The 85,256-nt window shown below is 56.9% G+C and carries 67 protein-coding genes, 1 other RNA gene, 1 pseudogene and 2 riboswitches; of the genes and pseudogenes, 33 read left to right on the top strand and 36 right to left on the bottom strand.

The window, feature by feature from the left end:
* Positions 1–675, top strand: a 675-nt coding sequence (locus SCT_RS00805; protein ID WP_237759537.1) for a polysaccharide biosynthesis protein, incomplete at its 5' end; no start/stop codon positions are given.
* Here SCT_RS00805 and SCT_RS17790 read toward each other — a convergent pair.
* Positions 670–801, bottom strand: a complete 132-nt coding sequence (locus tag SCT_RS17790; protein ID WP_256381539.1) for a hypothetical protein — start codon at positions 799–801, stop codon at positions 670–672. The two genes, SCT_RS00805 and SCT_RS17790, sit on opposite strands and share 6 nt — an antisense overlap.
* A gap of 29 nt (positions 802–830) precedes the next feature.
* Here SCT_RS17790 and SCT_RS00800 point away from each other — a divergent pair, with 29 nt between their 5' ends.
* On the top strand, positions 831–1,994 hold the full coding sequence (locus SCT_RS00800; protein ID WP_059417819.1) for an ATP-binding protein: 1,164 nt from the start codon (positions 831–833) through the stop codon (positions 1,992–1,994).
* Positions 1,995–2,204: 210 nt separating this feature from the next.
* Here the strand turns inward: SCT_RS00800 and SCT_RS00795 are convergent, their stop codons facing one another.
* The 9 genes from SCT_RS00795 to SCT_RS00755 all read right to left on the bottom strand — a co-directional run bounded on the left by SCT_RS00795 (position 2,205) and on the right by SCT_RS00755 (position 14,244).
* Complete coding sequence (locus SCT_RS00795; RefSeq protein WP_059417818.1) at positions 2,205–3,269, bottom strand: glycosyltransferase family 9 protein; 1,065 nt, start codon at positions 3,267–3,269, stop codon at positions 2,205–2,207.
* Positions 3,257–4,492, bottom strand: coding sequence for an O-antigen ligase (locus SCT_RS00790; RefSeq protein ID WP_059417815.1), 1,236 nt, complete (start codon positions 4,490–4,492; stop codon positions 3,257–3,259). The genes SCT_RS00795 and SCT_RS00790 overlap by 13 nt, the downstream gene beginning before the upstream one ends.
* An 89-nt stretch (positions 4,493–4,581) precedes the next feature.
* A complete protein-coding gene (locus SCT_RS00785; protein ID WP_059417814.1) occupies positions 4,582–5,745 on the bottom strand; it encodes a glycosyltransferase family 4 protein in 1,164 nt (387 codons plus the stop codon).
* Complete coding sequence (locus tag SCT_RS00780; RefSeq protein WP_082098115.1) at positions 5,746–6,858, bottom strand: glycosyltransferase family 9 protein; 1,113 nt, start codon at positions 6,856–6,858, stop codon at positions 5,746–5,748. It abuts the gene before it with no gap.
* Positions 6,851–8,017: a glycosyltransferase family 4 protein gene (locus SCT_RS00775; protein ID WP_082098114.1), complete on the bottom strand. Its 1,167-nt coding sequence runs from the start codon at positions 8,015–8,017 to the stop codon at positions 6,851–6,853. Before SCT_RS00775 ends, SCT_RS00780 begins: the two co-directional genes overlap by 8 nt.
* Positions 8,014–9,774, bottom strand: a complete 1,761-nt coding sequence (msbA, locus tag SCT_RS00770; protein ID WP_082098136.1) for a lipid A export permease/ATP-binding protein MsbA — start codon at positions 9,772–9,774, stop codon at positions 8,014–8,016. Before msbA ends, SCT_RS00775 begins: the two co-directional genes overlap by 4 nt.
* A 93-nt stretch (positions 9,775–9,867) precedes the next feature.
* Positions 9,868–11,229 (bottom strand): glycosyltransferase family 4 protein, encoded by a 1,362-nt coding sequence (locus SCT_RS00765; protein ID WP_202812091.1) that lies wholly within the window; start codon positions 11,227–11,229, stop codon positions 9,868–9,870.
* Entirely contained in the window at positions 11,151–12,245 is a 1,095-nt protein-coding gene (gene rfaQ / locus SCT_RS00760) for a putative lipopolysaccharide heptosyltransferase III (protein ID WP_059417808.1), read from the bottom strand. The genes SCT_RS00765 and rfaQ overlap by 79 nt, the downstream gene beginning before the upstream one ends.
* Positions 12,246–12,321: 76 nt before the next feature.
* On the bottom strand, positions 12,322–14,244 hold the full coding sequence (locus tag SCT_RS00755) for a TonB-dependent receptor (RefSeq protein ID WP_159107864.1): 1,923 nt from the start codon (positions 14,242–14,244) through the stop codon (positions 12,322–12,324).
* A 40-nt stretch (positions 14,245–14,284) separates the two neighbouring features.
* A riboswitch (cobalamin riboswitch) is annotated at positions 14,285–14,492 on the bottom strand.
* A 116-nt stretch (positions 14,493–14,608) separates the two neighbouring features.
* On the opposite strand from SCT_RS00755, the gene SCT_RS00750 reads away from it, so the two are divergent.
* The 5 genes from SCT_RS00750 to SCT_RS00730 all read left to right on the top strand — a co-directional run bounded on the left by SCT_RS00750 (position 14,609) and on the right by SCT_RS00730 (position 16,478).
* Positions 14,609–14,809 (top strand): hypothetical protein, encoded by a 201-nt coding sequence (locus SCT_RS00750; RefSeq protein ID WP_059417805.1) that lies wholly within the window; start codon positions 14,609–14,611, stop codon positions 14,807–14,809.
* Positions 14,806–15,117 (top strand): cell division protein ZapA, encoded by a 312-nt coding sequence (locus tag SCT_RS00745; protein WP_009207382.1) that lies wholly within the window; start codon positions 14,806–14,808, stop codon positions 15,115–15,117. Before SCT_RS00750 ends, SCT_RS00745 begins: the two co-directional genes overlap by 4 nt.
* A gap of 103 nt (positions 15,118–15,220) precedes the next feature.
* A non-coding RNA gene (gene ssrS, locus SCT_RS00740) (6S RNA) lies at positions 15,221–15,398 on the top strand.
* A gap of 31 nt (positions 15,399–15,429) precedes the next feature.
* Positions 15,430–16,038, top strand: a complete 609-nt coding sequence (locus SCT_RS00735) for a 5-formyltetrahydrofolate cyclo-ligase (protein ID WP_059417803.1) — start codon at positions 15,430–15,432, stop codon at positions 16,036–16,038.
* Positions 16,023–16,478: an EVE domain-containing protein gene (locus tag SCT_RS00730; protein ID WP_059417801.1), complete on the top strand. Its 456-nt coding sequence runs from the start codon at positions 16,023–16,025 to the stop codon at positions 16,476–16,478. The genes SCT_RS00735 and SCT_RS00730 overlap by 16 nt, the downstream gene beginning before the upstream one ends.
* A gap of 4 nt (positions 16,479–16,482) precedes the next feature.
* Here the strand turns inward: SCT_RS00730 and SCT_RS00725 are convergent, their stop codons facing one another.
* From SCT_RS00725 to dctP, 11 genes are read right to left on the bottom strand one after another with little or no spacing between them, the layout of a single operon-like run.
* The gene (locus SCT_RS00725; RefSeq protein ID WP_059417800.1) at positions 16,483–17,289 is read right to left on the bottom strand and encodes a sulfite exporter TauE/SafE family protein; all 807 of its coding nucleotides are present in this window, start codon (positions 17,287–17,289) and stop codon (positions 16,483–16,485) included.
* Positions 17,290–17,347: 58 nt separating this feature from the next.
* A complete protein-coding gene (locus SCT_RS00720) occupies positions 17,348–18,277 on the bottom strand; it encodes an ACP S-malonyltransferase (protein ID WP_059417798.1) in 930 nt (309 codons plus the stop codon).
* A 1-nt stretch (position 18,278) separates the two neighbouring features.
* A complete protein-coding gene (gene mdcB / locus SCT_RS00715; RefSeq protein ID WP_059417796.1) occupies positions 18,279–19,157 on the bottom strand; it encodes a triphosphoribosyl-dephospho-CoA synthase MdcB in 879 nt (292 codons plus the stop codon).
* 1 nt (position 19,158) lies between these two features.
* A complete protein-coding gene (gene mdcG / locus SCT_RS00710) occupies positions 19,159–19,836 on the bottom strand; it encodes a malonate decarboxylase holo-[acyl-carrier-protein] synthase (protein WP_059417795.1) in 678 nt (225 codons plus the stop codon).
* The gene (locus SCT_RS00705; protein ID WP_059417794.1) at positions 19,833–20,555 is read right to left on the bottom strand and encodes a biotin-independent malonate decarboxylase subunit gamma; all 723 of its coding nucleotides are present in this window, start codon (positions 20,553–20,555) and stop codon (positions 19,833–19,835) included. The genes mdcG and SCT_RS00705 overlap by 4 nt, the downstream gene beginning before the upstream one ends.
* Complete coding sequence (locus SCT_RS00700) at positions 20,552–21,451, bottom strand: biotin-independent malonate decarboxylase subunit beta (protein WP_059417792.1); 900 nt, start codon at positions 21,449–21,451, stop codon at positions 20,552–20,554. The genes SCT_RS00705 and SCT_RS00700 overlap by 4 nt, the downstream gene beginning before the upstream one ends.
* Positions 21,448–21,756: a malonate decarboxylase acyl carrier protein gene (mdcC, locus tag SCT_RS00695; RefSeq protein WP_059417790.1), complete on the bottom strand. Its 309-nt coding sequence runs from the start codon at positions 21,754–21,756 to the stop codon at positions 21,448–21,450. Before mdcC ends, SCT_RS00700 begins: the two co-directional genes overlap by 4 nt.
* A 14-nt stretch (positions 21,757–21,770) precedes the next feature.
* Positions 21,771–23,417 carry a malonate decarboxylase subunit alpha gene (mdcA, locus tag SCT_RS00690; RefSeq protein ID WP_059417788.1) on the bottom strand — a complete coding sequence of 549 codons (1,647 nt, stop codon included), beginning with the start codon at positions 23,415–23,417 and terminating at the stop codon, positions 21,771–21,773.
* Complete coding sequence (locus tag SCT_RS00685; RefSeq protein ID WP_237759536.1) at positions 23,414–24,868, bottom strand: TRAP transporter large permease; 1,455 nt, start codon at positions 24,866–24,868, stop codon at positions 23,414–23,416. The genes mdcA and SCT_RS00685 overlap by 4 nt, the downstream gene beginning before the upstream one ends.
* Positions 24,766–25,320, bottom strand: a complete 555-nt coding sequence (locus SCT_RS00680; RefSeq protein WP_059417783.1) for a TRAP transporter small permease — start codon at positions 25,318–25,320, stop codon at positions 24,766–24,768. Before SCT_RS00680 ends, SCT_RS00685 begins: the two co-directional genes overlap by 103 nt.
* A complete protein-coding gene (dctP, locus tag SCT_RS00675) occupies positions 25,317–26,342 on the bottom strand; it encodes a TRAP transporter substrate-binding protein DctP (protein WP_059417781.1) in 1,026 nt (341 codons plus the stop codon). The genes SCT_RS00680 and dctP overlap by 4 nt, the downstream gene beginning before the upstream one ends.
* Before the next feature lie 251 nt (positions 26,343–26,593).
* On the opposite strand from dctP, the gene SCT_RS00670 reads away from it, so the two are divergent.
* Entirely contained in the window at positions 26,594–27,262 is a 669-nt protein-coding gene (locus SCT_RS00670) for a GntR family transcriptional regulator (protein ID WP_237759535.1), read from the top strand.
* A gap of 57 nt (positions 27,263–27,319) precedes the next feature.
* On the opposite strand, the gene SCT_RS00665 is transcribed toward SCT_RS00670, so the two are convergent.
* The 5 genes from SCT_RS00665 to SCT_RS00645 form a co-directional block, all read right to left on the bottom strand.
* Complete coding sequence (locus SCT_RS00665; protein ID WP_059417777.1) at positions 27,320–28,885, bottom strand: sensor domain-containing diguanylate cyclase; 1,566 nt, start codon at positions 28,883–28,885, stop codon at positions 27,320–27,322.
* 182 nt (positions 28,886–29,067) lie between these two features.
* Positions 29,068–30,183, bottom strand: a complete 1,116-nt coding sequence (locus SCT_RS00660; protein WP_189799632.1) for an ATP-dependent 6-phosphofructokinase — start codon at positions 30,181–30,183, stop codon at positions 29,068–29,070.
* 69 nt (positions 30,184–30,252) lie between these two features.
* A complete protein-coding gene (locus SCT_RS00655; RefSeq protein WP_059418253.1) occupies positions 30,253–32,484 on the bottom strand; it encodes a nitric oxide reductase activation protein NorD in 2,232 nt (743 codons plus the stop codon).
* A gap of 196 nt (positions 32,485–32,680) precedes the next feature.
* Entirely contained in the window at positions 32,681–33,487 is an 807-nt protein-coding gene (locus tag SCT_RS00650; RefSeq protein ID WP_059417773.1) for a CbbQ/NirQ/NorQ/GpvN family protein, read from the bottom strand.
* 99 nt (positions 33,488–33,586) lie between these two features.
* Entirely contained in the window at positions 33,587–34,966 is a 1,380-nt protein-coding gene (locus SCT_RS00645; protein WP_059417771.1) for a ribulose-bisphosphate carboxylase, read from the bottom strand.
* A gap of 315 nt (positions 34,967–35,281) precedes the next feature.
* Between SCT_RS00645 and SCT_RS00640 the strand changes: the two genes are divergently transcribed.
* Positions 35,282–36,196, top strand: a complete 915-nt coding sequence (locus tag SCT_RS00640) for a LysR family transcriptional regulator (RefSeq protein ID WP_059417769.1) — start codon at positions 35,282–35,284, stop codon at positions 36,194–36,196.
* Between the two features lie 45 nt (positions 36,197–36,241).
* Here SCT_RS00640 and fba read toward each other — a convergent pair whose 3' ends face one another.
* The 7 genes from fba to SCT_RS00605 form a co-directional block, all read right to left on the bottom strand.
* Positions 36,242–37,306, bottom strand: a complete 1,065-nt coding sequence (gene fba, locus SCT_RS00635) for a class II fructose-bisphosphate aldolase (protein WP_009207392.1) — start codon at positions 37,304–37,306, stop codon at positions 36,242–36,244.
* A gap of 48 nt (positions 37,307–37,354) precedes the next feature.
* Positions 37,355–38,797, bottom strand: coding sequence for a pyruvate kinase (gene pyk, locus SCT_RS00630; protein WP_059417767.1), 1,443 nt, complete (start codon positions 38,795–38,797; stop codon positions 37,355–37,357).
* An 84-nt stretch (positions 38,798–38,881) separates the two neighbouring features.
* The gene (locus tag SCT_RS00625) at positions 38,882–40,063 is read right to left on the bottom strand and encodes a phosphoglycerate kinase (protein WP_059417765.1); all 1,182 of its coding nucleotides are present in this window, start codon (positions 40,061–40,063) and stop codon (positions 38,882–38,884) included.
* Positions 40,064–40,211: 148 nt separating this feature from the next.
* On the bottom strand, positions 40,212–41,210 hold the full coding sequence (gene gap, locus SCT_RS00620) for a type I glyceraldehyde-3-phosphate dehydrogenase (protein WP_059417763.1): 999 nt from the start codon (positions 41,208–41,210) through the stop codon (positions 40,212–40,214).
* A gap of 106 nt (positions 41,211–41,316) precedes the next feature.
* Positions 41,317–43,302: a transketolase gene (gene tkt, locus SCT_RS00615; RefSeq protein WP_059417761.1), complete on the bottom strand. Its 1,986-nt coding sequence runs from the start codon at positions 43,300–43,302 to the stop codon at positions 41,317–41,319.
* Positions 43,303–43,456: 154 nt separating this feature from the next.
* Positions 43,457–44,239: an inositol monophosphatase family protein gene (locus SCT_RS00610; RefSeq protein WP_059418247.1), complete on the bottom strand. Its 783-nt coding sequence runs from the start codon at positions 44,237–44,239 to the stop codon at positions 43,457–43,459.
* A gap of 77 nt (positions 44,240–44,316) precedes the next feature.
* Entirely contained in the window at positions 44,317–44,871 is a 555-nt protein-coding gene (locus SCT_RS00605; protein ID WP_059417760.1) for a thioredoxin family protein, read from the bottom strand.
* Positions 44,872–44,950: 79 nt separating this feature from the next.
* On the opposite strand from SCT_RS00605, the gene SCT_RS00600 reads away from it, so the two are divergent.
* The 24 genes from SCT_RS00600 to SCT_RS00485 all read left to right on the top strand — a co-directional run bounded on the left by SCT_RS00600 (position 44,951) and on the right by SCT_RS00485 (position 81,680).
* A complete protein-coding gene (locus SCT_RS00600; protein WP_059417757.1) occupies positions 44,951–45,682 on the top strand; it encodes a 16S rRNA (uracil(1498)-N(3))-methyltransferase in 732 nt (243 codons plus the stop codon).
* 84 nt (positions 45,683–45,766) lie between these two features.
* Positions 45,767–47,101, top strand: a complete 1,335-nt coding sequence (gene argA, locus SCT_RS00595; RefSeq protein WP_059417756.1) for an amino-acid N-acetyltransferase — start codon at positions 45,767–45,769, stop codon at positions 47,099–47,101.
* Positions 47,102–47,170: 69 nt separating this feature from the next.
* Positions 47,171–47,443: an oxidative damage protection protein gene (locus SCT_RS00590; protein ID WP_009207401.1), complete on the top strand. Its 273-nt coding sequence runs from the start codon at positions 47,171–47,173 to the stop codon at positions 47,441–47,443.
* Positions 47,444–47,452: 9 nt separating this feature from the next.
* Entirely contained in the window at positions 47,453–49,528 is a 2,076-nt protein-coding gene (gene ppk1, locus SCT_RS00585) for a polyphosphate kinase 1 (protein WP_059417754.1), read from the top strand.
* Positions 49,529–49,611: 83 nt separating this feature from the next.
* Positions 49,612–51,537: a GGDEF domain-containing protein gene (locus SCT_RS00580; RefSeq protein WP_237759534.1), complete on the top strand. Its 1,926-nt coding sequence runs from the start codon at positions 49,612–49,614 to the stop codon at positions 51,535–51,537.
* A 114-nt stretch (positions 51,538–51,651) separates the two neighbouring features.
* On the top strand, positions 51,652–52,326 hold the full coding sequence (locus tag SCT_RS00575) for a hypothetical protein (protein ID WP_059417752.1): 675 nt from the start codon (positions 51,652–51,654) through the stop codon (positions 52,324–52,326).
* A 310-nt stretch (positions 52,327–52,636) separates the two neighbouring features.
* Positions 52,637–53,440 carry an XrtB/PEP-CTERM-associated transcriptional regulator EpsA gene (gene epsA, locus SCT_RS00570; protein WP_059417750.1) on the top strand — a complete coding sequence of 268 codons (804 nt, stop codon included), beginning with the start codon at positions 52,637–52,639 and terminating at the stop codon, positions 53,438–53,440.
* A 202-nt stretch (positions 53,441–53,642) separates the two neighbouring features.
* The gene (locus SCT_RS16925) at positions 53,643–54,452 is read left to right on the top strand and encodes a type II secretion system protein (RefSeq protein ID WP_144408189.1); all 810 of its coding nucleotides are present in this window, start codon (positions 53,643–53,645) and stop codon (positions 54,450–54,452) included.
* A 304-nt stretch (positions 54,453–54,756) separates the two neighbouring features.
* The gene (locus SCT_RS00560; protein ID WP_059417747.1) at positions 54,757–55,533 is read left to right on the top strand and encodes a DsbC family protein; all 777 of its coding nucleotides are present in this window, start codon (positions 54,757–54,759) and stop codon (positions 55,531–55,533) included.
* Positions 55,534–55,882: 349 nt separating this feature from the next.
* Positions 55,883–55,959, top strand: a riboswitch (cyclic di-GMP riboswitch).
* Positions 55,960–56,136: 177 nt separating this feature from the next.
* Positions 56,137–57,012, top strand: coding sequence for a VPLPA-CTERM sorting domain-containing protein (locus SCT_RS00555; protein ID WP_237759533.1), 876 nt, complete (start codon positions 56,137–56,139; stop codon positions 57,010–57,012).
* A 118-nt stretch (positions 57,013–57,130) separates the two neighbouring features.
* The gene (locus tag SCT_RS00550) at positions 57,131–58,738 is read left to right on the top strand and encodes a substrate-binding domain-containing protein (RefSeq protein WP_059417743.1); all 1,608 of its coding nucleotides are present in this window, start codon (positions 57,131–57,133) and stop codon (positions 58,736–58,738) included.
* A 252-nt stretch (positions 58,739–58,990) separates the two neighbouring features.
* Positions 58,991–60,598, top strand: a complete 1,608-nt coding sequence (locus SCT_RS00545) for a ShlB/FhaC/HecB family hemolysin secretion/activation protein (RefSeq protein ID WP_159107863.1) — start codon at positions 58,991–58,993, stop codon at positions 60,596–60,598.
* 80 nt (positions 60,599–60,678) lie between these two features.
* Entirely contained in the window at positions 60,679–71,019 is a 10,341-nt protein-coding gene (locus tag SCT_RS00540; protein WP_059417737.1) for a filamentous haemagglutinin family protein, read from the top strand.
* A gap of 256 nt (positions 71,020–71,275) precedes the next feature.
* Positions 71,276–73,003, top strand: a complete 1,728-nt coding sequence (locus tag SCT_RS00535) for a DUF2341 domain-containing protein (RefSeq protein WP_237759532.1) — start codon at positions 71,276–71,278, stop codon at positions 73,001–73,003.
* A gap of 9 nt (positions 73,004–73,012) precedes the next feature.
* The gene (locus SCT_RS00530) at positions 73,013–73,417 is read left to right on the top strand and encodes a biopolymer transporter ExbD (RefSeq protein ID WP_059417731.1); all 405 of its coding nucleotides are present in this window, start codon (positions 73,013–73,015) and stop codon (positions 73,415–73,417) included.
* Positions 73,418–73,430: 13 nt separating this feature from the next.
* Positions 73,431–74,060: a hypothetical protein gene (locus SCT_RS00525; RefSeq protein WP_144408188.1), complete on the top strand. Its 630-nt coding sequence runs from the start codon at positions 73,431–73,433 to the stop codon at positions 74,058–74,060.
* A 69-nt stretch (positions 74,061–74,129) separates the two neighbouring features.
* A complete protein-coding gene (locus SCT_RS00520; protein ID WP_237759531.1) occupies positions 74,130–75,668 on the top strand; it encodes a putative porin in 1,539 nt (512 codons plus the stop codon).
* Between the two features lie 13 nt (positions 75,669–75,681).
* The gene (locus tag SCT_RS00515) at positions 75,682–76,404 is read left to right on the top strand and encodes an ankyrin repeat domain-containing protein (RefSeq protein WP_059417724.1); all 723 of its coding nucleotides are present in this window, start codon (positions 75,682–75,684) and stop codon (positions 76,402–76,404) included.
* A gap of 14 nt (positions 76,405–76,418) precedes the next feature.
* Entirely contained in the window at positions 76,419–77,066 is a 648-nt protein-coding gene (locus SCT_RS00510; RefSeq protein WP_144408187.1) for a hypothetical protein, read from the top strand.
* A 25-nt stretch (positions 77,067–77,091) separates the two neighbouring features.
* Complete coding sequence (locus SCT_RS00505) at positions 77,092–77,808, top strand: transglutaminase-like cysteine peptidase (RefSeq protein ID WP_082098110.1); 717 nt, start codon at positions 77,092–77,094, stop codon at positions 77,806–77,808.
* Between the two features lie 20 nt (positions 77,809–77,828).
* Positions 77,829–79,769 carry an EAL domain-containing protein gene (locus SCT_RS00500; RefSeq protein WP_059417718.1) on the top strand — a complete coding sequence of 647 codons (1,941 nt, stop codon included), beginning with the start codon at positions 77,829–77,831 and terminating at the stop codon, positions 79,767–79,769.
* A gap of 76 nt (positions 79,770–79,845) precedes the next feature.
* The gene (locus tag SCT_RS00495; RefSeq protein ID WP_144408186.1) at positions 79,846–80,439 is read left to right on the top strand and encodes a hypothetical protein; all 594 of its coding nucleotides are present in this window, start codon (positions 79,846–79,848) and stop codon (positions 80,437–80,439) included.
* Between the two features lie 24 nt (positions 80,440–80,463).
* Complete coding sequence (locus SCT_RS00490) at positions 80,464–81,090, top strand: lytic transglycosylase domain-containing protein (protein WP_059417716.1); 627 nt, start codon at positions 80,464–80,466, stop codon at positions 81,088–81,090.
* Positions 81,091–81,302: 212 nt separating this feature from the next.
* A complete protein-coding gene (locus SCT_RS00485; protein WP_059417714.1) occupies positions 81,303–81,680 on the top strand; it encodes a cyclic nucleotide-binding domain-containing protein in 378 nt (125 codons plus the stop codon).
* A 188-nt stretch (positions 81,681–81,868) separates the two neighbouring features.
* Here the strand turns inward: SCT_RS00485 and SCT_RS00480 are convergent, their stop codons facing one another.
* The 3 genes and pseudogenes from SCT_RS00480 to SCT_RS17265 all read right to left on the bottom strand — a co-directional run.
* Positions 81,869–84,196 carry an EAL domain-containing protein gene (locus SCT_RS00480; protein WP_059417712.1) on the bottom strand — a complete coding sequence of 776 codons (2,328 nt, stop codon included), beginning with the start codon at positions 84,194–84,196 and terminating at the stop codon, positions 81,869–81,871.
* Between the two features lie 419 nt (positions 84,197–84,615).
* Positions 84,616–84,870, bottom strand: coding sequence for a hypothetical protein (locus SCT_RS00470; protein WP_059417707.1), 255 nt, complete (start codon positions 84,868–84,870; stop codon positions 84,616–84,618).
* Between the two features lie 103 nt (positions 84,871–84,973).
* Positions 84,974–85,256, bottom strand: a pseudogene (locus tag SCT_RS17265) (diguanylate cyclase); the annotation flags it as partial.

The raw sequence follows: 85,256 nt of genomic DNA, 5'->3' as shown, positions 1-85,256 counted from the left end.
AAGCGCTTGGCCGAGATGGTTTGCCAGGGGTTGCAGGGTTCCCTCTCCCCCAGTGCCTCAGCGTCAACCGGTAATTCTACCCTCTCCCCAACCCTCCCCCTGCAAGAGGGAGGGGGTGCTGGTTTGCAGGGAGAAAAGAGTGCTTCGGGGACTCGCTTTGTCATGGTGCGGTTTGGCAACGTGCTGGGCAGTACGGGTAGCGTGATTCCCAAATTCCAGGAGCAGATCGCGCGCGGTGGGCCCATTACCGTTACCCATCCGGAAATCACGCGCTATTTCATGTCTATTCCCGAGGCTGCTCAGCTGGTGCTTCAGGCTGGATTGATGGGGGAGGGTGGCGAGATTTTTGTGCTGGATATGGGGGAGCCGGTCAGGATTGTGGAATTGGCTAAGGATATGATCCGGCTTTCCGGTTTTTCAGAGGGTGATATTCCCATTGTATTCACCGGCCTGCGCCCAGGGGAAAAGCTGTACGAAGAATTACTGGCTGATGATGAGCATACGTTGCCGACACCTCACCCCAAGCTGCGTATCGCCCAAGCGCGCACGGCAGACGATGTCTGGCTCGATGCGCTGTTGCAGTGGACGGGAAGCGGGGAAATGCTATCGGAACAGGAGGTTAAACAGGGATTGAAGAAGTGGGTTCCGGAGTACTGTAGTAGCAAAAATTCATGAGTTTCTTTCCGCGCTGTTAACCTTAAAGCCAGCCTGCAGTTTTTCAAAACCGTCCAGTGCGTCGCTCACGTCTTCATCTTCTAACCCAAAGTCTTCGGCGATGCCCTCAGCGAATAAATATTGCATTTAGAAAGATAGCCTTTTAATATGCAGTAATGATAATCCGCAGAATTCTTCCGAATATTGAAAAAGCGTTGGTTCAATTCCCTGCCGTCGCTCTTTTGGGGCCTCGACAGGCAGGTAAAACCACGCTGGCGCGTTCTGTCGGGTCAAGCCATGTAAATAGCCTGTATCTGGATCTCGAGAGGCCTTCTGATCTGGCCAAGTTGGCTGATCCGGAGTTATTTTTGTCTCGCCACGTGGATCAACTTGTTGTGCTTGATGAGATTCAACGGCAGCCTGACTTGTTCCCCGTTTTGCGCGCGTTGATCGATGAAAACCGTCGCCCTGGACGATTTCTGTTGTTGGGTTCGGCTTCGCCGCAGTTGTTAAGGCAGACTTCAGAATCCTTGGCAGGTCGAATTTCTTTTCATGAGTTGGCGCCTTTCGATGTCAGCGAAATTAAGCCAAAAAAAGCTGACATTGGCGTGTTTTGGCTGCGTGGCGGGTATCCGTTAAGTTGGTTGGCCGAATCGGAAGAGGCTTCTCTCGCGTGGCGCGAGTCTTTCATCATCACGCATTTGGAACGTGATATCCCCGCTTTCGGCATTCGGATTCCCGGTCCGACGTTGCATCGCTTCTGGCGGATGCTTGCTCATCTGCATGGGCAGATGTGGAATGCATCGCGACTGGCTTCTGGTTTCGGGGTTTCAGCACCTACCGTGCAGCATTATCTGGAAATTCTTGAGGCGACCTATATGGTCAGGCGGCTGCCCCCATTACATGTCAATTTAGGCAAGCGTTTGGTGAAATCTCCGAAAATCTATTTGCGCGACAGTGGGTTGTTGCACGCGCTACTCGGAATTCGCAGCCTGGATGAACTTGCCGGACATCCCGTCGTTGGGCCATCGTGGGAAGGATGGGTGTTGGAGCAGATTGCGCAATTATTGTCACCGCAGTGGCAGTTATCTTTTTACCGTACGGCGACAGGTGCGGAAATGGATGTTGTGGCGGAACGTGGTGAGAGAAGAATAGGATTTGAGATCAAACTTTCCAGCGCGCCCTCTTTGTCAAAAGGTTTCTGGTCCGCGATGAAGGATTTGCAGCTCGAACAAGCGTATATTGTTGCCCCTGTTGAAACAGGTTATCCGATTGCTGAAAAAGTAGAGGTTTTGCCGGCGAAAGATGTGGCGCAATTGTGCGCATCATTGGATGGGTAGACTGTGACTGCGATAATTTCGGCAATTACAGTGCGGGCGATCGGGTGTAATTAAAACTGGTAGTTGGCACAAGCGGTGTCGTCTGGATGAAGGCCAAAGGCCGTAATCCGGGGCGCCCGCCGGGTGGTGGGTTGGGTTGGTGGAGGGACTATTGCGCCCTGCCGGGCACTCCCGGATTACGCTAGGCTTCATCCAGGCTACTACGCACTATCAGCATCCATCCAGCAAGCTCTTCGTGCCATTATAGGCATCTTCTACGCTCACATCTTTAACATCGAGGCTTTGCGGTTGTAGCAGCACATAGGGAACACCCCAAGGGTGCCACCGAGTGCTTTCCGATTTGCCAAAAAAGCACAGTATTGGTTTGCCAAGACCGGCAGCAAGATGCATGGCCCCGCCATCGCTGCAAACAACCATGCGGCACAATGACAACCCGGCGATCAATTGCCCAAGTTTATGGGTCGGATAGGCAAGAATGGGAACATCGGGTAATGCGTCCATGATTTCTTTGGCTTTGGCGTCATCCCCGGGGTGCAGTGGGTTGGTGTCGTCGCCAGGGGACCAGAACAACAGAAAATTGGCTTGGTACTCTGCGTACAGCTTACGAATTAGCGCCGCAAAACGATCCGCAGGCCAGCGTTGGCTGGGCTTCCGGGCGCTGATATGGATGCCAATTGTGGATTTTGATTCCCATGCCTGGATTTTTATTGTATCTCTTGCGCGGCAAACCTCGGTCTCGTCAGGAAAAACAAGGGCTGCCGGCGGTTCGCCTGTAATCCCGAGGGGTGCAAGCAGCCGAAAAACGTCCTCGGCCTCGTGCATCGGATGATGAACGGTGCGGGGAATGGCAATGTCGATAGAGGAGCCTTGCGTGTTTCCATTTTCGGTATAACCGATGATGTGCTTGGGCCTAATCCATCTGGCTAGCTGGAGAGAGCGGGGTTGGAATCCTGGGCTGGCCAGAATGGCATAATCAAACTTCATTCGCCTCAACTGGATAATTAAGCAGAGTCGATGCCAATAGGCCGATAGCTTACCTTTCCAACCAGCCTGGTGCTTTGCCTTGGCATACCAAAAAACCTGATTAATTTCCGGGTTGTTCTCCAATACTGCTTTATTGTAGCTATTTACTAAAGCGTAAATGCGCGCATCAGGGAAGTGTTTCCTTAGGGCTGTAAATAAGGGGGTTGTGCAAACCAGATCGCCAATATTATCGCGGCGAATTACCAGAAATATGGGTGTGGAAAGTGTTGGGATTACATTCACGGCGTGCATTGGGCGGACGGGTGAGCCTCTAGTTTAAGATAGGCTAGCCACATGCCCAGCAACATGACGCTCAGGATCGCATGTTCGTGATGGAGGGTGGTGTTGGCAAGGCCAACGCCTATAGTAATAAACCATGCGCTAAAACTGCCACCCCACAGTCCCCATGCCAAATCTTCGTCGTCGCCTTTCGGGGCGAACCGGATAAGCCAATAAAGCCAGGATATAAGCACGCTCAGCAGTGTCGCAGTGCCTAACAATCCCCGTTCTGCAAGGGAATTAATATAAAGGTTGTGGGCGTGCGGCGCGAATAAATATTGAGATTCCACATAAGGTTTGCCAGACTCCTCCAGCCAGGCTTTAATTTTCCCCATACGGATTTGGTTGTAGTTATTCATGCCGACACCAAATGCCGGATATTTGTGCCAGGCAACAAGCGCTGTGTTCCAGATGACATCCCGGTATGACAGAATAATGCCGGCTTTCGTATTGCTTTCCTGTTTCTGTATGACTTCAGTGTGGGTAATGTATGCGCCACCTGCCAATAGTGTGGCTGCAATAAATAAGATCGCAAGCGGGTATTTTGAGCGTTTCAGCCAGACCAAGCCCAGAATCAATGTAAGTAGCAGCGCTACTCCCACGGCTGCCCGACTGGCTGAAATGAAAATAGACACTGCAAAAAGCGTGGTGAGCAGAGCGCTGAGAATTCGCAGGCCTGAATTGTTTTTTCTCCAGAACGCCAGGGTAAGGGAAAGGAGAGCGCCATAGCTGATTGCCAGATAAATTGCACTGTGGTTGACGTGCCCGACGGAGTTAAGCTCAAGGGCATGCTTGGTATGAGTGACAAACAGGCTCCACAAAGCATGACTTAGTGCGATGAACGTGGAGCATATGATAACGATTGTTAGCCAGCGGAGTTCCGTCCGGCTGTAGCCACTACGTTTGATTACCCACAGTATCGAGCCATATCGCAGAATGTCGTTTGCGCCCCCCCATTCGCCGCCATGTAATCCGGAAAAGGCAGAGATTAGATAGCCGGATAATATCCAGAAACCAATCAGGCTATCCCATATATCCCACGCGCCGCCAAAATCTTTTGCACGAATTCGGTTGGTAAACCAAATGCAGATAAAAGCGAGCCAGAAAATATTTTTCGGAGCTTCCAGTAATGGGATGAATAAAATTAATGCAGCAAGTGCAAAAAATTCAAACGGGTATTTAAAAGTGGATTTCATATCTAGTGTGTTACGTGACAGGTTTGCATATGGGTCGCCGGCGGTTCTACATTTTTGTGCGCATACAAAAATTATATATTTAAAGGGTCTTAGGAGGTTAAAACGGGTTGGGATTCCAGAAGACGCGCTGCAGCGGTCATTGCCCGTTTCACGCGTTGCGAGAATTGTGCTAGGGAAAAGCTTTCGAGGTGCGTCGTTGCCCGGCGTGGGTCGAGGAATTCTCCGTCCGCAGTACGGAGCTTGCCGAGCAGCCGCGCGAAATCGCGGCCGTCATCCTGACGCGGGTCGGTGAAGAAATAGCCGGTTTCTCCTTCGACCACGGTCTCGGTGAAAGGTGGGGCATTTACTGCCAGTACTGGCGTGCCACAAGCTTGAGCCTCGATTACGTTGAGTCCGAGCGCTTCCTTTTCCGGCAGCCCGGTGAGCAGAAAATCCAGGTGTGGATAAATCGCGCTCATGTTGTTCTGGTGCCCCCACCAGCGCACTTGGTCGGCAATAGGATTGAGGCTTCTACGCAAGTCACGCACCGACGCGTAGCCACCGCTGCCGAAGATTTCCAGATTGACGTCAGGGAACTGCCGAAGGATGGGGGCGAGGATGCCGAACATCAGTGGAAATTGCTTGATCGGCGTTAAGCGCGAGACAATACCCAGCGTCAGGCCTTTTCTTTTCTTGAAATACTCCTCGGGCTTGAGTGCGAACCAAGCGGGGTATAGATGGCTCAGGAGGCGGTCGCGCACCTTGCGGGTGTCCCAGTCGTAAACCGATGCGGCGCGGATCGTCGTTTCTTGTTCTTTAGCCGGGCGTGTCAGATCGGCCACGCCGTAGAGAGGCTCTTCATAATAATTGTCGATACCTGCCGCGCGCAGGCTGTCGATGACGTGGCCGGAAACGGCGAAAATAAGGTGGTAGGGCCTGAATGGCTCCGGATTCCGGTTGTACAGCGGCATGTGGGCGAAACCGGTGAGGATGTGCTTGCTGGCAAGCGTGTCGGCCAGTTTGCCGATTGTAGGGGAATGGGTGATGAACAAGGAGCGTTCAGCCGGCAAGTGGCCATGGATTTCTTCATAACTACCGACTGGAACAAGTGTGACGCCGGGCATGTCCAGTTTTCGCCAGAAACCTGCGTTCTTGTGGACGAAAAGCGTAACCTGCCAGCCAAGCTGCTGCAGTACGTTGCTGAAGAAACGGGTATAGGCCTCCCCTCCGCCGAAGCCTTGCTGCAGGTTGATTTGGTAGCAGACCTTGCTCATCTACTCGTGTATTCCCAGTTCTTCGATGGCCCGGCGTACATCAGCCACCTGAATGCCGTCCATGCACGCTCCGACAGAGAGGCATTCACGCGGCCCGCGACTGCACCGCCTCACCCAGCCTATGGTTCGTCTGAAAAGCACGCGTTGATCCCGGCAAGGGAAATCATCAACCATGACGGCACGGTATAGACTATTTCGCCAGAATTCGCCCGCACCGAAGAGGACCGGCGAACCCGGCCCAAACAGCGTCACCGTTGGGGTACCGACGATGCGGCCGAGGTGGGCCACGCCAGTGTCAGGACAGACCAGTAGTCTGGCGTGGGCTAACAGCTGCCACAGTTGAGCCAAGTCTAGCTGGTCGGCAAACGAAAGATGTTTTTTGTCCGGATCGATTTCGTCGACAAATCGTTGTTCACCTGGGCCACCGCTCCAGACAATCTGGAGTCCACATTTTGTCAGGAATTCGGTTAAAGCGCGCCACTTTTCCGGACTCCACAGCCTGAGCACAGTACTTGCCCCTACGTGCAGGACGCAATATGGCTGCTGTGGCAAAGTGAAGGGGCGGGAGTCCGGCGCTGGCCAATCTTCGGGCTTGTAGGGTGCCGGTGCCGAGCCGTCTATCAGCCCGGAAACCATGTCGCCCCAGGCAGCAGGTTGGCTGGGATATGGAACGAGACGGTCAACTGGCCAGCTTTTGTAGGCTGGGCGGTCACCGGAGAATGCCACGATCCAGCGCGCGCCGGCGGCCAGAGCCAGCCAGCTGTAACGGTTGTCACCAGGGACGATGGCGAGATCGAAGCCCCCCGCATTAAGCAACATCTTGAGGGTGCTGCCATCGCGCGGGTCATAGGGAATGCTGATTACCCCGTAAGGGCGATGTTGGTAGAGAGGAACAATAGCCTTGGGGGTGGCTATGACGATCTTTGCATTCGGGTAACGTACGCGTAATTTGGCCAACAACGGTGTCAGCATCAGAGTGTCGCCCAATAGCAAGTGATGGGCAACGAGAATACGACGAGGCGAAACTGGCGGTTTGCGCCGGCCGAGCATTGTTAGTCTATTTCTTGCGGCTAGCGCCAATACCTTGAGGCGCGGAATTAAACGGCTAGACATGGGTCGCGTTGAGGAAGATCGCTTCCATTTTGTCGAGCATGGCCTGGAGTCCGAATTTCTCCAACCCATCTATGCGAGCGTGTTCCCCTAGCTCACGACGAAGCTCCGGTTCTTTCAATAAGTGCTCCAGCGCCTGTTGCAGCGCTTCAGCATTTTTGGGTTCTACAATCAATCCGTTTGTCCCATCCTGTACTGCATCGAGGATGCTGCCCACTGGAGTGGTTACAATCGGCAGGGCGCACAGCATGGCTTGCAGCAGGGCCTGTGGCACGCCTTCGTTGGCGTAGGAGGGCAGGACGAAAATATCCATGGCTTGCAGCCAGGGCAGTACATCGCGCTGGTTGCCGGGCATGATGACACGTTCTTGCAGACCCAGCTCGACCACTTTCTTCTGTAGGGCATCCCGCTGCGGGCCATCGCCAACGATCAGCAGGCGGGCTGTGGGGTTTCCCAATGTCGCGAAGGCATCCAGCAAATAGGCGTGGCCCTTCCAGCTGCGCAGCGTGGCGACGATGCCGATGATCGCGCCTTCTTCCGGCAGCCCAAGCTGTCGGCGGGCGAGTAGTTTGTCGCCGGGTATGAAGCGGCTGGGGTCAATTCCTGTGGGTACGGAGGTGATGCTTTCCGGCCTGTAGCCGTTGACGGTAATCAGTTGGTGCCGCAGCTTTTCGCCAGTTGTGACGATGTGGCGAGTCGCACGTTGATACAGCCAGCGCGTTGCCCGATTGTTCGGGATAGGGGCCGAAATGTGGCGGGTACGTACGATCGGTGCCTGCGCTCCTGGCAGCAAGGAAGTCAGCGCTGCCAGCCAGGTATCCGTCGAGCTGTGGGTATTGAGAATATCGGCGGGATTATTCCACAGCCAGCGATGCAGAGCCAGGACGCCACGCAGGTTCTTCCTGCCGATCGGCAGTGCCACTGCGGGAATGCCGCGGAGCCTGGCTTCCTCGTATATTTTGGCCTTCGCCGGGCATAGCAGCGTAACCTGATGGCCGCGCAGCATCATGCCGGCCGCTTCGGTGAGAATGCGGATTTCCTGGCCACCCCAGCCCAGGGAGGCCTCGGTATGGACGATATGCAGGCTAATGCGATCCTCGCGCAGCGAGACCGCGTCCCTCTCTCCCTCCGGGAGAGAGCTAGGAGAGAGGGTGGCGCTCATGTTTGTTCGCCGGCCTGCGGCAGATGGTCCTGCGCGAACTGGATGTGGTAAAGATGGGCATAAATACCCTTTCTATCCAGCAGTTCCCGATGGCTGCCGATTTCGGCGATGCGCCCCTTTTGCAGCACCACGATGCGGTCAGCCTTTTCTATCGTCGAAAGCCGGTGTGCGATGACGATGGTGGTCCGCCCCTGCATCAAGGTTTCCAGTGCTGCCTGGACGTGGCGTTCGGATTCGGTGTCGAGGGCTGAGGTGGCTTCGTCCAGGATCAGGATAGGGGCATTTTTCAAAATGGCGCGGGCAATGGCCAGTCGCTGGCGCTGACCGCCCGACAGGCGCACGCCGTTTTCACCGATCAGGGTCTGCAGGCCTTGCGGCATGCGGAGAATGAATTCCATCGCATGGGCAGCTTCGGCGGCGGCCACGATTTCCGCCTCGTTGGCGCCGCGCATGACGCCATAGGCGATGTTGGCGGCGACAGTGTCGTTGAACAGGGTCACGTCCTGGCTGACCACGGCGATATTGGCGCGCAGGTCGGAGAGTTTGATGTGTTCGACATTATGTCCGTCGATCAGGAGCTGGCCCGAAGTGGGATGGTAGAAGCGCGGGATGAGATTGACGAGCGAGGTCTTGCCGCTACCGGATGGTCCCACCAAGGCAATGGTTTCGCCCGGTTCGATGATAAGGGAAATGCCATCCAGCGCCGGCGATTCTTCTGGTCGATAGGTGAGGCCCAAGTCACGGAATTCGACCTGGCCGCTGGCGCGGGGGAGCGGTTCGGTGCCGCTGTCCGGTTCGGATTCCTGATCGATCAGTTCGAATACGCTTTCGGCCGCAGCCAGCCCCCGTTGCATGCTTTCATTAACGCCGGTCAGGCGTTTCAGTGGTGTCAGCAGCATCAGCATGGCGGTGATGAAGGAAACGAATCCGCCTACCGTGGTCTGGTCGGCGGAGGACTGGTCGATGGCGATATACACTATGATGGCCAATGCCACGGCGGCGAAGAACTGTACGAGAGGTACCGAGGCCGCTGCCGCGATGGTCTGCTTCATGTTGAAGCGGCGCACCAGGTTGTTGGCTTCGAAGAAGCGCTTCGCTTCATATTCCTGACCGCCGAAGACCTTGACTACTTTGTTGCAGCCTATGGTTTCCTCCAGCACCTGGGTGATGTTGCCCATGGAACGCTGGGCTTCCCGGCTCATTGCCCGCAGGCGGCCGCTGAATGCCGTGACGATGAGGGCGACGATGGGCGCGATAACCAGGCTGACCAGAGTCAGCTTCCAGTTGAGATACAGCATCCATCCCAGAAGTCCGACTATGGTCAGGGAGTCGCGCACCAGCACGGTAATGGCGCTGGTCGCTGCGGCGGTTACCTGCCCCACGTCGTACACCACTTTTGAGATGAGCGATCCGGTGCTGCTGTTGTCATAGTAGGGGATGGGCAGGGCGATGATTTTGCGGAACATCTGGTCGCGCAGATCCATCACCACTTTATTGCCGACCCAGGCGATGGCATAGGATCCCGCATAGGTGAGCAAGCCGCGCAACAGGAACAAGCCGATCAGGGCCACCGGCACCAGCCAGGTCATTTCAATGTTCCGGTTGACGAAGCCGTTGTCGAGCAGGGGCTTCATCAGCGCAGGGAAAAGGGGCTCGGTTGCTGCCAGCGCCACCATGCTTACAACGGACAGGGCGAAAGTACGCCAGTAGGGCAGGACGTTTTGGAGTAAGCGCAGGTAAAGTTCCCTGCTGTTCATTTCTGGACGGGGCATAACCGGCGAATTATACGCACTTTTCTGCCCCAATCCGAGAGCTACCGAGCAAGGGGTGTAATTGAAAGTGTTGGTCGTTCATTTCGCGCCCTCTCCCCCAGCCCCTCTCCCGCCTGCGGGAGAGGGGAGCACAGTTGGAACAAGCCTGGATGGTTGACCGGGCGTAGCCACATCCGTCCCCTCTCCCACTTGTGGGAGAGGGTTAGGGAGAGGGGCTTGGAGTTGACGGCCAACACTTTCAATTGCACCCCAGAGCAAATCCCGGTAAAGAGCGAATAGCCGACTGCTCATGGCAGCGGGAGAAAGCGCTGCCACGGTGTCTCGTGAGGGCGCGCTGTAGTGGGCAACGCCCTGTGTCGCAGCCTGCTGCATTGCGGCGACAAATCCTGCGACATCCAGTGCGTCGAGGACGAAGCCGTTTACTCCCTCGCGGATCAATTCCGCTGCCCCGCTCTTGGTGCTGGTGATCACCGGCAGGCCGCAGGCAAAGGCTTCCAGCGCAGCGTTGGGGAAGGGGTCGTAGAGCGTGGGCAAGACAAAAGCATCGGCTGCGCCATAAAACGGCTGCACGTTTTCCTGCCCGCCCAGAAACCGGGTTCTGGTTTCTATCCCCAGTTTATTTGCCAGGCGGCGAAATTGTTCGAGTTTCTTGTCCTTGCCCACCACCAGCAAATACGTGGATGAAGGAAGTTCGGCCAAGGAACGAAGCACAGTGGCCAAGCCCTTGCGTTCGAAGCCGGAACCGACGAAGAGAAAGACGGTGGCGTCGGCGGGAATGTTGTTTTGCGCGAGCACTGCAGAGCGGTGGAGTTCCCGCAGCCCGGGGTGAAATACATTCTGGTCAACGCCGCTGTATATGACATGCAGCTTTTCTTCGGGCAGTCCGAAATGGCGCTGGATTTCCTCCTTGACCATGTTCGAATTGCAAATCACTGCCTTGAGTTGCGGGCTGGTGAAGAGTCTTTTTTCCGCAGAGAGCACCTGGTGGTGGTAGGGATTGAGAGCGACGCCGAGTCGGCTCAGCGGGCCGAGCACACGCCGGCGCTGGGTCAGCCACTCGCGATGAACGCCATCGCCGGCGCGGTAGATGTCGCAGCAGCTGATGCGCTCGTGCGACTGCACCAGGTCGAAATTCTGGTTTTTCAAAGAGCGACAGACACAGCGGGCGAAGCTCCAGTCGCGCCACAGGCTGCCGAGATAGAAGGGGTTGCAGATCAGGGGGGCGAATTCTTCCCCGCCAGGCCAGCGACGGGTGACGATGGTCAGCGATGCGCCCTCGGCACGCAGGGCGCGCACGGCATTGGCGACGAAGCGCTCCGCCCCGCCGAAGGGGGTGTAGCGCTGGCGGACGAGAGCGATCTTCAGCAGTTTCCGCGCCCCTGCAACAGCAGGCTGTGCACGGCCTCCAGCACTTCTGCCACGCTGATGGTCTGGAGGCATTCGCTGAGTTTCCCGCCACCGCAGCCATCGTTGCCGCAAGGGCGGCACGTGTGGTTTGAGATAATGATCCGGTGAGGAACTTGCCATGGACCCCATTCCGGGTCTCCGCTAGGGCCGAACAGGACCGCCGTGGGTGTTCCCATGGCGGCGGCGATATGCATCGGGGCGGAATCCACGCCGATGAATGCCTGCGCTCTGGCTGTGAGCGCCGCAAGTTGTTTGAGCGACAGGCGTCCAGACAGGTCTGTCACGGGTGCGGACAGGGATGTGGTGATGCGCTTTACGGCAGCCATCTCGTCGTCGCCTGGTCCGGCAGTCAGCACCACGCGATGCCCTTCCTGCTGCAGGGTGTCGATCAGTTCACTCATTTTTCCTTCGGGCCAGCATTTGAATTGCCAGCGCGAAGTAGGGTGCAGGTGGAGAAACGGTTTCCCCCGCAAACCCTGTTGTTCGAGTTCCTTGTCGATGAACGCCTCTGCTTCCTTGCCGGGAACCAGTGTGAGATGCCGCTCCTGCCCGGCGGGATAGACCCCGATGCGGCGCAGCGCGTCCAGATTGAGCTCCACGCGATGGCGCCAGCGACCAATGGGAATGGGGTAGCGGTGGCTGAAGCTGTTGTACCAGAACCTGCCTTTTCCGCGCAGTTTCTCGGCCACGCCATAGCGTGCACCAAGCAGCCTGGTTAACCAGGCTCCCCGGTTGTGTTCGGTCAGGTGGATGATCAGATCGTAGCGCCTCGCCCGTAGCTCTGACAGCAGTTTCAATTCGGCCTTGGTCTGAGTAAAAACCCCGGCGGATTTCCACTTTCTGTCGATGGCGTGCAGCTGGCTGATGGCGGGGTGAAGGCTCAGCATTTCCGCAGTGTCCTGATAAACCAGTGCGTCGATTTCCAGATGCGGCGCGTGGTTTTTCAGTACGCTGAAAACCGGCGAAGTAAGCAGCACGTCGCCGTGGTGGCGTAGCTTGATGACTAATACGCGACGAAGCGTAGACAGGTCGATGGCGTCTTTGAGCATGACGCGAACAATAGCAAAAAACCACGCAAAAGAAAAAGGCGGCCCAATATTAGGCCGCCCTTGCAGGTTTGCGTACTTACTTAAATCGATATTCAGCCGACATAAATAAAGTCCGATCTGGCGCTGGATATGCACTGAAAGTCGTACCTGATTTGATTGCGTAGCTGAAGTATTTTTCGTTAAACAGATTCTTCACGGTTGCGGCCAGACGCCAAGGGCCGACGTCATGGGCGAGCCTGGCATTCACTACCGTATAACTGGACATTTTGCGACCGAATGTGTTGGCTTGGTCATTGTCGAAGTACTGTTCCCCAATATACTGAGCATCTGCGCCCAGGTTGGTCGTCGGCGCGATGCGCCATGACGCCCCAAGGTTCATTGCATGCCGTGGTACGAGTGGCACGTTTTTCCCGGTTACATCCGTTCCGTTATAAGTGCCCTCACGAAATGTCGCTTCGGCGTAAGTGTAGTTTGCGAACACATCCAGAGTGTCTGTTGCTCGCCAGTTTGCCGCCAGTTCAAGCCCCTGTCTTTGTGTGGGTGGGAGGTTGATGTTTGCCCCGAATGGCGGGACCAAGGTTGAAGGCAGGTATGCGATCTCGTTGTTGAGGCGGATCTGGTAGAGCGAGGCGCGCAATGCACCAGCCGCGAGCCTTTTCTCGAAACCGATTTCCCGGTCGTGCGATGTTTGTGGTTCCAATAGAGAAATCTGGAACTGGTTTTCATCTACGGTCGCGATACGGAAACTTTGGTCGAGCTTGGCAAACAGGGCCAGTCCTTGGCTCAATTCGTGACGCAAGCCCAATTCGAAGGCACGCGGAGACTTCGTCTGGCTTATTGTGCCGACGGAGGACTCTACCTGATGGAGGCGTCCTCCCAATGTGATGCGGGTAGCGGTAGACAGCATGGTCTGGTTCTGGAAATAGAAGGCCTGATTTTTCTGGCTGGCCAGCGAGGTGGAATAAGTGTTTTTGGAGTTGTAATCCCAATCATCCAAATCCAGCCCTAATACCAAATCGTTGCGCTGTCCCAGTAGAGTGTGGCCAAGTTTCAGGCGTGGATTAAAAGCTGCAACATTGACTTTCGTCTCGATGCTATAACCGGGAGCATAAGACGCCTTGGCATTGCGTTCACGGTAAGAGAGATCGGCAGTCAGTTCGGCGTCTCCGATCCGAGTGCTGCCATTGAGGTTGAGGTGGCCACCCGTTCGCGTGCTCCAGTCATTCGGGGTGGCGGTGCCGCGTCGGTCAGACTGAAGTTGCGATTCGGTCCGGGCGCCGGGCAGACGCAGGCTTTGGTCGTCCGCGCCGAATTTTAGCGCCCATTGTGTATTTTCCGTCGTGAAGCGGAAGTCGCCTTCGATATTTTCCTGTGCAATCTCATTGTTCTTGCGATAGTTGTCGGAATCATAACGATTGGCATGAAGCGCGAGGCTGAGATTGTCGCTGCCGATCAGGCCGCCTGCGCGGAGTTCGGAGGTATTGTAGGTGCCGTAACCCGCGCTAACAAAGCCTTCGCGTTGGTCAGGTTTAGGCATCTTGGTGATGATGTTAATGGTACCGCCGGTGGCGCCGCCACCATAGAGGACTGCGCCACTGCTGCGCAGGATTTCGATGCGTTCGATCGAATCCATGGGGATGGCTGACCATTTTGGGGAAACCAGCTCGATTTCGCTGAGCCGCTGACCATCAAGCAGCACCAGGGTGTTCTGGCCTCCTGTGATGCCGAAGCCGCGCATATCGATTTGGGCGTCTGGGCTACCGCTGTTGCTCCTCGTTTTCACGCCGGCAAAATGTGACAAGAGTTCCGGTATGGTGGTTGCAGTGCTGCGCGCGATATCCTCGCGCGTGATGACCTGTATGCCAAATGGCGAGGTTTGGCTTTGTGACAGGAAACGCGTCGCCGTGACGACAATTTCATCGGCGGTGTAAGTGGGTATTTCTTCGGCGTACAAAGGAGCAGCGATTGCCAGCAGTGGCAAAGCGAGGAGGGATTTCATTTCGGACTCCATATGACGTATGCATCCCCGCATACGTTTAGGGTTTAAAAAATTGCCGGGCCGGTCTCCGGGCTCACGAGTCTTGACGCATCGCCTTCCCATGAACATGTTCACAGTGGCGTGGTTGATGCGTCCACACTCGCTTACCGTTGCGGGGGCAGCACAGGGTTTGCGCAATGGCGCGCACCTGTTTCCCGTTTAACCCATCCGCGGTGAAAGCGGCGGGCACCTGGCAAAGGAGGCGACTATTCTACCTAAATTTCGGAAATTGTCATGTGGAGTGGCTGCCAAACGTGCCAATGAACATTCAGAAGTTTTTGTTACCGGTTGACTTAACAGGATTTTTCAAATTATAGTGTGGGCTATGGAAGCGGAACTGAAGGCTCTGGAAGACAAAATTGTTCAATTGGTGCAGTTATGCACACGTTTGCGCACAGAAAACACGCACCTGCGGCAGCAGTTGGCCAATGCACAAAATGAAGGCAAGCATCTGGCCGAAAAGATCAATGGCGCGCGAGGCCGGCTTGAGTCGCTACTCGATCAAATCCCCGGGGATGAAGCATGAGCGCGGACGTCAAGGGTCTGGATGTAACCATCATGGGGCGGGAATTCCGCGTGGCCTGTCCGGAAGACGAGCAACAGGCGCTGCTCGATTCTGTTACCTTCCTCGACAAGAAAATGCGCGAGATCCGCGATGCGGGCAAGGTTATTGGTGTCGAGCGCATCGCCATCATGGCGGCGCTGAATATTGCCCATGAATTCCTGGGCACCCGTCTGGCTGGCAGCTTTGACATCGGCGAATACAAGCGTAGAATGAATTCCATGCAGGCGCAGATCGAGCAGGCAATGGCCGATCAGGACGAGTTATTCTAGCTTCTCTCCCCGCCGGGGCCGCCCTCTTCTCAATCCTCTCCCGCAAGCGGGAGAGGAGGCAAACGAGAAAGGCGCTTGTTCCGAATTGCACCGTTTTTCGAGTTGCTCCCTGCGGTGTTCGTTAAGACTATATATTCTTTGACCGATTCGCATAGTCTGGTTGCGGCTATACCGAGTGCTGTTGTGCGCATCCCTTCCCGGATGTGCCTGATGTGCTCAGGCTGCGACCACCTTGAACCTTAGGTTCAAGATGCTGGTCTTGACGGCACTCGCGGGGGCTTTATTTTTCCCCATCAGGTTTCTCCTGACAGCATGAACAAGAAGCAGCTGCGCACGTCATTGCGCCTGGCGCGCCGGGCGCTCTCCGCCCAGCAGCGCAGCCATGCGGCCGACGGATTGCGGCGGGTAGCCTTGGCCCAGAACCTGCTGCTCAACTGCCGGCGTATCGGTTTCTATTCCCCGACCCATGAAGAAATAAATTTGATGCCTTTGCTCAACCACGCCTTGTGGTTGGGCAAGGCGTGTTTCCTGCCGATCGTGCCGCGGCGCTTTCAGCGGCGGCTTGGTTTCAGTCGTCTGACGCTGCTTCCACGCTGGTATCTTAACCGCTACGGCATACACGAGCATTGGACTCCGCGTCCGGTGCGCGCCTGGCAACTCGATCTGCTGTTTGTTCCTCTGGTCGGTTTTGACGAGGCTTGCCATCGTCTTGGCATGGGCGGCGGTTTCTATGATGCCAGCCTGGCCTATCTGCGGCGGCGCAAGGTATGGCGCAAGCCGCTGCTGGTCGGCGTCGGCTACGAATGCCAGAAGGCTGACGAGATTCCTTCGGATCCCTGGGACATGCACCTGGATGCGGTGATTACCGAGCGAAAAATTTATTGGGCGAAGAAAAAAGGGCAAACATGCGTTACTGGCTGATGAAATCCGAACCTTCCGATTGCAGTATCGACGACCTCGCTGCCTTACCTGACCAAAGCGTGGCCTGGTACGGCGTGCGCAACTACCAGGCACGCAACTTTATGCGCGATCAAATGAAGGTTGGCGACAAGGTGTTCTTCTACCACTCCAACTGTGTCGAGCCGGGCATCGCCGGGTTGGCCGAGGTGAGCCGGCTGGCTTACCCGGATCAGACTCAGTTCGATCCGAAGAACAAATACTTCGACCCCAAGGCAACACCGGAAACCCCGCGCTGGTTCAATGTCGACGTCAGGTTAGTGAAGAAGACCCGGCTGGTCAGCCTGAAGGAGTTGCGCGGCCACCCGGAACTGGAACGGATGCGTACCCTGCAGAAGGGCAACCGGCTGTCGATCACGCCGGTGGATCCGCGTGAGTGGGAGTTTATTTTGTCGTTGCTGTAGTAATTCAGTAAATCGAATTCAGCAGCATCTTTGTGCCGATAATGTAGAGGAAAACGGCGAAAATTTTCTTGAGTGTCGTCACCGGCAGCTTGTGGGCAGCTCGAGCCCCGAACGGGGCGACGAGCATGCTCGCCACTACCAGCCCGGCAAGGGAAGGCAGGTGGACGAAGCCGATGCTCCAGGGCGGCAGGTTTTTAATCGGCAAGCCGTTGAGAAGGTAGCCGATGGTTCCGGCGACAGCGATGGGAAATCCGATCGCGGCCGAGGTGCCGATGGCGTTATGCATCTTGATGTTGCTCCAAGTCATGAAAGGCACGGACAAGGCGCCGCCGCCAATGCCGACAAAGCTTGAAACCATACCGATGATCCCGCCCGCGACGAACATCCCGCCCGTGCCGGGAAGCTGGCGCGTCGGCTTGGGTTTGAGGTTAAGCAGCAACTGCGTCGCCACGTAGAAGATGAATACGATAAAGAAGCCCTTGAGCAAACCCGCTGGAAGTTTCGCCACCACAAATGTGCCGGCCAGGGTGCCGAGCAGGATGCCCGGCGTGATGCGCTTCACGATGCCCCAGTTGACCGCGCCATGCGCGTGATGTGCACGCAGGCTGGACACCGAGGTGAACATGATGCTGGCAAGCGAGGTGCCGATCGCCAGATGGATCATGTAGTCTGGCGGAAAATGCTGAGCGGCGAAGATGAACATCAGTATCGGCACGATTACGACCCCGCCACCCACGCCCAGTAGTCCGGCCAGAAATCCGGCGATGCTACCGGCGGCAAGATAAAGCAGAATAAATTCCCAGCCGATCATTAAGTTAAGTCCCTTGTGCGGAGTATACGCGGTTGCTCTTGCCTGCTGACTGTACCGGCTAACCCAGCCAGTTCGCCAGCGCCCGGTAATCCCTGAAGTCGTTGACGGCGCGTGCCGCGATTTGCGGGTGCTCGGCTTCGACCAGCCGCGCCAGATCGTTTCCCGGTCCGAGTTCGATCACGGAGTCGATGCCGTATTCTGTCAGCGCATCCATGCACCTATCCCACCTGATGGTCGTGCAGATCTGCCGCGACAGGGCGTCAATCGCCTGATCGCGGGACTGAACCGGTGCCGCATCAACAGCCCTCAGGACGGTCACACGGGGCGGGACGATCGCGCTTGCGGACAGTATATCGCGGAACGAGTCTGCCGCCGCCGCGAGGTAATGAGTGTGTGAGGGAATGGTCACAGGCAATCGTACCAGGTTTGGGTTGGCCGTCTGAAGATCGGCGACAAAGCGCGCGATAGCGTCGCTCGGTCCGGCCAGCACTTCTTCACCGGTCCGCCGTTTGATGGCGACTTCCAGGCCGTAGTCAGCGATGGACCGATCGCGCGCGGCGAGTGTAGCGGGAGAGACCCGGCCGCGCCACAGGGCCATGCAGGCACCGCTGCTGTTGACGGCCGCAGCCGCATCCATCAGGCGCGCGCGTGAGTGTACCAGCTTGAAGGTCTCAGCCGCATCGAGCGCTCCGGCGACAAAATAGGCAATCAATTCTCCCAGGGAGTAGCCGGCGACCAGGCTGATTTCAGGCAATAGCCGCGCAAGCCTGGTCCAGGTCGCTATCTGGTAATAGGCGATGGCAAACTGCGCATTCGCGTTGAGAAAAATTTCCTGTTCATGGAGACCGTTCCACCACTCCGCTACATCCCGGCCCAAGACTGCGCTCGCCGCCTGGCGCACCGGGTCGCATTCGGGGTCCAAGAGCAGCTCGTCCAGCATGCCGCGGTGTTGGCCTGCCTGTCCGGAGCAGAGGATGGCGAGCCGCATGCTAGAAAGAAGAGATTTCGAACTGATGGGCCGCCCAGCTTGCCGCCATCAGGTCGGCGCTGCCGCCCGGGCTGAGGTTGCGCTCGACGAACGCGCGATGAATGGCGAGCAGTCGGTCGCGCCAACCCGGTACATCCACCCCGCCTGAGCGGTTGAAAGCGGCTGCGGAGTGGCGCACGAAATCGAGCCCGACTTCCCCATCCCGCCACAGCAGGTTGGTATCCGGCAGGTATTCCATCAGGGTCAGCAGGGTGCCAATCTGCGCCGTTTCGCGATCGTGCCCGGATTCAAGGTGGCGGCGCAGGGCTGGCAGGCCGATATTGTAGACCGTCGGAAATCCGGCTGCTGCTTCCGTCCTCGCGCCGCCGGCCGAGAATTTTTTGAACATACTGTTGCCGTGAGAGGCAGGAGATCTTCTGCGGCTGGTGGCAATGTCTGCACCCCAGACCCTGGCGACTACAGCGCCGCAGTCGAGCTTCGCCAGCGCAGCGTCAGTCCTGCGCCGGGCGGCGGCTGCCGCGAGGAGGCCGAGGTTGAAGATGGCGCCGCGATGGGTATTGACGCCGCCGGTGGCGAGCAGCATTTTCCGCTCCGCTGCTATCCCGATCGCCCGCAGCACGGCGAAGGGCAGACCGCGTGCGCCGGCAAGCGCAAGCGCGGCGAAGCTGCCTTGCAACGCGTCTATGCTGGCGAGGAAGGTACCGATATGCATGTCGCTATGGCTGCCCGAATCGACCGGCGTAACCAGGCCGGGCTTGGGCCAGGCCATGGCTTCGTGGCGGAGGGCATCCAGACAAAGGCGCTCGAGCCGGAAGCAGTCGCCACGCGGGTCGTGCGGCCGGGCGGCAAATGCGGCAGGGTTGCAGACGGCTGCTTCCATGTCAGGTGGAAAGCGGGTGGGTGAAGAGCTGGTCGACGGAAATCAAACGGGTTTCGCAGTCGGACTTGGCGAGCACTTGCCGCGGCGTCTCAGCGCGAATTGCCCCGGCCAGTTCCCGCCAGGCAACCGCCCATCCTGTCGGCGCGAGGATTTCCCCGTCGATGCGGGGCGTTTGCACAGGGAAGGCTTCCAGCGCGGCAAGCAGTGCGTGAAGTTGGGTGGTCTCGTTGCATTCCAGCAGCAGGTCGAGATCGCTAGCTTCGTCGAGAAATTTTGCGCCGGTGAAGGCTTGGGACGAGAGCGAGCCATACACGCGCGGTACTGCGCCGGCTTTTGCGCACAGGGCGTGCAGGCTGTAAATGCCAGTCCGCCAGCTGCGGGGCGCATGATCGATCGTATCGAGCAACAAGAGGGGACGTGAGTGGCGAATGATGGCGGCGCGGGATGCGCGGAGAGTGATGCGTTTGCGAGCTGGTGCGGAATACAGCGTGAAGCCCAGAATCAAGGGGTCGGTTTGCCCGGCAACCGGTTCAGGCTGGCGGGCGACTACTAGAGGCCGGCCCTGTTTTACCCAGTTTCGGGCACAGTCAACATGCTCGGCAGCGGCAACGAACCGGCCCGCATCAATACCTGGGTCGAGCCAGACCAGGTCGTGGCGGTGGAACGGGGCCGTGCTCATGCGACCGCCACGAGTTGCGCCGTCGGTGCGGCGAGTTGTCTCCCGCCGCGCTCCAGCCCGATTGCGGCGCGGTCATCCGTCTCTGTGGCGCTGACTAGCGCGGCGGCGAGACGCTCAGACCAGTTGTCGTCCGCCGACCAGATTTCGTGAATGCCGCCCATGCGCCAGTAATTCTCAGCTCCGGGCGCGAACACCGGCGATACGTCCGCCAGTTCTTCCAGCCGTTCGAAGCTGATCTTGGTGACGCGCGCCATCGCGCGCAGATCCATGACGCGTACTTGGGCATCAGGCAGCGCGCAGATGCGGTCGGCCAGCATGCCGAAGGCAAGGAAGCCACCGCTGACCGCTTCACCATGAATAAGGGTCAGCAGGCGGTGCCCCTGCCGACGCGCCAGGTCGACGCAGCGCGCGACATGGGCGAAGTAGCCGTTGAGGCCGAGCAGCTCGTCGTGCCGCGACAGGGCCTGCCCCTGGGTGTCGGCGATGAAGAGGATGGGGCGTGGTGCGGGGTGGGTAGTGGCGTCGGCGCTCACTGCCTGCAGAATTGCGTCGGCGATCCGGAGTGCGAGCGGGCCGTCGATTGCCGCATGGTCGCGGGTGCCGATCACTGTGATGCTCTCGTTCCCGAGTTGTGCCGAACCGTGCAGGAACTGACCTTCGCTAATTACATTATGGCCAGCCGTGCCGAACAGCCGATCGAAGACTGCATGCTCGCTCATGCGGGTTCCCCCAGCTGAAGATTGAATTCCTCGACGGTCAACTCGGGTACCTGGGACGCGTCGGCAAAGGCAGCAGCCTGCCAGATTTCCAGTCCGTCACGCGCGCTGGCGAAGCGCTCGCTGCGGGCGGCCAGACGTGCTTGTTCATCGAGCAGGGTATCGAGGTGGGCCGGCGTGAGCGGATGAGTCTGGTAGCGTTCGATCAAGTCGGCGGCCGCGGCGCGAAAGGCGGGAATGAGGTCGTCAACCAGCCGCGTCGCGTCGCCTAACGCCCGCCGCAACTTGCCGCCGGTAATCCGCCACACCAGCGCACGATCGCGAGAGTCGAATTCCTCCACCCCTTTAACCGTTTCGATGACCTCGGGACCGGACAGGCCGAGCCGCCCCTGTTCTGACATAACGACTTCCGCACACAGTCGGGTGACAATGCCCATGCCGCCGAATGCCCCGCACGAGCCGCCGACGAGGGCGAAAACCGGAATGCCTGCAGCCTGGACTTGAAGGACTGCGCGCATGATTTCAGAGATCGCAATCAGGCCGGCGTTGGCTTCGTGCAGGCGCACGCCGCCCGAGTCCACCAGCAACAGCACGGCAGCAGGCCGCTCGACCATGGCCTTGTCGAGCAAGCCGCAGATTTTTGCGCCGTGTACTTCGCCGACCGAGCCGCCGATGAAGCGGCCTTCCTGTGCGGCAATCAGCACGGCGTGTCCGGCCAGCGAGGCGCGGCCGACCACGACGCCGTCATCGAAGGCCTGCGGTGCGCCCAACTGGGCCAGGTGAGGGCTGGTCTGCCTCATCTCGGGGGGGCAGAACTCGCTAAAGGAACCCGCATCGACCAGGCCGCTCAGCCGCATGCGTGCAGAAGCTTCGAAATAGCTGATACGCCGGCCGTTCATGCTGCGCAGGTTTCGAAGGCTTGGTCGAGGCGCAGGCTGACCACCGCGGGAGTGGCGCCCGCGTCGTTGATCGAAAGCCTGAGCCCGCCCACGCTATGGCGCTCGGCGAAGTCCTTCAGCACCGCTTCCCAGATGTCGCGGAAACCGTGGGCCGAGGTGTTAACCACGATTTCGCAGGCATTTCGAGTCGCGGTGGGCTCGACCAGCACTTCCAGATTGCCTGACGAAACCACGCCGCAGATCGCGGTGTGAATGATGTCCTGCGGCAGGGTCGATGACGGAAGGGTGAGGGTGAATTGTTCCATGTGCGCTTGTTCCGTTACCAGTTGCGGAATTGTTTCGGCGGGTCGTACAGGCCACCGGAGATATGCACCAGATCCTTGATGCTGCGCGCTGCGAGCAGGTCGCGGGTGGCGTCGCGCTTCCTGATGCCGAGATCTTCCGGGCGGCGGATGATGCCGCGGTCGCGCAGGTTTGCCACCATGCGCAGATCGCGCGCCATCCCGACCGGTGTGTAGCCGGCCACGCCACGGATCGCCTGTTCGCGTTCCTGCGGGGTGGTGCACATCAGCAGATTGGCGATGCCTTCCTCGGTAATGATGTGAGTCAGATCCTCGCCGTAGATCATCACCGGCGGTAGCTCCATGTTTGCCGTCGCCGCCAGATCCCAGGCGTCGAGGCGTTCGACGAAGGTCGGTTGCATGTGCTCGCGGAAGGTCTCGACGATCTGCACCACCAGTTTCTGGCCGCGCGGCATGGCGATATTGCCGCGCCCTTCGCGCCCGGCGCGCAGCCAGGCCGGAGAGGCATGGCGCCGTCCGCGCGCGTCGGCTCCCATGTTGGGTGCACCGCCGAAGCCGGCGATGCGCCCTTTGGTGGCGGTCGAACTGTTGCCCTGCAGGTCGATTTGCAGGGTCGAACCGATGAACAGGTCGCAGGCGTAATGGCCGGCCGCCTGGCAGAAGGCGCGGTTGGAACGCATCGAGCCATCCTGGCCGACGAAGAAAATATCGGGGCGCGCCGCCGTGTAGCGTTCCATGCCGACCTCGGAGCCGAAGGAATGCACCGATTCGACGAAGCCGGCCTCGATGGCGGGGATCAGTGTCGGATGGGGATTCAGCGCCCAGTGGGTGCAGATTTTACCCTTCAGGCCGAGATCGGCGGCATAGGTGGGCAGCAGCAGTTCAATCGCCGCCGTGTCGAAACCGATGCCGTGGTTCAGGCGGGTGATGCCGTATTCGGCATACAGGCCCTTGATCGCGATCATGCCCATCAGCACCTGGATCTCGGTGATCAGCGCGGGGTCGCGCGTGAACAGCGGCTCGATGTAGTGGGGCGTCGGGGCCTGGATGACGAAGTTCACCCAGTCGGCAGGGATGTCGACGCGTGGCAGCTTGTCGACGATTTCGTTGACCTGGGCGATGACGATGCCGCCCTTGAAGGCCGTCGCCTCGACGATGGCCGGCGTGTCCTCGGTGTTGGGCCCGGTGTAGAGATTGCCATCGCGGTCGGCAGCCTGGGCCGCGATGAGCGCGACGCGCGGCGTCAGATCGACGAAATAGCGGGCGAACAACTCGAGGTAGGTGTGGATGGCGCCGATGGTGATTTTTCCGCTCTCGACCAGACGCGCCAGGCGGTTGGCCTGAGGTCCCGAAAAGGAGAAGTCGATGAGGCTCACCTGGCCGCGTTCGATCAGGTCAATGTGCTCCGGCAGCGCCAGTACCGACTGTACCAGATGCAATTCACGCACCCGGGCTGGATCGGTCTTGACCAGGCTACGGGCGAGGAAATCCGCCTGCTTCTGATTGTTGCCCTCGATGCAGACGCGGTCGCCCGGCTCGATTACGGCCTCGAGCAGCGCTACGATGTGTTCGGAGGAAACTATGCGTCCGGCAGTGAAGCTTGCGGCGCGCGCCAGACGCTCGGCCCGGTTACGGGCGCGGGTGTCCCAGCACTTGGTTGTCATTTTCCGGTTGCGCCGAACACCGCGTCTGGCAGCGCGGTGGCGATATCAGGAAAGAGGCAGATCAGCAGCACCGCAAGCACCATCAGGCCGACGAAAGGGATCACGCCCCAGATGATGTCGCGGAGCGGAATGTCGGGCGCGATGTTCTTGATGACGAAGATATTGAGCCCGACCGGCGGGTGGATCAGCCCCATTTCCATGACGATGGTCATGACCACGCCGAACCAGATCAGGTCGAAACCGGCGGCCTTGAGCGGCGGCAGGATGATGGGCGCCGTCATCAGGATGATGGACACCGGCGGCAGAAAGAAGCCGAGCACCACCACCAGCAGCAGGATCACGCTCAGCAGCGCCCATTTCGACAGGCTCAGGGCGACGATGGCTTCCGCCGCGGATTGGCTGATGTGCAGATAGCTCATGACGTAGGAGTAGAGCAGCGACATGCCGATGATGAACATCAGCATGGTCGATTCCTTGAGGGCGCTGGTCAGGATGGGGCTGAGTTGGGATGGTCGCCACACCTTGTAGATTACTGCGATCAGGAGTAGCGCCAGCAGCCCGCCCAGGCCGGCAGTCTCGGAAGGCGTGGCGTAGCCGCCATAAAGCGCGACCATGACACCGATCAGCAGGGTGACGAATGGGATCACGCGCGGCAGTAGTCGGGTCTTATCGTAAAGCGAGAGTTCCATCGCATCCAGATAGGCCGATTTTTCGCCGCCGTCTTTCCAGAGGTCAAGCGCTTCCTGATATTCTTTTTTGTAGCGAAATGCGGCGTAGACGGAGAACAGCGTTACCAGCAGAATGCCCGGGCCGATGCCGGCGAGGAACAGCCTGCCCAGCGATTGTTCGGCGGCGACGGCGAACAGGATCATGACAATGGACGGCGGCAGCAGGATGCCGAGGGTGCCGCCGGCCGCAATGATGCCCGCGGCGAAACGGGGCGAGTAGCCGCGGGAGCGCATCTCGGGGATGCCGGCACTGCCGATCGCCGAACAGGTGGCCGGGCTGGAGCCCGACATCGCGGCAAACAGCGCGCTGGCGAAGACGTTGGCGATGCCCAGGCCGCCCGGGATCTTGTGCATCCAGGCGTGGATGGCCAGATAGAGATCGGCACCGGCGCGCGACTTTCCGATCGCGGCACCCTTGAGAATGAAGAGGGGGATAGACAGCAGCGTGATGTTGGCCATTTCCTCGTAGACATTCAGCGTGATCGTATCGAGCGATGCGCCCGGCATGAAAATGAGCATGAAGATGACGGCGATGCCGCCGAGGGCAAACGCAATCGGCATGCCCGAGAACATCAGAAGCAGGGTTCCAAGCCCGTAGAGGACCCCAATAACGCCGACGCTCACTTGCTTGCCCCTTTGGTGTTCAGACTGACGATGATCTGCAGCAGAATCTGCAGTGATAGCAGCGTCATCCCGGATGCCATGAGGCCGTAGGGGATCCACAGCGGCGGCGCCCAGGAGGAGGATGTGGTCTGTCCCTCGATGAAGGCCTCGTGCAGCATGCTCCAGGACTTCCAGGAAAAGAACGCGCAGAAGGCGAAGGAGGCAGCGTCACAGAACAGCAGGCGCAGCCGATTGATCGCCGGGGAGAAAAACCCCGCCAAGGCCTCGATGCCGATATGCCCACGCTGTGATTGCACGTAGGCACCACACATGAACACCGCGCCGACCAGCAGGAAGACCGACATTTCGTCCTGCCAGTCGGTCGGTATCTTGAGGAAGTAGCGCAGGAAAACGCTACCGGTGAGGATGCCGCAGGCGGCGAGGAGGGCAAGCATGGACAGCACCAGTACACCGTTGTTCACCCCTGCCTGCAGCCTGACCAATTGCCCCAGGGGACCGCCGACCAGTGGTGGTGGAGCCTCCTGGCCTTCGAGCTCAAAACCATGACTCATAGGGTTTTTTCAGCCAGCTTGAGGATGCGGGCACAGCTTTCGCTCTTCGCCGCGAAGTCCTTCCAGGCGGTGTCGCGGGCGATCGCCTGCCATTTTTTGACGGACGCGTCCGACATGTCATAGGCTTTGCCGCCGGCCTTCTGGTACACCGCCGCTACCGCCTGGTCGTCAGCCTTGGCCTGTTCCAGCGCGAATTTCTCCATCTCGGCACCGACCGCCATGATCACGTCCTGCTGGGCCTTGGGCAGCCGCTCGAACACCGCGCGCGAGATCATGAGTGGCTCTAGCATGAACCAGTAGGTCTTGCCGCGGCCCGTGGTCAGTTGTTTTGCAACTTCCTCGAGACGGAAGGAGATCAGGCTGGTGGATGAGGTCATCGCCGCATCGAGGGCGCCGGTCTGCATTGCGGCGTAGATCTCGTTCGATGGCAGCGTCAGCACCGCCGCCCCGGCCGCCTTCAGCACCATGTCCATCTCCCGGCTGCCGCCGCGCACCTTCAGGCCCTTGGCATCTTCCGGATCGATAATCGGTTTGGTGCGGCTGGCGACGCCGCCGGCCTGCCAGATCCAGCTCACGATCAGCACCCCTTTGTCGGCGAGTACATCGGACAGCGCCTTGCCGACTTCGGCATTCTTCCAGGACATGCCCTGCTCGTAAGAGGTGACGACACCGGGCATCAGGCCGATATTGGTTTCGGGGACTTCGCCGCCGGCATAGGAAAGCGGCACCAGCGACATGTCCAGCGCACTCTTGCGCAAGGCGCTGAACTGGGCGTTGGTCTTCATCAGGGAAGAACCGGCGTAGACGGTTCCCTTGAGCGCGCCAGCGGTGCGTTTCTCGATCTCTGCCGCGAAGCGGCGGCACAGCCGATCGCGGAAGTCGCCTTCATTGATGGTGCCGCCGGGGAATTGGTGGGAGATTTTCAGGTTTACCGGATCCGCAGCAAAGGCGTGGCGGCCAAACAGCGCAACGGTTGGGGCGGCGGCTAAACCGAGCAGAATACGGCGGCGAGTGATGTCCATTCAGCAATCTCCTTTATGTAGGTGCGTAATTTGAGCTTGGATGTTAAGAAATTCCTGCTCCGCAATCTCCTGCCCTTAAAATCCGGAACGATAAGAGATATAAATTGTATACAATAAAACATACAATGTATGCAATATTGACTGCCAGAGTTTCTGTTGTCAATATCGCTATATTATTGCCGCTTTATTTTGCAAATCCGTTTGGGAGCATTATGGAAAGCAAGCCGCACACGTCACGGCGCTCGGAGCAGATGGGCGATCTGATCGAGGAGCGCATCGTCACGGGGGTCTATCCGCCGGGAATGCGTCTTGACGAGACTGAATTGGCGAGCGGTTTTGGTGTGTCGCGCACGCCGATTCGTGAAGCCTTGATTCAGCTGTCCTCGGCCGGACTGGTCGAGATAAGGCCACGACGTGGGGCGATCGTCGCGGAAATCGGGCCGCATCGGTTGTGCGAGATGTTCGAAGTAATGGCCGAACTCGAAGCCATGTGCGGGCGGCTGGCTGCACGCCGTATCACGGGACCCGAACAGTTGACTCTCGCTGCAGCGCACCAGGCTTGCGAAGATGCGCGGGATGCGAACGACCCGGATACCTACTATCGGCTAAACGAGCAGTTTCATCATTTGATCTACGCAGCAAGTCATAATGGCTTTCTGGAAGGGCAAGCTGCCGCTTTGCACAGGAGGTTGAGACCGTATCGGCGTCTTCAGCTTCGCGTTCGAGACCGGATGAGCTCATCTTTCGCGGAACATGCCGGCATTGTCGAGGCGATTCTCGCCGAAGATGGAGAGCTTGCAGCCGAGCGGTTACGAGGTCACGTTGTTGTGCAGGGGGAACGCTTCGCGGATCTGGTGGCTTCCCTGCCCATGCTTGGAGACTTAGGCCGTAGCCAGGTCAAGCCGGTATCGAAGGCTTGATTTTTCCTGGCAGCCTGTCGGACTTAAAATTATTGGAACAATAAGCCCTAAAGGTTGCTAGCGTGTCAGTTCTTCAAAGCTGAGCTGCCCGGATAGGGGGAGGCTGCGGTCGCTGCCTTTTACCGCATACATGGCAGCGTCGGCGATATTTATCAGTTCCTCGATATCTTCACTGTCATCGGGGTAGATGGCCGTGCCGATGCTGACGTCGATGTTGAGCGTTTCGCCATTGATGTGGAAGGGCTGAACCAGTTTGTCGTTGATCACATGGGCAGCGGTTGCGGCGCCTTGATGCGTGGTGATGCTTTCCAGAACGACCACGAATTCGTCCCCACTCAATCGTGCGACGGTGTCGTCTTCGCGCACGCAGCTGCATATCCTTTCGGCCACTATTTTCAGCAACTGATCACCGACGCCATGACCGTAGGTGTCGTTGACTTGCTTGAATTTGTCCAGATCCAGGAACAGCAGGGCTAGCCGTGTGTCGCAGCGGTGTGCGCGGGCCATGGCATGCATGAGGCGATCCATGAACAGGTTGCGGTTGGCCAGTCCGGTCAGGGCGTCGTGAGTCGCCAGGTAGGCAAACCGGCTCTCGGTCTGGCATCTTTCCAGTTCGTTGCGACGGTGTGAGAGTACGAATCTGAGCAGAAATCCGAATAACAGCAGGGTAATGGCAAGGATTGCCGCCAGCTGGCGAAAGTCCAGGGCTGGCCAGCCTAACTGCTGTTCTGCCAGCAGGATGAAGGGCTGGGATTTCGTCTCCAGCTTGCGTTCATAGCGCAGCTTGGGGAAAAGGTAGGTTTCCAGAGCGCTTCGGCCATGGCGCTCGAAATGGATCAGCTCGCCCTCGGGCTTGTGAGCTGGGAAATCAGCGTGGTAGAGGCTGAAGCGCAGCCCGGGAAGGTCTGCTCCGAGGGATGGCAGAATGGATTGGGTTTTGATGACCAGCGAGGCGAACAGACGAGTTTCGTCGCCGGATCTTGCACCAGTGGTGTGCAGTGGCACCACTGGTCGGAACATGACGTAGGCACTATCCCCTTGCACCAAACGGAATGGATGGGTGGCAACGGTATGCTCATGGTGGCCCGACGCGTTCATGGCCAAACGCATGGAGGGTACAGAATCCATGTCCAGGCCCAGAATGCCCTTGGATTCCTTCGGCATGGGTTCCATGAGTACGATGGGGTAATACCAGGGCTTGTCGTCTATGCTTCGCCAAGACCGCCCGGAATCATAGGAAAAACTTCGTATCTGAAACTCCGGAAGGCCGGAAGCGCGTTTCCTGGCGATGAAATGTGGCAGATTTTTGCGGGCAACACCTTCTACCACCTCAATCTGGGCGATTTGGGGGTGGCGGGCGCGCACCAGTTGCGCATAGCGGGAGATAGGCGCGCCGTCATTTAAGGTGCCGGATACGCCCAGGAAAGCGGTTATGCCTTCAAGTACGGCTTCGTTGGCCTGTACGCGGTTGTCGATTTCTCTATAAAGGCTATTGGCGTACTCGAGGAATTTGAGCTGGGCACTGCGGAGGTCGTTGGCGATCGAAGATGCTGTAATGAAACTCGCCAGAAAGAACCACGCCCCGAACAGGGAGAAATAGACGCCCAGGTGCTTGCGAACCACGCAGCCGCTGGTCGGGAGGTTATCTGCCGCGGATAAGGGCTCTTTCCTGCGTGAAGGCAAGTTGTTTTACCGTGGGTTAATGTGCTTGCCGCATGCGAAAGCATGATAAGCAAAAAAGTGAACACATTAAACGGCAAAACGTTGTTTCTGACTATCAGGGAAACCCCTAATTTGTAACCGGTTCAATCGCCCATGTTGGTGCCGACGTGGCGTGCGCTTAGCACCCAGGGGTGGTCGGGGGGAACGGTTTTGACTTTCCCGGCGACTTCCTCCAGTTTTACGGCTCGGGTGCCGTCTCCTTTGGCGGCGACCATGACGCCATAGTGACCTTGATGAATCAGGTCGGTGCAGGCTGTTCCCAATCGGGTGGCGAGCAGACGGTCGGCCGCAGAAGGGATGCCGCCGCGCTGCAGGTGCCCGAGGATGGTGATGCGCGATTCGAGCCCGGTCAGCAATTCGAGCTGCTTGGCGAGACGCACCGTTTTTTCAGCGTACTGGGCTTCCGGGATGCTCTCTGCCTCGACCTTCTTGCCAGGCTTCTGTTTTGAGCTGTCTTTTTTCTTTTGTGCGGCCAGCATGTCTGCATGTTCCTGCTTCGAAATCACGCCTTCGGCGATGGCGACGATGCTGAACGGCTTGCCACGGCGACTGCGCTCGCGGATCGCTTCGGCTACACTGGCCACATCGTAAGGAATTTCGGGAATCAGGATAACGTCGGCGCCGCCGGCGATGCCCGCGCCCAATGCCAGCCAGCCGGCCCGGTGACCCATGATCTCCACCACGATAATGCGGTGATGGCTGTGTGCCGTGCTGTGGAGGCGGTCGATCGCGTCGGTCGCAATGCCCAACGCGGTATCGAAGCCGAAGGTGATGTCGGTCAGGGCGACATCGTTATCGATGGTCTTGGGCAGGGTGATGACGTTGACACCTTTTTCCTTGAGGCGCAGGGCGTTTTTCATGGTGCCGCCGCCACCCAGGCAGACCAGGGCATCAAGATGGTTGTCCTGGTAATTGCCGACAATGACGTCGGTCATGTCCAGCAGCTTGCCGCCAACCGGCATGCGATGCGGCTTGTCGCGACTGGTGCCGAGGATGGTGCCGCCACGGGTCAGGATGTCGGACAGTTCCCCGCCGTCCAGCCGCATGACGCGATTTTCCATTAACCCACGGAAGCCGTCACGGAAGCCGATGATCTGCATGCCGTAATGATTCAGGGCTGCTTTGCCGACTCCGCGGATTGCCGCGTTCAGACCGGGGCTATCGCCGCCGGAAGTAAGGATGCCTATGTATTTGGTCATGATCGGGATGTCCTGAGGTTAATAAAGGATATGATCATCCACAATCGGCGTTCAGTCAACGACCGGTGATTACTTGGTCAGCGCCATGAACAGTTGCGGCAGACGTTCAGGCAGGCGCTGGATGTTGTCGATCACAGTGTACTGTTTGCCGAAAATATCGGTCACATATTCATCCGCTTTCGGGTCGAGGTTGATGCAGTAGGTGTAGATGCCCTTCTGATCCAGTTCCTTGACTGCCTGCCGGGCATCTTCGATCAGCATGCGCTCATCTTTGGTGTCTACGTCGGAGGGTTGGCCATCAGTGAGGATCAGCATCAGCTTCTTGTCCGCCTTCTGTGCTTCAAGGTAGTGGGCGGCGTGGCGCATGGCGGCACCCATGCGGGTGGAGTATTGTGCGGTCATCGCGGCCAGGCGCGCTTTCACTTCGTCGTTCCAGCGTTCGCTGTAGCCCTTGACGTGCAGGTAGCGTACGTCGTGACGGGTGTTGGAATGGAAACCGCCGATGGCGAAGGGGTCGCCCAGTTTGTCGATCGCCCAGGCTAGCAGCGAGACGGCTTCCTGGCTGAGTTCAAGAATGGTTTGCGCGGTGCCCGCCACTTTTTCGTTAAGGGATTCGGATAGGTCAAGCAGCAGCATCACGGCGATGTCGCGCCCGCTGGTCTTGTGGCTCATGTTGATGCGCGGGTCCGGGTTGGCGCCGCTCTTGAAGTCGATCAGGGAGCGCAGGGCGATGTCCAGGTCCAGTTCACTGCCTTCTTCCTGATAACGGATACGCATTTTTTCCTGCGGCTTGAGCAGGTCCAGCATGCGTTTCAGGCGCTTCGCCAGGGCGGCATTCTTGTCCAGCAGTTTGTCGATATCGGCTGCCTTGCCCTTGGGATGCAATGCTTCGTACACGCTCACCCAGTCCGGACGGAAAGTCTGGCTGAGGTAGTCCCATTCGGGGTAATGGCGTGGTGGCAGGCCACTAGGCTTTTCTTCCCATTCGACCTTGCGGTGGTCATCGAACATCTCTTCATCGTCGCTCTGTTCGTGAAACCGCCACATTTGGCGGTTGTCGTCGCGGTAGCCCACCTCGGTATCATCGAAATGCACCTTGGCGAGCTGGTCGCTCTGGCGGCGGGTTCTGGCGACGTAGCTGATGGCGAGACCGGCAATTTCCTCGGTACTGGACTCTCCCTTGGCCATGGTTTCATGAAAGCGGGCAACGAAGTCGTTGAGGTCGGCGTCCAGATATCCGTGTTCCGGGTCGAGCAGGGCGCGCGACAGCATGGCTAGGCGAAAGCGCAGGCAGGAAGTGGTTTCCGGGTTGCAGGCACCCTCCATCGGCTTGGGGTGCAGGGCCAGGAACAGGCGGCGCAGACCGGGATATTCGCGCATCGCCAGCCATTCGATTCTGGCGTCCTCAAAGAACTCAACGGCCATACGCTGGAAGGGGCTGAAATTGTCGGCAAAAATCGCGCTGGTCCAGCGCTTGTGACCGACGATATGGGCCAGTGTGGCACGATAGCGGTCGATCCCGGTAATACCGTTAAAGTCGTCATACACATCTGGCAGGCGGATGCCCAGTTTGTCGTAGTAGGGGACGGGTTTGCGCAGCTCGTCGAAACCCAGGGAGTACGGCACCAGATAATCGTGATGTTCCCACAGTCCGCGCAGATAGAGATCCAGCTTGCGTTCGACATCAACCATCAGCGTGCCGTGGCGCTCGCGCTGCATGACAGCCTTGCTGTCCGCCGATTGCAGGCTGAAGTAATCGATCTGCCGTTCCGGGTGATCACCGTAATTTCTGATACCGTACTCTACCCAGTTTTTTAGTCCTTGCAGGGAAATCTGGCTGAGCAGGTAAGGCGTCTGGGCGTAGAGTTCGGGCAAGCCGGGACTGGCAAAGGTGGTGTGGATGCCGTGAATCGAGCCGGTAGTACGGTTCATGAAGTCCAGTGCCAGATCCAGGTAATCCTGCATCCGTTTCTGGGAATGAAGCTTGCGGGCGGTCGCTGCCAGCACCTGCAGGAACGGCACGATCGCCTTGCCGTTGGGCGATTTGTTCATCTTGTGGATAAATTCCATCACCGCCGGCAGAACGGATTCGCCCAGCCTTTTGGCGGCCGACGGCCATTCCTCCAGGAAAATCAGCACCGGCTCAACGCCGCGCCCCATTCTGCACAGAAAGCCGGCGGCCTCCAGATAGGCGGTGATGCCCTCCTTTGACAAAATGGACAGGGCTTCCGCCATGCAGTCATCGAAGACATCCTTGACTTGGGGAAAGCCGCAATTGAGTTGCTCGCGGTAGACCTTCATCAAGGGATGTTCGTACTCGGTGTTTACTTCAGCCACGTTCGCAGTCCTCATTCCAATTTGCATACAGTCCAACAATAAACAGCAAAAATCTTTCACCGCAAAGGATGCAAAGGAAAGCAATCAGGCTGGTATGTCTGAGGGTTTTGTTGTTCCTTGCGTCCTTTGCGGTTAGTGCTTTTTTGATCGAGAAATGGAATTAGTCGAAAGTGGCGTCGATTGCGTGATCCAGTGTATCGCGAATGTCCGCGTCGTCGGTGATCGGGCGCACCAGCGACATGCGGCAGGCATCACGGGGCTCCACGCCGCCCTTGATCAGGGTGGCTGCATAGACCAGCAGGCGGGTCGAAATGCCTTCGTCCAGGCCGTGCCCTTTGAGGTTGCGCGCGGTGGCGCCTATTTTCACCAGTTTGGCCGCTAGCGCTTCGTCCGTACCGGTTTCCTTGGCAACGATACTGGTTTCCAGCTTGGCATCGGGGTAGTCGAACTCGAACGCGGTAAAGCGCTGTTTGGTCGATTGCTTCAGATCCTTCATCAGGTTCTGGTAGCCCGGATTGTAGGAAATCACCATCTGAAAATCGGGGTGCGCTTCGAGAAGCTCGCCTTTTTTATCCAGGGGCAGGGTGCGGCGGTGGTCGGTGAGTGGGTGGATCACCACGGTGGTATCCTGGCGCGCTTCGACGATTTCGTCCAGGTAGCAGATCGCGCCGATACGCGCAGCGGTGGTCAATGGGCCATCCAGCCAGCGTGTGCCGTTGGCTTCAAGAACATAGCGTCCGACCAGGTCGGAGGCGGTCATGTCTTCGTTACAGGCTACGGTAATCAGCGGCTTGTTGAGTTTCCACGCCATGTATTCGACGAAGCGCGATTTGCCGCAGCCGGTCGGGCCTTTGATCATTACGGGCAGGCGGGCGGCATAGGCCGCTTCATAGAGAGCCACTTCATTGGTTTGCTGTTGATAGAACGGTTCTTTGTGAACCTTGTACTGGTCTTTGACGGTCATCATTTTCTCCTGATCCGTGAGGCAAGAACGGTTTCCTGGCCCCGGAACAAAACGCCCCCAGCAAAGTGGGGGCGCCTTTTAGTGCATCGTTTTAAACCAAGCTTACTTGTGTACGCCCAGCTTTTCGCGCCAGCCTGGGAAGATCTTGTCGGCGTCGCCCGGGAAGGATTCGAACGCGCGGGCAAATTCCTTGTGCTCTTTCGCGAATTCAATCGGGTCGGCGCCGGCTTTCCAGCACTCATAGGATTGACGCAGGGAGATTGCGCCGGCCGCCGGGCTGTCGATGTGGCCGTAGGAACCGCCACCAGAGGTGTTGATCACGTTGCCGTGGCCCAGGTTCTCGAAGAAGCCTGGCAGACGCAGCGCGTTCATGCCGCCGGAGATGATCGGGGTGGTGGGCTTCATGCCGTGCCATTCCTGATGGAAGTAAGGGCCGTCCGCTGAATCGCGCTCGATCATGTAGGCGATGTTGCGGTCATCCCTGCCGCCTTCCATCTTGCCGTAGCCCATGGTGCCGACGTGGATGCCGGAAGCGCCTTGCAGACGGGACATCTTGGCCAGCACGAACGCGGTGTAGCCACGCACGGCTGAAGGCGACGTGATCGCACCGTGACCAGCACGGTGATAGTGCAGGTACTGGCCGGGATATTGGCGACGGGCGGTGGTAATCATGCCGGGGCCGCCGACGTAGCCGTCCACCAGGAATGCGACCTTGTTTGCATCCGGGCCAAAGGCTTCCAGAATGTAATCGGCGCGGGCGAGCATTTCGTAATGGTCGTCAGCGGTGATGTTGGCGGAGAACAATTTGGCCTGGCCGGTTTCGTCCATGGCGCGCTTCATCGCGTCATACACCAGCGGGATTACCTTTTTGGTTGGGCAGAATACCTGGTTGCCTTGGGGCTCATCGTTCTTGATGAAATCGCCACCCAGCCAGAACTGGTAAGCGGCCTTGGCAAACGGCTCGGGACGCAGACCCAGCTTGGGCTTGATGATGGTGCCGGCGATGTAGCCACCGTCGACGCGGGGGCGACCCAGAATGTCCCACAGGTCGGTGATGTCTTTGGCCGGACCATCATACAAACGCAACATGGACCAGGGTACATAGAAATCCTGCATCTGCAGGTGCTTCACATCGCCCATGCCCTGGTTGTTACCGATCGCCAGCGTCAGGAACGACACCAGCATGGCGCGGCCGTCGGTCACGTTGCGGTCGAACAGATCATTCGGGTAGGCGACCTTCATTACGCCCTTGGCTTCGTCGATGAAATAAACCAGTGCGTCTACGCCCTTGGTGAAGTCGTCCGTGGTGGAGACTTCGACGTTGGTGCCGGTGGATGACTCGGCCGCGATGTGCGCGGCCACTTCCAGATAGCCATAACCCGTGGCTGGCTGCATGTGATAAGCGACGAGGATGTGCTTGTCACCCTTGATCAGGTCTTCTTCCTTGAGGCTAAGGTCGGCGTAACGTGCTGATTGATCCATCTGAATGTTCCTTCGCAAAAATCCGTTAATGAATGAGCTACTGGGCACTACTATACGAATGATCAGCCATAAATAATATTAAATAATTATTATACTAATGATTAGTAAATGCTTATGATTGGTATGACATTAGTCGGGACAGTGCTTCTTGCTATTTCTCGCAAGTTCTTGGCGACCCAATTTCCTGCTTCGTGGTTTATGCAACGCCGGAAATTTTAATGGAAAATTGCCAGATTGTTCCATTTAGGAATGAACAGGCATAAGATGGGCAATGCATTATTTAAAATAACATAAGTAAATATTTATTATTCAGTTATGCTGCATATCACTTTACGCCAGCTGCAGGTATTCGAGGCTGTTGCCCGCCTCCTCAGCTTTTCCCGTGCGGCTGAGGAGCTGCATCTGACCCAGCCCGCGGTTTCCATGCAAATCAAGCAACTCGAGGGGAGTGTCGGCCTGCCCTTGTTCGAACAGATCGGTAAGAAGATATTTCTTACCGATGCCGGCAATGAGGTCTATCACTATAGCCGTAGCATCGCCCAGCAGTTAGCCGAGGCGGAGGCAGTGCTGGGAGAGATGAAGGGTTTGAAACGCGGCAAGTTGAATATTTCCGTGGTCAGCACTGCGAATTATTTCGCGCCGCAGCTCCTGGCCCTGTTTTGTCAGCGCAATCAGAACGTCACGCTAAGCCTGAATGTGATTAACCGCGAAGTGTTGATCAATCAACTCGCCCATAACGAGATGGATCTCGGTGTCATGGGGTTGCCGCCAGATGGCTTGGATATCGATGCCGAGCCCTTCATGGAAAACCCGCTGGTGGTGATTGCCCCGCCGAGCCATTCTCTGGCGCGTGAACGGCAAATCCCGCTATCCCGGCTAGCACAGGAAACGTTCATCGTGCGCGAAGAGGGTTCCGGCACACGCAGTGCAATGGAGCGGTTTTTCGCTCAGCAAAACCTGTCTCTCTCCACCGGCATGGAGACGAGTACCAACGAAGCCATCAAGCAGGCGGTGCGGGCAGGCATGGGCTTGGGCGTGGTATCGATCCACACCATTACACTGGAACTGGAAACCAAAAGGCTGGTGGTGCTGGACGTGGAATCATTTCCAATCTTGCGCCACTGGTACGTGGTGCACCGCAAAGGCAAGCGACTCTCAGCCGTGGCGCAGGCATTCAAGGAATTTCTGTTGCAAGAAGCGGCACAGGTGATGCAAACGGTAAAGGCATAAAAAAAGGCGGCCTAAGCCGCCTTTTTTCGCGAGAAGTAAAGATGCTTACTTAACGACGGCTTTCAGTTCGCCCTTGGTGTACATGGTGGCGACGCGGTCGAGCATGATCGGCTTGATCTTGCTGGCTTGGCCAGCGGAGCCGAAGGCAGTGTAGCGCGCCTTGCAGATTTCCTTCATCGCCACAGTGGCGGCGGCGAGAAATTTGCGCGGATCGAAATTTTTCTTGTTTTCCGCCAGGTACTTGCGTACTGCCCCGGTGGAGGCCATGCGCAGGTCGGTGTCGATGTTCACCTTTCGCACGCCGTGCTTGATGCCCTCGACGATTTCCTCGACCGGCACGCCATAGGTTTCACCCATTTCACCGCCGAAATCGTTGATGATCTTGAGCCATTCCTGCGGCACCGAGGAGGAGCCGTGCATTACCAGGTGGGTATTGGGAATGCGGGCGTGGATTTCCTTGACGCGGCTGATGGCCAGCACGTCGCCGGTGGGCGGGCGGGTGAACTTGTAGGCACCGTGGGAAGTGCCGATGGCGATGGCCAGGGCATCCACGCCGGTCGCCTTGACGAACTCGGCCGCTTCATTGGGATCGGTCAGGAGTTGATCCATGGTCAGCACGCCTTCGGCGCCCTGTCCATCTTCTTTTTCACCCATACCGGTTTCCAGGGAACCCAGGCAACCCAGTTCGCCCTCGACGGACACGCCGACGGCATGGGACATTTCCACTACCTTGCGCGTGACTTCGACGTTGTATTCAAAGCTGGATGGCGTTTTGGCGTCTTCCAGCAGGGAGCCGTCCATCATCACGCTGGAGAAACCGGAGCGGATGGCGTTGATGCACACCGCCGGAGAAGCGCCGTGATCCTGGTGCATGACAACAGGAATGTGCGGGTAGGCTTCGATTGCGGCGTCGATCAGGTGGCGCAGGAATGCTTCACCAGCATACTTGCGCGCGCCGGCGGAACCCTGCATGATCACCGGGCTGTCGCACTCGTCGGCGGCCTGCATGATCGCCATTACCTGCTCCAGGTTATTGACGTTGAACGCCGGCAGGCCGTAGCCATTTTCTGCGGCGTGATCGAGAAGTTGACGCATGGATACTAATGCCATATTTCCTCCTGCTATAAGTAAATTAGTTGCTGCTGGTTAATCGGATATTTACGCCTTGCTGGTGCATCGAATTTCGCCCACTTTGACGATTTTCATAGTGTTGGTTCCGCCAGACTTGCCTATCGGTTCGCCGATGGTGAGGATGATCAGATCCCCGTCCCTCACCGCGCCGCGGCGGCGCAATTCATCCTCGGCCTCATGCAGGACCTGTTCGCGTTCCTGCGTGGCCGGCCTGAAGTTGACCGGGTAAACGCCCCGAAACAGGGTAAGTTTCCTGCGCGTACCCACGTCGGATGAAAGTGCGTAGATCGGCACATCCGTGTAGATGCGCGACATCATCAGCGGAGTCGAGCCGGATTCTGTGAGTGCGGCGATTGCCTTAACTTTCAGGTGGCTGGCCAGGTAAGTAGTCGCCATGGCGATGGATTCGTCCACCCGGTTGAACTGCATGCTCAGGCGACGTTTGCTGAACTCGGTCTCATATTCCTTTTCAGCCTCGATGCATACTCGGTCCATGGCTGCCACCGCTTCGACCGGGTACTGGCCGGCGGCGGTTTCGGCCGAAAGCATCACTGCGTCAGTGCCGTCGATCACCGCGTTAGCCACATCGGAAACCTCGGCGCGGGTGGGAATCGGGCTGTTGATCATGGATTCCATCATCTGGGTGGCGGTAATCGCCAGCTTGTTCTTTTCACGCGCCATGCGAATCATGCGTTTTTGCAGGGCAGGAACCGCCGCATCGCCGACTTCAACACCCAGGTCGCCACGCGCTACCATAATGGCGTCTGATGCATCGAGAATTTCACCCAGATTGGTGATTGCTTCGGCACGTTCGATCTTGGCTACCAGCATGCTCTTGCCGCCGGCCGCCTCCATCAGCTTGCGTGCCAGTAGCATGTCGGCGCCATCGCGCGGGAAAGACACCGCAAGGTAATCCGCTTTAAGGGCCGCGGCGGTTTTGATGTCCTCCATGTCCTTTTCGGTCAGTGCCGCAGCGGACAGGCCGCCACCCTGGCGGTTGATGCCCTTATTGTTGGACAACGCACCACCTTGCTTGACTGTGCAGATGATCTCGTTGCCGCGTACCTCCTCGACCCAGAGGACGATTCTGCCATCGTCCAGAAGCAGCGTGGTACCGCGGCTGGCGTCTCGTGGCAGTTCCTTGTAGTCGAGGCCTACCCTTTCCTGGGTGCCTAATGTGCAATCACTGTCAAGAATGAATGTATCGCCATTTTTCAGCGTAATTTTTCCGTGCTCGAACTTGCCGATGCGAATTTTAGGGCCTTGCAGATCAACCAGTACGCCGATCGTTTTGCCTCTGGCACGAGCCATGGCGCGTACCATTTCGGCACGGTCGATGTGATCTTTTGGATTGCCGTGGGAAAAGTTGAGGCGGACAACGTCCACCCCGGCTTGCATCATAAGATTCAGCACTTCCGGGTCATTGGAGGCTGGGCCGAGTGTGGCGACAATTTTAGTTTTACGTTGCATAGAATCAGTTTTGAGCCCTGAGTGAAAGTTCTGAGTCAGAGTGCTGAATGGGATTCATCGGCACTCAGGACTCAGCACACTGCACTATTGTTTAGCGCGTTGTTCCAGAATTTCGACGGCGGGCAGTTTTTTTCCTTCGAGGAACTCAAGGAAGGCACCGCCAGCGGTGGAAATATAGGACACCTTGTCGTATATATCGTACTTCTGGATGGCGGCGATGGTGTCGCCGCCACCGGCCAGGGTGAATGCCTTGGTTTCGGCGATAGCCATGGCGATGGCCTTGGTGCCTGCACCGAATTGGTCGAACTCAAACACGCCAACCGGACCGTTCCATACCACGGTGCCAGCCTTCATGATAATGTCGACCAGCTCCTGCGCGGACTTGGGGCCGATGTCGAAGATCATGTCGTCATCGGCAACGGCGCCGGCATCCTTGAGGACGGCGGGCTCATTGGCGTCAAATTTTTTGCCGCAGACCACGTCGACCGCGATCGGGATGGTGGCGTTGCGGGCGGTCATTTTCTTCATCAATGCCTGGGCGGTGGGAACGAGGTCGTCTTCACACAGGGACTTGCCGACATTCTTGCCAGTGGCCTTGAGGAAGGTGTTGGCGATACCGCCGCCAACCACCATCTGGTCCACCTTTTCGGACAGGGATTCGAGCACGGTCAGCTTGGTCGAAACCTTGGAGCCGCCGACGATGGCAACCATAGGGCGGGCCGGGCTGAGCAGGGCCTTGGTCAGCGCCTCCAGTTCTTCGGTGAGCAGGATGCCGGCGCAGGCGACGGGCGCGAACTTGGCGACGCCGTGGGTGGAGCCCTCAGCACGGTGGGCGGTGCCGAAGGCATCCATGACGAAAATGTCGCACAGCTTGGCGTATTTTTGCGCAGTCTCGTCGAGACTTTTCTTCTCACCCTTGTTGAAGCGCACGTTCTCCAGCAGCACCAGCTCGCCATCGGCAACGTCGAAGCCGCCGTCGATCCAGTCTTTGATCAGGCGTACGGGCTTGCCGAGTTTTGCGGACAGAACGTCGGCAACCGGCTTGAGCGAGTTTTCCTCGGAATATTCGCCTTCAGTGGGGCGGCCGAGGTGGGACATCACCATCACCTTGGCGCCAGCCTTGAGACAATGCTCGAAGGTCTTCATGGACGCGGTGATACGTGCGTCGGAAGTGACCTTGCCGTCCTTGACGGGCACATTCAGGTCGGAACGGATCAGGACGCGCTTGCCCTTGAGGTCCAGATCGGTAACACGGATAACGGACATGTTTGTTCTCCAATAAAATTAAGGTGTAAGGGATAAGTGGGCTTATGCCTTACACCTCACGGTTGCAGTGAGGTGTTAGGAGTGAGGAGTAAAAGTGAGGAAGATTTTAGTCTCCTCACTCCTATCCCCTTACGCCTCATTTTTCCAATTACTTGGCGACGTGCTGAACCAAACGCAGCATGTTGCAGGTGTAGCCGTACTCGTTGTCGTACCAGGCAACGACCTTGACGAAGGTGCTGTCGAGGGCAATGCCGGCTTCAGCGTCGAAGGTGGATGGTGCGGTGTTGCCAACGAAATCGGTGGAAACCACTTTTTCATCGGTGTAACCCAGCACGCCTTTCATGGCGCCTTCAGATGCGGCCTTCATGGCTTTGCAGATGTCTGCGTAAGAAGCTTCCTTGTTCAGTTCCACTGTCAGATCGACGACGGATACGTCGGAGGTGGGCACGCGGAAAGCCATGCCGGTGAGCTTCTTGTTCAGCTCGGGAATCACGATGCCAACGGCCTTGGCAGCGCCAGTCGAAGATGGAATGATGTTTTCCAGAATGCCGCGACCACCACGCCAATCTTTCATGGATGGGCCGTCAACGGTTTTCTGGGTAGCAGTAGCGGCGTGCACCGTGGTCATCAGGCCGCGCTTGATGCCCCAGTTGTCATTCAGGACCTTAGCAACAGGAGCCAGGCAGTTGGTGGTGCAGGAGGCAGCGGAAACGATGGCTTCGCCGGCGTATTTGGTGTGGTTCACGCCGTACACGAACATCGGAGTGTCGTCCTTGCAAGGAGCTGACTGAACGACTTTCTTGGCACCAGCGGTGATGTGTGCCTGGCAGGATTCTTTGGTCAGGAAGAAGCCGGTGCAGTCGATCACGATGTCCGCGCCCACTTCGTTCCACTTCAGGTTGGCCGGATCGCGCTCGGCGGTCAGGCGGATCGTCTTGCCATTAACAACCATGTTACCGCCGTTAACGGAGACATCGCCGTTGAAACGGCCATGTACTGAGTCGTACTTCAGCATGTAAGCCAGGTAATCGGGTTCGAGCAGGTCGTTGATGGCGACGATTTCGATGTCTTTGAAGTCCTTGGCGACAGCGCGGAACACCATGCGGCCGATACGGCCAAAACCGTTGATACCTACTTTTATTGCCATGATTCATCTCTCCTTAATTTAAATGATAATCTTGGACCGCAGAGACGCCGAGTCGCAGAGAAAAACCTTGACTTCTCAGCGACCCGGCGTCTCTGCGGTGAATCTTTTACAAAATGCCTTTTGCAGTATTGACGACGTTTTCGACCGTGAACCCGAAGTGCTTGAATAACTCGGGGGCAGGTGCGGATTCGCCGAAAGTGTTCATGCCGACCACGGCGCCACGCAGGCCCACATACTTGTACCAGCCGTCGGTGACGCCGGCTTCAATGGCGACCTTGTGAACGGTGGGCAGCAGCACACTGTCCTTGTAGGCCTGGTCCTGCTTGTCGAATACGCTGGTGGAAGGCATCGATACCACGCGGGTGGGGATGCCCTGCTCGTCCAATACTTTCTTGGCATCCATCGCCAGTTGCACTTCCGAGCCGGTGGCGATCAGCACCATCTTGGCTCCAGCCGCGTCGGCTAGCACGTAGCCGCCCTTGGCGATGTTGGCGATGGTCGCGTCGTCGCGTTTCTGGAAATTGAGATTCTGGCGGCTGAAAATCAGGCAGCTCGGGCCGGTTTTCTTTTCCACGGCAGCCACCCAGGACACGGCGGATTCGACCGTATCGCAAGGACGCCACACATCCATGTTGGGGATCATGCGCAGGGTCGCAGTCTGCTCGACAGGCTGGTGGGTCGGGCCATCTTCGCCCAGACCGATGGAGTCGTGGGTGTACACATAGATTACGCGCTGCTTCATCAGGGCGGACATGCGCAGAGCATTGCGGGCATATTCCGAGAACATCAGGAAGGTGCCGCCGAATGGCAGCAGACCGCCGTGTAGTGCCATGCCGTTCATGATGTGGGACATGCCGAATTCACGCACACCGTAGCTGATGTAGTTGCCGGTGCTCTTGCCCTTGACGTGATGGCAGCCCGTCCAGTTGGTCAGGTTGGAGCCGGTCAAGTCGGCGGAACCACCGAGGAATTCAGGCAGCGCAGGAGCCAGACCGTTGATGCAGTTCTGCGAGGCCTTGCGAGTAGCAATGGTCTCGGCTTTTTCATTGGTCTTGGCGATAAAGTCGGCAGCGTGTTTTTTCCAGTCGGCAGACAGATCTCCAACCATGCGGCGCTTGAACTCGGCAGCTTCTTTCGGGAAGGCCGCAGTGTATTCGGCGAACTTGTTGTTCCACAGTGTTTCTAGGCCTTGTCCCTTGGTGCGGCAATCCCAGCCTTCATACACATCCTTGGGAATCTCGAACGGTGGGTGGGTCCAGCCCAGGTTGGCGCGGGTGGCGGCGATTTCAGCATCGCCCAGGGCGGCGCCGTGAACGTCGTGCGTGCCTTCCTTATTGGGAGAGCCCTTACCGATGATGGTTTTGCAGCAGATCATGGAAGGCTTGTCGGTCACTGCCTTGGCAGCCTGGACAGCGGCTTCGATGGCTACCGGGTCATGGCCATCCACGCCAGGAATTACATGCCAGCCGTAAGCTTCGAAACGCTTGGGGGTATCGTCTGTGAACCAGGCTTCAACGTGGCCGTCAATGGAAATGCCGTTGTCGTCCCAGAAGGCCATCAGTTTGCCCAGACCCCAGGTGCCGGCCAGTGCGCATGCTTCGTGAGAAATGCCTTCCATCAGGCAGCCATCACCGAGGAACACGTAGGTGTGGTGATTGACAATCTCATGGCCGGGTTTGTTGAACTCGGCGGCCAGCAGTTTTTCTGCCATGGCCATGCCGACAGCGTTGGTGATGCCCTGGCCGAGCGGGCCGGTAGTGGTTTCTACACCAACGGTATAGCCATACTCAGGGTGACCCGGAGTCTTGGAGTGCATCTGGCGGAATTTTTTGATCTCTTCCATCGGCAGATCGTAGCCGGTCAGGTGCAGGAGGGAGTAAACCAACATCGAGCCGTGGCCGTTGGACTGCACGAAACGATCGCGGTCAAACCACTTGGGGTTGGCCGGGTTGTGGCGCAGGTGATGGTTCCATACCACTTCGGCGATTTCCGCCATGCCCATGGGGGCACCCGGGTGGCCGGAATTGGCCTTCTGCACAGCGTCCATGGAAAGGACGCGGATCGCGTTCGCGAGTTCTTTACGAGTTGCCATTCTCTGTATCCTTTTTCTGCTAAGGGCTATTCAAACCTATGATTATTACTCACGAGTCGGACTAAGGGCAATAGCAGATTTTTATTGTCCCAAGAATTTTTCTTATAGATAAAAGATATAAGACCCTGTAAAAGCGGCTGTCAGCTATTACTTATTACTGTCTTTCCCTGATCCAGGTTTTCCATGTATTGAATAAATCAGGGTTCAGCGCAGCGATGACTGAACGCTGCCAAAGATTGCCGGTCCCAAAATCATCCTCGGTGAGGGTGCACATGGAGCCGCCTGCCTCCGCCAGGATCAGCGAACCGGCGGCGTAGTCCCAGAGTTTTTGCCCGCCATGCAGGTAAAGATTGAAGCGTCCTGCCGCCACGTAGCACCAGTCGAGTGTGCTGGCGCCGAAGTTGCGCTGCGAGGCGAATGGAGGTGACGCCACCAGTTTCTGCGCCAGATTCGGCTTGAGGCGCTTGAAGTCGATCGCTGCCATGGCACGGCGGAATTCGGGCGCGCATTCCTTGATTGGCATCGGCTCGCCATTGAGGTAGGCGCCCTTGCCACGCTCCGCCCAGAACATTTCATCTGCCACCGGGTCGTAGATTACGCCCAGAACACTCTTGCCGCCGCGCATCAAGGCAACGGAAACCGCGAAAAAAGGCAGGCCGTTGAAAAAATTGGATGTGCCGTCGATCGGGTCGATGCACCATAGCCCCTCTTCTCCCGCGTGCCATAGCGCTTCCTGTTGCTCTGGCAGCATTTCCTCACCCAGCGCCGGGTAATCGTGGATCTGCTTGAGTGCCAAAACCAGCGCGGTCTGCGCGGCGACATCCGCCTCGGTGAAGATGCTGCCATCGGTCTTGCATAGGTGCGCGACCTTAAGGTAGCGCGGCATGATTTCTTGCTGCGCTACCTTCCTTACGGCATCGATGACGGATTGGATCATGGCTTTGCGGATCATGGGTAAAGGGGAATGGGGAATGGGGAAACCCTCATCACCCATTGCTCATCACTCCTCACCATTTACCCTTTCCACTTAATGGAGCAACCCATGCTCGGAATTTGCTCTGCCGGCCCCTTTCCGGTCAGCGCCACTTCCTTCATCGCTTCGAACAGGTCACGCCGGGCATCGGTGGGCGCGGCTTCCTTGCGCGAAGCATCGAGCCGGCCGCGGTACTGCAGTTCCAGATCGGCGTTAAAGCCGAAGAAGTCCGGCGTGCATACAGCACCGTAGGCTTTCGCTACTTCCTGGGATTCATCCCACACATAGGGGAACGGAAAGCCAAATTCCTGCGCGACTATTTTCATGTTGTCGAATGAGTCTTCCGGGTAGTCGGCCGGATCGTTCGACATGATGGAGAGGGTGTTGATGCCCATCTGTTGCAACTCCCGGCAGTCGCGCACAAGACGGTCACGAATCGCCTGGACGTAAGGGCAGTGGTTGCAGATAAACATCACCAGCAGACCTTTGGGCCCGCGCGCACTGGTCAGGTTATAGCGCTTGCCGTCTACCCCGGGCAGGTCAAAATCCGGGGCCTTCCAGCCGAAATCGCAAACTGGTGTCTGCAAACTAACCATAGTTTCGATACTCCTGCTTGATTGGTGCCAATTAATTTAGTTTATCATGAGTGCATCATAGATATAGTACGGAAATAAGATGACAACTCCTCGCTTTTACTGCCCGGAAATTTTAGCCCAAAGCGGCATGGCGGAATTGCCCGAGCAGGCTGCGCATCATGCCGCGCGGGTCCTGCGCCTTCAAACGGGTGATAAGCTTAGCGTGTTCAACGGGCGGGGCGGGGAAGGTGAGGCGCGCATCACGGACATCGGCAAGCGCAATGTTACCGTGGAAATCGTTGGCTGGCATGCCGTCGAGCGCGAATCGCCGCTGCAAGTCCTGCTTGCCCAGGCAATTTCGGCCGGTGAAAAAATGGATTTCACTCTGCAAAAGGCGGTGGAGCTGGGCATAGGCAATATCCAGCCGCTGGCGAGCGAGCGCAGCGTGGTGAAACTGTCGGGTGAGCGGGCGGAAAAGCGCGTGGCGCATTGGCAGGGCGTGGTGGTCGCGGCCTGCGAGCAGAGCGGGCGCAACCGCGTGCCCGAGGTCGCACCGATCCGCCCACTGCTGGATTGGCTGGGACAGCAGGAGGGGCCGGGACTACACCTGATGCTGTCGCCTGTTGCCGAAGTAGGGTTGCGTGACTTATCCAAACCTACCGGCAATATCACCCTGCTAGTCGGCCCTGAAGGCGGTCTTTCCCCGGCGGAAGCCGAGGCAGCACAGCGTTACGGCTATACCCCAGTGCGGCTGGGCGCACGCGTCCTGCGCACCGAGACGGCGGCGCTGGCAGTTTTGGCGGCGATGCAGACGCTATGGGGGGATTTCTGAGTCCTGAGTGCTCAGAATTGACGCGATGCGAACAGATTGGGGTAAACTTTGTATTTGTTTGATTTGCTAACAGATTGACTGTCGATGCCGCTCAGGACTCAGGACCCATCACTCAGAACTCATTTCGTCGAGTGGTTTCGCTCGGCCGCACCCTATATCCATGCCTTTCGCGGCAAGACTTTCGTTGTTGCTTTTGGCGGAGAGGTGGTGAGCGAAGGCCAGTTCATTGCGCTGGCGCACGACATCAATCTTCTCAACAGCCTCGGCGTACGGTTGGTGCTGGTGCATGGCGCACGGCCGCAGATCGAGGAGGAACTGACCGAGCGGGGCGCGGCGATTCGCTATGCCGGGGGAATGCGCGTTACTGACGATGACGCCCTGAAATGTGTCAAGGAGGCCGCCGGCACGGTGCGGGTGGAGATCGAGGCGCTGCTTTCCATGGGACTCGCCAATTCGCCGATGGCGGGCGCCGATATCCGGGTGGCCAGCGGCAATTTCGTCACCGCCATGCCGATGGGGGTGCTCGGCGGCGTGGATCTGATGCACACCGGTGAAGTGCGCAAGATCGATGCAATCGGCATCCGGCGCAGGCTCGATGCCAACGAAATCGTGCTGCTTTCGCCGCTTGGCTATTCGCCCACTGGCGAGGTGTTCAATTTGTCGCTGGAAGACGTGGCAACTTGCGCCGCGATTACGCTGGATGCAGACAAGCTGATCTTCCTGATGGACACGGCTGGGGTAGCCGGCGAAGACGGGGATTTGCTGCGGCAGCTGACCACGGCGGAGGCGGAGGCGATTCTTGCCGCCACTGCCACACTGTCGGCGGACGTGGGCTATTACCTGCCCTGTGCGGTGCGTGCCTGCCGTAAAGGCGTGGCGCGGGCGCACCTGATCAGCCGCCACATTGATGGCGCATTGCTGCAGGAACTGTTTACCCATGAAGGCATCGGCAGCATGGTCAGCGAAGATCCGCTGGAAACCTTGCGCGATGCCACGATCGACGATGTCGGCGGCATCCTTGCGCTGATTGAGCCGCTGGAAACCAACGGTATTCTGGTTCGGCGTTCGCGCGAGTTGCTGGAAATGGAAATCGACCGCTTTTCTGTGCTGGAGTATGACGGCCTGATCATCGGCTGCGCAGCGCTGTATCCGTTTCCAAAAGAGAAGGCGACGGAGTTGGCGTGCATGGCGGTGCATCCGGATTACCGCGGTGCCGGGCGGGGCGAGGCGTTGCTCGAGTACATGCAGGTCAGGGCGTTGGGCAAGGGTTTCAAACAGTTGTTCGTGCTTACTACTCGCACTGCGCACTGGTTTCTGGAGCGCGGCTTCACCGAGGCCGGCGTGGACAAGCTGCCCAAGGCCAAGCAAGGGCTGTACAACTATCAGCGCCGCTCCAAGGTGTTCATGAAAAAACTGTAGATCATTTTTTTGTAATAATTTTAAGTGCATTCTTTAAAGAAGTAACACTATTTTGAACGGAGTAATGAAATGGCAAGAACAGTGAAATGCGTCAAGCTCGGCCGTGAAGCGGATGGGCTGGATTTTCCGCCCTATCCCGGCGAACTCGGCAAGCGGATTTGGGAAAATGTTTCCAAGGAAGCCTGGGCGGCTTGGCTTAAGCACCAGACCATGTTGATCAACGAGAATCGCCTCAACATGGCCGATGCCGCCGCGCGCAAGTACCTGGCGGAACAGGTGGAGTCCTATTTCTTCGGTGCCGGAGCGGATACCGTGTCGGGTTTCGTGCCACCGAAGCACTAAGCTGATTTCATGATTGCACCGCACGGCCCGGAATACTACCTCAACCGCGAGCTCGGCCTGCTTGCCTTCAACCGTCGGGTGCTGGCCCAGGCGGAAGATCATCGCAACCCGCTCCTGGAGCGGCTGAAGTTTCTGTGCATCGTCAGCAGCAACCTGGACGAGTTCTTTGAGGTCCGCACCGCCGGACTGAAGGAGCAGATCGCCCTTCATGCCACCGCGACGGGGCCGGATGGCATGTCGGCGCGTCAGGTATTCAAACGGGTTACCGAGCAGGCGCACGAACTGGTGGAGCAGCAATATCGGCTGCTGAATGAGGGGATCCTTCCTGAGTTGGCGCTGCACGATATCCGCTTTCTGCGCCGTACCCACTGGCATGATGGCCAGGGCGAATGGATCAAGGATTTTTTCTTTCGCGAGTTGATGCCGGTGCTTTCCCCGATCGGCCTCGATCCCGCCCATCCTTTTCCGCGCGTGCTGAACAAGAGTCTGAACTTTGCCGTCGAGTTGGAAGGCAAGGATGCTTTCGGCCGCGCATCCGGCGCCGCCATTGTGCAGGCGCCACGCTCATTGCCACGGGTGATCAAGCTGCCGCCCGAAGTGGCCGGCTGCGAGCATGGCTTCGTCTTTCTTTCCTCGATTCTCCACGCTCATGTTGGAGAGCTGTTTTCCGGCATGGAGATCAAGGGCTGCTACCAGTTCCGCGTCACCCGCAACTCCAATCTGTTCGTCGACGACGAGGAGGTCAAAAACCTGCGCGAAGCGCTGCAAGGTGAACTGCCGCAGCGCAATTTCGGCAATGCCGTGCGCCTGGAGGTGGCGGACAACTGTTCGGAGGAAATGGCCGGCTTCCTGTTGGGACAATTCGGCCTGACCCAGGAAGATTTTTACAAGGTCAAGGGTCCGGTTAACCTGGTGCGGCTGATGCAGATTCCGGACCGGGTCGATCGGCCCGATCTCAAATATCCGTCCTTCATTCCGAGCATCCCGCCGATGGTGGCGAAGCAGCCCGACATGTTCCAGGCGATCAGAAGTGGCGATATTCTGCTGCACCAACCCTTCGAGTCGTTTGCGCCGGTCGTCGATTTCATCCAGCAGGCGGCAGACGACCCCAACGTGCTGGCGATCAAGCAGACCATCTACCGTACCGGCACCGATTCCGTACTGATGGAGGCGCTGATCAAGGCAGTGCATAGCGGCAAGGAAGTCACCGTGGTGGTGGAACTGCTGGCCCGCTTCGACGAGGAAGCCAATATCAACTGGGCGGGGCGCCTGGAAGAGGCGGGTGCCCACGTGGTGTACGGCGTCGTCGGCTACAAGACCCATGCCAAAATGCTGCTGGTGGTACGACGTGAGGAAGATGGATTGCGCCGCTACGTCCATCTCGGCACAGGCAATTACCATCCACGTACAGCCAAGCTGTATACCGATTTCGGCCTGTTTACCTGCAACGAGGAGATCGGCAGCGACGTCAACGACATCTTCATGCAGCTTACCGGCTTGGGCCAGGCGAGCAAGCTGCATCATTTGTTGCAGTCACCGTTCAGCCTGCACCGCAAAATGATGGAGTCGATCCATGCCGAGGCGGAGTGTGCGCGTGCCGGCAAAAAGGCATTCATCGTTGCCAAAATGAATTCCCTGCTCGAGCCGCAGATCATCAGCGCGTTGTATGACGCGTCCAAGGCCGGGGTCAAGGTCGATCTGATCGTGCGCGGGGTATGCGCCCTGCGGCCGGGAATTCCAGGCGTTTCAGAAAATATCCGGGTGCGCTCCATCATCGGCCGCTTCCTCGAACATTCACGCATTTTTTATTTCTACAACGGCGGTGCGCGTGATATCTATCTGTCCAGCGCCGACTGGATGCAGCGCAATTTCTTCCGTCGGGTCGAAGTCTGTTTTCCGGTGCTGGATGCGAAGCTGAAGAGGCGCGTCATCAAGGAAGGGCTGGAGCCCTATCTCAAGGACAACTGTCAGGCCTGGGAAATGGATGCGGAAGGCAATTACCGGCGCAAATGTCCACGCAGCGGCAGCAAGATTGCCTGTGCTCAGATGCAGCTCATGCAGGAGCTGTCACAGCCGCTGAAATAGTCGCCCCGCGCGGCAGTAATACTGCTGTCACAATACAGGCTTAGCATCTCCCGCTCATAATGAAATATGCAGGAGGAAGTGCGATGCCAGTGCCGTTAAATATCCCTTTCGGATTTCCTGGCGGTTCCCCGGGAAGCGCGAAGTTTCAGGCAAAGGCTGTCAGCCACATGGCCATGGCATCTCTTGTGCCGCCGCTGCAGGATGCCACGTGCCGTTTCGAATCGGCAGTCTGGGATGAAAACGAAACGCAGGCACGCCTGTGGTTGCGGGAAATCATCGCGCAGCGCCGGCTAACCGCTTTGTTTCAGCCTGTTGTCTTGATGGGCAATGGCGAGATAGCCGGTTACGAGGGGCTGATTCGCGGGCCTTCCGATAGCCCCTTGCATTCACCCCTTAATCTATTTCGTGCGGCAAACGAAAATGGCTTGTCCGTGGAGGTGGAGTATCTGAGTCGCCAGGTGGTGCTGGAAAGCTTCGCCCGGTTGAACCTGCCCGGCAAGCTGTTTCTCAACGTCAGCCCGGAATGCCTGTTGCAGCAGAATACCAGGCATGGCGAAACGCTGGCCTACATCCACAATCTTGGATTGAGACCGGATCGAATAATTATCGAGTTGACGGAAAACCAGCGCACCTATGACTATAATTTGCTGCGTGCAGCGGCGAAGCATTACCGTGCCATGGGGTTCGAAATCGCCATTGATGATCTGGGTGAGGGTTTTTCCAGCCTGCGTCTATGGTCGGAGCTGCGTCCAGAATATGTCAAGATAGACATGCATTTCATCCAGGGCATCGATCAGGACACGGTAAAACACCAGTTTGTCAGCTCGATCCAGCAGATCGCCGAGAAGTCGGGTACCAGGGTCGTTGCCGAGGGCATCGAAACCGAGGCAGAGCTTCGGATAATCAAAGATATCGGCATAACCTGCGGCCAGGGATATTACCTCGCCCGCCCCACCGGCCAGCCGGCCCTGGTGCTTTCTGCCGAAGTAGTCAAGGCTTTGGAAAAGACGGTTTCTCCCGGTTTTCCCCCGAACTACAGGGCTAGCCAGAAGACGGTTTCCGTGCTCAGGCTGATGCGCGAGTGCCAGGCGGTATCGCCGGATATTTCCAACGATGTGGTTTATCAAATGTTCATCGGCGACCCTGAACTGCAGGCCTTGCCCGTTGTGAAAGGCGGATTGCCGGTGGGTCTGATCAACCGAAACGCACTGATCGATAACTTGGCTCGCCCCTATCGGCGCGAACTCTATGGCAAGAAACCCTGCATCCGGTTGATGGATCCCTCTCCGCTGATTGTGGAGAAAGATATGAGTCTCCAGGAATTAAGTCACGTTATCGTGGAGGCAGACCGGCACCACCTGTCGAACGGCTTCATCATCACCGATCACGGGAAATATCTCGGCATGGGAACCGGTCACGATCTGGTGCGGGAAATCACCCAGATGCAGATCAGCGCCGCGCGCTATGCCAACCCGCTAACCATGCTGCCTGGCAATGTGCCGATCAGTGAGCAGATCGACCAGTTACTGCAGGGCGGGGCTGAGTTTTGTGCCTGTTACTGTGACCTGGACCATTTCAAGCCGTTCAATGATGTCTTCGGCTACCATAGCGGCGACAACGTAATCCAGCTTACCGGGAAAATTCTCACCGAAGTGTGCGACCCGGACCAGGATTTTATCGGGCACATCGGCGGCGATGATTTCATCATCCTGTTTCAAAGTGCCAACTGGGAAGCCCGTTGCAAGAGAGCCCTGGATCGTTTTGCGGATGCCATTCTGGGCTTCTTCAGTGTCGAGGACAGGGCGCGGGAAGGCTATATTGCCAAGGATCGCCATGGCGAAGAAGTGTTCTATCCGCTAACCAGTCTTTCCATCGGCGCCGTGCAAGTCGAGCCCTGCAAGCAGGCTTCGCACCATACAATTTCGGCTGCTGCAGCTGAAGCGAAAAAGCAGGCCAAGGGGATTTCCGGCAACAGCCTGTTTGTCGAGCGTCGTGCCAAGTGCTCATGAAATGAGAGCCATGAACGAAGCGAGGTTTTATCCGGGATTGTCCCACGCCATGAAGCCCTCTCCTCAATCCTCTCCCGCAAGCGGGCGAGGAGGCGAACGGGAAGGGCGCTTGTTATGAATTGCCCAACTTTACCTGATGAGGACGACAAGAAGCTGTGCGTCGTCCACGAGGCAATCGTCGGCACTTTCGGGCTGCCGCCGGACAAGCTGTTTGTCAGCATCAAGGGTGATCCGTCCCTGCGTGAAACCGCATCTCTGCGCCCCCGCCAGGAAAGCCGGATCGACCTGGAAGCGGGAAAAGTACTGGAAACTTGTGATTGGTTGCTGCGGAAAACCGGCTGTTTCAGTATCTATGTTGGCTTCAATAGCAGCGAGGTACGCACCGAGTCGGTGTTCAATCCCTTCAATTACGAGATTCACGATGCCATTGCCCTGATCCAGCCGGGCTATGTAGAACGGCATTTCGTGAAAGTACCCTATCAGAAGAAAATGAAGATCATCGGCCGTGTGCGCAATACGGTGCAGACCGGACCTCTGCGGGAATACCTGCCTCCCCACTGGCGTACGCTGATGGATCGCCAGCGCGAGGAATGGAAGCCGATGGCGAAAAAAGACATCAAGCAGGTTGTTCAATCACTAAACCGCCTGCGCGGCATAGAGGGCTACTATTTGCGCAATGCCGCAATTTCCCTGAGCCAGGGGATCGTGCGAGCGTCGTTTAATTGCGATGGCACCTACATCGTCGCCGCAGAGTATTTCCCTCAGTTCGTGGAAGAAAACACCCCCTGATATTCGTTTGGAAATCAGGGGGTGTTTCAGTGCAGACTAATGCGCGCAGCGCGTTAGTCGGAGCTAAAACAATAAAAGATCAGGGTGTATTTCAGTGCAGACTAATGCGCGTAGCGAGTTATGTCAGAGCTAAAATATGGCGGAAGATGACCTGCTGACTACTGTGAACAAAGGAATTCGGCTTCGCCAAATTGCACTAGAAAGTCGTTCAACGGCCAGTCCAGCCAAAAATTCACAAAAACGTCATAAAGGTGTAACGAAAATAAAAATATCATAGGCGCCTCCACAACAGATCGGAGCACAGTCCGACATGGATTTTAATAATAACACCATGGTTTTAAAAGAGAGAGAGCATCGCACGCTGGAAGGTGAAGACCAGGATCATCTGGTTGCAATCATCAACAGCTCACTGCGGGTGGCGAACATTCACCATTTCTTTTCCTGGAGCCAGGGGGCGATACAATTTTTGCTGCCTCATGAAATACTGGTGTGTGGATTTGCAATGGGACCTGACTTGCCGATGCGGTTCATGCGATTTTCCAGTTCCCGCTACTTCGACGAGACGCGCTTTTCGGAGGTATGCCATCCGGAGGAAGGACTGTTGCCGCGGATGATTTCGCATTCGAATGAAACCGGGCACGCCTGTATGCTGGGAACGGGCGCGCCCAAAAGGTATTTTGAAGAGGCCTTGCTGCCTTTGCTGGAGCACTCCGAACTGCGCAGTGCCGCAGCGGATGGCCAGCGCGGCCCGGATGGGCGGTTGAAAAGTTATTTCTGTTTTTCCAGGGTAGAGATGCCGCTCGGATCGCACGTCGAATATCTCCTGCAATTGCTGGTGCCATTTCTCCATACCACGCTTTCTCGTGTCATTGCCAATGAAGAGCCGGATGCAGGCATGGCTGGCGTGCAGAACGTGCCTTCGGTGACGGCGCGCGAAGTGCAGGTTCTCCATCATATCAAGCTCGGCAAGACCAATCAGCAGATTGCCGAAGAGCTGGCTCTCAGTCCGCTGACGGTCAAGAACCACGTGCAAAGAATCCTGAGAAAGCTGAAGGCCAGTAACCGAGGCCATGCCGTGACGCTCGCCATCAATATTGGCGTGCTGAAAGCGTAATGAGCAGGGCTTCTTTCGATCCGGTGCATGGAAGTCTTAACCCCATTTGGGCTCTACTAGTTAGTCACGTTAAAACAGTGCCCCCCCCCTTTGTGAAAGGGGGGCAGGGGGGATTTAACGGTGGCGGCAAATCCCGGCTCCGCCAAATCCCCCTCAATCCCCCTTTCACAAAGGGGGAGGTAGCCTGCCGGTGTTCCTGCTGATGGGTTCGACCAGAAATGCCCGGGGATGCTCCGCGCGTCACCTGAAATTGATTCGGCCTGGCCGTTCATGTGGCGGGTTTACCTATATTGGCGTACTCCTTGCCGTGGCTTTTATTGGCGTTGCACTGGCGGCAACGGGAACAGTGTGGCAGCAGACCCGGCAGCGGGAAAAGGAGCGCGAGTTGCTGTTCGTCGGCAACCAGTTCCGTCAGGCGCTGGAGGGATATTATGAAAACCCGCCGCCGGGCAAGGCCAGGAAATTTCCCCAAAAAATCGAGGACCTGTTGCAGGATGATCGCCGTCCCGACATCAGGCGTTATCTGCGCGTGATATACCGAGATCCCATGACCGGCAGCACCGAATGGGGGCTGCTGAGGGGCGCAGACCAGGGCATCGTCGGCTTGTACAGCTTGTCTGACGGAGAGCCGATTAAAACCGCCAACTTCGATCCGGAATATGCGGAACTGGCGGGCAAGCGGCATTATTACGAATGGCGCTTTATCGCGAAGGCCGGGGTGATCGCCGCGACGGGGGGGGTGGCAAGCAATGCGACAGTTTCCGATGCTGTAGTACCGCCACCCGGCCCGTCTGATGCCGTGAACCAGACTGAAGCCGAGCCCCAGGTAGAAGCCCAGCAGAGCATTCCAGTCGTTGAGCCTACGCCACCTCAGCAACAAAATTCGGTCCCTGAGTGGCCGCGTATCACGGAATGTCAAAACGCATTCAGCGCTGCGATTGCCGGTTGCCGGGGCGCTGGCAGGGGGTGCATACAGGCGGCGCGCGCACAATACGTGCAATGCTACAAATAGAATGGGTGGTTATTTCATGGTTTGCCTCGATCCGAAATCAATAGTGAAATGTAGGGTGCGTCCCACTCACCACTCTCATTTGGTGCGTGGGACGCACCCTACAGATTGATTCGCGTTTTGAAGTGGCCGAGCCCCTCCACGGCGTAGCGCGTATTCCCTTTCCCCGAGCCGTTCACTGCGATTTGCCCCGTTCCCCCCTGTTGTCATCAGTTTTTAATATTAGGCTCGTATTATTTTCGCCTCTATGCGTTCGTTCATACATGAAAAACGGCGCCAATAGCTTCCCCAATTCTAAGGAGTAACAATGATGTTGAAGCAGAGCCTGATCGCCTTATCTTTATACGCGGCATTTTCCAGCGCCCATGCTGGCGTGGATACAGAAAAAATGCGCCAGCAACTGACCGAGCGCATGCCCGGCGCGCAAATCGGCGCCATCACCAAGGCGCCCTATGGCGGCTTGTACGAAGTGGTGATCAACGGCTTCAACGTGTTTTACACGGATGAAAACGCCAATGTTGCCTTCATCGGCAAGGTGATAGACCTCAAAACCAATAAAAACCTGGTCGAGGCGCGCACCCAGGAATTGATGCACGTCGATTTTGCTTCCTTGCCGCTGGATAAGGCCATCGTCAAGGTGAAGGGCGACGGCAGTCGCAAGATCGCCGTGTTCTCCGACCCGGAGTGCCCGTTTTGCCAGGAACTGGAGCAAGAACTGGCCAAGGTCAGCGACGTGACTATCTATACTTTTCTCTTTCCCCTCAACGAAATCCACCCCGATGCCGAACGCAAGGCCAAGCTGGTTTGGTGCAGTGCGGACCGTGCCAAAGCCTGGGATGAATTGATGCTGAACCACAAGGAGCCCGCAGCGAGCGATAAGCCCTGCGAGCCTCCGTTCAAGGAGATCCAGGAAGTCGCCCAGAAATCCTGGATCAATGGTACGCCGGGTCTGGTGTTCGCCGATGGCCGCCTGGTGCCGGGTGGGATCAAGAGCTTTCAGATCGAGCGTTATCTCAGCGAGAAATCCCAGGCCACACCGGTAGCCCTGGCAAAACCGGCTGCTGCGAAAACGGCAGTGCAATAAAGCTTAATCGCGTTGCTCCGGCAAATCCCCCTCATTCCCCCTTTGTTAAAGGGGGAGGTAAAGATTCCGCTGCTCCCGCAAGCGGGCGAGGGGGCGAACGTGAAGGGCGATTGTTTTGACTGGTCGGGCATTGAGCCGAACGGCTCAATAAATTTCATGTCGCAATTCACTGGCTTGTCATATTCCGTGTGTACTCTGCGTGAATCCACTGCGCGGTATTGCAACTCAAGCAGCAGGATGAGCCGAACGGACTAATATTTTATCGAATCGGCCTTGTATTCCCGTAACAATGATTCATTAATCTGAACGTGCAAGTTAAGCAAGTGCGCATCAAATGTGGTTTTCAGTAATGCGCCAGTGCCACACCCGCTGCGAGGCGGGGCCGGAAAGCTACGGGTCTCAAAAAGAGATGGCCGGGCTGCCTTCAGCAAGAGGCCGGGTTGTCCCATCTCCAATCTGCCGGAAATGGGTGGCCGGGTCAGGTGCACTAGAGGGGCTGCAATTGCCCCGGCTTGATGTCCCGAAGCCTGCCGACAAGGGGTTGGATGTTTTTTTGGTTTAACAACTTAAAATTAATTGGAGTATTAAATTATGAAATTTCAAATGAAACTTTTGGCTCTGGCAGTTCTGGGCTTTGCTGCTACTGCACCTGCTCACGCTAGCATCGCGACCACCGGTGGCGGCAGTGGCGCGACTGCCGGCAACGGCGAATTATTCCTGTCCGTGTGGGACAACAACGGCACCGTAAACGACACCACCGACGATCGCGGCTATACACGTGACCTGGGTTCCTTTCTGAAGGCCGACTGGAGCTCCACCGCCAATACGCCAGTATTCAACGCCGTCGCCAACACTGCCGGCACCATCCGCACCTATGCGACTGATACTGGTTTTCAGTCCTGGCTCAATGCTTCCACCAACCTGAGCAACCTGCAATGGAACGTATTCGGCGGCGATTCATTTGGTGCAAAAAAATTCGTGAGCACCGTCAGTGTGTTGCCATCCGCGACAGACTTAGCCAATTTGGGTAACTGGGGCACGCAGACTGATACCTATCTGGCGGCGGTCAATGCCCTAACCGGCAATACGGCTACCTCGGTTAACGCTTCCGTCGCTACGACTTCTGCTAATGGTAACGCTTTTGCCGGCGGTATAGGCTGGGGCAGCACCGTGGGTGGCAAGGCAGGAAACGGCTTCAATAACGCCGGCAGCATCGGCCAAGCGCTTGCGTTCGATGCTTTTTACGAAACAGGCGATGGTGTCGGACAAACATTCAACTTCGCCAGCCTGAACGACAATGGTACGGAACTGCACAATGGCGCAGCAGCTACCTTTACGTTAGCTAGCAACGGTGTGCTGACCTACAACGTGCCTGCTGCCGCTCCTGTATCCGCAGTGCCGGTTCCTGCCGCGCTGTGGCTGCTGGGCTCCGGCCTGATCGGCATGGTTGGCGTAGCTCGCCGCCGCAAGGAAGCTTAAGCGCTTCGGCCTGCTTGTCCCACCAGCCAATGGCTGGCGGGCAAGTGCGCAGAAAGCTGATTGTGCAACACAACGTTAATCATGCAGTACATTTAATTTCTTTCTCTGGAGAAACACCATGAAACTGAACAAACTTGCCCTCGCCTGCGCTGCTGCGCTGACTTTGCCTGCCATCGCGCACGCCAATGCCCCTGCCGGCCCTTGGGACACCGCCGGTGCCGTGAAGGTGTATATGTCCGGTGCCAGCGCGCCTGACAACTTCCTGAACGCCATCGCCACCTCCATGTTCGACGCAGGTTATATTACCTACAGCGACGACGGCGCTTTGCCAGGCGCAGGCTTCACCGCTTTCCTTGGCTATACCAACGCCGCGTTCACCTCCGGCGCCAACAACATGCCCATCCACACCAAAGTACTGCTGATCAAGCGTTCCAAGGGTGGATCGGTTTGGGGCGTGAACCCGCTGGCACGCAGTGAGGCGATCGCTACCCTGAACGTGGGTGGTGTGGTGGGTGATCTTAGCCACCCAGGCCCCTGTACCGCCGCCACTGGCAGCCAGTACAAATGCCCCGTCATTGGCCTGGATCCGGCCGTTGGCGTTACTCCTACCGGCAATGAAATGGTCCCGGACTTCGGCATTTCCGACGTTGCTCCCTTCATGTTCAAGTCGCCTATGAACGTGGAAGCCGGCGCGACCCAGCTCTCAGTTAGCGAAGCCGGTTACTTGAGCACGTTCCCAGTGCAAGCAGTCGGCATGGGCGTCGTGACGACCGCCGAGATTCCGGATACCGCTTACATTTCCCAAGCTGATTACGCTGCCATGCTATCCGGCAACATCAAGGACTGGAGCAAGCTCAACTTGGCCCCCGCTGGTGCTACTGCTTCTGGCGCAACAGAACCGCATCCGGTGGTCGTGTGCCGCCGCGTGCCCGGTTCAGGCACCCAGGCCAGCTACAACTGGGCGTTCAATAACTTCCCTTGCACCGGCAATTCCGCGACCTCCGGCGTCGATGGTGTAACAACACCAAAACGCATGTCTGACAGCACCAGCTATGGCAATATCTACTTGGGTCTGGGCGACGGCAGCAGCGCCGCCGATGCGATCGGCGTCGATGTAACCGCTGGTTACACCGTGATCGAAAACTCTGGTTCGGGCGATGTGCGCAAGTGTTTGAATGCAGCTCAGAACGGCGGTGTGTACTCGTTCAAGGACGAGAACAACCTGTACCACTATGTTGACTTCGGCGCTGGCCATTACGGCGCGATCGGCGTTCTGTCCCTGGACAGCCAGGCGAAGACCAGCACTGATCTTGCGAAAGGTGAGGGTGCTGAAACTTACTGGTTCTTCCGTCCGGTGGATGGTGCTGGCGTGTTCCACAATGCAACCCAGACCTGCACCAGCGGTGCTGTCGCTGCAACCGGCGTATGCCCGAGCAAGCAGAATCTGCTGAAAGGGAGATATGCCTTCGCGGTTGAGTCCACCTCGCAGTACCGCAATGCAGCCAGCGGCAATGCACTGGACACTACCAAGAAGCCGTTCGTTGACGAGTTGATCAAGCGTGCCGGTGCGACTGCTTACCAGAAGAACTGGACCACCGCGTTGCCTTTGGTGACTAATGGCCTGACCCCTACCTTTGACGTTGCCCACGATGTGAGCAACAACGTTGCGGTCGGTTCCCATAAAGGCAACATGTGCCAGCAGTTCGAGCGGAAGTTCGGTGGCTAATCTAAAGCCCCCGGCTTTGCCGGGGGATACTTACTAGACGGTTGAGTGGCATGCAAAGTGCCGCGCTTAGTTTTCCGTTGTAGTGATTGTGCCGTCCCCCCGCGTGGGGGACGGTTTTTTTCAAGCTTCAAGGGAGTGCGCTGTCATACGGCGGCGCACACCCTGGAAGTTTTAAGGTTATTAATTTTTGTAGGTTGGGATAGACGCAAAGCGTCGTAACCCAACATTACGTCGATGAAAAGCAAGGAAAGCATGCGTCTGTTAAGTGGGTTACTGGGTGGGTTGATGATGTTGGCGCTAACCAGTGCCTGTGCAGAAAATATGCCGAATGAAGCCGAATCGGCCGCAGCTGGAAAAACCGATGCCGTGCAGAAGGAAGAAACTTTCGACATCATGGAAATTCAGGTCGAAGGTAACTCGGTATTGACACAGATAGCGATCGAGGAGGCGGTTTATCCTTTTCTCGGTGAGAAAAAAAGCATCAAGGAAGTAGAAAATGCGCGCCAGGCTTTGGAGAAGGCTTATCACGATGCAGGGTATTTGACAGTATTTGTGGATATTCCAGAGCAGCAAGTAAACGAAGGTACAGTACGACTCAAGGCGACAGAAGGAAAAGTGGAGCGCCTCAAAGTTTCGGGTTCGCGTTACTTCTCGTTAGGTCGCATCAAGTCGCGAACGCCAGAGCTCGCCGAGGGTAGCGTGCCATACTTTCCGGAAGTGGAAAAACAGGTATCTGAGCTGGCTCGCAATCCGGACCGTAAAGTGACGCCCATATTGCGGCCCGGACGTTCGCCGGGCAAGGTGGAAGTGGAGTTGAAAGTGGCGGACGAATTCCCGCTGCACGGCAACCTCGAATTGAATAACCGTTATTCCGCCGGAACCACCCATACCCGCCTGTCTGGGTCGTTGCGTTACGACAATTTATGGCAGCGCGAGCACAGCGTGTCGCTGCAATTCCAGGCCGCACCGGAGAATCCGGGCGAGAGCAAGGTTTTCTCCGCCAACTATGTGTGGCCGCTTGCCGGCGGCGATGTGCTGGCCTTGTACGGGGTTCGTTCCAATAGCGATACGGTGGCGGTCGGCGATGTAGGCGTGATCGGCAACGGGCGCATTCTGGGCGCGCGCTTTATCCATCCATTACGCGGCATGCCGGGTTTTTATCATAGCGCGACGGCGGGCTGGGATTACAAGGCATTCAAGGAAACCGTAAACCTGCTGGGTTCCGACAGCTTAAATACCCCGATCACCTATCAGCCCTTCACCCTGGCCTACGACGCGACCTGGCAAAACGAGCAACGCATGTTCCAGCTTTCCACGGCATTCAATTTCTCGGTACGCGGTCTGGGCAATCAGGAGAAGGAGTTTTCCGACAAGCGCTACAACGCAAATCCCAATTACAGCTATTTGCGCCTGGATCTGAAACATACGGAAAAAATGGCATCGGGCTGGAGCCTGTTTGGACGTTTGTTAACCCAGCTCACCAGCGCACCGCTGATTTCCAACGAACAGTTCGGCGCCGGCGGCGCGGATTCGGTGCGCGGTTACCTGGAAACCGAAGTGCTCGGCGATCGCGGCGCGCTGGGTTCGCTGGAACTGCGTACCCCCAGCTTCTGGCAGGGCGAGAGCGGCATGCCGGGGCAAGCCTATATGGTCGGCTTTATCGAAGGCGCACATCTGGAGGTGCTGGAGCCGTTGGCATCGCAGCAAGCGCGTTTCACGCTATCTAGCAGCGGATTGGGTATGCGCTGGAAGGCCAAAGGATACACTTTGAACCTGGATCTGGCTAAACCCTTTAAGGACACCAACAACACCAAGGCGGAGGATGTGCGGGTGCATGCGAGGATGCTTTACGAGTTCTAAACGCGGGCCATCCGCAAAATTATTGGCGTCATCAAATTGAAATGGAACTGCGCTAAATTGAAGCTTATTGAGGTGTACAAATGAAAACCAATAAATCACAGCGTTTTATTCGGTTGTTCGGGTTCGCGCAGCCAGAGCTGCCCATGTCCAGCATTTGTACGCTTATCGCAATGGCGGCGATTTCCGCCCCGGCCTGGGCAGCTTTGCCGGTGCCTTGTGGCGGCGGTCCGTGCGGCGTGAATCCGGCGGCTCTCCCTTTCGTTGGAAACGGCAATGCAAGCTATCTGGTCAACGGCAATTCCGGGCTGGTAAGCCAGACTACTTCCAAGGCTATCCTCAACTGGCAATCGTTCAATATTGGCGCTGGCCAGGATGTGAAATATCAATATCTGGACGCGGCGGGTAACGCGCCCAAAGGTGCCAATTTCTCCACCCTCAACTGCATTTGGCAAGGCAGCCCGAGCGAAATCGCCGGCAAGCTCAGCGTGCAAGCTGGGCAAAACGGCGCGATCTATTTGATCAACCAGAACGGCATTTTGTTCAAATCCGGCGCGCAGGTCGACGTGAATACCCTGGTAGCTTCGGCCCTGAATATCAAGGATGCCGATTTTCTTCATCCGGATGGTTTGCTGCATCCGTATCTGGATTCAAGCAGGCCGGCATTTGTCTGGGAAGGTGATGCAAGTGGTTTTCAGACTAGCCTAGTCAGAGTCGAGCCAGGCGCAATGCTGAAGGCCAGCCTTGGCGGCGCGATCATGCTGATCGCGCCAACGGTCATCAATCAGGGCAAGATCGAGACCGATGGCGGTCAGGTAATTCTCGCCGCTGGCGGCAAGGTCTATCTGACTGCACCACCAGACTACGCCAGTTGGGCGCCAGATTCCCCTTACCGTGGCCTCGCAGGTTTGCTGGTTGAGGTCGATCCACATGTTGATACAAACGGCACCCCGCATTCTGGCGAAGTTACAAATGGCATCAAGGATACGATCCAGGGCGGCGTCGGCGAGATCATCGCGCAGCGCGGCAATGTCACCCTGGTCGGGCTGACGGTAAACCAATACGGCCGCATCAATGCCACCTCCGCAGTCACGGAAAAAGGTTCGATCCGCTTGCTGGCGCGCCAGGGGCACACGACTGAAACAACGGTTGAAGATGTTACCGGTGTTCTCTCCGCTTCGGAGACCGGCACCCTCACCTTCGGCAAGGGTAGCGAAACTTCGGTGTTGCCGGACCAATCCACAGCCGGCCAGACCATTACCGGCGACCAGGCATTCAACGCTTCCACGGTGCAGGGGGTCGGCGCAAAAATCATCGTGGACGACCGGGCCAAGATTCAGGTTCCCGGCGGCTATGTGACCCTTTCAGCCCAAGCGGATGGTGCTGATTTCATGGGCTTTAAGTCAACAGAAATCCAAGCCAACAACAGCCGAGTCTATCTGGGCAAGGATAGCGTGATCGACGTCGCCGGGACAACGGTTGACGTGTCGGTGGAACGCTACTTCCAGCAGGTGGATTTGCGCGGGACGGAGTTGAAGGACGATCCGCTCAACCGCAGCGGCTTCATCAATGGCAAGAAAGTCTGGGTTGATTTGCGCAATTTACCGGATTCGTCATTCGCCGATCTTTCCGGCTATGCCGGTGCCATCCCAAGCACGGTGCAGGAGAAACTGAGCACTGGCGGCAGCGTCAAGCTGCGTTCGGAAGGCGACATCGTACAAGCTGCCGGTTCGACCATCGACGTTTCGGGCGGTAAGCTCAATGTCGCCGGCGGCATCGGTACCACTAGCCGGCTGGTGTCGGGCGGCCAGGTCATCGACATTGCTCAGGCCAAGGGCGACCGGGTGTATGACAACATTTTCGATCAGTACACGGTCACCGATAAAAAATGGGGTGCCAGCCAGGTCTACAATCTTCCGGCCAACCGGCACTATTATCAAGGCTATGTGGAAGGCAAGGACGCCGGCAAGGTGTCCTTCCTGTCTTTCGGACTTTCTCTCGACGGGCAAATAAAAGGCGGCGTCACAGTCGGGCCGAACCAGCGCCAGTCTGCACCGCATGCGGGCCAGTTGGTGATTGGCAATGAAGGCGCAGGCAACGCGGACTACAAGACGGCGGCAGTGACGATTCTCAATTCTTTCGACCCCCTTGCCGGCTTAGATCCGACCGCGCCACTGCCGCAGAGCCGCATCGATACCGCGCTGCTTTCGGCCGACATGCTCAATCGCAGCGGGCTGGGTAAAGTCGCGGTTTACAGCAACGGCGAAATCAAGGTGGAAGCTGGCAGCAATCTGGCGTTGCCCGCGTTCGGCGAATTAGCATTAACCGGCAGCAAGATCACGGTCGATGATGATGTGCGCATTGCCAGCGGCAGTATTGCGTTCACGGCCCAGTTGACTTTCGGTTCTAGCGGCGGGGTCGCTATCGATGTGGCGCCAGGCGCGACGCTGTCCACCGCCGGCATGTGGGTGAACGATAAATTGAACGGCCCGGATTTGTCCAAACTTATTGCCAACGGCAGCAAAAATGTTTGGGATGGCGGCACGGTTTCCCTGCAATCTGCCGGTGCGCTGACTCTGGGCGCGGATAGCGTGGTCGACGTTTCCGGCAGCGGCTATGTGAACGCCAAGGGAAAATTCACCGGCGGCAATGCAGGGGGCATTACGCTCGTCACCAACAAAGGACAAGTGCAAGGGGGGCAGATTTACGCGCCCTTGACTCTCGCAGGCAATCTGCGCGCCTTCGCGCCCGGAAAGGGCGGGAGCTTGCGCATCGCTGTGCCGGCCATAACGCTAGGCAACGCAGTCCGTGGCGAGAGCGGTGAACAGTTGTTTACCCCGGAATTCTTTGCCGCCAATGGCTTCGCCAATTACACGCTGGAAGGACGCGATAGCGTGGTGGTAAGTTCGGAAACAACGATTGCGCCCACGGTCGGCAGCTTACATGTCAATCCGGATTACGCATATCAGGCGAGCGGTAGCGATATCGGCGATTTTTCCTCGGTATGGGTCAAGCCGGAATACGACCGGCAAGGGGTGAACATTACGCTCAAAGCGACCAATGACAAAACGACCTTCCTGGATGGGAAAAATGTCGGTTGGCTGACCGTGGAGAAGGGCGCGACCCTGCAAACCGGGCCGGGCGGGAAAATCACGCTAGCCGCCACCAGCTATGCCTTGGATGTCGAAGGCAAGCTCATTGCGCCCGGTGGAATCGAGTTGAACATGCAGCAGGTTAATGCTAACGGCACGGTGATTCATCCAGGTGAGGACCCTGACCTAGGCTACGACAAGAACCAGGTGATCTGGATCGGCAAGGATGCACGGCTGTCGGCAGCAGGGACTGTCGTCAATGCGCCCAGCGCCAATGGATTGCGCAACGGCAAGGTACTGGATGCGGGCAACATTGTCATCAACGCTGATCGTGGCTATGTGGTGGCGGCACAGGGCGCGGTGCTGGATGTGTCCGGCACCGCTGCAACCTTCGATTTGCCCGCACAGGGTAGCGGCACCAATACGATCACGGCGCAAACCATTGCCGGGAATGCAGGCAGTATCCAGATCAATGCGCGGGAAGGTGCGCTGATCGACGCCACGCTGCACGGGCAGTCGTCTGGCGCACGCGGCGGTACACTTGCCCTGACTTTGGATCGGAATAATTATACTGGCAGTCCTTTTGCCTATCCGGGAGTGACCATAGACCCCACCCGGCAATGGAAGATCGAACTCAGCCAAAGCCAAAATAGCGTGCCGGACAGCTTGAAGGTCGGCGACAAGATCGACATTGCTGCACCGGGGCGGATGGAATTCGCCGTAGACCGTGCGCTGCAAGGCGGCTTTGAGCAACTCGCCTTTAATGCGGAACACGGCATTACGTTCAAGGGCGATGTGGCCGTGCAAACAGCGCCAAGCTTACGGGCGATTGTACTCAATACGCCGGTGATCGAAAGCGATGGCGGCAAGGTGAGGCTCGATGCCGCCTATGTGAACCTGGGCAACCAGAGCCCAATATCTCAGCGGCAAGTCCCGCAAACCGCCATCGCCGGCAACGGCACCCTGGATGTGAGCGCGCGCCAAGTGGATTTGACCGGCAATTTCGCCTTGCAAGGGTTTAACCAGGCAAGTATTCAAAGCGACGGTGATGTGCGCCTGGTCGGCGTGGTGAAAGACAATCTGAAGAATGTAACCGACAATGCCGCCAAGCGCCCGGAGGGCAGCTTGACGCTCGCCAATGATTTGACGATCAAGGCGCGCCAGGTCTATGCCACGACACTGAGCAGCTACACGATTTCCTCACCCGCGAACACGATACAGATCGCGCGTAGCGGCAATCCTACGCCGGTCTTGTCAGCCGCCAGCGACCTGAAGTTTCAAGCCGCTACTATCCGCCTTGAAGGCACGAAGCCGGGCGAGCAGGGTGGCGTGGTCAAGGCGCCTTTCGGCAGCGTCACTTTGTCCGCCGACCAAATTGTCCTGGGCGATGGCAGTAAAATCTCGGTCTCGGGAGAAAATCAGACTGTCCCGTACGGCAGCACTGAATTGACCGGGCGTGACTATACCTACAACCTGGGCGATGCCAAGCGCGACATTGGTAAAACGCCACCGCCGGAAAAACAGATTGTCCTGGACGGCAAGAATGTCGCATTCAAGTCAGGTGCGACGCTCGATGTGAGCGGCGGCGGCGATCTACAGGCATACGAGTGGATAGCCGGCCAGGGTGGTTCCAAAGATACGCTGGGAGCCAGCGTATCGCCCAACACCTATGCGGTACTGCCGGGCTATACCAACGGATTCGCGCCGTCCGACAGCCAGTTCTTGGCCGAGCTGAAAGCGGCGAACGTGAATACCCCCGCACCTGGTTCCGTTGTGTACCTCGCCGGCGTGACGGGATTAAAGTCCGATTACTACACGCTGCTGCCCGCGCGTTATGGCTTGCTGCCGGACGCGCAACTGGTGACCCTGGCGGACGCCAAGTACATGGATATATTGCCCAATCAAAGTGTGCCGCGCCCACTTGGCGGCAGCATCGTATCCGGTTATTTTGCCGCCTTGAATCGCGACGGCAGCTATACCCAAACCAGCCGCAGCCAGGGATTCATCGTCGAGCCAAATTCGGTAGTGAAAGCGAAATCCGAGTATCGGCTGACCACGGCCACGGGTTATTTCGGCGATAAGGGTTACCCATTGCCGGGCGATGCCGGGCACGTGGTGTTCAATGCCAACCAGTCGCTGAACCTGTTGGGTAAATTGGTGGCGCAACGCGAGGCAGGCTATCGCGGTGCGGAAGTGGATATCGCGGCACCCAGGCTGGCGGTCGTGTCTGAAGGTGGTGCTGCATTCGATACCAGCGGAATGTTGCTGTTGGATGCGGACAAGCTCAACGCCATGGGCGCGGAAAGCTTGTTGCTGGGTGGTACGCGATCGGCGCAAGCGGATGGGGTGGATGTCAACGTGGTTGCCGACAATGTGGTCGTTGCCAACGTTGCACAGCATGCCTTGGCCGCGCCGGAAATTATCCTGGCGGCGAATCAGGAAGTTCGGCTGAAAAAGGATTCCGCCGTTTACGGCCAGGGGACGAATGTAACGCGCGGCACGACGCTGAATATCACCAATTCTGCCGGCGACGGCGCGCTGGTGCGCGCGTCCGGTGGCCAGCAAATGACAGTGTTGCGCAATGCGGTGGCTGGAGCCACGGGTGACTTGATCCAGGAAACGGGTGCGGTGGTGCAGGCGACGGGTTCACTCAACTTGGACGCCACCCGGGATACGCAGTTGTCCGGGACGCTTGATCTCGGCACGGGCGCCGCGTTAGCGCTTTCGAGTGGTGCCGTGAGCGTAGGCAACGTGCCGGGCGCTGCCGCCGGTCTGAAATTCAACGCGGCAGCATTCCAGGCGCTAACGGCAAAATCCGACGATTTGCGGCTGCGCAGCTATGACACGATAGACTTTTTCGGGCCGCTGGATTTGATATCGAATGGAAATATCCGGCTTGAAGCGCAGGGGCTGGTTGGCCACCTGAGCAATGCGGCGGACTCGGTCAAGCTGAGCGGCAAACAGGTTGTGCTGGCCAACCCGACAGCCACTGATGGCATCGCCGCGGCCGGTGTCGGCAATTTTGTCATCTCGGGCGAGGAAGTGCGCACCGGGGATGGTGTGCTCGCCGTATCCGGCTTCGGCGATGTCAAACTGCTGGCGAGCAAACAAATTGTGGCGGATGGCGTCGGGTCGCTCACCACCACAGCGCCGCTGACCCTGGATGCACCGCGTGTGACGTCAACAATGACAACGCAGCAATATAAAAATGCCAATGGCAACTTGTTGCCCACGTTCAAATCTGCCGGGAAGCTCACGGTACTTGCGTCGGCAGGAAAAGCGCCGGCCCTGTTGCAAAGCGTACCCGGCGCGGAACTCGCGTTCGAAGGCAGTGACGTCGCGATAAGCGGGTTAGTTGATTTGCCGGGCGGTAAGATCAGTACGAAGGCGACCGGCGGCGATGTCACGCTGGCGAGCGGCGGTGAGCTGCGTGTCGCCGGTAACGAGAAATGGATCTTCGATGCGCCGGTGGGCCAGCCAGGCGGTGAAATTAACCTGACTGCGGCGAATAACGTGAATCTCGCGAGCGGGTCGCTGGTGGATGTTTCGGCCACTGGCGCGGATGCCGGCACGCTGCGCATTACTGCCACGAACGGCAGTGTTGTAACGGATGGCGATTTGCAAGGCGGCTCGGCAAAAGGGTCAGATGGCGCGACCGGTAATCAAGGCCGTTTCGAGCTGGATGTGGGTGCGCTGGCCAATTTGGGCTCGCTTGCCGGCAAGCTTGGCGCGGGCAATTTCAACGATTCGGTACGCATCCGGGTACGCAACGGCGATACGCAGCTCGCATCGGGTGATACCCTGAAAGCACGCGAGATTCAAATTGCTGCCGATGAGGGCAGCCTCAGCATCGGTGGCGAGCTGAATGCCTCGCATCCTCGCGGCGGTTTGATTTCCCTGGCGGCGAAGAATGACCTGACTTTGCTGGGCGATGGGGTCTCCGGCGCCCAGCTATCTGCAAAGGCAACGGAGGCTGGGCAAGCAGGCGGCCGGGTTGAGATGGCGGCAGCGGATGGCTACCTCGACCTGCAAGGCGGATCGAGCATCAATGTTTCTGGCGGCACGGGCGCATCAGGCGGGCAGGTGTGGCTGCGCACCGGCGTTGATGGCACCAAAGCGCCGAAAGTGAAGAAGGATGCCGGGGGCAACTTCAATCTCAAGACGGCGGTGACCGGCGCCGATTACACCGATGCCGGCGGCACTGTTTACACCGCGACCTATCTTGAAGCGGTTAAGCAGTACACACCAACCAAGGACGCCAATAATGCGGTAAACATCGACAGCGCGCTAATCAGTTCCATAAAAGCGGACGTGACCACTTTCTACAACGGCCTGGTCAAGCCGGTGTCGATTTTCCGTGTTGTACCTGGCGTCGAGATCGTCAATACAGGCGGCGATATCAATCTTACGAGCGCCTGGAATTTCGATTCGGTGAATACATTTACAGGCGTCCCTCTCAAGAAAATCCAACAGGAGTTGCGTTTCGGCAGTAATAAAGAAGCTGGCGTCCTGACTTTCCACGCCAAAGGTGATATCAACTTCATGAATTCTCTCAGCGACGGCTTCATGAATATTACGAACCCGCGGGCAGGCTACCTGCCTTGGACGTTCGACACCAGTCAGGCCAATAGCTGGTCTTATCGTATCGCCGCCGGCAGTGATTTCAGCCGCGCCGCGCCGCTTGCATTGACCCAGGGTAGTGGCACGGTCAAGATCAATGAGGGACAGACCGTTCGTACCGGCAGCGGTTTTATCGACGTGGCCGCGGGCCAGGACATCAGTTTCGGCAGCATTACCGGCTCAGCAACCAGCGCAGGGGTGTTATACACCGCCGGGCGGAATGGGCCTGCGCTGTCCTCGTTTATCCTCCCGAACCGCAATCAGATAGCGAATTATACTACTGGTGGCGGCGACATCAGGCTCTACGCGGGAAGAAACGTCAGTGGCCAATACGTGGCAACAGATAGCGTAAATCAGTGGTTATACCGTTCCTATACAGCGGGCACTGACCCCAATACCACCTGGTGGCCACGCTTTGATTTATTCCATCAGGGCGTAGCGACGCTGGGCGGCGGCAGCATTTCCGTCGAGGCGCAAGGCAACATCACCAGTTTGTGGCTATCGGCACCGACCAATGGCAGGCTGCAAGGGGGCAGCAGCAGCCCTGTTGTGCAGGGGGGCGGAGATATCACGGAGCGCGCGGGCGGCAATATCAGCGATGGCCTGGTGTTCATTGCCAAGGGGCAGGGGCAGGTATTCGCCGGTGGCAAACTGGAGAGCCGGACTGCGTTGATGGATGGCGATGTCCGTATGGCGGCCTTGCGCGATGTGACAGTAAACGGCGCATTCAACCCCACACTCGAGGTGCAGACAGTGAACAATAGCATACAGGGAACTGAATCAGGTACCTCTGTTAACTTCAACAGTTACAGCGATGCTGCCGCCCTTAATGCAAGCTCTCTTGCCGGCAACGTAATTCTTGACGTACCCGGCGCACCTGCTCGCCTGTCGGCTCAGGCACCGCAAGGCAGTATCGAGGTCGGAAATGTAAGGCTCTTCCCAAATGCAACGGGCAATGTGGACTTGCTGGCTGGCAAGAACATCAAAATTACAAGCACTGGCGCTTTAACGATGTCGGACTATACTATCGCCAAAATCCCATCCATCGTTGCGCCTTCAGGAAGTGCGATACCCGAGCTTTTTGCGACATTTACTGATGCCGCAAAGGATATCGCAGGTCATGATCCTGGTCTGCTGCATCTGAACGACCCAGTGATATCGCGTGTGTATGCACAGGAAGGAGATATTGCCTCCAGCAATCATACCACCCGTGTGCTGACTTTCGCGAAACCCGCCATCGTCCAGGCAGGGCGGGATATCAATAATCTCGGCGTGACATTTCAGAATCTGCGTGATACAGATACGAGCAGTGTGGTGGCGGGGCGCGATATCTACAATCCGACAGTTCGTGATCCTCAGACCGGTGCGATAATTGCAAACTCCAACGCGATCGAAGTGAGCGGGCCGGGACAGCTTGAGGTGATCGCCGGGCGCAATATCGATCTGGGTACTTCGAACGGCATTGTATCGGTCGGTAATCAATACAACGGCTATTTGTCCGGTAATGGTGCATCGGTCGCCGTGCTGGCGGGGATGGGCGCGGGAGCCGATGGTGTGGCGCGTCAGCCGGATTACGCCGCTTTCAAGGGCGCATATCTTGATCCGGCTACTCCGGCCATGCAGAGCTTCGTAGCTTATCAAAAATCTCAGGCCCGCAGCGAAGTGCGCGCCGGACTCAAATACGATGCCGAGAAGAACGGGAGCCCGCTGAGCAATGCCGAGCTGGATCAAGAGGTCGATACCACTTATGCGCGCCAAGTGACCCAGCGCGCGAACGACCTGATGGCCGCTTTCAATGCGCAGCCGCAGCAGGTGCAAGTGCAGCGCCTGTTCTTTAGCGAATTACGCGAATCGGGCGTCGAGTGGGCAAAAACCGGCAGTGCCGAGCGCGGGGTGAAAGCAACTTCGCTGTTGTTCCCAGCAACCGTTGGGGGGCAAGCGGCGAATTATGCTGGGGACATCAACTTATTCTTCAGCCAGATCAAGACTGAACATGGCGGGGATATCGAACTACTGGCGCCTGGCGGCTTGATCAACGCTGGCCTGGCCAGTGCGGCTGAAGGTAAGACCGCGTCGGAACTGGGCATTGTGGCCGTCGGCAGTGGGGATGTCCGTGCTTATGTGAGCAATGATATCCAGGTCAATCAATCCCGCATCTTCACTATGGGCGGCGGCGATCTGGTGTTGTGGGCCGACCAAGGCAATATTGATGCCGGCAAGGGTGCCAAGACCGCCCATGCCGCGCCGGCGCCGAGGCAGGTCGTTAAAGCCGGCAAGGTCGCTTTCGATCTGAGCGGGTCGATTTCGGGTAGCGGCATTGGGGTGCTCGATACGATCAAGGGAGCGGCGTCAGGCAACGCCTACCTGATTGCACCGAATGGGGCTGTAAGCGCAGGCGACGCAGGTATACGCGCTGCCGGTAACTTGACCATCGCGGCGCAGCGCGTGATAGGCGCGGACAATATCCAGGTAGGGGGAACCGCCACCGGCGTGCCGGTGGTGTCGAGCGGATTGGGCAGCGGCCTGGCCGGTGTGAGCGGTTTGAACGATGCATCCAATGCAACGAATTCGCAAACCAATGCATTGAGTTCTGCCGCCGGAAACAAAGACAAGGCGGCGCAAGAAATGCGCGACAAGCTCGCCGGCTTCCGGCCGTCCTTTATCAGTGTTGAAGTGGCGGGTTTTGGGCCGGCCGGCCAGTTAATCGAGTAAGGGCTATCTGAATCATATCTGAATTGTTGGGTGCGTCTCATGTGTTATTGATTGAGTGTGCTGCATGAGTCGCATCCCTGTCATTTTGCCAATATTTCAAACCCAATTAATTATCCTAAAGCTTTTGATATGGGCGTGACGAGTCATTGTCACCGTTCTGTAACATGGGTATGAAAAAATTACTATTTTTTGAGAGCGATGCCTTAAAGTGAAAAAAATATTATTCGCACTTTTTATGTTGATGATGGCGCCTCAAATGGCCCATGCGTGGTGGAACGGGGATTGGACTGCCAGAAGAAAAATCACGCTGGATACCACGTCTACAGGTTTGCCTCTGAAGCAGGAACTTGCCTTGCCCGTGGTGTTGGTTCGACTGCATACGGGTAATTTCGCATTCGATGAAGCTAATCTGGATGGCTCTGACTTGCGCTTTCTGGCGGAAGACGACAAGACCCCGCTGAAATTCCACATTGAAAAATTCGACAGCACGGCGCAGATCGCGATGGTATGGGTGCAGTTGCCCAAGTTGCAGCCGGGCACCAAGGAGCGGCATGTCTGGATGTATTACGGTAACGAGAAAGCCGCTGCGGTGAGTGACCCAAAAGGCAGTTTCGACGAAAATCAGACTGCCCTGTTTCACTTCAATGAATCTACGGGCGCGCCTAAAGATGCGACCGCCTATGCCAACAACGCATCACAATTCGACGGCAGTCATATTCCGGGCGGGATGATCGGTTCGGCAGTAGCTTTCAACGGTCAGCAAAGCTTGCTGATCCCGGCCTTGCCATCGTTGAAAATCACAGCGGCTAACGGTGCAAGCATTTCGTTCTGGGTGAAGCCGGCAGCCGCGCAAAGTGCACCTATCCTTACCCTGCGCGACGGCACGGCATCGATGGTGGTTGGTATGGATGGCGCTCAGGTCTACGCCAAAGTTGAGGGGGGTACCGCACCCGGTGAAACCAAACACGCGGGTAATCTCGCTCCTGGCACCTGGCATCACGTGGCGGTGACTATCGCCAAGGAATTGACCTTGTACGTGGATGGTCAACCGGTGGCAACCGCTCCCGTGGCGAGCCCGGAGCTGCAAGGTGAAGTGACTATAGGGCGCGGTTTTCAAGGCGAAATGGATGAGCTGCAATTATCCAATGTCGTGCGTTCTGCGGATACGATTCTGGTGGCAGCAGTGGGTCAAGGCCCGGAGGCCAAGTTGCTGTCACTGGGCGAGATCGAATCTAAAGAGAGCGGTAGCTCGTCGTATTTCGGCGTCATTCTGCAGAGCGTTACCCTGGATGGCTGGGTGGTGATTGGCATCCTGATGGTGATGGCGGTAATTAGCTGGATGGTGATGGTAACCAAGGCGCTGGTAATCAATAAGACCTACAAGGCCAACACGGAATTCCTGGAGGCTTTCCACAAGCTCAAGGTAAGCGATACGGCTAAGCTGGATGCGGAAGATACGGCGGACGATGCCGACATCAAGGATTCGGCGCTGATGCTGGCGCTGCTCGGCAAGCATGATCATTATCAAAATGCTTCGCTGTATCACATCTACCATACTGGCGTGCAAGAGGTGAAGCATCGCCACTCCATCACCAGCAGCGACAAGACGCTAACGCCGCAAGCGGTTAGCGCCATCAAGGCGGCTCTCGACGGCACCTTGGTGCGCGAGAACCAGAAGCTCAATAATTTGATGGTGCTGCTGACCATCGCGATTTCCGGAGGCCCGTTCCTGGGGCTGCTCGGCACCGTGGTGGGGGTGATGATTACCTTTGCCGCTATTGCGGCTACCGGTGATGTTAACGTCGCCGCCATCGCGCCGGGTATCGCTGCGGCACTGGTGGCGACGGTGGCCGGCCTGGCGGTCGCGATCCCTGCGCTGTTCGGTTACAACTATCTGGGCAGCCGCATCAAGACCATTACCGCCGACATGCAGGTGTTTGTGGATGAGTTGATCGGTCGCTTTGCCGAAGCTTACGCCCCTTAGGAATAGACCATGGATTTGCGCGAGGGAAACGAACCGTATGACGACATCAACATTACGCCGATGCTGGATTTGGCGTATGTGCTGCTGGTGATTTTTATCATCATGACCACCGCTACGGTACAGGGCATCAAAGTCAATCTGCCCAAGGCGAGCACGACACCGAGCCTGGCCAAGCCGAAGACCAAGGCGGTCACCATCGATGCCAATGGCCAGGTTTATCTCGATACTTACCCGGTGACGATTGCGGAGCTGGAATCGCGCCTGCGTTCATTCAAGGCGATTACGCCGGACTTACCGGTGGTGATCAAAGGCGATACCACAATTCAGTACGGAAAAGTGGTTGAGGTTATGGATTTATGCGGGCGCCTGGATATTACCCAGCTTGGACTGGTGACGCAGAAGCCTGCCAAGTGATGTGGGGTATTAAGTGAGTAAACAGGGGTGGCGGGTGCACTTGCCGAAGCTGGTCGTTGGCGTGGTGTTGTTGTTGGTCATGACGGCATTGGTTTACATGATCAAGGGTTTTATCGATAGCGCGGATAAGCCGACAAAACACAAAGTTCAGATCATCTCCCTGGTGAAACCGCCCGAGCCGAAGCCGCCAGAGGTCAAGCCGCCCGAGCCGGTAAAGCAGGAAATCAAGGAAGAGGTGGTGCTCGATCAGCCGGTGCCTGAAGCCAACAATGAACCTCCGCCCGATATGGGATCGACTCTGGGACCGGGCAATGATGGGTTCGGCTTGGCTAAAGGGAGTGGAAGTGGCCGTATCGGCGGGGGCGGCAGCCGCGCTCGATGGTACGCAGGTTTGCTCGGCGCGCGTATCGAGCAGGCGCTCAATCGCGACGCCAAGCTGCTGGATGAATTGAAGACCAAACGCATCACGGTGCGTATTTGGGTCGGGAGCAACGGGCGCGTTGAACGGGTGGAATGGGATAAGGGCGCCGTGCCCGCGAACTCCGAGCAAGGGTTGAGGGAACAGTTGTTGGAGTTGACGGTGCAGGAATCACCTGATGGCATCGAACAGCCGATTTGGTACCGCTTCCGGCCGCGCGGCTGATCCGACGGCAGAAGTGCCGTCATTAATTGCAAAAGGAATGTTATGAATCGACATGCACGTGGGGCATTCGTGCTGCTGGCGACGCTGGTTTTGACTGGCGGCCCGGCGTGGGGAAGTGAGCGAGAGGATCTGGAAATAGTGCGTCAGACCACTATTAATTTGATCAACGCTTTGGTGAAAAATGGGGTGCTTTCCCAAGAGGCGGCTCAGGGACTGATCAAGCAAGCTGAAGATGGCGCGCGTCAGAAAGTGGCAGCGAAACAGGCTGCCGATGAAAAAATTGTACGTGTTCCTTATGTGCCGGAAACGGTAAAGCGCGAAATTCGCGAGCAGATCAAGCAGGAAGTGGTCGCACAAGCAAAGACCGAACGTTGGGGCGACGTGAATGCCGTGCCGGAATGGGTCGAACGCATCAAACTGGATGGAGATATCCGGCTGCGTTCTCAGACGGAGCAGTTTTCCAAGAGCAATGTGATTGCCCCGGTTGTCGATGCCTATTATGGATTATCGTCAGATGCGCCCACGACGGAAAACCGGGATCGCTTGCGGGTTCGCGCGCGATTGGGTTTGGCCGCGAAAATATCCGACATGGTTTCTGGTGGATTACGCTTGGCGACCGGCAATACGACTGACCCGGTTTCCACCAATCAGACGCTGGGCAACTCGGCAAATAAATATTCGTTTCTGGTGGACCAGGCTTACTTGAAGGTTGAACCATTGGAGCCGCAGCAAGCTCAGGGACCCTACAAGACATTCGGTCTCTCCTTTATCGGCGGAAAAATCCCCAATCCCTGGTTTAGCACCGATCTGGTGTGGGATCCAGACATCAACTTTGAGGGTGTGGCCGCAAACGGCACTTATCGTTTCAACGAACGGGGCTCGGTCTATCTGACTGCTGGCGCATTTCCGCTCCAGGATATTGCACCGAGCACGGTCAACAAGGCCAAGAACAAATGGCTTTATGGCGCACAGGCCGGTTTGGATTTGGCCGCGCAAAATGGCTCCAAGGCCCGATTCGGTTTAGCGTTATACGATTACAAACATGTAGAGGGCATTCTCGAGACGGATCCTGCTGTTTTTTACTACGCGGCCACTGCTCCCCAGTTTCGGCAAAAGGGTAATTCGATTTTTCTGGACGGATATTCAGGTGTTTATAAGCTGGCATCCAAATTCCGCGAGTTGAATCTGACGGCGCAACTCGATCTGGCGAATTTCGATCCGATGCATGTATTGCTCACCGGGGATTATGTGCGCAACATCGGCTACGATGAGACTGAAATGTTGGCGCGCACCGGTATTTTGTATGACAAAAAGAAGAATGTCGGCTATCAGTTGCAAGCGGCATTCGGTCGGCCCAAGGTACAGAATCGCGGAGAATGGCAAGCGTTTGCCGGTTATCGCTATCTGGAACGCGATGCGGTACTGGATGCCTTCACGGATTCCGACTTCCATCTCGGCGGCACCGATGCCAAGGGCTACTATCTTGGTGGGAGTTACGGCATAGATCACAATACATGGCTGTCGATGAAATGGATGAGCGCGGATTCGATCGATGGCCCGAAATTCGGGATCGACGTGCTGCATGTGGACTTGAATGCGAAATTCTAAGCGCATAACGATCGTGGCGACGATTGCTTGCAGCAGCCTGGCTGCATTGGCCAGTGCAGATGATTTCGATCCCAACCCCTGGGAAAAGCTTGCTCAAGAAAAGCAAGTCACTTATCCGTACAAACCCTCAGCATTTTCGCAGGTAGGGGTATTGCAGACCGATCTGCAGGTATTTGCGTATGGTTCAGACAGGGAATTATTGGCTGCCGCCGCGCGCAATGACTTCGCTTCTGTAGAGAAACTCCTCAAAGAAGGCGCAAACGCCAATGCCAAAGACGAAGGCAATTTCCGGCCCCTTATTTTTGCCGTGAATTTTGGTTCCATAGAAATCGTCCGTTTGCTCCTGGAGTCTGGCGCCGAACCAAACATAAACAATGAAGGTTCTACTGTACTTGCGACGGCAGCCATGAATGGTTATGCGCGCATTGCGGCATTGTTGCTGGAAGCGGGCGCGAGGGTAGATGAGCGTTATGCAAACGAGTTTACCCCGCTAATGAACGCCGTATTCATGAACCATGTAAGCACGGTAAAAACAATATTGAAGCATGGCCCCAATTTGTCGCTGGAAAATAGCAATGGCATGACGGCGCTTTCCATCGCACGGGCGCAAGGCCATGCGCAGCTTGCCGAGTTACTGCTCAAACATGGCGCCGATTCGGGAATCGCCAGTGGCAAACCTTCGCCATACGAACCGGCTGGAAGTCTGGCATCCTTACGCTGGACATTCGAAGACTGAACCCGGAGCGCGGAATGAATACGATGAGCACTTTTTTACTTTCCTGGCGCTGCTTGGGCGCACTATGCACCGCGTTGCTGATTGCAACTCCAGTACATGCCGCCAAAGATCCTGACAAGGAAGCAACACGCCGGGTTCAAGCCCAACTGAGAAAGATCTCGGATGAGAAAGTTGTACTGGAGCAAGATAAGGCGACGCTCAACCAGGAGTTGGACACACTGAAAAAGAAATCAGGCGAGATGGAGTCGTCAGCATCTAGCGCCAATAAACGCAAGGCGGTGCTGGAAAAAGAAACCGAGGCGCTGAAGCAGGACAAGACCAAATTGTCGGAACAGGTCGAGCAGCTGAAAAAAGAACTGGCGGAAAGCCAGTTGGCTTTGCGCGATACCCGTCAGAATTTACAGCAGGAGACGAGCCAGAAACAACGTCTGGATCAGAGCTTGAGTACTCGAGGCAAGGAACTGGAAGTATGCGAAACCAAAAATCAAAAGCTCTATCAGTATCAGGTGGAACTGATCAATCGCGCCCAAAATCGCGGTTCTTTGAGTGCCTTGCTCGATAGCGAGCCGGTGCTGGGTTTGAAGCGCGTAGAAATCGAGAATATATTGGAAGAGTACCGGGATAAGGTGGATAAGGAATATATCATCCAGCGTAACCAGTAGCACTACACTGGAGTAAGCGCCGGGCATGCCCAGATTTCTCCCAATAGCGAATCCGGGGGCGCGGCCCGGTTTCACACATGCCATTCTGCTGGTGCTGCTTTACCTGACTTTAGCTACGCTTGCCTGGGGTAATTTGACCCCCTCGGATGAGGTGATTGCGCTGGCCGTCAAACAATATGGCGATGGGGCCGCTTCCCGCCTGCGAAAGTGGCGTGAAATCCTGCGTTCCGACAAATCCTTGAACGACGTGAAAAAGCTGGAAGTCGTTAACCGTTTTTTTAACGGAGTGCCTTACGTGAGCGATCTGGAGCACTGGGGAAAAACGGATTACTGGGCCACGCCGCTAGAACTCCTGGCCAGCAATGGCGGCGATTGCGAAGATTATGCCATCGCCAAGTATTTTACTCTCCGCGAGCTTGGCGTGCCCACCGAGAGGTTGCGCATCACTTATGTGACAGCACTGCTCTTGAACCAAGGGCAGATGAAATTCCAGGGTCATATGGTATTGACCTATTATTCGTCGCCCGATGCCGAGCCTCTGATATTAGATAATTTGCAGGGAAAGATATTGCTGGCTTCGCAGCGCAAGGATTTGGCACCCGTATACAGCTTCAACGGCGATAGCTTATGGCTGGCCAAGGAAATGAGCGGGCGCAGCCAGCCAGCGGCAGGGGCCGACCGCATCAATCTGTGGCAAGACATGCAAACGCGCATGCAAAGAGGAACTGCAAACGGACGCTAATTCTGGCAGGAACGACCAATATGAAACTCTCAAGACTACTGATCCTGATCATCGCATGCTTGCTTGCATTGGTTTTTGCCGGTGCATTGGCAATTGTAGTCAACAACAGCCGGGATTACCTGGCCGAGCAAATGCGCAGCCATGCGCAAGACACGGCAACCTCGCTCGGCTTGTCGCTTTCCAGCACCATGCAGAACAGCAATACGGCCATGATGAATTCCATGGCGGATGTCATTTTTGACAGCGGCTACTACCAGGAAGTGGTCATCCGCGATATTTCCGGCAAGCTTCTGGTAAGCCGCGTGCATGCGCCTCAGCCGATGGAGGTCCCGGAATGGTTTGCCACCTTTTTTGTGCTGCAGGCTTCTCGTGGTCATTCACTGGTCATGAGCGGCTGGAAGCAGCTCGCCACAGTCGAAGTGGCCAGCCACCCAGGCCATGCCTACCGTGAGTTATGGCGCGTATCGCGCCAGGCTGTCTGGTGGATCATGGGAATTGGCGCCGCGTCTTTCATCTTGATCTTCGTTGTGCTTCGCGCAGCGCTGGCTCCGCTCGAAGCAATGGAATCCCTGGCGCTGGGAATTTCCAACCGCCGCTTCGGGGTTCTGAAAAAAATGCCGTGGGCACGCGAGTTGCGCCGCGTCGCCCAGGCGCTGAACACAATGAGCCTGACAGTTGAACGCATGCTTGGAGAGCAAACCTCCCTGGCGGAAAGACTCCACATCAAGGCTTATGTGGATGGTGTTACCGGATTGGCTAATGGCCGGGATTTCCGCGAACGGCTTGATCATTTGCTGAACGCACCGGAAGAGTTTTCAAGCGGCGCGTTGCTGTTTGTTCATCTTGACCAGTTACAGGCATTCAACGACGCGAGCGGTCATGGCGCCGGCAACAGCCTGATGCAACGTGTAGCAGATCGGCTGGCAGAAATTTGTCAAACCTGCGCCGCATCTTTGCTGGCAAGGATGAATGGCGCCGAGTTCGCCATCCTGGTGCCGGATATGGAAGCAAACGAAGCAAAAGAAATGGGTGGTCGCGTGGTGACGGCGCTGGAAGGAATCGGCTTGGCGGATGAAATGCCGTTAGCCGTGTATGTCGGGATTGCCTTATACCGCCCCAACGAGGGAGTGTCGGCCCTTCTGTCGAAGGCGGACAGGGCGCTGCATGCGGCCCGGAGAAGTTCGAACAGCAGATGGCAACTGCAAGAGGATGCGCCATGGGACGAAAGTGTCGCGGTGAGCAGAAATCACTGGAAATCTGGCATCGAGGCCGCGTTGAGAAATGGCAACATTGCATTGCAGTTCCAACCCGTGCAGGGTTGCAAGGATAAGCGTGAACTGTACCGCGAGGCACTCGTCAGAATTGCCACGAAAGACGGTGAGATTCAGCCGGCAGGGGCGTTCCTGCCAACGGTAGTAAAACTGGGGCTGGCAGTTCAACTGGACAAATTGGTGGTCAGCCGGGCGATGGAATGCTTGAGCAAGGATCAGTGCGCCGGCAGGCTGGCCATCAACCTGTTTGCCTCATCTATCCTCAACGAAGAATTCGTCGAATGGCTGTACGAAAGGCTGGCAGCGGATATCAACCTGTCCATGCGGCTGGTGTTCGAGGTGCCCGAAGCGGAACTGAGCTATCGCTTCGACGAGTTGCGGACCGCCATGCAGCACCTCCGCCAAACCGGCGCACAATTTGCCATCGACCGCTTCGGCCATAGCGCGACTGTACTCGGCCATCTTCGCAACCTGCCTGTCGATTTTATCAAGATCGATGGCAGTTATATTCGGAAAATTAACCAGAATGACGACAAACAGTTTTTCGTTCAAGCCGTGGCAGGCATTGCCCACGGTGTCGGCATGCAGGTGATTGCCGAGCATGTAGAAACTGCGGAAGAATTGGCAACGCTTCAGGCGTTGGGCGTGGATGGCGTTCAGGGGTATTTCATCGGCAAGCCACAGGCGTGATCCCATCACCATCGCAGATGGCTCGAACGAAATGACACACGCTTAAATGGAGGGTTGGAATAGGATGATTATCCACTTGAAAAAACTGCTGCTGGTTGCTTTGTTCAGCAGCGCAATTTTATCCAGCCCGTCCAAGGCCAGTTATGTCTCTGATGGATCGGCTGGCATATTTCATCCGTCGTCCGATACCATACTGGATTTGAGTGGACCGGCTGGTTTTCCCCAGTTCAGCAATATTTATATCGATTCGGGGATCCGCATCACAGTGCTGACGCCTGTCACGGGTTACGGGTATTTGTTATCCGCTGACGGAATCTATCTGAACGGTATCCTGGACGCTGGCACTGGCGCGGTATCCTTGAATGCGTTCAACAGCATCGCGATGGGCGGCGGCTCGCAACTTATCGGCGGGAATCTTGCGCTTTCCGCGAAAAGTATGACCTTGCAGGGCACAATTCAGCTCAGCTCGGGGGGAGTTATGTCGGCATCACCTTCTGACAACTTGCAACTTAATCCCAGCGTAACCATCAATTCGGGTGGAGATTTAATCGTTTCTAATGGTGGCGACCTTTCCTTGAGTGCACCTGTCCCGCTACCAGCAGCAAGTATCCTCCTCGGCAGCGGATTTATTGGCCTGCTGTCCTTTGGCGCCGGCGTCCGCCGGCGCTGATCTCCCGGAAATCTTGAATCCTCTATGGCTCACCCGCTTGCATGGCTGTTTATGACGATTGCCCTGTTATGGCAGGCCTGGGTGGTTGAGGCCAGGGCGGACATCTACACATTTACGGACGATAAAGGGGTGCAGCACTTCAGTAATATGCCAGCTGACCGGCGCTATACTCTGCTGATGCGCACGGAGACTGATACGCCATCCATAGCGGCCAAGACCCCACGCACGCACCGCGGCATTGGTGGCACTCTGTACGCGTACGAGATCAGTCGTGCGGCCTCATTCTGTCAGCTTGAATCCGCTCTTCTGCATGCCGTGATCGCGGCGGAATCCGGCTACAATCCCCGCGCTCTGTCCGGCAAGGGGGCAATTGGGCTGATGCAGCTCATGCCGGGTACGGCCAGGCGCTATGGTGCGGTTGATCCCTATGATCCAGCGCAGAATATCCGCGCCGGCGCACTCTATTTGCGCGACCTGCTCGCGATGTTCAACAACGATATGCGGCTTGCGCTTGCGGCCTACAACGCGGGCGAGAACAACGTGATCAAATACGGCAATCGCATACCCCCCTTTCGCGAGACGGCTGCTTATGTTCCCAGGGTGATGGCGTTTTACCAGGAGTACATGCGCGCCAATCCCGGGAGTTCCTGATAGTTATTGGGTATGTATTGAACCCCAAACCCACTGACCATAAGTATCCCCAGTCGGCTATAGACTGAAACGATGTTCCGCCACATACGAGTGTTGGCTATGTTTTTCTCTTCCCAATCGTGCCCGCTCATTTCAGTGCGCCCAATGTGGATAATTCCGTTTAAACTAGGTGGGTTCCAGATGCTCTCAATTATCTAATGAAAGAAATAGTTATGGATTTTTCCAACCTGTTTAGGCATGAAACCGAAACCGTCAATTTTTCCTCAGGCGAAACCATTCTTAAATGTGGAGAAATGAGTGATGTCATGTATGTGGTGATCGAGGGGGAAGCAGAAGTCAGGCTGGGCGGACAAGTGATTTATACTGCGAAAACAGGAACCCTGCTGGGGGAGTTGGGGCTCATTGACCATAACCCTGGTAGCGCAGACGTGATTGCGAGGACTGACTGTCGTTTGGTGGCGATCGACAAACGCCGCTTTCTCTTCCTGATCCAGCAGACACCAAATTTTGCACTGGATGTGATGAATGTGATTGCCGAACGTCTACGGGCAATGAATCACCACGCGATGGAATCATTCGGGAATCGATAGGTGCCCTTGTGGGGTTTGCCTGTGTAACTGAGGAACAGGAGCAGCCCCGTTGTTGGCGCCTCTGCGAGGTCCGGCGACTGGATTAGGCTGGCGCGTATCAGCCATTCAGTAATGATTGGTAGCCAACAACAAAAATCCATTAAGCCGCTTTGCGCCTGCGGGCGACACTTGCCAAACCTGCTCAGTGATTAAGCCGTCAAAACTTGGAGCGGATTCTGGTGAAGATAGCGTTTATCTTCTTTTAGAAGATTCGAGAATTCCACAGCGGGTATCGGTTTGCACATCCAGTATCCCTGGCCAAAATGGCATCCAAGATTGTTGAGTATCTCGAAATTTTCAGCAGTTTCAATGCCCTCGGCAAGGCAGCGTTTATCCAGGGAACTACCCAAAGCCAGGATGGCCCGGACAATAGCCAGGTCGTCTTGATCGTTATGAATGCCATTCACAAACGATCTATCAATCTTGATGATGTCGGCGGGGATGCGTTTCAAATAGGCGAGAGAAGAATAACCCGTACCAAAATCGTCGATGGCGATTCTGATTCCGATGGACTTCAATTTGTCCATCACCAGAATGCTTGCCTCTGGGTCCTGCATTGACGCGCTTTCGGTTATTTCCAGCTCCAGCTTCGCGGGCGGTAATTCGGCTTCAGATAATGCATTGCTGATCTTGGAAAACAGATCCGGGTCCTGAAACTGACGAGCCGATAAATTCACAGCGACATGGATATCGTAACCTTGATTGGCCCAAGACTTCGCCTCTCGGCATGCGGTTTTCAGCACCCATTCTCCAAGGGGCAAGATAACCCCGGACTCCTCGGCAAACGGAATGAATTCAGCAGGGTTGCGCAAGCCTCTCTGCGGATCCATCCAGCGCACCAGCGCTTCCGCGCCGACAATTTTCCCGCTCGTCAGATCGACTAGTGGTTGGTAGTGCAAATAGAATTCCTGAAGTTTCAGGGCACGAAGGAAATCATGCTGCAATTGCAGGCGCTGACGAATATGCTCACCCAGTTCCCCCCGGTAAAACACGAAACGATTCCTGCCTTGGCGCTTTGCTTCATACATCGCCGCATCGGCATTTTGCAGCAATGAGCTACAGTCGTCGCCATTGTCCGGAAATATGCAAATGCCGATACTGGTCGAAATCAATATATCCTGACCAGACACTGAGAAAGGCGCGCCGAATACTTCTATGAGGCGCTTCGCCACAAGGCTTGATTTATCAGCATTCGAATTGGGGAGCAGGATCAGAAACTCGTCGCCTCCCAAACGGGCCAGCACATCCTCCTCCCTCAAAATTGTCCTGATGCGCAGGGCGACACGCTCCAGTAAACGATCCCCACTGGAGTGGCCAAGATTGTCATTGATATCTTTGAATTTATCCAGGTCCAAATACAGTATCGCAGAATGCTCCTGACCGCGACGGTTTCTGGCAATCTCCCGGGCGAGAATCTCGTCGATTGCGATACGATTGGGAAGACCCGTCAGCGGGTCCTTGCGCGATTGAGCGAGAAGATCATGCGTATGCTGTCGCTCCATGACGGATAATTTGATTGCGATCGAACTGATCACTCCCAGATACACCAGGAAGCTCAGCAATGTCGGATAATTGTGTTCCCACCAGCGAATCATGATGAGCTTTTTCGGCACAGAAACAAATGCCGACATGTTGGCATTGGGAAGATGGGAAAAGGCGCCTAACCGTACGGTATTGTCACTGGAGGCATTCCCTTCGTAAGCTCCGGTAATCATGCCGGGGTTAGCGCGGAGCGTCTGCACCAACGCCCCCGTTTGGGGCTTGTTGAGCACATATTCGGGATCATGGCTGGGCCAGAGCAATTGAATATAGCCATCGTTGCGAATCAACCCGACGCGGCTTCCCGGAAATAGCGGCAGGTCCGACCACAGGAATCCTGCGGTTTCCACCGAAATGGCGGCTTGTATAACGAACAGCGGATCGCCGCGGCTATTCTGCACAGTATGGCGAAAGGGGAAATGCCATTGACTCAACCCCATGCCGAATTGATTTCTCCCGATATTGTAAGAGTAGGTATTGTTCAGATCGAACAGAAAGGCGTGCAAATAAGCTGCATCCAGCCGAAAATCGGGCAGAGCCTCGCCCGGCGCAGTATGGGTACTCAGCAGCGTCACCCCATTCGGGCTCACCAATGTCACCGCTGCGATTTCCGGATGATTGGATTCGAATTCCTTCAAGGTTGATCGCGCCAGCTCCAGATGGTCTGCGGCATCCATGTTTACCAACAACATCCCCAGCATCTCCATACTGGTGCCAATGTTGTCGAAAACTGCCTGGCTGTTTTTTTCTGCAAAGCCTGCCTGAATGGCAAGATTGCGCCGCATGTCCTGGTTTTCCTCTTCCCAGCTATTTAAGCCAAATACGGCCAGCATGATGATCCCCGTCACAATAAAGCCGACTAGCAATTTCCTGAGCAGTCGCGCAAATGGGGTTCTGGTGGCTGCCTGATCGATGGGGGAGGATTTGTTTAGTGTCATGGGTATTTTTATTATTTGTCTGAACATGGTTATTACGCCAATACCCGCATATTATGTATTATTTGTTACAGAAATAAGACAGTCTGGCCTATGTGCTTGTGGCAGCACATTCCCATACAGAAAAAAATGCCGCTAGATGCGGCCATATGCTCACGGAGGAGAGAGGAGATTATCAGAAGGTTAAATACGCCTTGCCCGAAAGCCAGGTCCGGTCAGGGTTGACGATCTCGAAACCTGCCTATCCATTCGACGTGAAGGATACACTCAGTCGAGAACTTAGACTGAAGAATGGAGATTGCATGGGGTTCCGGCCCGTTACAGGCTCCGTCGGCTTAATCCGCAAGGAAAAAGGGCAAAAGAGCGGGGGACCGGGAGGAGTGAGGAAACTTATCAAACATCAGCTCTCGATGAATTATCGCTCAGATTTTTAGCAGGCTGGTGCTATGGGAACCGGCTCGATGGTTCTCGGCGATCAAACAATCCAGGCCTCTGGCTGCCAGGGACACCATAGTCGGGTATTTTAAGAATTTACTCCCGGAGGTGTTGATCCAATCCTTGATTTTGATCAGGTCTTCCACGGCAATCACGTTCTTGCCGTTTTCATGTTTCCACTGGGAGCATAAATCAACTGCCAGAGCTAAGGTCAGCGCCCGGTCGTGATAAGTTGTGGCCATGAGGATTCTCCTGGAAAAAGACTAGCGAATACATAGAACTATATCCGATGTATGTTGCATTGTGATGACAACGGAGCATTTGATCTGGAACAAAAAAGATGCGCTATTCTGCGTAGCTGCGCAGATTAATATACAGGCTGTTGCCCGAGATTTTCTTGGCCATTTTCTTGGCTTCTGCTGCCACGGTGGACACTTCCATATGGGAGTTGAACACCCCCGGCCCGACTTTGACTGCGCCGATGGAAAGTGAGGTGAGCGCGTTGAATTCCTTCTCGCCACGCCGATTTTCCACCACGTAGCCGCCGCGTTCGTTATCGCTGACGCTAAAAAAAGGAATAACGGCTGCAGCGAATTTTCCCAGCCCTCTTCGGCAGCGCTCTTCCCAA

Origin of the sequence: Sulfuricella sp. T08 (assembly GCF_000971475.1) — a bacterium.
Lineage (GTDB): Bacteria > Pseudomonadota > Gammaproteobacteria > Burkholderiales > Sulfuricellaceae > Sulfuricella.
This window is presented reverse-complemented; position numbering and strand designations above follow the sequence as displayed.

Bases quoted from the DNA above. Each gene is read 5' to 3' on its own strand.
- SCT_RS00555 (WP_237759533.1), top strand. From the start codon at position 56,137: ATGAAACTTTTGGCTCTGGCAGTTCTGGGCTTTGCTGCTACTGCACCT.
- SCT_RS00800 (WP_059417819.1), top strand. From the start codon at position 831: ATGATAATCCGCAGAATTCTTCCGAATATTGAAAAAGCGTTGGTTCAA.
- SCT_RS00485 (WP_059417714.1), top strand. From the start codon at position 81,303: ATGGATTTTTCCAACCTGTTTAGGCATGAAACCGAAACCGTCAATTTT.
- fba (WP_009207392.1), bottom strand. From the start codon at position 37,306: ATGGCATTAGTATCCATGCGTCAACTTCTCGATCACGCCGCAGAAAAT.
- SCT_RS00640 (WP_059417769.1), top strand. From the start codon at position 35,282: ATGCTGCATATCACTTTACGCCAGCTGCAGGTATTCGAGGCTGTTGCC.
- mdcA (WP_059417788.1), bottom strand. From the start codon at position 23,417: ATGACAACCAAGTGCTGGGACACCCGCGCCCGTAACCGGGCCGAGCGT.
- SCT_RS16925 (WP_144408189.1), top strand. From the start codon at position 53,643: ATGGGTTCGACCAGAAATGCCCGGGGATGCTCCGCGCGTCACCTGAAA.
- SCT_RS00610 (WP_059418247.1), bottom strand. From the start codon at position 44,239: ATGATCCAATCCGTCATCGATGCCGTAAGGAAGGTAGCGCAGCAAGAA.
- SCT_RS00705 (WP_059417794.1), bottom strand. From the start codon at position 20,555: ATGAGCGAGCATGCAGTCTTCGATCGGCTGTTCGGCACGGCTGGCCAT.
- gap (WP_059417763.1), bottom strand. From the start codon at position 41,210: ATGGCAATAAAAGTAGGTATCAACGGTTTTGGCCGTATCGGCCGCATG.
- SCT_RS00580 (WP_237759534.1), top strand. From the start codon at position 49,612: ATGCCAGTGCCGTTAAATATCCCTTTCGGATTTCCTGGCGGTTCCCCG.
- SCT_RS17790 (WP_256381539.1), bottom strand. From the start codon at position 801: ATGCAATATTTATTCGCTGAGGGCATCGCCGAAGACTTTGGGTTAGAA.
- SCT_RS00645 (WP_059417771.1), bottom strand. From the start codon at position 34,966: ATGGATCAATCAGCACGTTACGCCGACCTTAGCCTCAAGGAAGAAGAC.
- SCT_RS00795 (WP_059417818.1), bottom strand. From the start codon at position 3,269: ATGCACGCCGTGAATGTAATCCCAACACTTTCCACACCCATATTTCTG.
- SCT_RS00545 (WP_159107863.1), top strand. From the start codon at position 58,991: ATGCGTCTGTTAAGTGGGTTACTGGGTGGGTTGATGATGTTGGCGCTA.
- dctP (WP_059417781.1), bottom strand. From the start codon at position 26,342: ATGGACATCACTCGCCGCCGTATTCTGCTCGGTTTAGCCGCCGCCCCA.
- SCT_RS00530 (WP_059417731.1), top strand. From the start codon at position 73,013: ATGGATTTGCGCGAGGGAAACGAACCGTATGACGACATCAACATTACG.
- SCT_RS00775 (WP_082098114.1), bottom strand. From the start codon at position 8,017: ATGAGCGCCACCCTCTCTCCTAGCTCTCTCCCGGAGGGAGAGAGGGAC.
- SCT_RS00660 (WP_189799632.1), bottom strand. From the start codon at position 30,183: ATGACCAAATACATAGGCATCCTTACTTCCGGCGGCGATAGCCCCGGT.
- SCT_RS00480 (WP_059417712.1), bottom strand. From the start codon at position 84,196: ATGACACTAAACAAATCCTCCCCCATCGATCAGGCAGCCACCAGAACC.
- SCT_RS00535 (WP_237759532.1), top strand. From the start codon at position 71,276: ATGGCCCATGCGTGGTGGAACGGGGATTGGACTGCCAGAAGAAAAATC.
- SCT_RS00540 (WP_059417737.1), top strand. From the start codon at position 60,679: ATGAAAACCAATAAATCACAGCGTTTTATTCGGTTGTTCGGGTTCGCG.
- mdcB (WP_059417796.1), bottom strand. From the start codon at position 19,157: ATGGAAGCAGCCGTCTGCAACCCTGCCGCATTTGCCGCCCGGCCGCAC.
- rfaQ (WP_059417808.1), bottom strand. From the start codon at position 12,245: ATGCTCAAAGACGCCATCGACCTGTCTACGCTTCGTCGCGTATTAGTC.
- SCT_RS00560 (WP_059417747.1), top strand. From the start codon at position 54,757: ATGATGTTGAAGCAGAGCCTGATCGCCTTATCTTTATACGCGGCATTT.
- SCT_RS00550 (WP_059417743.1), top strand. From the start codon at position 57,131: ATGAAACTGAACAAACTTGCCCTCGCCTGCGCTGCTGCGCTGACTTTG.
- SCT_RS00755 (WP_159107864.1), bottom strand. From the start codon at position 14,244: ATGAAATCCCTCCTCGCTTTGCCACTGCTGGCAATCGCTGCTCCTTTG.
- SCT_RS00720 (WP_059417798.1), bottom strand. From the start codon at position 18,277: ATGCGGCTCGCCATCCTCTGCTCCGGACAGGCAGGCCAACACCGCGGC.
- tkt (WP_059417761.1), bottom strand. From the start codon at position 43,302: ATGGCAACTCGTAAAGAACTCGCGAACGCGATCCGCGTCCTTTCCATG.
- SCT_RS00490 (WP_059417716.1), top strand. From the start codon at position 80,464: ATGGCTCACCCGCTTGCATGGCTGTTTATGACGATTGCCCTGTTATGG.
- SCT_RS00730 (WP_059417801.1), top strand. From the start codon at position 16,023: ATGCGTTACTGGCTGATGAAATCCGAACCTTCCGATTGCAGTATCGAC.
- SCT_RS00510 (WP_144408187.1), top strand. From the start codon at position 76,419: ATGAATACGATGAGCACTTTTTTACTTTCCTGGCGCTGCTTGGGCGCA.
- SCT_RS00750 (WP_059417805.1), top strand. From the start codon at position 14,609: ATGGAAGCGGAACTGAAGGCTCTGGAAGACAAAATTGTTCAATTGGTG.
- SCT_RS00655 (WP_059418253.1), bottom strand. From the start codon at position 32,484: ATGAAGGTCTACCGCGAGCAACTCAATTGCGGCTTTCCCCAAGTCAAG.
- SCT_RS00575 (WP_059417752.1), top strand. From the start codon at position 51,652: ATGAATTGCCCAACTTTACCTGATGAGGACGACAAGAAGCTGTGCGTC.
- ppk1 (WP_059417754.1), top strand. From the start codon at position 47,453: ATGATTGCACCGCACGGCCCGGAATACTACCTCAACCGCGAGCTCGGC.
- SCT_RS00790 (WP_059417815.1), bottom strand. From the start codon at position 4,492: ATGAAATCCACTTTTAAATACCCGTTTGAATTTTTTGCACTTGCTGCA.
- SCT_RS00725 (WP_059417800.1), bottom strand. From the start codon at position 17,289: ATGATCGGCTGGGAATTTATTCTGCTTTATCTTGCCGCCGGTAGCATC.
- SCT_RS00680 (WP_059417783.1), bottom strand. From the start codon at position 25,320: ATGAGTCATGGTTTTGAGCTCGAAGGCCAGGAGGCTCCACCACCACTG.
- SCT_RS00700 (WP_059417792.1), bottom strand. From the start codon at position 21,451: ATGAACGGCCGGCGTATCAGCTATTTCGAAGCTTCTGCACGCATGCGG.
- SCT_RS00590 (WP_009207401.1), top strand. From the start codon at position 47,171: ATGGCAAGAACAGTGAAATGCGTCAAGCTCGGCCGTGAAGCGGATGGG.
- epsA (WP_059417750.1), top strand. From the start codon at position 52,637: ATGGATTTTAATAATAACACCATGGTTTTAAAAGAGAGAGAGCATCGC.
- mdcG (WP_059417795.1), bottom strand. From the start codon at position 19,836: ATGAGCACGGCCCCGTTCCACCGCCACGACCTGGTCTGGCTCGACCCA.
- SCT_RS00670 (WP_237759535.1), top strand. From the start codon at position 26,594: ATGGGCGATCTGATCGAGGAGCGCATCGTCACGGGGGTCTATCCGCCG.
- SCT_RS00600 (WP_059417757.1), top strand. From the start codon at position 44,951: ATGACAACTCCTCGCTTTTACTGCCCGGAAATTTTAGCCCAAAGCGGC.
- SCT_RS00780 (WP_082098115.1), bottom strand. From the start codon at position 6,858: ATGTCTAGCCGTTTAATTCCGCGCCTCAAGGTATTGGCGCTAGCCGCA.
- SCT_RS00650 (WP_059417773.1), bottom strand. From the start codon at position 33,487: ATGATGACCGTCAAAGACCAGTACAAGGTTCACAAAGAACCGTTCTAT.
- SCT_RS00625 (WP_059417765.1), bottom strand. From the start codon at position 40,063: ATGTCCGTTATCCGTGTTACCGATCTGGACCTCAAGGGCAAGCGCGTC.
- SCT_RS00505 (WP_082098110.1), top strand. From the start codon at position 77,092: ATGCCCAGATTTCTCCCAATAGCGAATCCGGGGGCGCGGCCCGGTTTC.
- msbA (WP_082098136.1), bottom strand. From the start codon at position 9,774: ATGAACAGCAGGGAACTTTACCTGCGCTTACTCCAAAACGTCCTGCCC.
- argA (WP_059417756.1), top strand. From the start codon at position 45,767: ATGCCGCTCAGGACTCAGGACCCATCACTCAGAACTCATTTCGTCGAG.
- SCT_RS00785 (WP_059417814.1), bottom strand. From the start codon at position 5,745: ATGAGCAAGGTCTGCTACCAAATCAACCTGCAGCAAGGCTTCGGCGGA.
- pyk (WP_059417767.1), bottom strand. From the start codon at position 38,797: ATGCAACGTAAAACTAAAATTGTCGCCACACTCGGCCCAGCCTCCAAT.
- SCT_RS00605 (WP_059417760.1), bottom strand. From the start codon at position 44,871: ATGGTTAGTTTGCAGACACCAGTTTGCGATTTCGGCTGGAAGGCCCCG.
- SCT_RS00735 (WP_059417803.1), top strand. From the start codon at position 15,430: ATGAACAAGAAGCAGCTGCGCACGTCATTGCGCCTGGCGCGCCGGGCG.
- SCT_RS00745 (WP_009207382.1), top strand. From the start codon at position 14,806: ATGAGCGCGGACGTCAAGGGTCTGGATGTAACCATCATGGGGCGGGAA.
- SCT_RS00470 (WP_059417707.1), bottom strand. From the start codon at position 84,870: ATGGCCACAACTTATCACGACCGGGCGCTGACCTTAGCTCTGGCAGTT.
- SCT_RS00500 (WP_059417718.1), top strand. From the start codon at position 77,829: ATGAAACTCTCAAGACTACTGATCCTGATCATCGCATGCTTGCTTGCA.
- SCT_RS00765 (WP_202812091.1), bottom strand. From the start codon at position 11,229: ATGCCTCCAGACCATCAGCGTGGCAGAAGTGCTGGAGGCCGTGCACAG.
- mdcC (WP_059417790.1), bottom strand. From the start codon at position 21,756: ATGGAACAATTCACCCTCACCCTTCCGTCATCGACCCTGCCGCAGGAC.